Source organism: Nonomuraea sp. NPDC050663, assembly GCF_044456985.1.
In the GTDB taxonomy this organism is placed as follows: Bacteria; Actinomycetota; Actinomycetes; order Streptosporangiales; family Streptosporangiaceae; genus Nonomuraea.
In genome coordinates this window covers 721,249-836,016 of the sequence record NZ_JBITGL010000001.1, presented here as the reverse complement: position 1 = coordinate 836,016, position 114,768 = coordinate 721,249, and the positions used below count along the sequence as shown (strand labels likewise).

Sequence of the window (114,768 nt, the reverse complement as noted above, 5' to 3'; positions counted from 1 at the left end):
CCGTTGGTGTAGCGCGTGCGGAACTCCGGCACCGGCTTGCCGTCGGGCGTGATCAGGTTCTCGCCCTCGATCTTGTATCCGGCGTCCGTGAGGATCTTCTTGGCCTCGTCGATCTTGCCCTGGCCCGCGCCGGTGGCGGTGATGACGTCCTTGTAGTGCGGCGAGACGCCCTCGAAGAGGTTGTAGTTGTTGAGCGGCGTGATGCCGGGCGCGAACTGGCCGACGGTCTTGTCGATCAGCGCCTGCCGGTCGACCGCGGTGAAGATCGCCTGACGCAGCGCCTTGTCCTTGAGGAAGGTGTTGGAGGTGTTGATGTCGAAGTGCTCCCAGCCCAGCCCGGGACCCACGTAGTGGTTGGAGTTGGTGTCGGCCTGGAGCTGCTTGATCATGTCGACCTGCGGCTGCGGGTAGATCGCGTTCACCTCGCGGTTGGCCAGCGCGGTCGGCAGCTGGGGCACGTCGGTGATGATCTTGAAGATCAGCCGCTCGAGACTGGGCTTCTCGGCGCCGAACCACTTGTCGTTGGGCACGAAGACGAGCGAGTCGCCCTGCTTGTAGCTCTCCAGCTTGTACGGCCCGGCCGACCAGGTCGGCTGCGTCTTGCCGAAGAAGTCGACGGCCTTGGCCAGGTTCGCCTCGTTGTCGAGCGCCCCCACGGCCTTCTCGGCGACGTGCGAGGGGAACAGGCGCGGCGCGATGAACAGGCCCTTCCAGTCGGCGAAGGGCTTGGCGAGCTTGGCGGTGACGGTCTTGCCGTCGGAGCCGACCTCGAGCGAGGTGATCTGGTCGTAGCCGGACTGGGTCCACGGGCGGCACTTGGCCGGGTCGCAGTCCTTGCCGTTGGCGATCTTCCAGACGAACTCGAAGTCCTTGCCGCTGATCGGGGTGCCGTCGTTCCAGACGGCCTCAGGGCGGATCTTGTAGACGATCGTCGTGGGATCGGTCAGCTCGGCCGACTGCATCAGGTCGGTGTTCAGGGTCATCTCGGGCTTGGCGTTGGCGAAGAACACGCCGGTGTTGACCGGGGCCAGGGCCTGCGCGGTGTAGAGCAGGTTGCCGCCGCCGTCGTTGATGTTCCAGTTGTTCCAGCCCTGCTCGAGGGCGTAGACGATCTGGCCGCCCTGCTTGCGCTCACCCTTGTTGCAGTTGGCGGGGTCGGACGGGCAGTTCGCGAAGCCCTCGCTCACCGCCTCGGGCTTGTCACTGGCCTGCCTTGTGGGCGTGGCCGTCTGCTGGCCCGCGCACGCGGACAGGGCCAGCAGGGCGACGGCGGTTAACGCAACACTTCGTGCCTTTCGTAGATCCATTGTGGATTGCCCCCTTCAAGGTGCCTTTCTTCACCCAGCATGAAGGGGATCCACTTGGAGAAATATGATGGATATGTCACTAAATATCCTGATCCTGTGACACTCTCCCGTCAGCTCGCGGCCTCGGCCGTTTCACGCGCCCAGCGATAGTCGGCCTTGCCCGCGGGCGAACGCAGCATCTGCTCCACGAACACGTACGTGCGCGGCACCTTGTAGCCCGACAGCCGCTCCCTGCAGTGGGCGTCGAGGTCCTCCTTCGTCACCTCGACGCCGGGACGGGGCTCGACCACCGCCGCGACCCGCGAGCCCCACAACTCGTCGGGCACCCCCGTCACGACCGCGTCGAAGACCGCCTCGTGGCCCTTGAGCACGGCCTCCACCTCCTCGGGGAAGACCTTCTCCCCGCCGGTGTTGATGCACTGCGAGCCCCGGCCCAGGATGGTGACGATGCCGTCGTCGTCGATCGTGGCCAGGTCGCCGGTGAGCAGCCAGCGGGTGCCGTTCTCGTCGGTGGCGAAGGTTTTGGCGGTTTTCTCCGGGTCGTTGTAGTAACCGAAGGCAATGCGCCCGGACTTGGCCATCGTGCCCATCTGGCCCGGCCCGACGGGCTGCAGTTTTTCGTCGAGCACCGCGATATTCGAGGTCGCATTGGGCTGATATTTCAGGCCCTTTTCCGGAGTCGATCCCGGAACCCCCGACGCCGTGTACCCGGATTCGGTCGATCCGAAATTATCGAGGATCATGACGTTGGGCAGTAACTCCTGCAGCCGGTCACGCACCGCGCCCGACAGGATCGCGCCCGTCGAGCTCACCACCATCAGCCCCGACAGGTCGTAGCTGTTGCGCTCCAGCGCGTCGGCCAGCGGCCTGGCCATCGCGTCGCCGGTGATGTTGACCGTCAGCACCCGCTCACGCTCCACCGTGCGCCACACATCGTCGGCGTCGAACCGCCGCACGTAGGCGATCGCGGCCCCCATCCACCACGCCAGGAACGTCCCCACCTGCGCCGCGCCGTGCATCAGCGGGGGCGCCGCCAGCATCACGAACGGGTTGGCGGCCACCGCGGCGTCAACCACCTCCTGCGGCGTCGCGCGCGGCTCGCCGTACGGGTTGCCGCCGCCGAAGGCCATGAACAGGTCCTCGACGTGCCACATCGCGCCCTTCGGCATGCCGGTGGTGCCGCCGGTGTAGATGATGTAGACGTCCTGGCCGGAGCGGGTCTCGAAGTCCCTGACCGGCGAGGCGGCCGCCAGTGCCTCCTGGTACGGCACGGCGCCCTCGTCCTGCCCGCCCACCACGACCCTCGTCGTGATCTTGGGCGTCAGCGACGCCGCCACCCGGCCGGCGAACTCCACGTCGTAGACGAGCGCCACGATGTCGGAGTCCTGGTAGAGGTAGCGCAGCTCCGCCTCCACGTAGCGGTAGTTCACGTTGATCGGCACCGCGCGGATCTTCAGCGTCGCCAGCAGCGTGGCCACGTATTCGACGCCGTTGTAGAGCTGCATCCCGACGTGGTCGCCGGGCCGTACCCCCTGGGCCAGGAGGTGGTGGGCCAGCCGGTTGGCCTCCTCCTCCAGTTCCAGGAAGGTGCGCCGGTCCTCGCCGCAGACCAGCGCGGTGCGTTCCCCGATCGTGTCGACCAGCCCCTCGAACATATCGGCGTGGTTGAACTCCATCGGCTCCTCCTCAGGGCTTGCGGCTCCCGACGATCCACATGGCGAAGAACTGGGCGCCTCCGCCGTACGCATGGCCCAGCGCCCGCCGCGCGCCGTCCACCTGGTGCTCCCCTGCCATCCCTCTGACCTGCTGAGCCGCCTCGGCGAACCTGATCAGCCCCGACGCCCCGATCGGGTTGCTCGACAACACCCCGCCCGAGGCGTTCCACGGGATGTCGCCGTCGAGCGCGGTCGCGCCCGACTCGGTCAGCTTCCAGCCCTCGCCCTCGGCCGCGAAGCCGAGGTTCTCCAGCCACATCGGCTCGTACCAGGAGAAGGGCACGTAGATCTCGGCCACGTCGAGCTCGCGGCGCGGGTCGGTGATGCCCGCCTGCGCGTAGACGTCGGCCGCGCAGTCCTTGCCGCCCTGCGGATTGACGGTGTCGCGGCTCGCGCGGAAGATCGGCTCCGAGCGCATGGCCGTGCCGAGCACCCAGGCGGGGGTGCCGGTCGCCTTGCTCTCCGACGACAGCACCATCGCGCAGGCCCCGTCGCTCGACGGGCAGGTCTCCAGGTAGCGGATCGGCTCCCACAACATCGGGGTGCTCTCGACCATCTCGCGGTTGATCCCGGGGATCTTCAGGTGCGCGTAGGGGTTCTTCAGGGCGTTGAGCCGGTCCTTGACCGCGACGAGCGTGCCGATGTGGTCGGGGGCGCCGGACCGCCTGATGTACTCCCTGATGTGCGGGGCGAAGTAGCCTCCCGCGCCCACCACCAGCGAGGCGTTGAACGGCAGGTGGGTCGACAGGGCCCAGGTGGCGTTCGACTCCGACTGCTTCTCGAAGGCGACCACCAGGACCCTCTCGTGCACGCCGCCCTGGATGAGGCTGGCGCCCACCAGGGCCGTCGATCCGCCGACGCTGCCCGCGGTGTGCACGCGCATCATCGGCTTGCCGGCCGCGCCCAGCGCGTCGGCCAGGTACGCCTCGGGCATCATGACGCCCTCGAACAGGTCGGGGGCCTTGCCGATCACCACGGCGTCGATGTCCTTGAAGGTCAGGCCCGCGTCCTCCAGGGCCCTCAGCGCCGCCTCGCGGACCAGGCCCGCGATCGACACGTCGTGGCGTTTGGTCGTGTAGGCCGTCTGGCCGACGCCGATCACCGCGCAACGGTTGCTCACGGTCGTTCACCCCTCCAGGACGGTGACGAGGTTGTGCTGGAGGCACGGCCCGCTCGCGGCGTGACCGACCGCGCGGGAGGCGGTGCCGTCCATGACGCGGCGCGCGGCCTCGCCGATGCGGATGAGCCCGGTGGCCATCACGGGGTTGGCGCACAGCGCTCCCCCGGACGGGTTCACGAGCGTGGAATCGGGCAGGCCGAGGGCCTCGCGGAGGATGAGCTCCTCGTGGCTGAAGCAGGCGTGGAGCTCGGCCACGTCGACGTGACCCTTGCCGACCCCCGCCGCACGTGCGGCATCGGAGGCGGAGGCCGACCGGGCCAGGTCCCGCATACCCAGGTAGTGGGGCTCTATGCGATGCGCGATGCCGGTGATGTAGGCGGGACGGGAGGCCAGGTCGGCGATGGCGTCGCCGGCGGCCAGGACGACCGCCGCCGCGCCGTCGGTGATCGGCGCGATGTCCCAGGTCAGCAGCGGGTCCACCACGGGATCGCCGGGTTCGGCGGGCAGTTCGAGCGCGTTGGGGTTGGCGGCGCCTGCCTCGCGGCTGCGCCGCGCCACCGCGTCGAGGTCGGCCCGCGACGCGCCCAGGGCCGAGGCCTGCAGGGCGGCGTACGACAACTGGTCGAGTCCGAGCGGATAGAGGTAGTACGGGTCGAGCTGGAGGGTCATGATCGAGCGCAGGTCGCCCAGCGACGACTTGCCGAAGCCGTAGACGAGGGCGGTGTCCACGTCGCCGTGCTGGAGCCTGACCCAGGCCTCGTAGAGGGCCCAGGCGCCGTCCATCTCGACGTGCGACTCGGCGATGGGCGGCCAGGCGCCGACGGCGTCGAGCGCGGAGACGAAGGAGAACGGGGCGCCCGCCAGGTAGTCGCAGGAGCCCGAGCAGGTGAAGCCGAAGCGCCGCATCCCGGTCTGGGAGCGGATCTCCTCCAGCACCGGCAGCATGAGCTCGGGCTCGGACAGACCGGAGTCGGTGGCGGTGTGCCGGGTCTGGGCGAAGGCGACGATCGCTACGTCCCGCATCAGAGCTCCACGTCCTGTTCGCCCGTGGGCGCGAACCACTTGATGTTGCCCATGCCCGCCGTACGCTCCTCCTCGGGGACCCAGACCGCGCGCACGCGCATGCCCTGCCGTACCTCGTGGGCCGGGACGTCGCCGAGCAGGGCGATCATCGGCACGTCGGCGCCGTCGATGAGGATGTACGCCGAGACGAACGGCACCTGGGGCGCGCGGGGATCGGGCAGGTTGTTGATCGCGAACGTGGTGACCGTGCCGGTGTCGGGCAGGGTGACCTCGCCGCTGATGGCGTTGCCGCACTCCGGGCACGACGACCGGTAGGGCACGTAGACCTTGTCGCAGGTGGAGCAGCGGCTGCCGAGGAAGGTGCCGGCGCGTATGCCCTCCAAGAAGCGGCTGAGCGAGGCACCGGCCCTGATCTTGTACGGCACGCGCACCGGCGAGACGATGCGCGTCACCTCGGGCACGAAGCAGGCGATGTCGGTGATCGACCCGGTGCGTTCCGCGCTCCAGCGTGGCCTGACCCTGGTGCCCGGCCTCAGCGTCTTGGGGTCGCCCGCGTCGACGGCGTGGACCAGGCAGGTGTCCGCGCCGTCGAGCTCGATCAGCGCCCAGGCGAAGGGCCGGTCGAGCGGGTGCTGGGGCAGCGGGGTGTGCACCCAGGACCAGGCGGCCAGCGTGCCGGACGGCCCGACCTCGACCCACTCGCCGGTGACCGGGTCGCCGGTGCCGGGGTCGTACTCCAGCGGCGGCACCAGCACCCGTCCCTCCTGGGTGCGCACGCCGACGATCCGGCCGTCGCGTAACTCGGTGAGGAAGCGGCCGATCACCGGCCCGGTGGTGCGGGTGTAACCGCCGGGGAACTCCAGCACGTGATCGGCGACGAGGTCCTCAGATGGCACGGCCATGTCCCTCCCAGTAGGGATCGCGCAACTTGCGTTTGAGCAGCTTGCCGTTGGGCTCGCGAGGCATCTCGGCGATGAAGTCGACGGTCTTGGGCCACTTCATCCTGGCCAGGCGGCCCTCCAGCGAGGCGAGGATCTCCTGCGCGAGCTCGGGGCCGGGGGCGGCGCCCGGGGCGGCCTCGATGACGGCCTTGATCTGCTCGCCCCACTCCTCGTCGGGGACGCCGAACACGGCGACGTCGGCGACCTTGGGGTGGATCATGATCTCGTTCTCGATCTCGGCGGGGTAGATGTTGGTCCCGCCCGAGATGATCATGTCGGCCTTGCGGTCGCACAGGAAAAGGAAGCCGTCGTCGTCGAGGTAGCCGATGTCGCCGACGGTGAAGTAGTCGTCGAGGCGGCCCGCCTCGGTCTTGGCCCGGTCGCCCTTGTACTCGAAGGAGACGCCCATCATCTTCATGTAGATCGTGCCGGGGGTGCCGGTTGGAACGGGTTTCAGCTCGTCGTCGACGATGAGCAGCTCGCTGATCGGCCAGGCCTTGCCGACGGTGCCCGGGTGCGCCTTCCAGTCCTCGGGGGTGGCGATCGTGCCGCCGCCCTCGGTGGCCGCGTAGTACTCGTACACGCAGTCGCCCCACCACTCGAGCATCGCCTGCTTGACCGGCACCGGGCAGGGCGCGGCGGCGTGGATCATCCAGCGCAGCGACGAGAGGTCGTAGGCGCCCTTCACCTCGTCGGGCAGGGCCAGGAGGCGCTTGAAGTGCGTCGGCACGAGGTGGGAGTTGGTGACCCGGTGGCGCTCGCACAGGCGCAGCGTCTCCTCGGCCTCCCACTTGTCCATGTAGACGAGCGTGTGGCCCATGTGCAGGGCCGTGCCGCCGAACTGGGTGACGGCGGTGTGGTAGTTCGGCGAGGTGACCAGGTGGGCGTTGGGCTTGCCCGGGGTCATGCCGAACAGCGACAGCAGGAAGGTCATCAACTCGGCGCCGTCGTCGGGGTCCAGGCCGCTGAGCCTGCGCCGCACGCCCTTCGGCTTGCCGGTGGTGCCCGAGGTGTAGTGCATCGTGGCGCCTGCCGTACGGTCGTCAGGCAGCGTGTCGGGCATGGCGTCGACCAGCTCGCCGACGGGCCTGAACCCGGGGATCTCGCCGAAGGCGAAGCGGCGCGAGGCGTCGATCGCCTCGGCGGCCCGCCCGCCCTCCTCGGCGAACCTCGGGTGCACGAAGAACGCCTTGGCCTCGCTGTCGGCCACGATGTAGCCGATCTCGGGGCCGGTCAGGTGCCAGTTGATCGGGGTGTAGTACCAGCCGGCCTGCAGGGCGGCGAGATAGAGCACCAGCCCGTCGACGCCGTTCGGGACCAGGCCGCATAAACCGTCGCCGGGTTGCAGCCCCAGCTCGCGTAAGCCGTGCACCATCCGATTGGCCCGCGCGAGCAGATCCCCTGCACGGTGTTCCGTGCCATCGGGATCCACGGCGGCGACCCACTCGGGATCCGCCTGCGCCAATCTCCAGAAGCCGAGCGTGCCCATCGGAACTCCCTCGCGGTCTTCCCCTCGGGACGGCGATCGGAGCGAATCACGTTCCGGGCGGGACGGCAAGGCTCCGAACGACCGAATGAGAACACGTTCTCGTTCGGTGGCCGCAGACTAACCCCGGCGGGCCTTACCTAGCAAGCGCTTGGGATGATCACCTCATAGTCCACTCTCGCACCATTAGTCCGTTTCGTTGCGGTTTGGTAATGAAAGTGCAAAGGATCCCAAGGGCTGTCGTTTTTGTCCGCTTTACGATGTCTTTGTACGACATGATGTCCAGCGCGAAGGTGGCGTGTTTCCCGAGATCGGGGGTCTCCCGAACCCCGCGCCTTCCTTCGCCGATTGGAAGAAGATGCGTTTCAACAAGTCACTCGCCGTGGCCGGCGCCCTGGGCCTCGCGGTCCTGACCGCCGCCCCCGCGATGGCCGACGAGCTCCCCGCCGACCTGGTCGCGGCCGTCGAGCAGCAGTCCCCTGCCCCGGCCGAGCAGCCCGCCGGGCAGCCGACGGAGCAGCCGTCGGGCAAGCCTGCCGAGAAGCCCGCGGACAAGCCCGCCGAGAAGCCGGCCGGCAAGCCCGACGCGCGTCCGACCGAGCGTCCGACCGAACGTCCGACCCCGCCGGCCGAGACCCCGGGGGCCGAGAACGGTCACCACAGCGTCAAGCTCGGGCTGAGCACCTACGAGGCCAAGGCCGGCGAGCAGGTCACCGCCCGCGTGCACACCTCGCACCGGATCGACTCCGCCACCTTCAGCTCCGACCTGTTCGGCTCCAGGACCGTCAAGCTCGACCGCGGCTTCGGTGAGATCACCTTCACCGTCCCCGCCAAGGCCGACAGCGGCACCTTCACCGTCACCGTCACGGCGGGCGGCAGGTCCGACAGCGCCGGCCTCAAGGTCACCGAAGTGGCCGCCATCGAGCCGCGCATCGGCATGAAGCACGTCGTGGCCCCGGGCGAGTCGGTCACCGTCGACGTCGTCGGCGACCTGCGCGCCGGTGAGGCCATCGTCAGCGGCGACGCCTTCGAGCGCACCTACACCGTGCCGCTGAAGGACGCCGGCGAGGGCGTCGGCCGCGCCACCTTCACCGCCGTCATCGCCAAGGACGCCAAGCCGGGCAACAGCGCGGTCCGCGCCGACTTCGGCCGCTGGGGCAAGGCCGAGGGCAGCATCACGGTCGAGGCCGACAAGCCCGTCGCCTTCGGCATCTCAGTCTCCCCCGCAGCCGTCAAGGCAGGCGAGAAGGTCACCTACACGGTGACCGGCAAGGCCGCCGACGCCTACATCGAGTCGCCGGCGTTCTGGGCGAAGATCACCGAGAACATGACGCTCGGCACCACCAGGTCCGGCCAGGTTCCCACCAACCCCGAGGCCAAGCCCGGCACCTACCCGGTGTTCGTCGTCTTCAAGGACGCCGCGGGCGCCGAGGTCGGCCGCGCCAGGACCTCGGTCACCATCAAGGGCGAGCAGGCCGCGCCGAGCGTGGACCTCGGCCTCGAGCCGCGCGCCGTGGTCGCCGGCCAGAGCTACCACGCGGGCGTGACGACCAAGAACGTCAAGCCCGGCAGCCTGGTCACCTTCACCGACCCCGGCGGCAAGCGTCACTACGCCAAGACCGACGCGTACGGCTCGGCCCGCGTGAAGCTGACCGCGCCCAAGGGCACCAAGCCCGGCCGCTACACCGTGACCGCCGAGGTCGCGGGCAAGCGTGACTCCGCCACCCTCACCGTGGTGAAGCCCGCGCCGAAGGCCCAGGTCAACCTCGTGCTCAACCCGAGCACGGTCGTCGCGGGCGGCAAGTTCACCGCCTTCGTCGCGACCAAGCACGTGGCTCCCGGCACCAAGGTCGTCATCGTCGACCCGAACGGCAAGGCCTTCAAGGTCTCCGTGAACAGGTTCGGCGTGGCCGCCAAGCGTTTCCACGTGCCGTCCTACGTCAAGGCCGGCGGCTACTGGTTCAAGGCCTACGTGAACGGCGCCTCCGACGCCGAGAAGCTGACGGTCAAGACCCGCGTGGTCGCGCAGTCGGACGACCTCACCCCCAAGGGCGGTGCGGCGACCGGCGGCGGTCTGGCGCAGAACAACCTGGCCGGGGTGGCGCTGGGCGGTCTGCTGATCGCCGGTGGCGCCGGTTCGGCCGTGTGGGGCCGCCGTAAGGCCGAGCAGGCCTAGAGCCGACAGGAGAGTCCGCCGCCTCGGCCCCGCTCGGGGGCCGCGGCGGCACTCTGCTATCCAGCACCGAACAGGGGGAAAGAGCTTGAAGCGCACGATGATCCAGACCTTGGCGGCGATCCTGGTGTTCTGCGGCTGCCTGATGGTCGCGGGGGCGATCAAGGGTGAGCCGTTGCCGGCGCGGGCCGCGGAGCCGCGCCCGGTGGCGGCGGCCACCACGCAGGCGCCGGAGCCGGTGGGCATGTTCGCCGAGGAGGTCGCCGAGCTGCCGGAGTCGGAGCCGGTGTCGATGGCCATCCCGGACATCGGCGTGAAGGACGCGGTGATCGACCCGGTCGGCCTCAACGCCGACCAGACGATCGAGGTGCCGCCGCTGACCAAGCCCGACCTGGTCGGCTGGTACAAGCACCGCCCCACGCCCGGCGAGGCCGGCGGGGCCGTCCTGGTGGGCCATGTCGACGCGTACGGCAAGCCGGCCGTCTTCTCCAAGGTGCGCGACCTGAAGCCCGGCGCCGAGATCACCGTCGGGCGGCAGGACGGCACGACCGCCAGGTTCGTGGTCGACGCCCTGGAGCAGGTCGACAAGGACGCGTTCCCGACCGACAAGGTGTACGGCAAGACGGACGCGGCCGAGCTGCGGCTGATCACCTGCGGTGGCGCGTTCGACCAGGCGACGGGACACTACGAGGACAACATCATCGTCTACGCGCACCTGGTGAGCTAGCGATTGCTTGGTTAGTCTGGGACGCATGGATCTCCTGCCGATCAGCACCCCTCACTGCCGCATCGAGCGCGACGGCCATGTCGTCACCGTGACCATGAACCGCCCGGAGGCGCGCAACGCGCTCTCCTCCGACATGCTGGTCGGACTGGCCTCGGCCTGGGCCTACGTCTCCGAGGAGCCCGGCGTCCGGGTGGCCATCCTGACCGGCGCCGAGGGCACCTTCTGCGCGGGCGCCGACCTGAAGGCCATGGGCACGCCCTCCACCGACCCCGACGTCCAGGAGCGGGCGGCCAGGATCCAGGACTACCACTGGAAGGGCCTGCTGCGCCTGGAACTGCCCACCAAGCCCATCGTCTGCGCCGTCGAGGGCTACGCCGTGGCCGGCGGCACCGAGCTGCTGATCGGCACCGACCTGCGGGTCGTGGCGGAGTCGGCGACGCTCGGGCTGTTCGAGGCCAAGCGGGCGCTGTTCCCGATGGGCGGCGCGGCCATCAGGCTGCCCCGGCAGATCCCGTACTGCCACGCCATGGACCTGCTGCTCACCGGCCGCTCGATCACCGCGGCCGAGGCGCTGCAGATGGGGCTGGTCAACCGGGTGGTCCCCGACGGCCAGGCGCTGCGGAACGCGCGGGAGATCGCCGACGACATCGCCTCCTCCGGGCCGCTTGCCGTACAGGCGATCCTGCGCACCTACCGCGACACCCTGGGCATGGCGGAGCCGGAGGCGCTGAAGGTCTCCGACGAGTACGGCTGGCCCGTGATCGGCTCCGAGGACGCCAAGGAGGGATCACGGGCCTTCAAGGAGAAGCGGCCCGCGACCTACGAGGGCCGCTGAGGCCGCTTCTCCTGGGGTCACTTCTCCAGGCCGCCGAGCCGCTCCACCGCCTCGATGTAGCCGGACACCAGGTCGAACACGACGTCCTTCGCCGATTTGACCTGGTTCATGGTCCCGATGATCTGGCCGGCGGGGAACGTCGCCAGCTCGGAGGCGTCCGAGCGCCCGATGCGCCGCAGCGCGTCGGAGACGAGCATGAACTGCAGCGGCATCGGCAACGTCCCCGGGGACTCCTCCGACTCCCAGGCTTCTGTCCACTCGTTCTTGAGCAGGCGCGCCGGCTTGCCCGTCCAGGACCGCGAGCGCACGGTGTCGCGCGAGGTCGCCGCCAGGATGCGCTGCCTGGCCATGGCCGGGGTGTCGGCCTCCTCGACGGTGAGCCAGATCGAGCCGGTCCACACGCCCTCGGCGCCCAGCGCCATGCCCGCGGCCATCTGGCGGCCGTCGCCGATCCCGCCCGCCGCCAGCACCGGCACGTCGACCGCGTCCACGACCTGCGGGATGAGCACCATGGTGGTGATCTCCCCGGTGTGCCCTCCGGCCTCGGTGCCCTGCGCGACGACGATGTCGACGCCCACCTCCACCTGCTTGATCGCGTGGCGGGGAGTCGAGGCCAGGGCGGCGACCTTGACGCCGTGCTGGTGGGCCAGCTCGACGACGTCGGCGGGAGGCGGGCCGAGCGCGTTGGCCAGCAACGCGATCGGGTGCCGTAGAGCCACCTCGACCTGGGGCCTGGCGGTGGCGTCTGTCCAGCCGAGCAGCACCTTGCCCGCCTCGCCGCTCGACTCGGGCACGTCGTGCGCGGCCAGCAGGTCGTCGACGAACTTCCGGTGCCCTTCGGGGATCATGCCCTGCAGTCGCCCGACGAGCTCCTCAGGGGCGAAGTCCGCGCCCGCGTAGGAGGCGGGCATGACCACGTCGACGCCGTAGGGCTTGCCGTCGACGTGGTCGTCGATCCATTTGAGCTCCATCTCGAGCTCTTCGGGGGTGAAGTAGAGAGCGCCGAGGACACCCATGCCCCCGGCGCGGCTCACTGCCGCGACGACGTCGCGGCAGTGACTGAATGCGAAGATCGGTAACTCGATTCCCAGCATGTCTGTGACACGGGTCCGCATGCCCCAGACGATACAACTGAAGTGAAACAGGTTCTAGTTCGTCTTGCGGCGGCCGATCAGGATCCCGCCGATCAACAGCACCACGCCCACCACGAGCAGGGTCAGCGGCAGAGTGTTGGTGATCAGGTTGATCTGGCTCTTGCCGCTGGACGCGCTGTCGACCAGGCCCTTGATCGTGTCGGGGGTCATCACCGCGGTCGCCACGAAGGCCTTGGAGCGCTCGACGCCGTCGGAGCTCTTGAGCACCTCGTTGCGCTGCTGCTCCTGCTTGACCGGGGAACCGGTGACCGGCTCGATCCAGTAGGTGTTCTTGCCCTCGTACCAGCGGTCGAGCTGCACGTCGCCGGTCTGGGTCATGCCGAAGACGTTGGCGGGGGCGGTGAGCGTCTGGGTCTTGGTCGCGGGCACGGTCTGCTCGAAGACGTAGACCGGCAGTCCGTTGACCACGTCCTCCTTGACGAACGTGGCGTCATAGGCCTTGCGCACGGTGCTGTTGAAGACCTTGTAGGTCTTCTTCTCCACGCCGAAGGGGAACTTGTAGATCTGCCCCTCGATCTGGACCGGCTCCTTCTGCACGTTGACGCCGCAGCAGTTGATGCCCACGCCGCTGGCGCGCTCGAAGGCGCTGCGCCGCTCGGACAGGTCGATGACGCGGCGGTTGTTGGTGCGGTCGTTGACGACCGTGGCCTCGTCCCAGACGACGCGGTCGGCGTTGGCGTCCTTCACGTCGCCGCGCGTGGTGACGATGATGTCGAGGTCGGCGGTCAGGACCTTGAGGTCCTGCCGGGAGAAGTACTGCGCCCCCTTGGCCTCCAGGTTGCTGACCCCGAACTGGTTGGACTTGACCCCGGACGAGATGATCTTGTCGGCGGCCCAGAACTTCACCAGCGGCGCGAGCGCGACGAAGAAGGCCCCGAGACCGATGAGTACGATGGCGACGATCCGGCGCATGGATCCTCCTGCTGGGGGGTTCGACGAGGGCCCGAAATGCACTGAAACTGAGTTTCTACTGATCGGTAATGTTAACCACGTCCGTGATGTACGTCACCCGCAGGATGCCAAATAGTGACCGAAGCACGTTCTACCTCGCCCGCCTCCACATGAGCACGATCCCCGCGAGGGCGGCCAGCACCCCCGCGCCCGCCAGCCCCCACGACAGCCGGCGGTCGCTCAGCAGCTCGACCAGGCGCACCTGACCGCGCAGCTGCCCCACCCGCGAGGTGACCTCCTCCGGCACGGAGACGAGATCGGCCTGCAGGCTGAGCTGCCTGACGCGTCTGTCGTCCGAGACGTTCTCCTGCCTGCGGCTTTCCGCGATGCGCACCGGATTGCCGGTCACCGGCTCGACCCAGTAGGTCCGCTCCGCCCAGACGTAGGTGTGCGCGGGGCGCCCCTTCAGCCCGCCGGGAACCACCTCGGTGCGGGTCTCGGGCACCCGCTGGGTGTAGCGGTGGACACGCAGGCCGCCGAGGTTCTCCACGCCCGCGAACACCATGGGCAGCGCGCGGCGGCTGATCGTGTCGAAGAACGGGTAGGCCTGCTGCCGCGAGAAGGCCGGCCACTTGAAGGCCAGGCCCGACTGCCGTACCAGGGCCGTGTCCCCCACGTGCGCCTCGCAGCAGTTCACCGACTCGCCGCTGTAGCGGTCGAACGCGGAACGCCGCTCGGTGTAGCTGAGGGTGTGCTCGCCGCGTCGCAGCAGGACGGCGTTGTTCCAGACCACGACGTCTCCCGACGCCGAGCCCGGGTCTCCCCGCAAAGCCGAGACCGCCTCCACGGTGACGCCGCGCAGCAGCCTGCCCTGGGCGCTGTCGAGCACGGTCGCGTTCTCCGCACGCAGCAGGAAGGTCGTGTCGATGGTGGAGGGCGCGGCGGTCAGGGAGCGCACGACGTAGTCGGGCAGCAGCGTGGCCAGCGCGACAAGGAACGCCCCGGCCACGACCAGGACCGTTCCCACCGGTGATTTCATCGGCGCTCCGCTGTTGGCAATCGACAGTGGAACGGATTCTAGGTTAGGGATACCCTGATGCGACCTTCCCCCCAGCATCCCCATGGAGCTTGATGCAGGTCCAGCTTGACACTCGTTCCAGTACGCGGCTGAACGGCATCGACGGGCTGCGCGTGCTGGCGGCGCTGGGTGTGCTGGTCTTCCACGTGGCGGGTGTCGTCGGACTGCAGTACGGCACGGGCGCCCTGGCCTGGCTCATGGCCCGCGGCGAGGCCCGGGTGGCGATCTTCTTCGCGATCTCGGGGCTGCTGCTCTACCAGCCCTGGGCCAAGTCGCTGCTCGCCGAGGGCGGCGGGCCGCCGAGCTCCAGGATCTTCCTGACCAGGCGCCTGCTGCGCATCTTCCCGCTCTACTGGCTGGTCGCCGTGACGTGCCTGGTGGCCTACAACCTGCCGCGCATCCAGGACGCCTGGGACTGGGTCAACGTGCTGCTGCTGATCCACTTCTTCGACCCGACCCCGTGGTGGCCGGGCGCGCAGCTCGGGCCGATCGGGCTGCAGCAGATGTGGACCCTCGCGGTCGACCTCAGCTTCTACCTGCTGCTGCCGCTGCTGGCCTGGGCGCTGGGGAGGCTGGCGCGCCGGGGCGGCGTCTCGCCCGACACCCGCGCGATCAGGGTGCTGGTCATGCTGGGCCTGCTCTCGCTGGCCTCGTTCGGCTACCTCCTGGTCGTGTACTTCCCGAACTACACGATGCAGCTCGAGTGGATCCTGCCGCGCTACTTCCCGTGGTTCGCGGTGGGCATGGCCATCTGCGTGGTGCGGGTCTGGGCCAGGAGCGGCACGCCGATGGCCGAGCGTGTCGCCCGGGGCTGCGCGGAGGTGGCGCGCAACGCCGCGATCTGCTTCGTGCTCGCCGCCCTGCTCTTCGGCCTGGCCGCCACCGAACTGGGCGGGCCCAAGGTGCCGGTCGGCTGGCCCGAGATCCAGCACGGAGCCTTCCGGCTGCTGGCCTACACGCTCATGACGCTGCTGATCATCGCGCCCGTGGCCTTCCAGCCGCCCGGCCCGACCCGCGTCAACCGGTTCCTGGGCAACCGGACGATGACCTGGCTGTCCAACCTCTCCTACGGCCTGTTCGCCTGGCACATCCTGGGCATCTATCTCTACTACGACATCACCGGCCGTCCCTATCTGGACCAGGCGTTCTTCCCGGTCTTCCTGACGGTCCTGGCCGGTTCCCTGGCCGCCGCGTGGGTGACCTACCACCTGATCGAGCGGCCGGGCCGGATCCTGGGCAAGCGGATCGAGCGGGCGTGGGGCCGGTCATGACGAGCACGACCATGACGGCCGCCCCACGGCTCGAGCAGCGTGTCGACGCCATCACCGGCCTGCGGGCGGTGGCCGCCCTGGTGATCCTCGTCTACCACGCGGCCGGCGTCACCGGATTCATCGGCGTCAGCGGGGTGACCGGCGCCCTGCTGGCCAGGGGCGACCTGGCGGTCTCGGTCTTCTTCGGACTGTCGGGGCTGCTGCTGTTCCGCCCGTGGGCCAGGCGGATCGTCGACGGCACGCCCGCTCCCGGCGTGGGGGTCTACCTGCGCCGCCGCGGCCTGCGCATCCTGCCCGGCTACTGGGCGACCGTGATCGTCGCGATGACCCTGCTGGCCGAACCCGGCGGCTACACGCTGGCGCAGTGGATCCAGATGCTCCTGCTGGGGCAGATCTACGACCCCACGCCCGCCTGGCCCAACGGCGGGCTCGGCCCGCAGGCGCTCGGCCAGATGTGGAGCCTGTCCGTCGAGGTCGCCTTCTACGTGACGCTCCCCCTCATCGCCTGGCTCATCGAGCGGTACGCGCGCCGCGGGCGGTCGCGCGACGCGCGCGCCGCCCGCGCGATGAGGGCGCTGTTCGCCATGGGAGCGGTCTCCTTCGTCTTCGCGATCACCATGTTCGTGCCCGAGCGGATCTACTGGGTGCACGCCCTGCTCCCCCACCACGCCGTGTTCTTCGCCGTAGGCATGGTGCTGGCGCTGCTGCTCGTGTGGGCCGACGGTCACTCGCGAGGCGCCAGGCGCGCCGCGGGCCTGCGCGACACGATCGCCGCCTCCACCTCGCTCTGCCTGACCGCCGCAGGACTGTGCTACCTGCTGCTGTCGACCCCGATCATCGGCCGGTTCGGCGACCCGTACACCACGCTCGTCCACGAGGAAGTCCGGCTGGTCCTGCACACCTGCATCACCTTCCTGCTCATCGCGCCGGTGGTGTGCGCCAGGCCGGGTCAGACCGGCTACGCCCGCTGGCTGAGCGGCCCGGTGATGCGCTTCCTCGGCCTGATCTCCTACGGGATCTTCCTGTGGCAGTTCGTGGCCCTGGAGGCGATCTACCGGTACACCGGCGAGCCCTACTTCAGCGGCGGGTTCTGGTACGTCCTGCCCGCGGCCGGGCTGATCACGCTGGTCCTGGCCACGCTCACCTACTACCTGCTCGAGGCGCCGTTCTCGCGCGTGAAGGGCGGCACCACCGCCCCCGCGGCCACCCCACCGGGCCCCGCGATCGTGCCGTCGGCCACTGCTGTCGCCCTGCCGGCCCCTGCTGTCGTGCCGTCCGCCCCTGCTGTCGCGCCGTCGGCCACTGCTGTCGTGCCGTCGCCGCGTGCCCCCGAGCCCGCCGTGGTCACGCGGCCACGGCCCGCCAAGCGCGCCAGGCGTGCCCGGCCCGCCGACGGCGGCCACATCAACGCGCTCGACGGCATCCGCGCCTTGGCCGCGCTGGTGGTCCTGGTCTTCCACGTGGCGGCCAAGACCGGGCTGGTCGAGGGCTGGGGCGCGTGGCTGGCCTCACGCGGCGACATCGGCGTGGCCATCTTCTTCACCCTCTCCGGCCTGCTGCTCTACCGGCCCTGGGCCAAGGCGGTCCTGGCGGGCACGCGTGCGCCGCGCAGCAGGCCCTACCTGCTGCGCCGCCTGTTCCGCATCGTGCCCGCCTACTGGCTGGTGGCGGCCATCGCGCTGACCGTCTTCAACCACGCGCACAACGCCTCCCAGTGGTTCTGGGCCAAGTGGCTGCTGCTCCTGCAGATCTACGACGTCGACTCCTGGTGGCAGCGGGCCGAGGGGCGCGGGATCGAGCAGGTCTGGTCGCTCGCCGTCGAGGTCGCCTTCTACCTCGTGCTCCCGCTGCTCGCCGCGCTGCTGGGCTGGCCCGCGCGACGGGCGACCGGCACGGCGAGGCGGGCCGGGCGCCTGCTGGCCGGCCTGGGGCTGATGGCCGCGCTCTCCCTGGGCGTGGTCTTCGCCGCCCACCTGCCGGGCGTCGCGCCCGAGGCCAACCTGCTCCTGCCGCGCTACCTGCTCTGGTTCGCGCCCGGCATGGCGATGGCGGTCCTGTCGGCCTGGGCCGAGCTGGAGCCCGACGGCGGGCTCGCCCGGTTCTGCTCGCGGGTGGCCCGGCTGGCCCCCCTGTCGTGGGCGATGGCCCTGCTGGTCTACGCGATCGCCAGCACGCCGCTGACGGGCCCCCTGCACCTGGGCGCGGTCCCGGCCCAGGAGGGCGTCAGCAAGGCGATCCTGTCGGCGCTGGTCGGCCTCTTCCTCGTCGCCCCGTCGGCCTTCGCCGCGCGGCGGGGCGGGCTCGCGAACCTGGTCTTCGGCAACCCGGTCGCCCGCTACCTGGGCAAGATCTCCTACGGGATCTTCCTGTGGCAGTTCGTGGTGATCTACGGCTACTACCTGGTCATCGGCAACACGATCTTCCTGGGCGGCGACTTCTGGCAGGTGCTGGGCATCGCGGCGGCGGGCACCCTCCTGCTGTCGGTGGCCTCCTACCACGCGGTGGAGGAGCCCTTCCACAAGCTGGGCAGGTACCTCAGCCAGCCGTCAGCGGCCGGGAACCGCGACCGCGCTCCCCAGGTTGAGCCCGCTGACGCATAGCGTCGTGCCCTGGGTGATGGAGCCGATCCGCACCACCGATCCCCCGCCTCCCGGCACCTGCAGGTGCACCAGGCGCACGCCCTTCTCCAGGTTGAGCCGGACCTGGCGGCCCCCGAAGGAGAGCACCGCCAGCGCCGGGCGGCTGGAGATGTACGACATGGCGGCGGTGTAGGTCCGCGGCGGCAGGTCGGCGGTGAGCGGGATGTCGATCACACCCTGGTTCGAGCGGTAGCAGCCCGGCTTGGGCGCGCGCACCGCGACCACGGGCGCGACCGTCATCGGCCGCAACCGGCCGCTCTCGTCGAAGATGACGGGCGACGGCGCGGGCTTGGGACTGCGCATGCCGTCCTGTACGGCTGGGCGGGCCAGTGGGGCCAGCACCCGCGAGGTGAGCCGGTCCTCGCCGAACCAGGGGAACATGACCTGCTTGGGCACGTAGCCGTCGTAGATCTGCGTCGCCGACGACACCTTGGCCAACTCCGCCGCCGCGGTGGCCACGTAGGCGCGCACGGGCCCGCTGTCGGTGCCGCGGGCGAGCATCGACGCCGACCAGCACGACAGGACGGTGACGACCGCGACCGCGGCGGCCCCGGCGATGCCCAGCGTGCGACCGGCCGGGCGCCTGTCGTCGGGCGCCTGCTCCCCCACGAACGGGAGGAAGGCCGCGGCCAGGCAGAGGGCCGCCACCGGCGTGAGGTGGGCGACCAGGCGGGTCTCCTGGCCGGCGAAGACGCCCGCGGCGGGGACGGTCCACAGCAGCGCGGGCAGGATCGCGGTGGCCAGGACGAACCCGGCCAGGATGATCCAGGCGCCCACGGCGGGCCTGCGGCCGCGGGTGCTGATCGAGGCCCAGACGACGATGACGATGAGGATCCAGGCGGCCAGGCTGACCGGCGGCTCCGGCAGGGCCACGCCGTGGTCGGGGCGGGTGAAGTGCCAGCGCAGCGGCCCGCCTCCGAGGCCGGCGCCGAACGTCTCGCCCACCACGCGGACCAGGAATCCGAAGGCGTCGCCCACCGCCGGGAAGGACAGGGGCCTGGACTGGAGACGGCACACGAGGTGGATGATGGCCAGGACCGCGGTCGCCGAGCCGTACAGCGCCCAGAAGGCGGGTCGTTCCCGTACGGCCTCCGTCAGGGCGGCGCGCCCGCGCTCCTCGGCCAGGAACAGCGCGTGCACGGCGAGCAGCAGCACCGGGATGAGCAGCGCGGAGCCGTCGGCGAGCCCGGCGACCACGCTCCACCCGACGGTCCCTGCGGCGTGGATCCGGCCGCCCCAGCGCACCAGGAGCAGGTATGACGTGACCGCCAGGGCGAGGCCGAGGTGGAAGACGGCCGTCTGCAGCGCCGTGGTCCACGCGGCCAGCGCGGGCAGCGTCAGCGGCCAGAACAGGTAGAGGGCGAAGGGCAGCAGCACGGCCTTGCGCCTGCCGAAGGCCGTCGTCAGCAGCCGCAGGAACGCCAGCGACGCCGCGGCCTGCAGGACCTGGACCACGGCGGTGACCAGCACCCAGCTGTAGGGGGCGGCCTTGGCCATCGCCCACGCCAGCGCCATCACCGCAGGCATGAAGCGGCCGCCGTGCGGCTCCAGCAGCAGGCCCGCTCCGGCGTCGGGCGCGGTGACCTGGACCATCAGCTGGAAGTCGTCCTCCTTGAAGAAGGACCGGCTGACCACCCAGCCGAGCAAGGCCAGCTGTCCCGCCAGGAGGATCAGCGCCACCGGGAAGATCCGCCGGTCGAGGAAGGACAGTCCCCGCTGGGCGGGCATCCGCGTTGCTACGACCATGGTCATCACAAGCTCCTCACCGCCACTGCCTCGGTCAGCTCTTCCTCTTGCTCCTCCTGCGCCGGAACGGGCTCGGCGTGCAGGGCCAGCACCAGGCGCCCGAGCAGCGGCAGGCACAGCAGCTGGCTCACGGCGTCGCGCAGCGCGGCCGCCAGGTCGAGCTGCTGCCCGCCGGCCAGCTGGTGACCGAGCCCGGTTGCCAGGCCCGCCAGGACCAGGAGGGCCCCGCCCACGCCAGGCGACAGGCACACGCGTACCCAGCCGATCTCGGGATGGCGCAGGTGCAGGCTCCGCAGCCCGGCCAGCAGCGCGTAGCTCAGGGCCACGCCGATCACGCCGAACAGCCCTCCGACCCACAGGCCCGTCAGGACCGCGAGCAGGGGGACCAGCCGGTCGGGCAGCCGCGCGGGCGGCGACTCCGGCAGGCTCACCGGCCGTCTGCGCGCCGCCGCGAGGGCCGCCACCAGCAGCACCAGCACGCCGCCGGCGGCCAGCGCTCCCCGGTACCACCGCTCGGGCTCGTAGGTGATGACGACCCGTCCCGCGTCGGCCGGGTTCACCAGCCAGGCCTGGCGCCAGCCGTCGAGGCGTACGGCGCGCAGCCGCTCGCCCTTGGCCGTGGCCACCCATCCGGCGTTGAAGTTCTCGTTGACCACCAGGTACGACGGCGTCTGGACCGCCAGGTCGAGCACCCGCTCGCTCTGGTTCCACGACTCGACCCGCGTCTCGATGCGCGCGATCGGGTTCCTGGGGCGCTCGATCGGCGCGTGCACCCGCAACGCGGTGACACGGTAGGGGTCCTGGACGGAGAAGGCCAGGTGGTTCTTGCCGGGCGCCAGCTTCCACTCCTCGCAGGTGCGGAAGGTGAGCGGGCGGCCCTGGAGGATGTCGGCGACGGTCCCGCCGGAGATCCGCGTCGGGATCTGCGCGCCGTTGACCGACAGCACCGGCCCGGCGCCGCAGATGGTGCGGATCGGCAGGTCGGCAGGGGGCGCCACCGCCCGCACGCCGGAGATCTCCATCTCGGCGATGTGCACCTTCTGGCTGGGCGCGGGCAGGAACTGCACCCTCAGGTGCCGGGTGGTCAGCTCCTTGAAGTCGAAGTACCCCTCCGCGTCGAGGTAGCCGGTGCGCACCTGCCTGCCCGCCCAGACCACCACGCGCATGGGCGCCGGATCGATCATCAGGTTGGGGAAGTGCACCCGGATCTGGTCGATCTTCGTCCGCCGCTTCAGCTCGAAGGTGAGCGAGGGTTTCGTGTCGAGGCCTCCGGCGTACCAGATGGTCTTGAAGTCGCCGTCGAAGGCGGCGCTGCCGAGGGTGGCGCCGTGGTCGACCAGCGTGGAGGAGGCCCTGACCTTCGGGAAGACATTGGGGAAGGTCGTGGCCTTGGCCGCGGCGACGGGGTCGCTGAGGACCGCCTGTCCCTCGGCCGCGCGCTCGCCGCCCACGGGGGCGGTGATGCTGCGGCTGAAGCCGTAGCCGTCCTCGCCCCGGATCAGCAGGCTCGGGGAACAGGTCCAGATCGACGATCCGCGCATGCAGCCGGGCGCCGAGCCCGTCCCGCTGGTCAGCAGGTAGGTCGGCAGCTCGTTCGCCTGCGAGGTCTCCTTCGTGTCCGGCGAGGGCACCGCGACGGACCGGGAGGTCAGCAGCTTCGGCACGGTCAGCTCGACGATGCCGACGCGGGTGCCGACCGGGCTCTTGGGCGGCCAGGCCACCTTGGTGACGGTGAGCCGCATGCGCTTGGTGACGACCGGCGGCACCGGGATCAGCTGGGAGCCGGTCACGGCCGTCACCGGGTGCCTGAGCTTGTGGCCGCCGTCGAGCTCGATCTCGACCTCCGTCACCGCGGGGCCGACGAGCCGGCTGAAGGTGACCTCGACGTGCGGCAGCATGATCGGGCTCGTGAACTCCAGCTCCAGCCACTCACCGACCGCGCCCTTCCACCCGTCGGACCACCAGGCCGTGCGGACGTCGCCGTCGACGGCCGCGTACGGCATGCGGGCGGGGTCGCGTCCCTCCGACACCGAGGTGACGTCGGACGCCGAGGAGGAGGCGGTCACCGAGGCCAGGCCGGACAGCTCGGCCATCGACATGTGCCGCGACCATTCCGGATCGAGCAGGTCGTGCTGGGCCGCCTTGCGCCGGAACGGATCGTCCCTGGCCAGCGTCTGGGAGCTGGCGAAGCGCAGGTCGCTGAAGGCCACCTCGCGGCGGCGCAGCGTGTCGGTGACGATGGTGTCGGCCGGGGGGATCTGCTCGGCCGTGCCCTCGTCGCCCAGCAGGATAGGGCGGTCTTCCTGCAGCAGCCCCTGGTCGGCCAGGTTGAGCAGCGCCTCGGGGCCTCCGGTGACCCGGAGCGGATCGGCGGCGGGCACCGTGGCCGCCACCGGGGCGGCGTCCTCGACCTCCCAGATCTCCAGCGCGTGGTAGGGCTGGTTGAACCAGTTGGAGGCGCTGGCCACGCTCGGATCGCCGATGGGCGGGCCGAAGGTCCTGACCAGGCGCAGGCCCGGGGTCTCCTCGATCGCCTCGTGGACGCGGGCGGGCCAGGCGCCCTGGATGGTGAACTTGTCGAGGTCGTTGCGGACCAGCACGTAGCGCACGCCGATGCGGGCGAGCACCTGCGACAGGCCCGATGAGCCGCGGCCGGTGGCGATCCGCTCGTCGATGGCGTCGAGCAGCCTGGTCATGCCGGGAGAGCCCCAGGGCACGATGGTCCTGCTCACCCAGCGCACGTCCAGCAGCGGTTGCATCGGCTCGTCCATCGGGCGGCCCCACAGGTACTCCCCGAACCGGGAGCCGGGGGCGGCCAGCACGCTCTGCCGTCCGGTGTTGGCGTTGAGCCAGGCCGCCGCCTCCTTCCAGTACGACGGGATCTCCTGCATGGAGCCGCGGGCGGCCAGTCCGACGGTGGCGACCGGGATCATCGTGACGGCCACCAGGGCCGTCGCCGCGAGCGTCAGCGGCCGCCGCAGCCGGACCGCGGCCAGCACCGGCAGGTGGGCCAGGCCCAGCGCGATCGGCAGCCGGACCAGGGCGTCGAACTTGTGGATGTTCCTGAAGGGCGAGAGCACGCCGTCGAACAGGTCGCGCACCTCGGGCGCGAGCGGGTTGGCGATCACGCTGACGTGGCCGGTGACCATGATGGCGGTGCCCAGGATCGTCAGCAGCACCAGGAAGGCGCGTTCCGGCATGCTGCGCCGCATCAGCCCGGTCAGGCCCAGGGCCGCCACGGCCGCGGTGGCCAGGATCAGCCACGGCCGGGTGGAGTGCTCGAAGGCCGCCGGCCACCAGGGCGCGCCGTCGACCGGCAGGTAGCCGAGCCAGTTGGCCGCGCCGCGCAGGGTGTTCGTCAGGGAGGTGACGCCTGTCGTGGTCGCGGCGTTCTCGATGAACGGCATGAAGGAGAAGATGTAGCGGCCCAGGATGACCAGCGGTCCGAGCCACCAGAACGACACCGCCGCGATGCACCCCAGCCACCAGGCCAGCAACCGGCGTTTGCGGGGTCCCGGCCGCCGGGTGAGCAGGTAGAGCAGCGGGATGAGCAGGACGGCCAGCTCGGCCGCGGCGTTGATGCCGCCGCAGAACACGAAGATCAGCGCCGACTGCGCGGCCGCCCGCCTGGGGCTTGCCCCCTCCCGGGTGCCGCGCACCAGCGGGATCATCATCCACGGCACGATCGCGCTGGGCAGGAACTCCGAGGAGTTCACCCCGATCAGCGCCTGGGCGTGCGGGGCCAGGGCGTAGGCCAGCGCGCCCAGCGCCCTGGTGTTGGGCGAGCCGATGCCCAGGGCCCTGGCCAGGTAGACCATGCCGGCGAAGGCCGCGCACATCACCAGGGCCATCCACAGCCGCTGCGCCATCCAGTCGGGCAGGCCCGCCCACTCGGCCAGCGCGTAGAAGGGGCCCATCGGGAACAGGTAGCCGTAGGCCTGGTTCTGCAGGTGGCCGAAGTGCGCCCCGTCCCACAGGCTCAGCGCTCGTTCCAGGAAGCCGAGGGGGTTGACGGGCATGTCGAGCTTGGTCTCGGAGATGATCCGCTCGGGCGCGGTGGAGAAGGCGACGCAGAAGAGCCCCACACATCCGGCGAAGAGCCTGAGCCAATGCCTGAAGCGCGGTTCCACGTCCTATCTCTCCTCACCTGGACGGATCGAGGCTAGAACGGGCACAGCGTCGCAGGCCAGACGCGTCGTCCAATTGTTACTGGTCAGGCAACAACGAGGGGCCTGCTGAATCGCAACACGTTCTAGTACGCTCTCGCCGTGCCCTCGTCGACCCCTTTCCGCGCGAACCTGGCCCGTTCGGTGCGGCTCTTCCGCGCCTTCCGCAAAGAGCAGACCGATCCCGACCTCTTCTACGGCCTGCTCGCGCAGGACACCGTCGCGCAGCTCGACTCCTACACCGAGCTGAAGGGCTCGCTCGTGATCGACGTGGGCGGCGGCTCCGGCTACTTCTCCGACGCCCTGCGCGACGCGGGGGCGCGGGTGGTCTGCGTCGACTGCGACGCGGGCGAGATGAGCGCGCGCGACGGCCGTATGCCGGTCGACTCGATCCTGGGCAGCGCTCTCGACCTGCCGCTGGCGACCGGCTCCGTCGGCCTGTGCTTCTCCTCCAACGTGCTGGAGCACGTGCCCGACCCGGTCAGGATGGCCGACGAGATGGTGCGGGTGACCGCGCCCGGCGGCACGGTCTACCTCTCCTACACCAACTGGCTCTCCCCGTGGGGCGGGCACGAGACCTCCCCTTGGCACTACCTCGGCGGCCACCACGCGGCCCGGCGCTACGCCCGCAAGCAGGGAAAACGGCCCAAGAACCTCTTCGGCGAGAGCCTCTACGCCGTCTCGGCGGGAAGCATGATCCGCTGGGCGCGCGCCAGGCGCGACGCCACGGTGGTCGACATCCTCCCCCGCTACCTGCCGCGCTGGGCCAAGCCCGTGGTGCGGATCCCCGGCCTGCGCGAGCTGGTCACCTGGAACCTGGTGATCGTGCTCAGGAAGCACTGAGCCGCGACACCTTCGCCAGCCGGGTGGCACGCGCCTCGGCGAGCTCGGCGGTGATCAGCTGGGCGAACGATTCGCCGGTGCCGTGCCAGCTGAAGCTGGCCGACCACGACCGGCAGTGCCGCGCGGTCTCCTCACGCAGCAGCGGGTCGCTGAGCCGCTTGAGCGAACGCTCGACGACGTTGGCCAGCGTCTCGTCCTCGGTCACCAGCCAGCCGGTGACGCCGTCGCGCACCGAGTCACGCAGCCCCGCCACGTCGTAGGCGACGGTCGGGACGCCGTGCGCCGCGGCCTCGATGACGGTCAGGCCCCAGCCCTCCCACTCCGAGGGCATCACGTGCAGCAGCGACTCGCCCAGGACCCGCGCCTTGTCCTCCTCGGACAGGAAGCCGTGCAGGGTCACCCGGTCGCCCAGGGAGCGCCGCTCGATCAGCTCGGCCAGGTTCGCGTACTCCGGCCCGCGCCCGATCACGTTGACCCGCAGGTCGGGCCAGTTCTCGGCGAGCACCTCCGCGAGCTCGACCACCTGCTCGGGATGCTTGTGACCGACCAGCCTGCCGACGTAGGTGATCACCGGCGCTCCGGTGGCTCCTGAACCGGCGGGAGCGGCCGACACCCCGTTGTGGATCACCTGGATCGGCGCCAGCCAGCCGAGCCGCTCGCGCAGGCTCTGCCGCGACGACTCCGAGACCGTCACCGTCGTGCACCGCCGGTAGAGGCGCCGGGCCAGCGGCCCCTCGACGAAGCAGCACACCCGGGCGACCAGCTTGGGCAGGAAGGCGTAGAACTGCCGGTCGTGCACGTGGTGGACGAGCGAGACGACCCTGGTACGGCGGCGCACGACGACCGGGGCGAAGAACGGGATCCCGTTCATCGCGTCGATGACGACGTCGAAGTGCCGCCGACGGAACAGCAGCCAGAGCGGCACCAGCAGGTAGACCAGGTAGCGGTTGCCCATCCGGCGCAACTCGATGCCGTCCACCCGCTCGGCCTTGGACTGGCCGCGCTCCCTGCTGGTGACGAAGTGCACGCCCGCGCCCTGAGCCGCCAGGTGGCGGGCGACCTGCCAGGCGTACTCCTCGGCACCGCCCGCCACGCTCTGCTCGGGTTCACGGAAGTTCAGTACGGCTATCCGTATGTCGCCGAGGCTGAGCCCACACGATCTCGTCACGTCTGCTCCACGGGTTCAATCGCATGCGGGCATGACAAAACAGAACTCATCACTTCGGGAGATCAAACGGTGAAAGCCGGAGGCCTACGTGTCCCGATCACCGGGTGCCGTAGTTGTAGAGCGGCTGGTTGGGCGGCTCGGCCGTCGGGGCGGCAACGTTGACGACCGCGGCCGAGGCGGCGACCGCCAGGACGGCCCCGATGATGAGTGCCGCGAGGATGCGAACCACCTTGGCTCTCCCTCCAATTCGGAAGCGGGGTGTGCCCGACAGTAGAACGTGTTCCGGCCCATCACCATAGGCTTGGTCAAACCGTAACAAAGCAAGTTACTCTCGGGTACCCCCTGGGACCTTGAGAAGCACAAGTTGGGCCCCCCGATAGACCACGTCCCAGCCGGGGTAGCCGCTCAGGAACCTGTTCTCATCTGCGGAGATCAGCACGTAGCGCACCTCGGGACGGGCGCCGGCGGCCTCCCCGCGCACGCGCAACCTCCCGCCGCCGGGAAGCGCCACCGACAGCGAGTCGTCCCAGAGCACCCTGCGCGCGAACATCTTGGTCGCCGGATCCAGGATCACCCGCCCGGCGTTCCAGCCGAACGCCCGGTGCGCTCCCCAGGGCAGGCTCAGCAGCGCCCCCGGGGCGGGGTCGGTGTTGACGATCCGCTGGACCGCGAGCCAGTCGGCCGGATACGCGACCGCCTCCAGCCGGCCGAAGGCGCCGAGCGCGAACGTCGGCACCACCAGGACCGGCGCCAGCACGCCGACCACGCCCGCCACGCCGCGCGGGATGAGGGTGCCGAACCCGACGGCCGCCGCCAGGACCAGGGGCGCGAGGTAGGCCTGGCCGTCACGCAGCGGGCCGAACCCCGGCCACCAGACGATCAGCTGCTTCAGCACGGACGGGGCGAAGGCTCCCGTGAGCGCGATCCCGAGTCCCGCCACGGCGGCCACCGCCAGCCCCGGCCACCAGGCGGCGCGCCCGCGCAGCCGTACGAAACCCGCCAGGCCCACGGCGGCCAGCAGCAGGCGGGCGGTCGCCTGCCACCAGTCGTCCTGGCCCGGCACCCCCGCCTCGGCGTTCCAGATGCCGCCCCCGGCCAGCAGGCTCCCCAGCACCCCGAACGGCCCGTCGGCGCGGGCCGCGAAGGCGTCGACGCCCGCCGGATCCGTCACCGCCTGCGCCGCCAGCGCCGGCACCAGCCACGGCAGCGAGAAGAGCGCCAGCCAGAGCAGCGTGGCCGGGAGCCGCCGCACGAACGCCGCGACGGGCACCAGCGCCAGCGCCGAGACGAGCATCGCCTGGAAGCCGCCCACCGCAGCGGGCACCAGCGCGAGCGGCAGCCACCACCACGGGGCGCGCGGGGAACCGGAATCGGGGCCCCTGGCCGACGCGGCGCCGGGGGGCCTGGTCGCCTGGCCGGGGTCGAGACCCGTCGTCGCCGACCCGGCACCGGCGATCCTGGCCGCCGAGCCGGCATCGGCGATCCTGGCCGCCGACCCGGCTTCGGAGGTCCTGGTCAGCGCGCCTGGGGCGAGGGCCCTGATCGCCCACGGCAGCGCCGCCACCCCCAGCAGCAGCGCCCACTGGCCCAGCAGCAGCCGCTGCGCCAGGTAGATGTTCCACCCGTAGAACGCCGCCGCGGCGAGCTTGGCCAGGGTCCCCTTCGGCACCAGCGCGGCCGCCCCTGTGGCCGCCAGCACGAAGACCCCCACGAGGACGGCCTTCTGCACCAGCTCGGCCGGCACGACCCGGGACAGCAGCGCCACCACCAGGTCACTGGGGATCGCTCGGGGGAAGCCGCCGGTGTCGGCCAGGATCGGCGGATCGGGCACGAACACCATGTCGTAGCGGAGCACGAAGCCGGGCTTCAGGGCCGGGCCGAGGGCGAGCACGGCCAGCGCGACCCCGAGCAGCACGGGTGCCAGGCGCCGGCCGTCCATCACACCTGCTGAGGATAGCGGGCCTAATCCCGTGCAAAAGCCTCACCAGCGGCCCAGAAGCCCGCGGCCGGCGCACCCTTCATCGTCCGATGATGACAGCGCCGGATCCGGCGGGGAATCGGTGTCAGCACCGATTCCCCGCCGGCGACTACTTGCCGGGCTCCGGGTCGCGCGGCAGGCCGAGCATGCGCTCGCCGATGATGTTGAGCTGCACCTCGGTGGTGCCGCCGTAGATGGTCATGGCCCGGGTGGCCAGGACCGCGCGGTTCCAGTAACCCGCGTCGCCCAGGCGCATGTCGGCGGCGACCACGGAGGCGGCGCCGAGCAGGTTCACCGCGGTCTCGGAGACGTGCTGGGCGTGCGAGGTCGACAGCAGCTTGCGCACCGAGGCGTCGGCGCCAGGCTCGTTGCCCGCCAGCTGCTTGAGGGTGACCCGCAGCGACAGGGCGTTGATCGAGTGGCCCTCGCACACGACGTGGGCCAGCTCGACGGCCTCGGCCGGGGTGAGCTCGCGGCCCAGGCGGCCGACGAGGCCCAGCAGGTCGGGCACGGACGAGCCGGTGCCGCCCGAGCCGGACGACAGCGAGACCCGCTCGTTGGAGAGCGTGTTGCGGGCCACCCGCCAGCCGTCGTCGACCTCGCCGACCACCAGGTCGTCGGGGACGAAGACGTCGTCGAGGAAGACCTCGTTGAACAGGTTCTCGCCGGTCATCTCGGTGAGCGGGCGCACGGTCACGCCGGACGACTTCATGTCGACCAGGAAGTAGGTGATGCCGTCGTGCTTGGGCTTGCTGCTGTCGGTGCGGGCGATGCAGATGCCCCACTCGGCGACGTGCGCGACGGAGGTCCAGATCTTCTGGCCGTTGAGCTTCCAGCCGCCTTCGACCTTCTCGGCCTTCATCTGCACGTTGGCCAGGTCGGAGCCGGCGCCGGGCTCGGAGAAGAGCTGGCACCAGATCGTCTCGCCGGACAGCGTCTGCGGCAGGAATCGTTCCTGCTGCTCGCGCGTGCCGTACACCGCGATGGAGGGCACTACCCAGGCACCGATGATCATCTGCGGGAGCTTGACCTTGGCGGCCCGCAGCTCCTGGTGGATGAGGACCTGCTCCAGCGGGGAGGCGTCGCGGCCCCACGGCTTGGGCAGGTGCGGCATGACGAAGCCCTGGTCGGCCAGCGCGCGCTTCTGGTCGTTGCCGCGGTTGGCGTGGCCGTTCGGCTCGGTGCTCAGCGCGGCGATGCCGGCGATCTCGGCCCGGATGGCCTCGCGCAGCGGCTCGGCGTCCTCGGGCAGGTCGATCTCCATCTCGCGGCTGACACCGGACAGGGCGAGGGAGGTGACGGAGGCGGCCCACTCGGAGCTGGAGCCGAGCAGCGCCCGGATGGTGAGCGCGCGGCGCAGGTAGAGGTGGGCGTCGTGCTCGTAGGTGTAGCCGATGCCGCCGAAGGTCTGCACGGCGTCCTTGGCGCACTGCACGGCCGCGTCGGGAGCCATCACCCCGGCGACGGCGGCGGCGAACTCCAGCTCCTTGCCCTCGGCGCGGGTGGCGTCCCACACCGTGGCGCGCGCCTGCTCCAGCGCGACGAGCATGCGGGAGAGCTTGTGCTTGATGCCCTGGAACTGTCCGATCGGGCGGCCGAACTGCTCGCGGACCTTGGCGTAGTCGGAGGCGGCCTTCACGCACCAGGAGGCCAGGCCCGCCGCCTCGGCGCCGAGCAGGATCGCGGCGAGGTTGAGCACGTCGGGGCCCTCGACGCCGTCGAGCACGCGCTCGGCGGGTACGGCCACGCCGTCGGCCTCGACCTTGGCCACGGCCCGGGTGATGTCGAGGGACTTGACCGGGGTGACGGTGAGCGCGGCCGCGTCGACGGCGACCCACTCCTCGCCCTCGGAGGTGCTGACGGGCAGCACCAGGATGTCGGCCAGGTCGGCGCCGAGGACCGGCTCCGCCGTACCGGAGATCGTGAGGACCCCGTCGTCGCCGCGTGTGCCGCTCAGCGAGCCGGTGAGGGCCACCGCGCCGGTCAGCGTGCCGTCGGCCAGGCCGGGAAGCAGGTCGTGGCGCTTGGAGGCGTGGATCACCGCGCTGGCCAGCACGGTCGGCACGTACGGCCCCGGCGCGACCCGCTCGGCCAGCGCCTCGATGGCGACGGCGGTCTCCAGCAGTCCGTATCCGGATCCGCCGGACTCCTCGGGCAGGTGCAGTCCGAGCAGTCCCTGCTCGGCCAGCCCGGCCCAGAAGCCGGGGCGCCCTTCCGCCGTCTCGCGGGGGGCGATGTGCCGCTCGGCCCAGCCCGCCACGGACTCGCGGAGCGCCTCGTGCTCCTCGCTCAACCCGATCGCCATGGAAGCTCCTTCGTCGACAGTGTCGTCAAACTGGCTAGAAGGTTATTCTAGAGGATGCTTCTATGATTTTCGTACCCCCTTGACCAGGGTGTTGAGGTCGGGCCACAGTTCCTTGCGCGTGTCGGGCACTGCGGCCAGCAGCATCGCGGGTTTCTTCTTGCCCACCTCGACCACCGCGAGCAGGCCCTGAGAGGTGCCGCCCTGGTAGGTCGCGGTGAAGCCGAGCAGCCAGCCCTTGCCCTTGGCGAGCTTCTGCGACGCGGTCCAGGTGGCCGTGCTGCCCTCCGGGAAGTGGGTGCGCAGGGCCCAGCCGACCGCGCGCTCGGCGTAGCGCCGGTAGTCGGCCTCGCTCTTGGGCACGGGCAGGTCGTTGATCGGCACCATGGCCGAGCCGATCAGGGTGTGCGGCGTGGCCACCTCGCCCACCCGCTGGGCGACGGCGAACGGCGCGTAGTTCTTGGGCACCCACGGCTTGCCCAGGTGCGGATAGCTGACCAGGGAGTGCTTGTCGGCGATCGTCCCGGTGATCTTGCTGGTCCCGCCGTCGAACGCGGTGTACGGCAGGCTCTCCGGCGCACCGGTCAGCCCCGTCGCGGCGGCGGAGGGCGAGGCCCCGGCCCGCGCGGGCGTGGGCGCCGGGGCGGCGGCCCCGTTGCGCGGCTGGTCACCGGAGAAGAGCGCGAAGACCCCGGCGACCGCCGCGGCGGTCGCGGCGGCGGCGCCGAGCAGGATCAGCGGCCGCCTTCGGTCGGGTCGTGGCTCCTCGGGCACCACGACCCGCTGGAAGGGTGCCGTGGGCGCTTCATGGGAGGGCAGGAAATCGTCGCCCATGCGCTTGAGAGTACGTCAGGGCCCGAGCCCTTTTGCCTACAGAACGTTGTTCTATAAAGTCCCGACCATGAGGGGCTTCTACGAGATCGCCGCAGCGGAGCCTGAACGGCCCGCCCTGCCGGAGCACGAGCTGTCCTACGGCGCCTTACTGTCGCGGGTGAACCGGGTGTCGAACGGGCTGCTCGCCCGCGGCGTCGGCCGCGGCGACACGGTCGTCAGCGTGCTGCCCAACGGGCCGGAGGCGCTGACGCTGATGCTGGCCACCTACCAGATCGGCGCCTACCACGTGCCGGTCAACTGGCACTACACCGCCGACGAGATCGACTACATCGTCGCCGACTGCGGCGCCAAGGTCGTGATCACCTCCCCCGGCGACCTGCCCGACGGCCCCGACGGGCCGCCGGAGGAACGCTGGGCGGGGTCGATGATGCTCTACACCTCGGGCACCACCGGCCGTCCCAAGGGGGTACGGCGCCGCCTGCTGGAGCTGCCTCCCGAGGAGCTCCACCCGATCCTGATGCGCAAGAGCTGGCGGCACTTCCAGCTGCCCTTCGGCGGCGTGCACCTGGTCTGCTCGCAGCTCTACCACTCGGCACCGTACGGCCAGGCGATGATGGCCCTGCACCTCGGGCACGCCGTCGTGGCCCCCGAGCGGTTCGACCCGGTGACGACCCTGGAGCTGGTCGCGCGCCACCGGGTGACCAACGCCTTCATGGTGCCCACGATGTTCCACCGGCTGCTGGCCGTACCCGATCGCGAGAAGTACGACCTGTCGAGCCTCACCCACCTCTACCACGGCGCCGCCCCCTGCCCTCCCGCGGTCAAGCAGGCCATGATCGACTGGGTCGGGCCGGTCGTGTGGGAGTACTACGGCTCCACCGAGGCGGCCGTGGCCACCATGGTCTCCTCGGCCGAGTGGCTGGCCAAGCCCGGCACGGTCGGCAGGGCGCTCGACGGCATGAGCTTCAGCATCATCGGCGACGACGGCCAGGAGCAGCCGTCCGGCGAGCCGGGGCTGGTCTACATCGGCGGCATCAACCGCTTCGAGTACCACAACGACCCCGGCAAGACCGCCTCGGCGATGCGCGGGCGCGACTACACCCCCGGCGACATCGGCTACCTCGACGACGACGGCTACCTGTTCCTGCTGGACCGGCGCACCGACCTGATCATCTCCGGCGGCGTGAACATCTACCCGGCCGAGATCGAGGCGGTGCTGGTCGAGCATCCGGGCGTGGCCGACGCGGCGGTGATCGGCGTGCCCGACCCCGAGTGGGGCCACCGCGTGGTCGCCCTCGTGCAGCCCGTGGCGGGCGCCGAGGTCGCCGCCGCCGACCTTCTGGAGTTGTGCGCAGGACGCCTGGCCCGCCACAAACACCCGCGCGTCATCGAGTTCAGGGAGACGCTGCCGCGCACCCCCACGGGAAAGCTCAGCAGGACCGACGTCCGGGAGGCGTATCTTTCCCGCTGATCAGGGAAGATACCGGCGCATGAGGATCAAGCTCTGCGCCTTGCTGCTCGCACTGGCCGCCGGGTGCTCCTCCCCCGCACCCAGCACCTCGACCGCCACCCCGACGGCCACGGGCACGACGCCCGCGGCCCAGCCCACCGGGGGCGCCTTCGCCCTGGAGGCCGCCTACGAACAGGTCATCACGCAGGTGATGCCCTCCATCGTGCAGATCAATACGAAGGTGGGACTGGGCTCCGGCATCGTCTACGACACCGCCGGGCACATCGTGACCAACGCCCACGTCGTGGGTCAGGCCACGCAACTGGAGGTGACGCTGGCCACCGGCGGCGCCTCCAGACCCGCCGAACTCGTCGCCTCCTTCCCCGCGGGCGACCTGGCGGTGATCAAGGTCTCCGACGCCACGGGGCTGCGCCCGGCCAAGTTCGCCGACTCGGCCAAGGCACGGGTGGGCCAGATCGTGCTGGCCATGGGCAACCCGCTGGGCCTGTCGGGCAGCGTCACCAACGGCATCATCTCCGCGCTCGGCCGTACGGTCTCCGAGCCCCCGCCCGGAGGGGTCATCGCCAACGCGATCCAGACCTCCGCCGCCATCAACCCCGGCAACAGCGGCGGCGCGCTGGTCAACCTGAGCGCCGAGGTCGTCGGCATCCCCACGCTGGCCGCCACCAACCCCGAACTCGGCGACAGCGCCGCGCCCGGCATCGGCTTCGCCATCCCGAGCAACACCGCCACCGACATCGCCGGCCAGATCATCAAGGACGGCAAGGTCACCAACACCCACCGCGCCGCCCTCGGCATCCAGGGCAGCGGCGTCATCGGCCCCGAGGGCCGCCCGCTCGGCGTGCAGGTCGTCTCGGTGGTGCCGAACGGCGGCGCCGAGCAGGCGGGCATCAAGCCGGGCGACATCATCCTGTCCGTCAACGGCGTCGAGACTCCCACGATGGGGGCGCTGGCCGAGGTCCTGGCCGGACTGCAGCCCGGCGACCAGGCCAAGGTCGAGATCATCAGGCCCGACGGCTCCACCACAACCGTCACCGTCACCCTGGGCGAGCTCCAGGCGGAGTGACCGGCCTGACGATGTGCCTGGCCAGGGCGACGGAAGCGGTCAGCGACGCCAGCCCGGCCAGCGCGATCGCCACCGGCACGGGGACGAACTCCGCGAGCGTCCCCGTGCCCGCCGCCGCCAGCGCCTGGCTGCTCTGCATCCCGCTCGCGGCCAGCCCCAGCGCCTGGCCGCGAGCCCGCTCGGGCACCGCGGCCAGATACCTTTCCTGGGTGCCCAGCTGGCCCGCGTAGCCGAACGACGCCACCCCCACCAGCGCCACGGCCGCCACCAGGCCGGGCTCCAGGAAGAAGGCCAGGTACGGCAGGCCGAGCAGGGCGTACAACCACGGTCCGAGCGCCAGCCTGGATCGGGCGTCGGTCCAGCGGCCCACCACCAGATCCCCGGCCAGCATGCCGCCCGCGGCCGCCATGAACAGCAGCCCCGCCGACTCCCCCGCCAGCGGCACGAACAGCGCCTCGGCGCCGACGATCAGGCCGCTCGGCACCCACTGCGTCAGCAGCAGGCCGGGGGCGAAGAACCTGAACGTCCTTTGCGGGGCGCGGTTCCTGGGCCGCCTGCGGCGCAGCCCGAACCGGTAGAGCGGCACCATGACCAGCTCCACCGCAGCGGCCGAGGCCAGGGCGGCCTGCGGGCCGACAGCGAGCATGAGCAGGCCCGCCACGCCGTACCCGGCGATCTGCATGCCGCCCACGGCCAGGTTCAGCGTCGAGCGGCCCAGCACGTAGGCCTCGCCGGGCAGCAGGTCGGCGGTGAGCGCCTGCCGCGCCGCCCCCGCCACCGCGTCGCCCACGCCCAGCGCCGCCATGAACCAGACCGGCACCACCCCGGCCGCCATCAGCCCGATCACCACCGCCCTGACCAGGGTCCACCAGCTCAGCAGGGCCCTGGCAGGTAACCGGTCGGCCCACCCGCCCAGCAGCAGCGCGCCCAGCGCCTGCGGCAGGAATCCGAGCAGGTAGGCGACGGCCGCCAGGAACGGCGAGCCCGTCTCGGCGTAGACCAGCGCCGAGACGGCCAGCATGGCCATCGTCCCGCCCGCGACCCCGCCGAGCGTCCCGGCGAAGATCGTGCGGAACTCGGTGACGGCGAACAGCTCGCGGTAGGTCCTCATGCTCTTCGACGCTGCCGTCCGGCCCGGCACGCGGCTATTGTTTCGTCAGGAGACGAAACTCATGGCCTACCTGGTGTGCACTCCCGAGGACCTGGCCCTCACCCGCTTCGGCCTGTCGCCGATGGCGCAGCTCGTCGCCGTGCTCAGCCGCAGGCGGCTGCCGGTGCTCTGGCCGCGACGCGAACGCCTGGAACACCTCATCGCCGCCGACCCCGTCGTGCGTGCCCTGGCCGACCTGCACCACACCACCGACTACCTGCCCGACTTCTACGGCCTGCCGCCCGAGGGCATGGCCACCACCTTCGAGCACGAGCTCGAACTGGCCCGCCGCACACCCGCCGCCCGCGCCCGCGCCGACCTGGAGCTCAGCTACCGTGGGCGGCCCCTGGACCCCTGCCTCGACGTGCCCTCGCCCCAGCTCGTGGTCGCCTCCGCCCTGCGCAGGGCCTGGGACGAGCTGCTCGCCGCCGACTGGCCGCGGCTGCGGGCGCTCCTCGAACGCGACGTGGTGCACCACGCGGGCCGCCTGGCCGTGTACGGCTGGGCCAGCGTCTTCCCCGACCTCGGCATCGACATGGCGGTCGAGGGCGAGCGAGTCCTGCTGGGCAAGCTGCACGGGCCGTCGACGCCCGTGCGCGGCGCAGGGGTGGTGCTCGTGCCCAACGCCTTCGGCACGACGGCGGTCTTCCTCGATCCTCCGCGGGCCTTCGGGCTGAGCTACCCGGCGGTCGGCGTCGCGGGATTGTGGGAGTCGGCCGAGCCGATGGACGGGCTGGCCGATCTCGTCGGGCGCAGCCGTGCCAAGGTGCTGTGCGCGCTGGCCTCGCCCGCGTCCACGAGCCAGCTCGCGGCGGTGCTCGGCATGGCGCTCGGGGCCGTGGGCGACCATCTGGCGGTGCTGAGGCGGGCGGGCCTGGTCACCAGGGCGCGCAGCGGGCGCTCGGTGCTGTACCGGCGCACGCCGCTGGGCGACTCGCTCACCCTCACGGCTTCGCCGTGAAGACGATCTCCACGCGGCGGTTCTTCGCCTGGTTGGACGGCACCGCCCTGCCCCCGACCACGTTGGGCCACTTCGGCCTGGCCTCGCCGTACCCCTGGACCTCGAAGGCGCCCTCCAGCCGCGAGGCCAGGAACCGCCGGACCGCCTCGGCGCGCTTGCGCGACAACGCCACGTTGTAGGCGTCGGACCCCTGGTCGTCGGTGTGCCCCTCGATGCGGATCGTCCCGCCGGCGTTGCGCCGCCCGACCTGCTCGGCCACCCGCGTCAGGCGCTGCCTGGCCTTGGCCGTCAGCACCCACCGGTCAAGCGCGAACAGCACGTCGCCGGCCAGCGCCACCGTCACCTCGTCGTCGCGGGTGCTCTCGCTCTGCGCGCCGTCCATCGACTCGACCTCGGCGACGATGTCCTCCACGGGGAAGACCAGGTCCTCGACCGGGGTGCTCGGGTCGACGGCCAGAGCCAGCGCGAGCAGCAGCTCAAGAGAGCGGGACATCGTGGATCACACCGATCATCGGGAACTCCACGTCCACCTTGGTCACCTCGGCCGGCGGCGCGCCGAAGACCGCGTAAGCGCTGCCCGAGGCCTCGTCACCGGGGGCCAGGAACATGCCCTGCGTGCCGCTGCAGACGCACTCCGCCTTCTCGTCGGTGCCGTTACGGGCGACCCGATATCGCTTGCCGTTGACCGGGTCGATCAGGCTGACTCCCGAGACCGTGTAGTCCAGGGTGTGCCCGCCCATGCCGTTGTGCATGTTGACCTTGCCTTCGAGGGCGGTGACGGTGAAGTTCAGCGTCGTGGTCCTGCCCTGCCGCTTCAGCGACATGATCTCCAGCTTGGCCTTGCCGGTCTGGCCGCCGGCGGAGACGGCGGCGATCGTGCCCGCGATCGCCTTGCCCTCCTCGACCTGCACCGCGACGGGCTGGGTGGGCGTGGGCCGCGCCGCCTCGGGCTGCTGCGCCGTATTGGGCTGCTGGGCCGTGTTGGGCTGCTGCGCCGCGTTTGGCCCCTGCGCCGTTTTTGGCTCCTCGGCCAGCCCGCAGCCGGTCAGCGCCGCCGCCAGGGCGGCGAGAGCGACGGTCCTCCGCATGGCAACCCCTCTCTTTGCCGGATCTTGACCATATCGGATGACCGATACCTAGGCCTTCTCCAGCACCACGACGGGCACCTCCCCTCTCGCCGAGTCGGCGTAGCGCTGGTAGATCGGCTCCTTCGCGACCACCTTCTTCCACAACCGCCGCCGTTCCGCTCCCTGGGCCGTGTGCGCCTTCACCTGGAAGCTCTCCCGGCCCACCAGGATCTCCGCGTCCGGGTGCACCATCAGGTCCCGGTACCAGCCGGGCAGTCGCGGGCCCTGCTCCGAGCCGACCCCGACCAGCACCAGCCTCTCGCCGTCGAGGTCGAACGCGTGCTCGGTACGGCGCGGCCGCCCGGTCTTCCTGCCCACCGTGGTCATCGTCAGGTCGTTTCTCATGCCCCTGACGATGCCGCGGTGGGCTTCGGATCCCCTTCAGATCCTCTTTCAGAAGTCGTCAGGCAGCCTGACCTGGTCGCGGATCCAGCGTCCGGCCTCCTTCAGCCTCGTCGTGCCGGTGAAGGGCCCGCCGGGGCAGGTGCCCTCGGTGAACACCGCACCCGACAGCGGGTCGTCGGAGAAGTTCCAGTTCACCCAGCTGATCTTCTTGGCCTTCATGAGGTCGATGTACTGCTGCGACCGGGTGAAGTTGTTCGAGCCACCGCCGGAGGCGGTCTGCGTGCCGAACTCGGTGACGAACATCGGCAGGCGGTCGGCGGCGCTGGAGAGGGTGTCCAGGTATTCGCTGCCGTGCGAGGCGGCGTAGAAGTGGAAGGTGTACATGATGTTCGTCGCGTTGACCGGGCTGGCGACGATCTCGCTCTCGTCGGAGCCCTCCGAGACTCCCAGCGAGGACCAGGCGCGGGTGCCGACGAGGATCAGACTCTCGGGGTCGTTGGCGCGGATCACCGGGATGATCTCGTGAGCGTAGTTCCTGATCCGCGACCAGGCCACGCCGCTCGGCTCGTTCATGATCTCGTAGAGCAGGTTCTTCTTGTCGTTGTGCCGCTGGGCGATCTCGGTGAAGAAGGTCTTGGCCTTGGCGAGGTTGCCGTTGGCGTACGGATCACCGGGGTTGAGCATGTGCCAGTCGACGATGGCGTACATGCCGCGCGAGGTGGCCTGCTCGATGAGGTTGTGCACCCGGTCGGTGAACAGGCGCGGGTTGGTGTCGTAGCCGTCCTCCTGGATGTACATCGAGATGCGCAGCACATCGGACTTCCAGTCCGAGGCCAGGGCGTTGAGCGAGGCGGTGTTGAGGCAGTCGTGGTGCCATTGGATGCCGTGCGAGCTCATGCCGCGCAGCTGGATCTGCTTGCCCGACTCGTTGCACAACTTCAGGCCGCACACGCGCAGCTGGCCGTTGGCCTCGACCGGCGTGCCCGCGCCGCCCGGGCCCGTGGTGCCGGTGACGGCGGCGCCACGGTCGGACTCGTTGTCGGACGGGTCGCGAGCGGTGATCGTGTAGGTGTGGCTGGTCGAGGGGGCCAGGCCGCTGATCGTGGCGGTCGTGCCGGTGACGGTGGCGACCACGGTCTCGCCCTCGCGCACCCGGTAGTCCTTGATCGTGCCGCTGTTGTCGGTGGAGGCGTCCCAGGCCAGGCTGATCGAGCTGGAGCTGGTGCCGGTCACCCTCGGGTTGCCGGGGACGGACGGCTTCTGGGTGTCGGGCGGGCCGCTCGCCGAGACGGCCAGGCGGTCCAGGTTCGGCCCGCCGTTGGCGGTGGTCGCCGTCGCCCTGACGGTGTTCGCGCCCGCGTTGAGCTGGGCGTCGACGGTGACCTCCTGCCACGTGCTCCAGGCGCCGGTGCCAGGGAAGTCGCGAGTGGCCGCCGCCCCGCCGTTCACCGAGATCGCCATCGGCCGGTTCGCCGTGGTGCCGTTGGCGAAGCGGAACGTCAGCGCGGCACTGCCGGCCTGGGCGGCGTCGACCGTGAACTGCACATGGGAACCGGTGACGTTGTCGTAGTTGACGAAGCCGGTGCCGGTGAATCCGGCGTGGTTCGACTCCACCACGCCCTGCGAGATCGTGGCGTTCTCGGCCTGGTAGTCACTGGCCGGCGCGGCGATCTCGGCGTCGAGGAAATCGAGGTTGGGTCCGCCGTTGGAGGTCGTGGCGGTCGCCCTGATCGTGTTGGTCCCGGCGTTGAGCGGGGCGGTCAGCGTGGTCGAGGTCCAGGCGGTCCAGGCGCCGGTGCCGGGGAAGTCGCGGGTGACCGCCGCCCCGCCGTTCACCGAGATCGCCATCGGCCGGTTGGCCGCGGTGCCGTTGGCGTAGCGGAGGGTCAGCGTGGCCGTGCCCGCGCTCGCGGCGTCGACGGTGAACTCCACGGAGGAGCCGGTGACGTTGTCGTAGTTGACGAAGCCGGCGCCGCTGAATCCGGCGTGGTTCGACTCCACCAGGCCCTGCGAGACGGCCGCGTTCTCGGCTTCGTACCTGGTGGGGGCGGCTTGGGAGGCTGTGGCCGGTAAGCCCGCGGCGACGATCGCCGCCAGCGCGACCACGGTGAGGGATCGGAGCATGGGGGGTGCGTCTCCTTCGATGGTTAGGAAAGCTTCCTAACGAACAAGCGTGACAATAAGCGCCCCTCCCCCGCCCCACAAGGCCCAAATGACGCGAAAACGCCCCTGATCAATGGATCAGGGGCGATCACCTGCACCTCGACGCCCGCCGGATCGCGGGCCCGCCTCCCTCACGCGCCGGGATACGCCGGCCGCCACGCGGCCCAGTCGATGTGCACCCGGTCGGCATGCTGCGGGTCCACCCGCACCGGCACCAAGGCACCCGGCACGATCAGCCCCATCGGGATGCGCGGCAACGTCTGCCGGTGGGTGACACGGTAGGCCGCGCCCTCGGGCCGGCGCACGACGAGCCCGAAGCTCACCATCGGCTGCCCGTTGACGGTGACGCCGGTGTCGCCCATGTACTCGATCTCGGCCTCACGCGGGAGACCACTGGCCAGCAGCTGCCTGCCACGGAGGGCGCCGAGCAAGAACGGGAGGCCGACGAGGGCCAGGATGAGCGTCGTTCCTAGGGTGATGGCGATGGCCATGATGATGCCGGTGCTTGCCACGGGATGTTCCTCTTTGTTCCTTGTTCTGAATGCCTCCATAGGTGTATCGGGCGGCCATTGCATGCCACTTGATCGGTGATTGCACAATGCATGGGTGCTCACTCCACTGGACGGCCTGGCGCACAACCCCGCCGCGCCGGTCGACCTCCTCATCCGGCTCCTCGACGTCGATGCCGCAGGACTCGCCTACCGCAGGCACCTGCCGGACCCTCTCGTGGACGCGATGGTGAGCCATCCTCGAAGGGCGGTCAGGGAGATCCTCGCCATGAGCCTCGGTGCGACCGGGGCCCAGCGAGCCCGGCTGGTCCACGATCCCGCCGCCTCCATCCGGGAGATCATCGCCTCGGGCGAGACCCACAGGCGCGGAAGATCGGCCCTGCCGGCCGTGGCGTACGAGACCCTCGCCGCCGACCAGGACGCCGACGTCAGACGGGCGCTCATGCTGGCCCCCGCGCTTCCGGACCAGGTCTGGGCGCGGCTTCTCGACGACCCCGACACGAGCGTGCGCACCTCGGCCATGATCAGCCTGGCGCCCGGAAGAGCCGACATCGCCGCACGCCTGGCGCGGGTCGCCTCACGTGAGGCGCTCTCCGTCACCGCCTTCACCCGGAGCCGCTTCGCCGACCTGGCCACCGACCCCGATCCCGAGATCCGGCAGGCGATCGCCGCGAACCGTCACACCCCGCACGACCTCCTCCTCGCCCTCGGACACGACCCGGACCCCTCCGTACGGCTCGCGGCGGCGTTGAACCCGGAGCTGAGCGACCAGGAACGGGACGGGATCGACTACGACGGCGGGCCGCGCGACGACCTGCGTCCGCCTTCCTGGTGGGCCAACTGCCTGGACGACCTTCCCCTGATGCGACGGGCGGCCGGATCCACCCATCACGGCCTGCGGCGTGCGGCCGCCTACAGTCCCTGGCTCCCCGCCGACCTCGTGACGCGTCTCGCCGCGGACGAGGACTTCGTCGTCCGGCTCATCCTGGCCGAGCACCATCCTGACGCCCCGGGCGAGCTCCTGCTGGCCGTCGCCGTCGAGTCGCCCTTCGTCACCCGGTTCGACCAGATCCACCACAGGAACTTCCCCAGGGAAGGGCTCGCCGATCGAGTGGCCTGCTCGCCCGACCCGGCCGTCCGGCTGCTCGCCGTACTGGATCCGGAAGCCCCGCCCAGCCTGATCGAGGCCCTGAGCGAGGAGTTCCCCACCAGCGCGGCCTCCAGCGACCCGCGTCTGCCCCGGGCTCGCGTCCTGGCCCTGTACGCCGACAGCCGGACGCGGCCCGTCGCCGCCGCGAACCCGCTCCTGCCCGTCGAGCTGATGCTGGAGATCCTCGGCCCGTGAGCCGAGGATCCGGGGTCAGCTCGGGCGGTTGCCCGTCGGGATCACGATCTTGGTCTCCGCGCCCCTGGTGAGGTAGTACGTGCTCCACTTCTTGATCATCTCGTCGAGGAGCCACGCGGTGGCGGGCACCAGGGGCAGCCCGATCAGCCCTTCCCTGAACTTCACCAGCAGCGGCCACGCCGTCCTGATGAGCGGGTCCCACAGCGGCTCGCGCGGGATGCCGTTCCAGTCGGCCACCTGGTTGCCGGTGAGGTAGCGGGAGAAGGCGTTGACGAGGGGCTTGTCGATGCCGCCCGGGCCGCTGGTCATCTCCGCGAGCATGGTGCGCAGGATGGCGTTGAGCTCCACGCCTTCCCTGGTCGGCCCCATGTTCCTGGGCAGGACGATGTCCGACTGGGTGTACGAGGTCTCCCAGGTGGCGGGCATGAACTCGTCCCTGATGCCGAGCATGTGCCCCATGACCTGCAGCGACTGCAGGTAGCCGGTGGCCTCGGCCGACGACATGCGCACCCCCCACCCGCGCATCCCGCGCATGGAGAAGGTCGCCAGGGTGTGCCAGGTGACGAGCATGTCCTCCTGGCTGATCGGGATGGGGCCCGTCCAGTAGGGCGACGACTGCAGCAGGTGCCGTACGGCCGCGTGCACCAGCCGGGTCTTGACGGCCTCGACCACGGCCGTGCCGCCGGTCGACCAGGCGTTCGCGGGCCTGACGGCGTAGGCCAGGATGTTGGTCTTGGCGACCCGGTCCTTCAGGTCGGCGCCGCCCGCGGAGTAGTAGACCGCGCGGGCCTCCTTGGGGATGGAGGTGGCCAGCATGCCGGCGCCGACGATGGTGAGGACGACGATGTAGTTGCCCTTGAGCACGTGGAACCTGGCGCCGGCCGCCAGCTTGGCGGGGTCGGCCCACGCCGGCAGCTGACGCGCCCGCTCCATGAAGTCGCGCAGGTCCTCCGGCAGCCCGGCGGGCAGGGGTTGCTCGTTGCGGTTCCAGTCGTACAGCAGGCGGTTGACCTCGGGGATGAGCCCGCGCTGGAACAGCGAGGCGAGGAGCGGGTCGGCCTCGTCGTCCCACACCCACCGGGGATCGGCGCCGCTGCCAGACCCGGCGATCGACCCGCTCGCGGGCCAGGTCCAGTCGTCGGCCTGGGCCGGGGAGGCCACTCCCATCGCTCCGAGCGCGCCCAGGGCGGTGCCCGAGATCAGTATCTTGCGCCTGCTCAACTCTGCCATGCCTGCACTCCTTCGAGGTGGGGGGTCTCGCTCGGGGCATGTGCTTCAGGCCACTCAAGGTGATACTTAGATACAAATTATGAATCTGTGTATCATTCATCATCAGACCACAGTGTGACAGGCATCACAAGGCCCGTATCTGAGGCAGAATCGGCACAGGAGGGGATCGTGGAATCTGTGCTGTCCGGATTCATGGCGCCGTCGGACTCGGAGTCGTTGCTGGAACGCGCCTACTTCGACGCCGTCGAACAGGTCGGCGACCCCGACGAGCTCAGGACCCGCATCCTCGACGCGGCCTACGAGCAGTTCTGCCGCATCGGCATCCGCCGCTCCACCATGGAGGACGTCGCCCGGCTGGCGAAGGTCTCGCGCATCACCGTCTACCGTCGCTTCGACACCAAGGACACGCTCGTCGAACACGTGGTGCGCCGCGAGTTCCGCCGCTACTTCGACCGCTTCCTCATCGACATCGAGCAGGCGGACACGGCCGCCGACAGGGTCGTGCTCGGCTTCGTCAGCTCGCTGCGCGCCATCCGCGACAACCCCCTGATCGGCGGCCTCATCGTCACCGAACCCGACCTGCTCGTCCCGTCCATGATGGCCGACGGCGGCCAGACCCTCGCCACCGTGCGCCAGTTCGTCGCCGGCCAGCTGCGCCGCGAGCAACGCGCCGGCCACGTCTCCGACGACCTCGACGCCGACCTCGTGGCCGAGATGATGGTGCGCATCTCCACCTCGTTCCTGGCGATCCCGAGTGCCATCATCGACCTCGACGACGACACCCAGCTCGCCGCCGTCGCCCGGCGTTTCCTCGTCCCGATGCTGGAGCCGCCCGCCTAGCTGTCACACCGGGGGCCCGCCGAGCGACTACCTACGTAAGGCAGAACTCCCCGAGACGCGAGGCAGCGATGAACGAGCTCGGCACCTCCGACCCCAGGCGGATCGGCCGCTACCGCCTGCTCGGCCGGCTGGGTCACGGCGGCATGGGCACCGTCTACCTCGGGGTCGACGAGGACGGCAGGCAGGCCGCGGTCAAGGTCATCAACCCCGGCCTCGCCGAGCACGACACCTTCCGCCGCAGGTTCGCCAGGGAGGCGGAGGCGGCCAAGCGAGTGCGGCGGTTCTGCACCGCCCCGCTCATCGAGTCCGGCTACGAGGGCGACCGGTTGTACGTCGTCACCGAGTACGTCGAGGGCCCCACCCTGCTCGAAGCGATCCAGGAGCGCGGACCGCTGTCGGGGGCGAGCCTGGAGGCGCTGGCCGTGGGCGTCGCCACGGCCCTGATCGCCATCCACGAGGCGGGCATCGTGCACCGCGACCTCAAGGCGTCGAACGTGCTGCTGTCGCCGGTCGGGCCCCGGGTGATCGACTTCGGCATCGCCCGCGCCCTGGACGACGTCGGCGCGCTCACCGGCTCCGGCGAGCTGATCGGCACGCCGCACTACATCGCGCCCGAGATCCTCGGCGGGGAGCCGGCGGCGCCGGCTTCGGACGTGTTCTCGTGGGGGTGCCTGATCGCGATGGCGGGCACCGGGCGCACGCCGTTCGAGAGGGGGACGCTGCCCGCGACGATCAACCAGATCCTGCACGGCGAGCCGTCCCTGGACGGGCTGGAGCCGGCGATCAGGGACCTCGTGGTGCCCGCCCTGGCCAAGGATCCCGCCGCCCGGCCCACGGCCAGGCAACTGCTGGCCGCACTGGTGGGCGACGCCACCTCGCCGGCCGCTCGCCCGGAGAGCCTCGGCGTGCTCGACGCCTCACCGGGAGCCTCCACCGCACCAGCGTCGGAACCGGCGACCATTCAGGCACCCGTGGACGCCTCCCGGGGACCGGGTCGCGCAGGCCACGACATCCCGCCCTACACCCCATCACTCGGCGGCTCGCCGTACACCCTGCCGCTCGACGGCCCGCCGCACCCCGCGCCCCCGGAGCCGGCCGCGGCCCCCGTGACGCCGGACACCCTGCCGTCCGGCGCTCGCCGTCGCCCGAGCGGGCGCGTGCTGGCCGTCGGCGCGGTCGTCGCCGCGCTCGCCGTCTCCGCCGCCGTCGTCCTGACCGTACGGCTCGGCGGCGGCCAACCGGGAGCGGGTGTCACCGCTACCGGAACCCCCCTGTTCCAGGACGACTTCCTGGAACGACGCGGCTGGGACGGCTGGACGTTCGACCCCGCCGGCGGCGGCATCCGCGGCCACGACATCACCCGCGGCGTCTACACCATGCAGGCCGCCAGGAACTACCCCGTCAACGTCAGCCTGGCCCCGACCGACAACCTGCAGGACGCCATGATCGGCGTCACCGCGGTCCTGCGCGACGGCTCCACCCCGGACGGCGAGTTCGGCCTGCTCTGCCGCCACGACGAGGACGTCCCGAACGGCTACATGTTCCTGCTCCGCCTCGACGGCCAGGTCAGGCTCTTCAAGGTCTCCCAGGGCGCCCGCACCGCGCTCGGCAGCCCGGGCAAGATCGCCGCTCCCGAGGTGGGGAGGGCGATGAAGCTGCAGGCGGCGTGCGCGGGGAGCCGGCTGACGATGTGGGTCGACGGCGAGAAGGTCGTCGAGACCACCGACCAGCAGGTGTTCACCGGAGGGCAGAAGTCCGGGACCGGGCTCATCGTGGAGACGTCGGAGAGCGCGGACGGCACGATCAGGGTCGAGTTCGACGACTACTCCGTGCACCGACCGCAGTAAAGGGTGGAACGGGCGCAGGCGGAGTGTCCGACCGCACGGCACGTGGCCGGTGGCCGCCCGCGCTCGCTGGCATGCGGAAAAGCTGACCTACTGCGGGGCCGCCTCCCCTACGACGAAGTAGTGGAACGTCCCAGGACTCCAGTTGCCCGCCCGGTCGACGATGGCCACGAACACCTGGTGGAACCCGCTCTGAGTGGGCGTCCAGGTCCAGGTCGCCGTGCCGTCCGCCCCGACGGGGACGTAGGTCGGCCTGCTGTGGCCGGACGGTATGACCGCGAACTCGGCCGCGTCGGCGACCCCGTGCGCGGTGAAGGCGAAGGTGCCGGGAACACCGGGCGCCCCCACCGGATCGCGGCCGGTGTACGGCGTGCCCGTGACACCGGGCGCGACGTCGGGCCGCGTGGAGTCCATGATGTACTCACACCACTGGCTCCACTCGCTGACCTCACCGGTGGAGTCCTCGGCCCGCACCCGCCAGCGCAGCGCCTCCCCGTCGGTGCCGACGCGCGAGGCGCGGACGACCGTTTCCGTAGTGAACTCGCCGGTCTCCTCGTGGCGGGGCTGACCGTCCAGCGTCTGCCACTGCCACGTCGCTCGCCACCGCGGTCCGCCGCCGCTGAAGACCGCCTGAGGCATGGGAGAGAAGGGCACATAACGCCTGGCGTCCCCGCTGAGGCACGGGACCGGCGGCACCGTCCGGCCGTCCGGCCACCAGAACCCCTCGGGAGCTGTCATCAGATCGACAGGGGTCTGCAGCGGGTGACGGAACGAGACCTTGATCAGCGGCCCGTTCCCCAGCTCCATCCAGCCGAACCTGTCGGTCTCGTTCACCGACCGCAGCCCGATGGTCAACGTCGTACGGCCCGCGGCCCGCGCCTCCTTGATCGCCCGGGTCAGGTCGAAGGAGATCTTGGGCCAGTTCCCGCACTCCTCCCAGACGTAGGTGTCGATCAGCCGCTCCCACTCCGGCTGCCGGTGCCAGGTCGTCTCCTCCGAGATCGCCCCCGTCTCCCACACCTCGACCGGCCCTTCTCCGGCGCGGCACGCTCCGGCGGTGAGGAAGTACAGCCGCGCGTGATAGATCGGGTCGTCCCGCAACGAGGACAGGTCGAAGCGGATGAACGAGCGGAAGCGCCTGTGTCCGTCGGGCGAGCCGACCTGCAGTTCGTCCTTTCCTGACGGGTTCCAGTGCGGCACGTTCTGGTGCCCGGACTCCACGTATGCCAAGGCCGTCTGGGTGAGATGCTGGTACGGCAGGCCCGTGACGTCCGTAGACTCGCGCCGGTCGTACTCATAGGTGACGAGCATCTCCGGATTGTTGTCCAGCAGCAGCCTGCCCTGTGAGACCGTCTCGCCGCCGCGGATCCCGACGGTCACCGTCTCGGCCCCGGCGGGAATCGCGTTTTCCACCGGGATCTTGTACGGCCAGAACACGTCATTGGGGGAGCATGGCCCGCCCCAGTCGCCCATGGCCGCGCCGATCCGCTCGTCCCACTCCGGCTGGCGATCCCAGGACGTGTGCTTGCCGATCGGGCCGGTCCGCCACAAGGAGAACCCACGGACCCGGTTGTCGCAGCCGGGCTCGACGGTGGGCACGAAAGTGAAGGTCACGCCGGTGACGCGCACGTTGCGAAGGCCGGCGACGTCGTAGGTGAAGAACGACCTCCTGTTGGTCTCCGGTTCGTCCGGCGCCTGCCCGAAGTCCCCCTGCAGGCCGAGGGTCGCCGACTCGTGGAGGCCGATGAACTGGCTCTTGGGTTCAGAGGAAGAGACGTAGGCCCAGGTGGAGGGCCGGATACTGATGGTGGCGGTAGTGGTGGTCGTCGCTTGCGCGGGTGCCGCGGTCAGCGCCAGGAGAATGCTGACAGGCAGAAGTGCCCTCGTTAATCGCGAGATCATGAAGTGGTACGCCCCGTTTCTGAAGATGCCTTGCCCCCTGCGCGCAGCGTAGGGGAGCGGGCGCTTGTTCACCAGGGCCGGCCACGTCATCGTCGACGTCATGCGGCTTCCGGCGGGACCCCCCGGCCCAGGCGGATCCGCTGGGCGGGTTCGGCCCTCTCCCCCGTGAGGGCCGAACCCGCGGCGTCAGCGGGCGCTGGAGGCGGCCCGGTAGTGCAGGTCCTGGACGTACGGCTTGGCGGTGACCGGGTACGGCGAAGCCACGCTCGCGACGGTGCCGGAGCGGGTGACCGTGGCCGACACGTCGCCCGGGACGAGGGTGAAGGTCTTGGCCGAGACTCCGGCGGGAGCGGTGTAGGTGTGCTTGGCCGTGCCGACGGTGACCGACACCGTGCTGGAGGCGGTCAGCATGGTCAGCACCTCGACGGTGTCGCGCGCTGCCGTACTGCCGCTTCGCAAGGTCATCAGCGAGGTCTGGCCGGTGTACGTCGGGGCGGCGGCGTGGGGCTGGACTCTGTGCGTGACGTACGCGACGTCCTTGGTGATGCGCGGGCAGCCGAGCTTGTAGCAGGTCAGGTAGTAGGCGTTGATGTCGAGGTAGGTCCAGCCGGCGTTCCTGGAGGGGGCGAACTGGGTGTTCTCTGAGTAGTCGTTCCAGGTGGTGAGCTGCACCCAGTCGGCGTCGCCGTCGATGGCGCCCGCCCAGGTGGTGCGGAGGTTCTGGGTGTTGGCGGCCTCGTCGTACTTGGCCTGGTTGGGGCGTTCGTCCTGGACGGACACCGGCTGCATCCAGATCTTGCCCAGGCCGTGCGCGGTGGCGATGTTGGCGCCCAGGCTGGAGTTGGCGGCCGGGTTGCGGGAGCCCCAGTTGGAGAAGCCGTAGCTGATCGGGGCGAAGGCGTCCTTGTTGGTGCCGAAGTTCAGGAAGACGGGGACCAGGGCGATCTTGAGACCGTGTTCGGTGTTCATGGCGGCGATCCAGTCGCGCCACCAGGTGGCGGTGCGGGCCTCGGCCTTGAACGGCGAGATGACCAGGCGGCCGTCGCCGAGCCGCAGGACCGAGTCCGACTTGGCGAGCAGGGCCATCGCGTCGGCGATCGCGTCACTGGACTGGGAGGCCAGGCCGTTCATGTCGGGCATGAGCACGATGTCGAAGCCGGGGTCCACGGCCTCGGCGGCCTGGATGAGCTTGTTCACCCTGACCCAGTGGGCGTTGGAGGTGGTGACGGACAGGATGTCGACGGTGAAGCCGTCGATGCCCGCCGCGATCGCCTGCCGTACCTCGGTCTTGAGGTTTTCGGCCACGTAGTCGCCCGACGTGATCGGCGGGCGGGGCAGCGGGCGGTCGCGCAGCAGGCCGCCGTATGCCGCGTGCTTGCCGCTCTCGCCGGTGGGGCTGAGGTAGTTCCTGGCGTAGTAGTCGGAGGCCGGGTCCTTGTTGTCGAGGGAGATCGGGTAAGGCGTGAAGTAGTGGGCGAAGACCTTCTTGTCCGAGGCGCGCAGCTCACCCTTGGCCGGCAGGACGAACGGCAGCGGGCCGGTCGTGGCGCCCTCGGTGTAGGTGACGGTCAGCTTGGGGCCGCGCTCGCCGGTCGCCTCCGAGGAGTGCAACTGGGTCACGGCCGCGTCGTCCTGGACGAGGGCGAAGCCGTACGAGCCGTTGCCGGTGATCGCCGAGGTGACGGTCAGCTGGGCGGGCTGGCTCGCGGTGAAGCCGGTACGGGTGCCCGCCGTCGCCTCGCCGACGGCGGGGCGGGTGTTCCAGGTCGTGGCCTCGGACCAGTCGCCGGTCACCCGGTGGGCGGTGACCGTGGTCGCGGACGTCCTGATCGAGACGACGTCGATGGTGGCGCTGGTGATCACGGCGCCGGCGGGAAGGCCGGTCAGGTCGAAGCCGACCAGGGCCATGCGCCGGCCGGCGATCGAGCTCGTGCAGGCGCTGCCGCAGACGGTGAGCCATTCGGCGGCGCCGAAGTTCTTGGCGGGTTCGCCCTGGCTGAGGAAGACGTCCTTGGTCGCGGGCACGGTGAGGGTGACCGGCGCGGCGACCGCGCCACGAGCAGCGGCTCCTTGCCCGGTGGCGACCGCTCCTTCCGCGGTGGCGGCCGCTTGGAGGCCGGGCGCCGGGGTGGCCGCGGTCGCCGGCGTGGCCAGGTGGGCGCCGAGCACGGCGAGCGTGCCGAGGGTCGCGACCGCTGTCCTGAAATATCCGGTTATTCGAGTTGTCACCGATCAAGGGTGAGACAAGATCAACACACCCGTCCCGACTTTCGGTCAACCCGCCGCGCTTGGAACGGTACTAATTCGGCCACCCCGCCGTGGAGTGCCCCCTGGACACGAAACCGCCCCCTACCGTGGAGTGTCTCTCCAGGTAGAGGGTGGGCTGGTCCGGTGAACCTTCGTTGAACCGCGCCGAGCTTCGGAAACGCCTTGATGCTCTCCGGGACGTGCCGATCCGCACCGTCTGAGGCCCACCCACGACATACATCCGCCCCGCTATCACACTATGTGTCATACACTTGAGGCATGGCGAAAACGAGGAAGTCCCCGGCCAGTGGCGATCCCGTCGCCACCCCCCCAGCGGACGCCGACGTCACCGTCCGCAAGACCGTCACCATGAGGACATCCATAGTGCGCCGGGTAGAGGCTCGAACCGGTCGCCGCGACTTTTCCGCCTACGTAGACGGCGCCGTGGCCCGAGCCCTGGCCATGGACGATGCGCTGGAGATCCTCGCCGAGGCCGACGAACGGCTCGGAGAAATCAGCGACGACGCCATGGCCGAAGCGGAGCGGGCATGGCGCGGCGAGTAGCGCGACCCGACGTCCTGTCCGGCAAGGTACTCGTCCTCGACGCGCAAGCCCTGTCGCTGTGGGCCGACGACGACGAGCGGATGCGGGCTCGTATCAAGGTCGCCACCGCCCACGACTACATCCCCGTCATCAGCTCCGTGACGCTCGTCGAGCAGCGCCGCGGCGGCAAGGCAGGCCAACGCCTCGCGTGGCTACGCTCTCGCCTGACCATCATCGGGGCTGGCGAGGAGGTCGCCGACCTGGCCGCCCGGCTCCTGTCCGATGCCGGTCTCGATGGCCACGACAACGTGGTTGACGCGCTCGTTGTCGCCACCGCTGCCACCGCGGGCGGACCCGCCCGCGTAGCCTCCAGCGACGGCAGCCATATCCCGAAACTGTGTCAGGCAGCGTCGGCGCTACGAGCCGCACCGGTGGAGTGGCTGCGCGTGTAGGTGCAGTATCCGACCGAACGAGAAAAGCGCCTCTGAGCAACGGTGTCGCAGCTCAAAGGCGCTTTTCCACGGTGGAGGTGGCGGGAATCGAACCCGCGTCCTTCAACCCCAAACCAGGGCTTCTCCGGGCGCAGCCTGCTTGACGCTTTTCTCGGCCCCGGTGCTTCCGCAGGCGGATCACCGACGGGCCCAGTCACTGTTAGATTTCCCGCACGCCCCCGTGACCGGGGCTAGCGGTTGAGCCTTCTAGCGATGCCAGGTCCTGAGCCGAAGGCATTCTCAGGCTGACAGTCGGTCGCTGTTAGGCGACGAGGGCGAAGTTAGACTTCGCCTCGACAGTGCTCTTAGTGTTGGCACTTGTGGTTTGCGGTCACAGGATTTACGAGGTTATGTCCGCCGTCCTCGGCCCGCTTCTCCTGACTTGCAAGGTCAAAGTCGAGACCAATCACCCCCAGGTGTGAACTGTCTAAGACCTTACAACACCCGCGAGGTGAAGCGCATTCCACTAAATGCCGAAGCCCTCGGGAACGCGGCAAGCAGCACACATCCCCGAGGGCTGACCGGCAGGGTCGAGCCGGTCCGGACGGCAGGGCTTCCCCCGAGATGAAGCCCTATCTCATCACAGCGACTGGGACCGCAACCCCCCGAGCGATCCAGTCATTAGGGAAGACGCAGCACATGACCGAAAAGGTTGCTCGCTGTCACTAATTAATCACGAAGAGTTGCCGACGGCGCTGAAGAAGCGTCCCGCGAGGGCGGAGGGGTCGGCCTTGTCGACGAGGACGGCGATGGCCACATCGCCCTGCCAGCCGACGAACCAGCTCAGTGTCTTGCCGGGAACGTCGGCGCGGATGCCGTGAACGCCGTTGACCGTGCCTGCGGGACGGGCGGTGCCCGCTCTGACGCCGAGGCGCATCATCGAGACGAGCGAGTCGCGGGCCTTGGCGTCGAGCGGCACGGCGGCGGGCTGGGCCTGCGGGAGGGTCGCCTGGGACGGGTCGGGCGAGGTCGGCTTGGTGACCAGCAGCGGGGGGTTCCAGGTGCCGGAGGCCAGGGAGCCGGCGATCAGGGCCATGCTGAGCGGGCTGATCTGCATGGTCTGGCCGGCGATGGCCTGGGCCTTCTCGGCGTCGCCCGGCGTCTGGGGCCACTTGCCGCTGAAGGAGGCCAGCGGCAGCTTCCACGGCTTGCCGATGCCGAGCTCCTCCGAGCTGCGCAGCAGCTGCTCGGCGTCGACGAGGCGGGCCAGCGAGGCCAGGCCGGTGACGCAGCCGTTGGCGAAGTTGCTCTGGAGGGTGCCCGAGGGTGTCTGCTGGACCGACTGGGTGCCGGAGTTCTCGAACCAGGCGCCGCCGACGGTGCGCCTGGGCGCGCAGGGCAGCTTCATCTTGGGGTCGCGGTCGGCCTTGAGCAGGGCGTAGGCGGCCACGATGGACATCGCGGTGCCGCCGGGGTATTCGCCGTCGAGGCTGTCCTTGATCTGGTCGTAGCTGCCCGCGGTGCTCACGGCGAGGATCTTGCCGGTGGAGGCCTCGACGGCTACGAGCGTGCCGGCCGAGGCGCCCTGGACGGCGGTCTGCGCGGCCCGCTGGATCGAGGAGTCGATGGTGGTGTGCACCTCGACCGCGTCGCGCTGGCTCTCGAGCTCGTCGAGGACCGCGACCTCCTCGCCGGTCTTCAGGTCGAGCGTGACGACCTTGGTGACCGTGGATCCGGTCAGGTGGTCCTGGTAGGCACGCTGCAGGCCGCTGCGGCCGATGGAGTCGCCGGCCCGCTGGGGGCCGCCGAGCTGCTGCTCGCCGCGGGCGGTCAGGGTGCTCACCGAGCCGACGATGCCCTTGGGGTCGGCCGGGGCGACCGGGTGCGGCTCCTGGTTGATCTGGATGCCCTTGATGTCTTGCAGCTGCGCCCTGAGCTCCTGATGTCGCTTGGCGCCGAGGGTGACCAGCGGCACGAAGTCGCTGGGCGGGGAGGAGCGCACCTTGCTGAGCAGCCGGTCGGCGGCGTAGCCGGTGATGCCGGCCAGCCGGTCGCACACCTCTTCGGCGTCGGCACCGAGCTGGCCGGGGGTGACGCCGACGACGTAGAGCTGCATGTCGGTCTGGAGCGAGGCGCCGTCGCGGTCGACGATGGCCCGCCGCCCGACGGGCTTGGTGGGTACGGCGAAACGTTGTCCTTCGCCGAGCTTGGGGTGGAGCACCGAGGGCGACCAGTGCACCTTCCACCGGCCGTCGACGACGCGGAGCGGGAGCGCCCCGTCGTAGACCCACAGCGGGTTGTTCTCGCCCAGGTCGACCTCGGCGGTGAAGTCGGCCGTCGCCTGGTCGCCGCTGCGCTTCACCGAATTGATCTTGAACTCGAAGGAGTTGGCGTCGAGGTCGAGCTTGGCGTCGCTGAGCGCCTTGGCGACGACCTTGGGGTCGGCGTCGGTGCGCGCGGCGGCCAGGTCGTACTGCTCCTGCTTCCAGCCCACCAGGAAGTCGCGGATCGCCTCGTGCGGAGCGGGCTCCTCGAAGCAGGCGGTCAGCGTCGTGCACGCGAGCGCCAGCGCGGCGGTCGCGGACAGGGTGCGCTTGATTCGGCTGCTTCGTTTCACGGGCTGGTTCGACTCACAACTCGATAGGGCACGGCCGGCCGCGCCAAGGGTGGATCAGCGGGTGCGTGCGCGGACCTCGCGTGCCATCTCGCGCTTGGCCTGCTGCTCGGCGAGGGTCTGGCGCTTGTCCCAGTCTTTCTTGCCGCGGCCCAGGCCGATCTCGACCTTCGCCCGGCCGTCCTTGAAGTACAGCGACAGCGGCACGATCGTCAGCCCGCCCTCCTTGAGCTTGGCGGCGAGCTTGTCGATCTCCTTGCGGTTGAGCAGCAGCTTGCGCTTGCGGCGCGCGCTGTGGTTGGTCCACGTGCCCTGAGCGTATTCGGGGATGTGGACGTTGAGCAGCCACGCCTCGTCGTTCTCGACCGTGGCATAGCCGTCGGTCAGCGAGGCCCGGCCTTCGCGCAGCGACTTGACCTCGGTGCCCTGCAGGACGAGACCCGCCTCCAGGACGTCGCCGATGTGGTAGTCGTGCCGGGCACGCTTGTTCTGGGCGATGAGCTTCCGCCCGGTCTCACGTGGCATACGTACACCTTACCGTTGTGCCGCGCCGCGCCGATGGGGCGCGTTCGCGCCCCATCCGACAGCTAGACGCGCAGGTAGCGGCGCAGGGTGACGAAGGAGGCCACGACACAGATCGCCACGCCGATGACCAGCGTCCACACGATCGCCCACGCCACCGAGTCCCACTGCAGCTGCGATCCGGGAGCCAGGAAGGTCTGGAACTCCTCGAACACGAAGACCTTGGCGAGGATCAGCATGATCGCGGCGCCGACACTGCCGATCAGTCCGGCGATCATGCCCTCCATCACGAAGGGCAGCTGGATGTAGAGGTTGGAGGCGCCGACGAGGCGCATGATGCCGGTCTCCCGCCGGCGGTTGAACGCCGACAGTCGCACGGTGTTGGCGATCAGCAGGATCGAGGCGATCACCACCACGCCCGCCAGGACGTAGGAAGCACTGCGCAGCGCATCGAGCAGCCCGAAGAACCCGCCCAGCAGGTCTCTCTGGTTGACCACGCTGGAGACGCCGGGCTGGCCCGTCATGGCCTGGAGCACTGGCGTGGAGATGTCGGGGTTCTTCAGCTTCACCCGGAAGGACTCGGGCATGTCCTCGGCGGTGGTGACCTCCAGGAGCGTCTTGCTGGCGCTGCTCTCCTGGAAGTTCTTGTAAGCGGCGGCCTTGTTCTCGAAGATCACCCCCTCGACCTCGGGCATGCTCTCGAGCTTGGTCTTCAACGTCTCCATCTCGGCCGTAGTGGCGCCCTTGCCCTTACAGTCGGGGTCGGCGGAGTTCTTGCTGCAGAGGAATACCGAGACCTCGACCTTGTCGAACCAGTAGTCCTTCATGCTGTTGACCTGCGTGGTGATCAGGAAACCGACACCCAGCATGGCCATGCCGACGGCGACGGTCACGATCACCGCGACCGTCATGGTCAGGTTTCGGCGAAGGCCGATCCAGACCTCGGAGAGGATGAAATTGATGCGCATGCTTCTCCTTGGTCAGTACGCCTGGCCGTACACGCCACGCGACTGGTCTCGGACGATCTTGCCGTCCTCCAGCTCCACGACCCGCTTACGCATGGAGTCGACGATGGCCGCGTCGTGCGTGGCCATGACGACGGTGGTGCCGGTCCTGTTGATCCGGTCGAGCACCTTCATGATGCCGATCGAGGTGGCAGGGTCGATGTTTCCGGTCGGCTCGTCGGCCAGCAGGATCATCGGGCGGTTGACGAACGCGCGCGCCATCGCGACACGCTGCTGCTCACCGCCGGACAGCTCGTCGGGCATGCGGTGGGCCTTGCCCTCAAGGCCGACCAGCTCGATGACCTCGGGCACGACCTTGCGGATGAACCGCCGCGGCTTGCCGATGACCTCGAGCGCGAACGCCACGTTCTCGTAGACGTTCTTGTTGGGCAGGAGCCGGAAGTCCTGGAACACGCAGCCGATGCGGCGGCGCAGGTGCGGCACCTTGAAGTTGGACAGCCTGGCGAGATCCTTGCCTGCCACGTGGATGGCACCGGAGTTGGGCCGCTCTTCCTTGAGGATCAACCTCAGGAAGGTCGACTTCCCGGAGCCGGACGGGCCGACCAGGAACACGAACTCGCTCTTGTCGATGTCTACGGAGACATGGTCCAGCGCGGGCCTGTTCTGATTCGCGTAGACCTTGGTGACGTTGTCGAAATGGATCACGAGAGCATCACGGCGTACCAGTCTAGGGGCCAAGCTGGAGAGCGGGCGGCACAAGCCCACTTCCCACCGCTGACCGATCGGGGGCGTCTATCTTTACTGATGATCGACGTTCCGATTGGCTGGAGGACAGTCTAGGGGGAAGACTGGCATGGAACGTCCATAACGGAAACAAAACGATTGAGCGCCTAGACTGGGGAGCAGTATGAGTTGCGAACACCTTGTCTGCGCCAACTGCGCACATCCCGTCATCGAGGGCCGGTGCGCCACGTGCCGCGCCAACCGAGAGCGCATGCATCGCCACGGGTTCACCCTGACCCCGGCGACCGTCGCCGCGATCCTGCTCGCCACGCTGCTTGTGACGCTCGTCCTCCTGCAGCACCTGGTCTGACCCCCGCATCGGCGAAATCACCGGCCGGTAATGGGCCTGTTCAGATTCGTCATGCCGTCGTAACACTGGACGTGTGTCTGCCTCATCTTCGCTGTACGGCAGGGAGCGCGAGGAGGAGGCGCTGCGGCGGCTCGTCGAGGGCGCCGCGGCGGGCTCCGGCGGGGCGCTGCTGCTGACCGGCGGGCCCGGCCTGGGCCGTACGGCCCTGCTGGACCAGGCGGTCGCGATGGCCGGGCGGGCGGCCCCCACGGCGGGCCCCGGCTTCCTCGTCCTCAGGGGATGCGGCGCGGGCGACGAGAGCCGCCTGCCGTACGCGGGACTGCACGCCTTGCTGCACGCGCTCGACGGCTCCCCCGCCCTGTACGGCACGCCGCCGCCCGGCCTGGCTCTGCCGGTGGCGGTGCTGGAGCTCCTCGACTCCCTGGAGCGGCCGGTGCTGGTGTGCGTCGACGACGTGCACCTGCTCGACGGGCCCAGCAGGCAGACGCTCTTCTTCCTGGCCAGGCGGCTGGCCGGGCGGCCCGTGGCGATGGTTCTCACGGCGCGCGGGGAGCTCGGGCCGGTCGAGGGCATCACGGCGCTGGACCTGACCCCCTTGGACAGTTCCAGCAGCCGGGCGTTGCTGGCGGACCTGGTGCCGGGGATGGCCGAGGACGTGGGCGCGGCGCTGGACCGGGCGGCCCACGGGGTGCCGCTGGCGCTGGCCGAGCTGGCGGGATCGCTCCACCGCCATCCTCCACCCGAGGTGATCCCGCGCGGCGGGCGGTTGTGGAGGGCCCACGCGGAGCGGCTGGCGGCGTTGCCGTGTGCCAGCAGGCGGGTGCTGCTGCTGGTCGCGTCCGATCCCGAGCTGGACTGCGCGACGCTGGTGCGAGCGTGCGGGGCCGACTTGGCGGCGCTGGAGCCCGCGGAGGCGGCGGGGCTGGTGAGGCTCGCGGGCGGCAGGTGGGAGATCGCCGATCCGCATCTGCGCGCGGTGATCTACCACGGCGCCTGCCTGGCGGACCGTCTCGCGGCCCACCGCAGGCTCGCGCGGGCGCTGGCGGACAACCACCCGCCCGACGCCGCAACCAGGGGGGAAGCGACGGGCGACGCCAAGGCCGCGGATGCGCCCGCCGACGGGCGGAGGCGGCGGCTGGCGTGGCATCGTGCCGCCGCGCTCGACGGCCCCGCCGAGCGCCTGGCCGACGAGCTGGCCACCGCCGCGCCGTACGGCTCGGCCCCCGAGGGCAGTTTCCCCGACCCCTCGCGCGCCTACGAGCGTGCCGCCGAGCTGACCGCGAGGACCCACCTCAAGGCCGCCCGCATGGCCGCCGCCGCCAGGCACGCGTGGTCGGCGGGCCGGCCGTGGCGGGCCAGGGACCTGCTCTCCCGCCTGGGCTCGCTGGCCGTCCCCGAGGAGGTGCGCGGCCGGGCGGGGCTGGTGCGGGGCAGCCTGGAGCTGCGGCTGGGCGAGACCGCCAGCGCCTGCGAGGAGCTGCTCACCGCGGCCAGGTCGCTGCTCGACCACGACAGGGCGCTGGCCGTGCGCACGCTCGTCAGGGCGGCCGAGGCCAGCTACCTGGCCGCCGACAACCACCGTTTCGTGGCGGTGGCCCGCCAGGCGGCCGCGTTGCGCTCCCCCGACGACCCGCCGGACGTGCGCCTGATGTTCGACTACCTGGCCGGGGTCTCGGCGACCTTCAGGGGCCGCCACGCGGAGGCGGCGGCGCCGCTGCGCCGGGTGCTGGAGCTGGCTCCTGCCGTGGACAACCCGTCGGTCCTGGTGTGGGCGACGGTCGCGAGCCTCATGCTGGGCGAGGACCGCCAAGCGGTGCGGCTGTCGGCCAGGGCCATCGCCACGGCCAGGGCGCGCGGTGCGGTCTCGGTGGTGCCGCAGGTGCTGGAGACGATGATCCACGTCCAGATCTGGCGCGGGCGTTACGCCTCGGTCGCCGAGCACGCGATGGAGGGCCTGCGCCTGGCCAGGGAGACGGGCCAGCTCAACAGCGCCGCCCAGCATCTGGGCTGGCTGGCGGTGGTCGCGGCGATCCAGGGCGACGCGGAGACCTGCCGGATCCGCGCCACGGCGGCGATGGAGCTGGCCGACGCGCACGGGGTCGGCGTGGCGGGCGCGCTGGGCGACTGGGCGCTGGGTCATCTCGATCTGGCGGCGGGCCGTACGGGCAGCGCGGCAGAGCGGCTTCGGCCGCGCGGCCGTCACGATCACGTGGTGATCCGGATCATGGCGACGCCGAACCTGGTCGAGGCGGCCGTGCGGGCGGGCGACCGGGAGCGCGCCGAGGCGGCGCTGCCCGCGCTCGACCGCTGGACCGGCAGCATGCGCAACGCCGACAGGCGGGCGCTGGCGGCCAGGTGCCACGCCCTGCTGGCCGCGCCCGGCACCGCCCGCGAGAGTTTCCGCGAGGCGATCGAGCTGCACCAGCACGGCGCCTGCGAGTTCGAGCGGGCCAGGACCCTGCTGCTGTACGGCGGGGCGCTGAGGCGCGAGCGTCAGCCGGGCGCCGCGCGCGAGCACCTGCAGGAGGCCCTGGAGGCGTTCGAGAGGTACGGCACGCGCCTGTGGGCCGAGCAGGCGCGCGCGGAGTTGCGGGCGGCGGGCGAGACGGTGGGGCAGCCGCGCCCCGCCTCCCTGGACACCCTCACCGCCCAGCAACTGCAGATCGCCCGCATGGTCGCCGAGGGCGCGACGAACAGGGAGGTGGCCGCGCAGCTGTTCCTCAGCCCGCGCACGGTCGACCACCACTTGCGCAACGTCTTCACCAGGCTGGGGATCAGGTCGAGGGTGGATCTGGCACGGCTGCTGTCTTGACTGGCGATTTCACCGATGCGCAGAAGGCTCCGCCAACAGAACAATGCTCCGTATTCCCCCCATCGGACAGGGAGTCAGCAGCATGCAACTCACCTTCGCCCGCACCCTCGCCGCCCTGGCCACACTGGCCGCGGTGGTGGTGGCGACCGCACCTGCCCATGCCTCGGCCAGCCCGTACCAGCGCGGCCCCGACCCCACCGAGGCCGTGCTCGAAGCCTCGCGCGGGCCGTACTCCGTCTCCGACACCACGGTCTCCTCGCTCCTGGTGAGCGGCTTCGGCGGCGGCACGATCTACTACCCGACCAGCACCGCGGAAGGCACCTTCGGCGGCGTGGCCATCGCCCCCGGCTACACGGCCTCGCGGTCGACCATGGCCTGGCTGGCCGAGCGGATCACCTCGCACGGCTTCGTGGTGTTCAACATCGACACCATCACCCGCAGCGACCAGCCGGCCAGCCGCGGACGGCAGCTCCTGGCCGCGCTCGACTACCTGACCGAGCGCAGCTCCGTCCGCAGCAGGCTCGACGCCTCGCGGCTGGGCGTGATGGGTCACTCGATGGGCGGCGGCGGCACCCTGGAGGCCTCCTCCAGCAGGCCGTCGTTGCAGGCCGCGGTGCCGCTGACACCCTGGAACCTGGACAAGAGCTGGTCGGAGGTCCAGGTGCCGACGATGATCATCGGCGCGGAGAACGACTCGATCGCCTCGGTCACCACCCACTCCGAGCCGTTCTACAACAGCCTGCCGAGCTCGCTGGACAAGGCCTACCTGGAACTCGACGGCGCCAGCCACTTCGCGCCGAACACCACCAACCCGACCATCGGCAAGTTCAGCGTCGCGTGGCTCAAGCGCTTCATCGACGACGACCTGCGCTACGAGCAGTTCCTGTGCCCGCCGCCGGTCGGCGACCGTGACATCTCGGAGTACCGCAACACCTGCCCGCACTCCTGAGGCGGCAGGAAGAGGCCGGGGACCCGCGTCCCCGGCCTCTTTCGCGTCCGATAGTTGCCATGTACTCGCTGCTCGCCTCGCTCTACGGCCTGTCCCGCCGGGGCGCGCAGCCCAGCCGAGCGACCTGCGCGACTTCCTCGCCGGGCAGCGGCAGCTCGGCCTCGACCCGGCGGGCGCCGCCGCCCTCCTCGACGACCTGGCGGCCCGCGGCCTGATCGGCGTCGGCGACGACGGCCTGACCAGGACCACGCAGGAGGGCGACGCCCTGCACACGCGCCTGTCGGAGACCATCGCCCCCATCACGGGCCGGGTCTTCGGCGACTTCGATCCGGCCGAGCTCGAAGTCGCCCACCGGGTGCTCAACGAGGTGATGCGCAGGGCCGACGAGGTGCGCGCCGGCCTCTGAGCCCGCCCCTACTCGGCGCCCGACTCCTGGCGCCGCATCCAGCGGATCTCGCTCTCGATGAAGCCGTCGATGTCGCCGTCGAGCACGGCCGTCGGGTTGCCCGCCTCGGTGCCCGTGCGCAGGTCCTTCACGATCTGGTACGGGTGCAGCACGTAGTTGCGGATCTGGGTGCCCCACGAGGTGGTCGTGGCGCCGCGCAGCTCCGACATCTTCTCCGCCTCCTCCTGCCGCTTGCGCTCCAGCAGCTTGGCCTGCAGCACCACCATCGCGGTGGCGCGGTTCTGCAGCTGGGAGCGCTCGTTCTGGCAGGAGACCACGATGCCGGTGGGCAGGTGCGTGATGCGGACGGCCGAGTCGGTGGTGTTGACGCCCTGGCCGCCGGGACCCGACGACCGGTAGACGTCGACGCGGAGCTCGTCCTCGTTGATGTCGATGTGGTCGGTCGTCTCGACGACCGGCACGATGTCGACGCCCGCGAACGAGGTCTGGCGGCGGCCCTGGTTGTCGAAGGGCGAGATGCGCACCAGCCGGTGGGTGCCGTGCTCGCCGCGCAGGGTGCCGTAGGCGTAGGGCGCCTTGACGGTGAAGGTGGCCGACTTGATGCCCGCCTCCTCCGCGTAGGAGGTCTCGTAGACCTCCGACGGGTAGCCCTTGCGCTCGGCCCAGCGGAGGTACATGCGCAGGAGCATCTGCGCCCAGTCGGCGGCGTCGACGCCACCGGCCTGGGAGTTGATGGTCACCAGGGCCTCTCGGGCGTCGTACTCGCCCGAGAGCAGGGTGCGCACCTCGAGGGCGTTGACGTCGCCGCGCAGCGAGCCCAGCTCGCGGTGCGCCTCGGCGAGCGTGTCGGAGTCGTCCTCCTCCGCCGCCAGCTCGAACAGCACGCCCAGGTCGTCGAGGCGTCGTATCAGGCCCTCGACGCGGTTGAGCTCACCCTGGAGGTGCGAGAGCTTGCTGGTGACCTTCTGCGCCTGCTCGGGGTCGTCCCAGAGATCCGGCGCGGCCACCTGCTCTTCGAGCGCGGCGATCTGCTTGCGCATCGCATCGAGGTCGAGCACGTCCTTGATGCTGGCGAGCGTGTTGGAGAGCTCGCCGATCTCTTCTGCCGGATCCTTGTCTGCCACGTCTATCAAGGGTACGGCACGCCGTAACATGTCGAGGTGCGTGCATACGGTCGGCGGGGAGTGCTGGCGCTCGCTGCCGCCTTCCTGGCGGTGGCCGGGTGCAGCGACACCCCCGTGGAACAGCCCAGACAGTCGCCGGTCGCGGCGGCCTCGCCCACCTCCACGGCCGAGAAGCCGCCCATCACGCCCGGCGAGGCGCGCGAGGTGTTCACCGCCTACGTGGCGACCGACGCGGCCAATCGCGGTGCGGGCTTCCAGTGGTACGCCCGCGACCAGGTGACCGGCGGCAGGGCCACGCTGACCATGGCCGAATACGACGCCCACCGTTTCCCGACGCCGCACAAGTGGGGCGCCCCCACCGTGTGGGTGCCGAAGCTGGCCGCCGGCGACCGCAACCCGTGGTTCTCGGCGCTGGCCGAGCGCGACGGGCGCCCGGCGATCGTCACCTTCGTCGGGCAGGGCGCCGACTGGCTGCTGACCTCCGTGGCGGTGCTGGAGCCCGGCCAGGGGCCGCCCGCCGTCGAGCTCGACGCCGACGGCTACGCCACGCCGCTGTCGAGCACCGACAAGAGCGTGGCCATCAGCCCCACCTTCATGGCGCCCCTGCACGCCTCCGTGGCGGAGGCCGGCCCCGAGGGCATCGCGGCCGGGCTCATCGCGCCCGGCCCCTACACCACCGAGACGGCCGACAGGATCGACGCCGACCGCAAGCGGTGGAAGGGCCTGGGCTACGACTACGACTCGATCTTCTCGGCCGGCGAGCTGCGCACCTTCGCCCTGCGCACCACGGACGGCGGCGCGCTGGTGCAGTATTCACTGAACCAGTCGACCTCCATCACCAACCGGCTCGACAAGAAGGGCCTGGGCATCCCGGTTCCCGAGGAGCTGCGCTGGCTGGAGCCGAGCCTGTGGGCGCAGCTGTCGCTGAAGACCTCCGAGATGCACCAGTACGCCACCGCCGTGCCGCCCATCGACTCGACCAGGCCCGCGGCCGTGATCGCCCACGACAGCGGCGTCTACCAGGCCAAGGCCGACAACTAGCGGGTACGGCAGGCGCCCCGCGCCTGCCGTACCCTCCGTCTCACGCCTCGGTGTGCGGCAGGCCGCTCGACGCCACCAGGGTGCGGATGGCCCGCAGGGCCACCGAGAGCGTCGCCAGGTCGAAGTTGTCGCTCTCCCAGATCTCCGACAACGTCTGCCTGGCCCGCGAGACCGCCGCCGAGTTGGCCTCGGTCCACAACCCCAGCCGCTCCTCGGGCGACTGCCCGGTCGTGCTCTGCGCGAGCACGTCGCGGGTCAGCGAGGAGTGCGCCGCGTAGAGGTCGTCACGCAGCGCCGAGCGCGCCATGGAGTTCCAGCGGCTGTCGCGGGGCAGCGCGATGATGCGCTCGCGCAGGCGCGCCAGCTGCAGCCGGTCGGCCAGGTCGAAGTAGACCTCGGCCACCTCGCCGACCGGCCTGCCGGCCGCGAAGGCCGTCTCGACCAGGTCGAAGGTGGAGTACGCCGGCACCATCGCCGCGGCCCGCTCGGCCAGCTCCAGAGGTACGGCACGCGCCACGAACGAGTCGCGCCGCTCCTCGAAGGCGGCCAGGTCGGGCCCGGTGAGCAGCTTGGGAATGTGGGTGAGCAGCCCGTTGACGCCCTTGACGAAGAAGGCGACCGAGCCGGCCAGGTCGAGCGGGGGCCGCCGGTTGGTCAGCAGCCACCGGGTGCCGCGCTCGCAGAGCTTGCGCGCCTCCAGCAGCATGGCGATCTGTGTGGCGGTGTCGACCTTGTTGTCGAGTTCCTCGACGGCCCGGAAGAAGCTGGGCAGGTCGAAGACCTCGCGGGTGACCAGATAGGCCTTGGCGATGTCGGAGGCCGACGCGCCGGTCTCCTCCCCCAGCCGGAACATGAACGACGTGCCGGTGGAGTTGACCAGCTCGTTCGTCACGCAGGTGGTGATGATCTCGCGGCGCAGCGGGTGGGCGTCCATGTAGGTGCGGAACCGCTCGCGCAGCGCCGACGGGAAGTACGACACCAGCCAGGAGGCCAGATACGGGTCGTCGGGCAGGTCGGAGGCGAGCAGCTCGGCGTCGACCACGAGCTTGGTGTAGGCCAGCAGCACCGAGAACTCCGGCGCGGTCAGCCCGAGCCGCGCCTGGCGCCGCTCGGCCAGCGTCTTGTCGGACGGCAGGAACTCCAGCTCGCGGTTGACCAGCCCGTCGCGCTCCAGCTTGCGCAGGTAGCGCGCGTGGATGTGGAGCATCTCCACGGCCTGGGCGCGGGCGGCGGCCAGCACCACGTTCTGCGCGTAGTTGTCGCGCAGGACCAGGGCGGCGACCTCGTCGGTCATCTCGCGGAAGACCTGGTTGCGCTGCTTGTCTGTGAGCTCGCCGTCGCGCACGACCTCGTCGAGCAGGATCTTGATGTTCACCTCGTGGTCGGAGGTGTCGACGCCCGCCGAGTTGTCGATGAAGTCGGTGTTGACCAGGCCGCCGTTGAGCGCGAACTCGATGCGGGCCAGCTGGGTCAGGCCCAGGTTGCCGCCCTCGCCGACCACCTTGCAGCGCAGGTCGACGCCGTTGACGCGCAGGGCGTCGTTGGCCTTGTCGCCCACGTCGGCGTTCGACTCGCCCGCGCCCTTGACGTAGGTGCCGATGCCGCCGTTCCACAGCAGGTCGACCGGCGCCTTGAGGATGGCGTTGATCAGGTCGTTGGGCGCCATCGCATTGACGTTGCCGTCGATGCCCAGCGCGGCGCGCAGCTGCGGCGACAGCGGGATCGACTTGGCGGAACGCGGCCACACCCCGCCGCCGGCGGAGATCAGCTCGGCGTTGTAGTCGGCCCACGAGCTGCGCGGCAGCTCGAACAGGCGCTTGCGCTCCTCGAAGGTGGTGGCCGAGTCGGGCTCGGGGTCGACGAAGATGTGGCGGTGGTCGAAGGCGGCCACCAGGCGGATGTGGGGCGACAGCAGCATGCCGTTGCCGAACACGTCGCCCGACATGTCGCCGATGCCGACCACGGTGAAGTCGGTGGACTGGATGTCGACGCCCGTCGTGCGGAAGTGGTACTTCACCGACTCCCAGGCGCCGCGCGCGGTGATGCCCATCGCCTTGTGGTCGTAGCCGACCGAGCCGCCGGAGGCGAAGGCGTCGCCCAGCCAGAAGCCGTACTCCTTGGCCACGCTGTTGGCGATGTCGGAGAAGGTCGCGGTGCCCTTGTCGGCCGCCACCACCAGGTAGGTGTCGTCGCCGTCGTGCCGTACGACGTCGGGCGGCGGCACGACCGAGCCCTCGACCAGGTTGTCGGTGACGTCGAGCAGGCCGGAGATGAACATCCGGTAGCAGGCCACGCCCTCGGCGAGCACGTCTTCGCGAGAACCCGACACCGGCGGCTTCTTGACGACGAACCCGCCCTTGGAGCCGGTCGGCACGATGACGGTGTTCTTCACCATCTGCGCCTTGACCAGGCCGAGGATCTCGGTGCGGAAGTCCTCCATGCGGTCGGACCAGCGCAGGCCGCCGCGGGCCACCTTGCCGAAGCGCAGGTGCACGCCCTCGACGCGCGCGGAGTAGACGAAGATCTCGTACTTGGGCCGCGGCAGCGGCAGCACGCTGATCGCCTGCGAGTCGAGCTTCAGCGAGATGTACGGCTTGCGCTTGCCGTCGGGGCCCTGCTGGAAGTAGTTGGTGCGCAGCGTCGACTGGATCATCTCCAGGTAGGCGCGCAGGATGCGGTCCTCGTCGAGCGAGGCCACCTCGTCGAGCGCGCCGAGGATCTCCTCGGTGAGCGCCTCGGCCATCTCGCGGCGCGTCTCCTCCGAGCGCTTGGGGTCGAGCCGCGCCTCGAACAGGCTGACCAGCAGCCGGGCCAGGCGCACGTTGCCGGTGAGCACCCGCTCCATGTAGCGCTGGCTGAAGGTGGAGCCCGCCTGGCGGAGGTACTTGGCGTAGACCCGCAGGATCTCGACCTGCTCCCAGGTCAGCCCGCCGATCAGGATGAGCGCGTTGAAGTTGTCGGCCGCGGCCCTGCCGTTCCACAACGCCGACAGGCCGTCCTGGAACAGGCGCTTGAAGTCTTCGCGCCCGACCTCGGGCGAGGGGTTGTAGCGCAGGCCGAAGTCGTAGATCCAGGCGTTCTTGGTGGAGGGGTCGTTGTCGCGGTCGACCTCGTAGGGCCGCTCGTCGACGACCTCGACGCCGAGCCGCTGGATGAGCGGGAGCGCCTTCGACAGCGAGATCGGCGAGCCCAGCTTGTAGATCTTCAGCCGCCGCTCGCCCTCGGTCACGTCGTAGGGCTCGTAGAGGTTGATGCTGATCTCGTCGGGTGAGGCCCCGACCAGCTCCTCCAGCCGCTTGAGGTCGACGACGGCCAGCTTGGGCGGGAAGTCGGCCTTGTAGCCCTCGGGGAAGGCGTTCTGGTAGCGCCTGGCGAGCTGGGGCGCGTCGACCTCGGAGGTCATCTCGGTGAGCGCGTCGGACAGGTCGTCCTCCCACGACCGCGTGATCGCGGCCAGGCGGGACTCCAGCTCCTCCACATCCACCTTCGGCTGCGGGAGCGGCTCGCCGCGCTTGCCGCGCACGACCACGTGCAGCCGGGCCAGCGCGGACTCGCCGATCATCGCGCTGTAGTCGAGCGTGGTGCCGCCCAGCGCCTTGAGCAGCAGCTCCTGCATCTTGAGCCGCACCTTGGTGGTGTAGCGGTCGCGCGGCAGGTAGATCAGGCAGGAGATGAAACGGCCGTAGTCGTCGCGGCGCAGGAACAGCCTGACCTGCTTGCGCTCGCGCAGCCGCAGCACGCCCTGGGCGATCGGGACGAGCTGCTCGACCGAGGTCTGGAAGAGCTCGTCGCGCGGGAAGGTCTCGAGGATCTCGATGAGGTCCTTGCCGTCGTGTGACTCGGGGGTCAGCCCGGCGGCGTCGAGCACCTCGGCGAGCTTGCGGCGCAGCACCGGGATGCGGGAGATCGACTCGTTGTAGGCGACGTGCGTGAACAGGCCCAGGAAGCGGCGCTCGCCGATGACCTCGCCCTCGGGCGAGAACAGCTTGACGCCGACGTAGTCGAGGTAGGCGCTGCGGTGCACGGTGGCGCGCGAGTTGGCCTTGGTGATGATCAGCAGCTGCCGCTCGCGGGCCTTGGCGCGCAGCTCGGCGGGCATGGCCGCGAAGCTGTCGGACCCGGCCTTGTCGTCGCGCAGGATGCCCAGGGCCGCGCCCGGCACCGCGCGCAGGGAGTCCTCGGCGCTGTCGAGGCGGTACTCCTTGTAGCCGAGGAAGGTGAAGTGGCCGTCGGCCAGCCACTTGAGCAGGTGGATGCTGTCCTCGACCGCCGCGGGCTCCAGCGGGGGCGGGTTGTCGGACAGGTCCTCGGCGGTCTGCACCGCCAGGGCGCGCATCTTCACGAAGTCCTCGACCGCGTGCCGTACGTCGGCCAGAACCCGCTGGAGGTCGGCCTCCAGCTCCTTGAGCCTGGTCGGGTCGGACTGGCGGTCGATCTCGATGTGCATCCACGACTCGACCTGCATCTGGCCGGTGATGTCCTCCTGACCGCGGCCCAGCAGCCGGCCCGTCATGTCGCGGCGCACCCGCATCTGCGGGTGGACGATCAGGTGCACGCCGATGTCGTGCCTGGTCAGCTCCATCGTGACGCTGTCGACCAGGAACGGCATGTCGTCGGTGACCACCTCGACCACGGAGTGGCCGGGGTCCCAGCCGTTCTCCTCCACGGTGGGCGTGTAGACGCGCACCAGCGCGCGGCCCTGGGGCCGCACCTCCGCAAGATGTTTCTCCGACATGGCCGGACCGTAGATGTCAACCGGGTTGCGCTCGAGCAGATCCTCGGGCGCGACGTGCCGGTAATAGACCCGGAGAAATGCCAGCGCCTCCTCCGGAGGCACGTCGGCGCACTGTTGCGCCGCCCGCTGGAGCAGTTCGTCCTTGGCCTCTTCGAGCGGCATGTCGCTCTCACTCCTTTGTGAGGGTTTAACCATGATTTAGAGCCAGGCCCTTAGTTCCCACAGCAGCGGGAAGTAGTGCATCGGCGTCCGGCCCCGCAGGTACGGAGCCCCGGTGGAGCCGCCGGTGCCGGACTTGGTGCCGATCTGCCGTTCGACCATCTGGACGTGACGCATACGCCACAGCGCGGCCGTCTCGTCGTGGGTCAGCAGATCTTCGGCCAGTTGCCACAGGTCGTCGTAGGTCCTGCGGTCCCTCGCCACCGCAAGCAGCGACCCCATGAGCTCCTCGTCGGAGGTCTCCAGGCCGCGCTGAGAGAGGGCGGTGAGATAAGCATCCCACAGCGTGGGCTCATCCATGCGGCGGCGCAGCCGGGCGAGTTCGTCCTCGCTGGCGTCGCGCAACCCCGTGAGGTAGCGCGCCTCCTTCAGCCCCGACAGGAACTCCAGCTCGCGGAACTGCACGGACTGGAAGCCGCTGGCCGGGGCCAGCTTGGCGCGGAACTCCAGGAAGTCCTGGGGAGTCATCGTCTCCAGGACCTCCACCTGCTCGACCAGCACCCGTTCGACCGCGTGGACCCGGCGGAACACGTGCCGGGCCTGCCACAGCTCGTCGTTGAACATGGCTTCTCGCGCGGACTCGAGCTCGTGCAGCAGGAGCTTGAACCACAGCTCGTAGACCTGATGGATGGTGATGAACAGCAGCTCGTCAGGGGCGTGCGACTGCGGCACCTGCTGGGCGAGAAGTTCGGGAAGCCGGAGGTAGGCGCCGTAGGACAGCCGGCCGCCCTCCTCGCCGAACTGCCTGTTTGATGGCATGCCATCTCCCCCACGCACGTTCCTGATACCACCCGAAAAGCGGCTAATCGTCAACGCGGGAGGATTGTTCCTTCAGTTCGTCGAGGGCGGCGGGCACCTCTTGCAGCTCCTGAATCTCGCGCCGGCAGTCGGCGCAGCCGTCGAGATGGCGTTCGAAGCGCTCGGTCTCGTCGTCGTCGAGGACACCGAGCACATAGGCCGCCACCTCTGGATGCATCAGCCGGCCGCCCCCTTCTCACGCAGCAGCTCACGGAGGGCTCTGATCGCGTAGTAGAGCCTCGACTTCACCGTGCCCGGCGGAATCCCCAGTATCTCCGCCGCTTCACTTATCGTACGGTCCCGCAGGTAGGTCTGTTCAATGACTTCGCGGTGTTCGTCGGACAGATGCCCGAGCGCTTCGGCGACCACGATCGCCGACAGGGTCCGATCGGCGCCGTCGGGCACCGAGATGGTGTCGGCCTCCGGCGGCTCGACCTCGGTCGGCCGGGCGCTGCGACGCCTCCGGCCGTCGATGACGATGCGCCTGGCCACGGTGAGCAGCCATGCCCAAAGGAGCCCGGGTTCCCAGTGCAACCGTGCGGAGTTGCGCCAGGCCCGGACGATGGTCTCCTGGACGACATCCTCCGCCCATTGGAGATCATTGCCGGTCGATCTGCGCACGTGACGCAAGAGCGGCCCGCCGAACTGCTGGTAGAGCAGCGCGATGCGTTGCCCATCGTCCTTGGAGTGAGCTAACACGGCGCACATCTTTACATCTTCGTTATCGCCTCGGTAGTCACTCTGATAACTCCAGTCATTTCTGACTATCTGTGCACATCTTGTGAACCGGGTTGGCAGACCCCGCGTACCTCGGATCATGCGAAGACGATTCGCCGATATCGCCGGCACGACGGTCATGCTCGGTGGCTTCGTGCTGGCGGCCGTGGTCACCGTCGCGCTCGTGCTGCCGTCGGCCGGCCAGCCCGCCCTCGGAGCGGGCTGGCGAGCCACCTCGACCGGCCCCCTGGGGCCCGCCGACATCGACTTCCTGATCAAGGTAAGGCAGGCGGGCCTGTGGGAGATCCCCACCGGCCAGCAGGCCCAGACCAGCGCCCAGAGCGAGAAGGTCAAGGACGTCGGCAGGCACCTCGTCGAGGACCACACCAAGCTCGACATCGAGGTGCGCAAGGTCGCCGCCCAGCTCGGCGTGGACCTGCCCAGCGCGGCCTCCCCCGACCAGCAGCGCTGGATGGCCCAGCTGTCGTCGAAGACCGGCGCCTCCTACGACCGGGACTTCGCCAACCTGCTCAGGGCCGCCCACGGCAAGGTCTTCACCGTCGTGGCCGCGGTCCGGGCCGGCACGCGCAACGACGAGATCCGCAAGTTCGCCCAGAAGGCCGTCGTGGTCGTGATGCGGCACATGACGCTCCTGGAGTCCACGGGACTCGTCGACCACTTCGCGCTACCGGAACCGCCCACGCCCTCACCACTTCCAGGAGGGATCAAATGAGATCGAAACGCCTGGCTGCCGCCTGTTCGGCGCTTGCCGTACTGGCCGGCGGCCTTGTCACCGCGGGCGTGCTCACCGCCGCCCCCGTGCTGGCCGACCACTGCGACCCGGCCGGACACTCGCGGCAGGAGCAGCAGAACGCCGGGGCGCTCGCCCCGCCAGACCCGTCGCAGGAGCCCGACGCCCAGCCCGAGGAGGAGCCGACCGGGGAGGAGTCCCAGGACGGGCAGCGCCGCAGGCCCACCCCGACGCCGTCGGAGGAGGCGCCGCCAGAGCCGTCACAGGAGCCCACCGAGGAGCCCACCGGCGACCCCAGCGCCTCCCCGTCCGCCTCCGCCTCGCCGTCGCCGACCCAGACGAACGACGAGTGCGCCGACCTCGGCCCGTTCGTCGAGGACTTCGTCAACATCCGCCAGGTGCCCGCCAACGGCAACTCCAACCTGTTCGGCCGCGGCGGCAGCTTCGTCTCGCAGTGCGGCACCAACGGCAACGGCCACAACAACCCCGACAACTTCATCGTCGCCCCCGGCGTCAGCAACGGCGCCCACCACCTGCACGACTACGTCGGCAACCTCTCGACCGACGCCTTCTCCACCGACCAGTCACTGGCCGCCGCCGGCACCACCTGCCGGCTGAACGACCGCTCGACCTACTTCTGGCCGGTCCTGCGCAACCGCAAGATCGACGCCAACGTCGACGACCCCGACGGCAACGTCGGCGTCGTCCTCAGGCCCCGCCAGGCGATCATGCTCTTCCGCAGCCCCGGCCAGCGGGTCACCGCCATGCCGAGGTTCCTGCGCCTGATCACCGGCGACGCCAAGGCCGCCACCAACGGCGGCGCCAACGCCCGCGCCCAATGGACGTGCACCGGCTTCACCAACCGGATCACCACCAAGTACCCGCTGTGCCCGCGCGGCAGCCAGGTCGTGCGCATCCTCGACTTCCCCAGCTGCTGGGACGGCCAGAACACCGACAGCGCCAACCACCGCACCCACGTGCTCTTCCCGCAGGGCGGCAGGTGTCCGGCCGGCACGCGCGCCATCCCGCAACTACGGATGATCCTCACGTACTCGGTGCCCACGGGGCCCTCCTACGCCCTCGATGCCTTCCCCGAGCAGAAGCACAACCCGATCACCGACCACGCCGACTTCGCCAACGTGATGCCCGACCGGCTGATGTCCACCGTCGTCAACTGCATCAACCGCGGCCGCCGCTGCTAGGTGACCCTCCCGGGCAGCACCCTCAAGCCACCCCTGGGAGAGGAACCCATGCTTCATCGACGCCAACCCCGGCACGCCACCACGCTCGACACCCGGAACATGAGGCTCGGCGCGATCGCCTCGTTCACCGCGGTGCTCCTGTCCGTGATCGCGCTGGCCCGCTCCCCTCGCGGCCTGGAAATGCTCGCCTTCCTCGACTTCTACGTCGGCGTCTTCTCGCTCGTCTCGCTCACCGCCACCGTCGCCCTCGGCCTGCTGGCCAGCGAGCGGGTGCTGCTGGCCGCGCCCAACCGGGTGCGCGTCCAGCTGGCCCACCGCATCGCCGCCGCGGCCGGGGTGGCCTGCCTCACGATCCACATCGTCATGAAGATCGACCGGGTCTCCGCCCTCGGACTGGCCGCCGCGGCCCTCGTGCTCATGGCCGCCACCAGCGGCATCCTGCGGGGCCGGTTCGCCAGTACGGCCAAGCCCGGCCTGTGGCGCGTGCTGCACGGCGCCTCCTACCTGGCCTGGCCCATGGCGATCATGCACGGCCTGTCCGCGGGACGCGCCCCCGCGGGCTGGGTCACCTGGGCCTACCTGGCCTGCCTGGCCGCCGTGGGCGCCGCCCTGCTCGTCCGGCTCTGGGCGACGCTGATCAGGCCGCCCGCCGTACCGGAGTGGGTGCAGGCGCCCGAGGTCACCGCCGAGGCCCCGGCCGAGCCGTCCACCACCACCGTCCCCGCCGCGTCCGCCGTCAACGCTCCAGTCGACCTCGCCCAGTACCGGAGAGCAGGTTGACATCTTCCCCACGGGTGAACCCGGGAGACTCCAATCCTCACGGATGGGGTTTCCTGCTTCACCGCCAGCCGCCCGTCCAGCTCGCGCTGCCCGGGTCTTACGCCGGCTCCACAGGCGTTTCAGCTCTCCGCCAGCCCGGCGGCGAGCACGTTCTTCGCGGCGTTGACGTCCCGATCGTGGCGCGCGCCGCAGTCACACTGCCACTCACGGATGTTGAGCGGCATCGACTCGCGCACGGCGCCGCAGAACGAGCACAACTTGGAGGAGGGGAACCAGCGGTCCACCGCCACCAACGTGCGTCCGTACCACACGGCCTTGTACTCCAGCATCGAGCGGAACTCCCGCCAGCTCACATCCGAGATGGCGCGAGCCAGCGAACGGTTCTTGACCAAGTTACGGACGGCCAGGTCTTCCACGGCGATCACTTGATTCTCGCGAACAAGCCGTGTGGTGACCTTGTGCAGGTGGTCTCGCCTGCGGTCGGCGATTCGTGCGTACACCCTCGCTACCTGCCGCCGGACCTTGGCCCGGTTGTTCGACCCCTTCTGCGTTCGGGCCAGCGCCCGCTGAGCCTTGGCGAGCTTGCGCCGGTCGACACGTTCATGACGCGGGTTCACGATCTTCTCGCCGGTCGAGAGCGTGGCCAGCATCGTGATTCCCGCGTCCACACCCACCGACGCCTCAACCGGCGGCAGCGACGAGATCTTCTCCTCGACCAGCAGGGATACGTACCAACGCCCGGCCGCGTCGCGGCTCACCGTGACAGTGGACGGCTCCACCCCCTCGGGCAGCGGACGCGACCAGCGGATGTCGAGCGGGTTGTCCATCTTCGCCAAGGTGAGGCGCCCGTCGCGCCAGCGGAACGCCGAGCGGGTGTACTCCGCGCTGGCGCGCGACTTCTTGCGGGACTTGAACGTCGGGTATCCGGCGCGTCGAGCGAAGAAGTTCACGAAGGCAGCTTGCAGATGCCGCAACGCTTGTTGGAGCGGGACGCAGGACACTTCGTTGAGCAACGCCAGTTGCTCGGTCTTCTTCCACGCCGTGAGCGCGGCCGACGACTCCGCATAGGACACTCGGCGACCACCGGACGCGTAGGCGAGGGTCCGCTCATCCAATGCCCTGTTGTAGACCAAGCGGATACAGCCGAACGTGCGCGACAGCTCGTCGGCCTGCTCGGGCGTCGGGTAGCAGCGGAACTTGTAGGCCCGCTTCACCAACTGCGCCACGCCTCAGATTCTACTGGGCGATCAAGCGGTTATCGCATCTTTGTTCGACCTGCGGCCAAGTCCGGCGGTACCAAACCCAAGGAGATTCGATGATCCCCCACCGAGTCCCGCCCGTCCTGCGCATCGGGCCCGCCCGGCTCACCGCCGGGCTGGACCACTGCCGCCGGCTGGATCTGCCGGCTCACCGCACCCTGCACGGCACCCCCGCGCCACGCGACCTGACGAACCTCATCGCCCAGGTCGACGAGGTGGATCTGCGCGGGCGCGGGGGCGCCGCCTTCCCTTTCGGGCGCAAGCTGCGCGCCGTCTCCGCGGGTTCGCGCGAGAGCGTCGTGCTGGTCAACGCCGCCGAGGGTGAGCCCGCCAGCTGCAAGGACGCGATGCTGCTGGTGCGCACCCCGCACCTGGTGCTCGACGGCGCGGTCCTGGCGGCCGAGTCGCTGCACGCCCGCGAGGTGGTCGTCGCCGTCGCCGCCGGCAGCGTGCCCCTGGCCTCCGTCGAGGCGGCCGTGGCCGAGCGCCGCGCCGCCAGCGTGGCCGGGGCCGCCGAGTCCCACCTGCCGATCCGCGTCGTCGGCCTGCCCGAGCGGTTCATCACCGGCGAGGGCGGGGCGCTCGTGCGCGGGGTCAACGGGCTGGACGCCTCGCCTCCCGGGCGCAAACGCCGCGCGGCGACCGCGGGGGTGGACGGGCTGCCCACGTTGCTGTCGAACGCCGAGACCTTCGCCCAGCTGGCGATCCTGGCCGAGCACGGCGTGGAGGGCTACGCCTCGGTGGGCACCTCGCGCGAGCCCGGCACCACGCTGCTGACCGTCGGGGGCACGCACGTGGTCGAGGTGCCGTACGGCACGCCGCTGGCCGCGGTGCTGGAGTTGTGCTCGCTGGAGGCGGGCGACGGGGTGCTCATGGGGGGCTATCACGGCTCGTGGCTGCCGGGATCGGCGGTGGGGCCACCGCCGGCGGTGTACGAGCCGCCGCCTGCGGCGCCTGCGGTGCTCTCCCTCGTCCCGGCCCCGGTGACGGGTCCTTTCCCCGTCCCGGTGACAGGTCCTTTCCCCGTCCCGGTGACGGGTGCCTTCCCCGCCCCCGTCACCGACCCCTTCCCCGCGCTGTCGCAGGCGCCCACCGACCCGTTCCCCGCGCTCCCCCAGACGCCCCCGGCGCCCCCCGCGCCGCCGCCCGGGGTCGAGCTCTCCCGTACCGGCCTGGAGGCCGCGGGCGCCACCCTGGGCGCGGGCATCATCGTCCCCCTCGGCTCCGACACGTGCCCCCTCGGGGAGACCGCCCGGGTGGCCGCCTACCTGGCCGCCCAGTCGTCCGGCCAGTGCGGCCCCTGCAGGATGGGCCTGCCCGAGGTCGCCCGCGCCCTGGTCGCGCTGTGCGAGGGGCACGGCTCGTCCGACTCCGTGCGCCGTGCCGTACGGGCCGTCGAGCGGCGCGGGGCCTGCTTCCACCCGGACGGCACCGCCCGCTTCGTCCTGTCGGCGCTCGACGCCTTCGCCGACGACGTCGCCGCCCACCTGGAGTCGGGCACCTGCGGCCGCCCGGTGCGCGGTGTGCTGCCGCTGCCTGAGTCGTCGGAGGAGCCCAGCTACCGGCTCGACGTCGACTGGACCCGCTGCGAGGGGCACGGGCTCTGCGCGCACCTGCTGCCGGAGTTCGTCGACCTGGACGAGTTCGGCTACCCGTCGTTCAGGACGGTGCCGGGCTGGATGGCGAAGGAGGCCCGCCGTGCCGTCGAGATGTGTCCCGCCCTGGCGCTGCGCATGGCCTAGAAACAATCGCCCTGGGCTTCCAGCCGCCATCGGTTATCCTGCTGGTGATGGCTCAAGGATCGTTCACACGCGTGCAGCGCCTCGGCAACGCCCGGGCGCGAGTAGCCATGCGCCGATAGGCGCCGCCTTCGCGTCCCCGATCCTTTCACGCCCGACCGGCGTGCCTTCACGCATGGAACAACCATGGACAAGCCATCCCTTGACGGCCTCGAAGCCAAGTGGAACCACCACTGGGCGAGCCAGGGAACCTACCGTTTCGACCGCTCCCAGCCGCGCGAGCGTGTCTACTCCATCGACACCCCTCCTCCCACCGCCTCCGGCTCGCTGCACGCCGGCCAGGTGTTCTCCTACACCCACACCGACCTGATCGCCCGCTACAAGCGCATGCGCGGCTACGCGGTCTTCTATCCGATGGGCTGGGACGACAACGGCCTGCCCACCGAGCGGCGGGTGCAGAACCATTACGGCGTCACGCCGGCCGAGGTGGGCCGGACGAGGTTCGTGGAGTTGTGCCACGAGCTGATCGCCCAGGACGAGGCGGCCTTCGAGGCGCTGTGGCGCAGGCTGGGCCTCTCGGTCGACTGGGACCACCTCTACACGACCGTGGGCCCCGTCTCCACGCGGGTCTCGCAGCTGGCGTTCCTGCGCAACCTGGCCAGGGGCGAGGCCTACCAGGCCGAGGCGCCCACGTTGTGGGACGTCACCTTCCAGACGGCGGTCGCCCAGGCGGAGCTGGAGGACCGCGAGCGGCCCGGCGCCTACCACCGGATCAGGTTCGGCGACCTGGAGATCGACACGACCAGGCCCGAGCTGCTGCCGGCGTGCGTCGCGCTGGTCGGGCACCCGGACGACCCCAGGTACCGGGACGTGTACGGCACGACGGCGACCGTCCCCCTGTACGGGCATGAGGTGCCGGTCCTCGGCCACCACCTGGCCGACCCCGGCAAGGGCACCGGGCTGGCCATGGTCTGCACGTTCGGCGACGTGACGGACGTGATCTGGTGGCGCGAGCTGAACCTGCCGATCCGCGCGATCATGGGCAGGGACGGGCGGTTCCTCCCCGGCACCCCCCACGAGGGTCTGACGGCCAAGCAGGCCAGGAGGCGCATCGTCGAGGAGCTCGGGATCGAGGAGCCGCGCCCGATCACCCACCAGGTGAAGTTCTACGAGAAGGGCGAGCTCCCACTGGAGATCGTCACCAGCCGCCAGTGGTATCTGCGCAACGGCGGGCGCGACCCGGAGCTGCGCGCGACGCTGAAGGCCAGGGGCCGCGAGCTGGGGTGGGCGCCGGAGTTCATGCGCCACCGTTACGAGAACTGGGTCGACGGCCTCAACGGCGACTGGCTGATCAGCCGCCAGCGCTGGTTCGGCGTGCCGTTCCCGGTCTGGTACCCCCTCGACGCCGACGGGGAGCCGATCCACGACCGGCCGATCCTGCCCGAGGAGTCGAGGCTGCCGATCGACCCCAACCTCGACGTGCCCGAGGGTTTCACCGAGGAGCAGCGCGGCGTGCCGTACGGCTTCGCGGCCGATCCCGACGTGATGGACACCTGGGCGACGTCGGGGCTGACGCCGCAGATCGTGTGCGGGTGGGAGCGCGATCCAGACTTGTTCGCGCGCACCTTCCCGATGGACCTCAACACCCACGCCCACGAGATCATCCGCACGTGGCTGTTCGGCAGGGTGCTGCGGGCCCACTTCGAGCACGGCACGCTGCCCTGGCGCGGCTCGATGATCTCCGGCTGGGTGGTCGATCCCGACCGCAGGAAGATGAGCAAGTCCGCGGGCAACGCCACGACGCCGATCGGGGTGCTGGAGAGGTACGGCACTGACGCGGTGCGGTGGCGGGCGGCGGGCGCGCGGCCCGGCATGGACACGCCCTTCGACGAGAGCCAGATGAAGGTCGGGCGCAGGCTAGCCACCAAGATCCTCAACGCCGGGCGCTTCATCCTGTCGTTCGAGGACGGCGGCGGGCGGCCGTCGCGGGCGCTCGACCTGGCTCTGCTCGCCGCGCTGCGCCAGGTCGTCGAGCGGGCCACCGACGCCTTCGAGTCCTTCGACTACACCACGGCCCTGGAGGTCTCCGAGCGGTTCTTCTGGTCGTTCTGCGACGACTACCTGGAGCTGGTCAAGGAGCGTGCCTACGCGGGCGACTCCTCGGCGGTCTCCACGCTGCGCACCGCCCTGTCGGTGGTGCTCAGGCTGCTCGCGCCCGTCCTGCCGTACGTGACGGAGGAGGTCTGGTCGTGGTGGCGGGAGGGCTCGATCCACCTGGCGGGCTGGCCCTCCGCCGACGAGCTGCCGGACGGCGGCGACGCGGAACTGCTGGCCGCGGCGGGGACGGCGCTGTCGGCCGTCCGCGGCGAGAAGTCCGCGCGCAAGCTGTCGCTCAGGTCCGAGCTCGACCGCTTCGAGCTGTACGGCTCGGCGGCGGAGCTGGCCAGGTTCGCCCAGGTCGGCGACGACCTGCGCGCCGCGGGACGCATCGGCGAACTGGTGCTCACCCCGGCACGATGAAGGGTGCGCCGGCCGGGACCCCCGTCCGGCCGGTGCGCCTCGTCAGGCGGCCACGGGCGCCGCGGTGACGGCGAGCTTGCGTGCCAGCCGCAGCCGGTAGGCGTCCAGGATGACCGCGAGCAGGATCACGAACCCGGTGATGATCTGACGCGAGAAGTCGTCGACCCCCATCAGCAGCAGCCCGTTGGTGAGCACGCCGAGCAGGCAGGCGCCCAGGAAGGTGCCGATCATCGATCCGCGCCCGCCCATCAGCGACGCGCCGCCGATGACGACGGCCGCGATGGCGTTGAGCTCGTAGCCCTGGCCCAGGATCGGTGAGGCGATGTTGAGCCTGGCCATGTAGAGGAGCGCCGCCACGCCGACGGTGAACCCGCCGATCACGAAGCAGGCGATCTTGACGCGGGACGTCTTGTGCCCCGACAGCCGCACGGCCTCCTCGTTGTTGCCGATCGCGTACACAAGGCGGCCGAAGACGGTGCGCGACAGCACGAACCAGCCCAGGCCGACGAGCACCAGAGCCACCCAGAACACGGCCGGGATGCCTGCCAGGGTGAGCGTGCCGAAGTCGTTCAGCGCCGCGGGCAGGTCGTAGATCGTCGCCGCGCCGGTGTAGCGTTCGGCCGCGCCCCTGGCGATGTTCAGCATGGCCAGCGTGACGATGAACGACGGCACCCGCCATTGTTCCGAGACGAATCCGTTCACGAAGCCGACCACGCCGCCCACCGCCATGCTGAGCAGGATGGCCAGAAGCAGTGTCCCCGCCGAGGCCGATCCGGCCATCAGGGTGCCCGACACCACCGCGCACAACGCCATCGCCGAGCCCACCGACAGGTCGATGCCGCCGATCAGGATCACGAACGTCATGCCCACGGCGAGCACGGTGTTCAGCGTGATCTGGGTCATGATGTTGCGCAGGTTCTGCTCCGTGGCGAAGCTGGGTGCGGCGACCATGAAGAATCCCGCGAGCAGCACCAAAGCCACCCCGATGCCCGCTTCGCCGAGCACCAACCGTCGAATCATGAGTTGTCACCGTTCTTGAGGTAGCCGGAGTAGGCCAGCGTGAGGATGCGTTCGGCGTCGAACTCCTGGCGTTCCAGCGAGCCGGCGATCCTGCCCCGGGAGAAGACGAGGATCCTGTCGCAGACGCCCATCAGCTCGGGCAGGTCGGAGGAGACCACGAGCAGCGTCTTGCCGTCGGCGGCGAGCTTGAGCAGCAGCTCGTGGATCTCGTACTTGGCGCCCACGTCGATGCCGCGCGTCGGCTCGTCGACGATGAGGATCTCCGAGCCGGCGTGCAGCCACTTGGCCAGGACGACCTTCTGCTGGTTGCCGCCCGACAACGTGCGGGCGTGCTGCGAGAGGCCCGCCGACTTCAGCCGCAGACGTCCGCCGAGCTCCTGCGCCACCTCGCGCTCCCGGCGGAAGTTCACCAGGGCGCCGCGCAGCCTGGCGAGCGTCACGTTCTGCGAGATCGGCAGGTCGAGCACCAGGCCCTGGGACTTGCGGTCCTCGGTCAGGAGGCTGATGCCGTGCCGTACGGCGTCGCGCGGGTGACGGATGCGCACCCGCCTGCCGTACACCTCGACCGTGCCCGCGACGGCGGGGTCGGCGCCGAACAGGGCCCGCATGGCCTCGGTACGGCCCGCGCCGACGAGGCCGGCGAAGCCCACGACCTCGCCCTTGCGCACCGAGAACGACACGGGCCCGTCGAACCCGGCGACCTTGAGCGAGGAGACCTTCAGTGCCTCCTCTCCGAGCTCCTTGGCGGGGATCGGCGGGAACTCCTGGGCCAGGTCGCGCCCGACCATCGAGCGCACCATGCCGGGGATGCTCAGCCCGGAGCGCGGCACGGTCTCGATGGAGCGGCCGTTGCGCAGCACGGTGACGCGGTCGGCGAGTTCCATGATCTCTTCGAGGTGGTGGGAGATGTAGAGGATCGCCACCCCCTTCTCGCGCAGGTCGCGCAGGATGTCGAAGAGCCGTCCCGCCTCGCGCGGCGTCAACGCCGCGGTCGGCTCGTCCATGATCAGCAGGCGGCACTCGGTCGACAGCGCCTTGGCGATCTCCACGAGCTGCATCTGCGCGATGCCCAGCCGCTCGACCGGGGTGTCGGGCGAGATCTCCAGGCCGATGCGGGCCAGCAGGTCGCGGGCGTCGGCGCGCAGCCTGCGCCGGTCGACGACGCCGGCCCTGCGAGGCAGCCGCCGCAGGAACAGGTTCTCCGCCACGGTCAGGTACGGCAGCAGCGCCAGCTCCTGGTGCACCACCTGGATGCCGGCGCCCAGCCCGTCGGCGGCGCTGCCCGGCCGGTACGGCAGGCCGTCGAGCTCCATGGCGCCCGAGTCGGGCGCGTGGATGCCCGCCAGGCACCTGACCAGCGTGGACTTGCCCGCGCCGTTCTCCCCCACCAGGGCGTGGATCTCGCCGGCGGCGATGTCGAGCGAGACCCCGTCGAGCGCGAGCACGCCGGGGAATCGTTTGACCAGCCCGGTCGCCCGGAACATCACTGGAGGGAGTCCTTGGTGATCAGCTTGATCTCGGTCTTCTGCCAGCCGGAGAACGACTCGCCCGCGATCATCTTCATCGCGTAGTCGATGCCGTTGGCCGCCTGCTGCGCGCCGTACTGGTCGAGGGTGGCCACGACGGTGCCCTCCTTGACGTGCGGCTGGATGGCCGGGATGTTGTCGAAGGCGGCGACCTTGATCTGCCCCTTCTTGCCCTGCTCCTCGATGGCCTTCAGCGCGCCGAGCGCCATGTTGTCGTTGGCGGCGAGCACGCCCTTGATGTTCTGGTTGGCCGTCAGCATGCTGCCGAGCACGGTGTGGGCCTCGTTGGTCTCCCAGTGAGCGGTCTTGGAGCCGGCGAGCTTCAGCCCGCCTTCCTTGATCGCGTCCTCGAAGCCCTGCTTGCGCTGGGTGGCGTTGGCCGCGCCCGGGTTGCCCTCCAGGATGACGACCTCGGCGTCCTTGCCGAGCGCCTTGACCAGCTCCAGGCCGGACTGCTTGGCGCCCTCTCGGTTGTCGGGGCCGACGAAGGGCACCTTGTCGGCGATGCCGGCGCTCTTCATCGCGCCCTCGTCGAGCTGGACGTCGATGTTGACGACCTTCACCCCGGCGTCGACGGCCCGCTTGAGCGGGGCGATGAGCGCGCGGGAGTCGGCGGGGGCGATGACGATGGCCCTGGCCTGCTGGGTGACGCATTTCTCGACGGCGGCGACCTGGTTGTCGATGTCGGTCTCGTTCTGGATGCCGACGACCTGGAGGGTCAGGTCGCCGCGCTTGGCTGCGTGCTCCTCCGCGCCCTTCTGCATCTGCTGGAAGAACTCGTTGGCCAGCGACTTCATGACCAGGCACAGGGCGGGCTTCTCGCCGGGCTGCGCGGCGGGGGCGGTGGCCGCGGTGGTGCCGCCCTCCTTGCCGCAGGCGGCGAGGGCGAGGGCCAGACCGGCGACCGCGATGATCTGCTTTTTCATGTTCTCTCCTCAGAAGGGGACGCCGGCGCGGAGCACGACATTGGCGTAGGGGGTGGCTTCGCCGGTGCGCACGATGACGAGCGCCCGTTCGGTCAGGTGTTTGAGCTCTTCGTGGGGGATGCGCTCGGCCCCGGGAAGGAAGTCGCGGGGCGCTTCCTTAGCCACGAAGGCGTGCTCGACGACGAGTTCCTCGCGGATCGACTCCAGTACGGGCAGGAAGCGCGGCTCGTCGCGCCGCCAGACCAGGTCGACGGATTCGACGCCTGGCGGCACGGGAAGGCCGGGATCGGCGACCACGACCAGGTCGCCGTGGCCGGCGCGGGCGAGCAGGTGAAGGAGGCGAGGATGCCAGAGGCCCTCAGCCCGCATGGCTCACCCCCTCGATCGTGTCGGGGCATCCGCAGGAGCCCCGACGGATGAGGCGGGCGGCCAGCACCTCCCGCTCGTGCCCGGTCTCGCCCTTGATCTGGTGGACCAGCCGTTCGACGGCGCGGCGGCCGAGGACCTCCAGCGGCTGGCGCATGGTGGTCAGCGACGGGATCGTGTACGCGGTGCCGACGATGCCGTCGAAGGAGCAGACGGCCACGTCTCCGGGGATGGTCAGCCCCAGCTCGGCGACCGCGCGCATCACGCCGAAGGCCATCAGGTCGCCCGCCACGAACAGCGCGGTCGGCCGGTTCTCGCGGAAGAGCAGGTCGAGGGCTCCGAGATACCCGTGCCGGCGGCCGAAAGGGCCGTAGGCGATGGGCATCTGGTCGGGGTCCACCCCCGCCTCGCGCAACGCGCGGGCCCACCCGGCGACGCGGTCCACGCTGGGATGGATGTCCTCGGGGCCGGCGATGCAGCCGATCCGGCGGCGGCCGTGCTCCAGCAGGTGCCTGGTGGCCTCGTAGGCCCCGCCCTCGTTGTCGATGAGCAGGTGGCCCGCCTCGACCCCGTCGAGCTCGCGGTCGAGCACGATGCACGGCACGCCCGAGGCGGCCAGCAGCGACTGCCAGGTGCGCGGGCCGTGCGTGGGGATCAGGATGAGCCCGTCGACCTGGCGGTCGATGAGGGTGCGCACGTAGGCGGCCTCGCGGCCGTCGTCGTCCATCGCGTTGCCCAGCAGCAGGGTCAGGCCGTGCTCGAAGGCGACCTCCTCGATCTCGCGGGCGAGCTCGGCGAAGAACGGGTTGGCGTTGTCGGGCACGACCAGGCCGATGGTGTGGGTGCGGTTGGTGCGCAGGGAGCGGGCCACCACGTTGGGCCGGTAGCCGAGCTCGTCGATGGCCCGCAGCACCTTCTCCTTGGTGTGCGGGGCGACGTTCCTCGGCCCGTTGTTGAGCACGTAGCTCACCACGGCCTCGGAGGTTCCGGCCAGGCGGGCGACGTCACGGCGTGTGACCACGGCAATCCCATCTACTCGTGTTGACGGCAACCATCGACCAATCCCCGATCGGTTGCAACACGTGTAGATGGCCTGTTACCCAGTCGTTATCCCAAGATCACAGCTTCATCACCAAAGCCGCTTCCTTCTTGTGGTTTTTCGTATAAGCGCCCATCTTTCAACACGAGTTGAAGGGACATCACATGCGCATACTCGCCGCCGCCCTCCTCCTGCTCTCCCCCACGGCTACGGTCAGTGAGCAGGTGCCCAAGGAGAAGGTCATCATCGACGTCGACATGGGCGAGCTGAACGACGACGCCGTCGCCACGTTCATGCTCACCGCCGGGAACCGGGTCGACATCCTGGGCGTGACCACCGTGGCCGGCAACACCTGGGCCGAGCAGGGCACCGCCTACTCCCTGCGCCAGCTGGAACTGGTCGGCCGCAAGGAGATCCCCGTGGTCCAGGGCGCGGTCGAGCCGCTCGTGCCAGGGCGCCTCGACGGGCTCAAGGGCGAGAACCACCTGTTCGGCAAGGCCCCCTGGGCGGGCGCGTTCGACGGCCCGCGCCCCTCGTCCTACCGGCAGGTCGAGACGTACGGCGGAGCCCCGAAGACCAAGCCGGCCCCCGGCCCCGCCGCGGAGTTCATCGCCCAGCAGGTCAAGAAGCACCCCGGCCAGGTCACCCTCTTCGCCCTGGGCCCGGCCACCAACGTCGCGCTGGCGGTCAAGACGCACCCCGAGATCGTGCCGCTGGTCAAGGAGATCGTCTACATGGGCGGCGCCTTCGACGTGCCGGGCAACATCTCCCCCGCGGCCGAGTTCAACTGGTGGTTCGACCCGGAGGCCGCCAAGATCGTGCTGCGCACGCCGTTCAAGAAGCAGACCATCGTGCCGCACGACGCGGCGCTCAAGGTGCGCTTCACCAAGAAGGAGTACGACCGCATCGTCGCCGGGACCGAGACGCCGATCAAGAAGATGTTCAAGGACATCCAGCGCGGACAGGGCACCTTCGTCTGGGACGCCATCGCCGCCGGGATCTTCCTGGACCGCTCGCTCGTCAAGCGTTCCGAGGAGCGCTACGTCGACGTCGACTCCACGATGGGTCCCAACTACGGCCGCTCGCTCGGCTACAACCTCGGCGAGTTCGACCGGCCGAACAACCCGGCGGGCACCCGTAAGGCCACGATCGTCTTCGAGGTGGACACCAAGCGCTTCTGGGACCTGTACGTGGACAGGATGCGCAATCAGTGACCGATCAGGGATGATCGGCGGCATGACGCCCTCGCGAGTGACCGAGTTCCGCCGGGCCGCTCGCGAACGGCTCGCCGGCTACAAGCACACGACCCTGGAGAGCGCGCCCGGCATGCGGGCCGCGGCGGTGGTGCTGTGCGTGGTGCCCGGCGACGACGGCGCGCCCTGCGTGGTCGTCATCAAGCGCGCCTACCGGGGCCGCAACGCCGGCCAGTGGGGGCTGCCGGGCGGCAGGACCGAGCCGGGCGAGTCGCCGGAGCAGGCGGCGCTGCGCGAGCTGGAGGAGGAGCTCGGCCTCGTCGTCGGGCCCGCCGACGTGGTGGGCCGGCTCGACGACTTCCCGGCGGCTTCGGGCTTCGCGATCACGCCGATCGTCGCCGTGCCCGCCGCTGTCCAGCCGCTGCGGCCCGATCCTCGGGAGGTGCACTCGGCGCACCGGGTGCCGCTGGAGCGGCTGGCGGCCGACGACGTGCCGAAGTGGGTGGACCTGCCCGACGGTCCGCCGCTGCTGCAGATGTGGCTCGCGCCCGACATGCGCATCCACGCGCCGACGGGGGCGATCCTGTGGCAGTTCCGCGAGGTCGTGCTGCTGGGGCGGGAGGCCGCCGAGTCGCGGGTGGCGCACTTCCGCCAGCCGGTGTGGACCCGCCGCTGAGGCGCCGTCCGCGTCGGTGACACATCTGTGACCCAACCTCCGGGGGCACTCGCCCGTCTCACATGCGTGGATCGACGGCTTTTCCTGCAATCTGCGGCGTTGGCCCCGCTGCTGTCCTTCGCGCCGCCGCCCGACTGGACGGGGCTGGGCCGTACTCTCAAGGGCACCCTCGTGCGCCCTGGCGACCGGGCCTACGACGGCGCCCGCAGGCTGTTCAACCCGGCCTTCGATTCCGTACGGCCCGGCGGCGTCGCCTACTGCGCCGACGCCTCCGACGTCTCGGCCTGCCTGGCCTTCGCCCGCAAGAACCGGCTCGCCGTGCACCCGAGGTCGGGCGGCCACTCCTACGCGGGCTGGTCCACCGGCCCCGGCCTGGTCGTCGACGTCTCCCGGATGGACACCGTCACCTACCGCGACGGCCGCGCGACCGTCGGGGCGGGCGCCAAGCTCATCGACGTCTACGGCAAGCTCGCCCGCCACGGCGTGAGCATCCCCGCCGGCACCTGCCCGACCGTGGGCGTGAGCGGGCTGACGCTGGGCGGCGGCATCGGCGTCGTCTCCCGAAAGTACGGACTGACCTGTGACGCCCTGGAGTCGGTGCAGATCGTCACCGCCGACGGGCGGCTCCTGACGTGCGACGCCCAGCACCACGCGGAGCTGTTCTGGGCGTGCAGGGGTGGGGGCGGCGGCAATGTGGGAGTCGCCGTCTCCTTCACCTTCCTGGCCCACCAGACCGCGCAGGTCACCGCCTTCTTCCTGCACTGGCCGTGGAGGAAGGCCGCGGCGGCGGTCAGGACCTGGCAGGCGTGGGCGCCCGCCGCCCCCGACGGGCTGTGGGCCAACCTGCACCTGTCGCGCGACACCGGCGGCCTCGACGTGCAGATCGGCGGGCTCTTCCTGGGCCCGCAGGCCGGACTGGCCCCGCTGCTCAAGCCGCTGACCGACCGGCTGGGAGCCCCTTCCTCGCGGTCGGTCCGTCAGACGACGCACCACCACGCGATGATGATCATGGCCGGTTGCTCGGGGCTGTCGGTCTCCCAGTGCCATCTGCCCGGCCAGACGCGCGACGGGCGGCTGTCGCGCGAAGCCTTCACCGCCAAGTCGCACTTCGCCTACCGGAGGATCCCGGCGGCGGGCGTCGACGCCCTGGTCTCCTGGGTGGCCAGGAAGGGCGGTCACACCGTGCTGCTCGACGCGATGGGCGGCGCCGTCGCCCGCGTCCCCGAGGGCGCGACGGCCTTCCCGCACCGGCAGGCGTTGTTCAGCGTGCAGTACTACGCGCCCGGCCGCGACCGGAGCTGGGTGCGCGGGGTGCACGGGGCGCTCTCCCCGCATCTGGGCGACCACGCGTACGTTAATTACATCGATCCGGACCTGGCCTCCTGGCGCACGGCCTACTACGGCGGCAACGCCGGGCGGCTGGCTCAGGTGAAGGCCGCCTACGACCCCGATCGCCTGTTCCGGCTGCCCCAGGGGTTCTGAACCCGCATTTCAGGGCAGTCGTGGTGGGCATGACGGTCAATCAATCAACGTCCGGTCAGGAGGAGAAGCGGGACGAGGCGGGGTCTATGACAGTCGCGGTCGGTGCTGCCGAGCAAGCTGTGATCTCTCGTCTGTGCGCCACGGCCCAGGATGCGCTCGGCATGGACGCCGTGGCCGCATGGGTGGGTGGCCAGTCCCTGTCGCTGCTCTACAGCAGCGACGACCTGGCTGACCGGCTAGAGGACATGCAGTCGACGCTCGGTGAGGGACCGGCCCTCGACGCCTGGCGCACCGGAGGCCCGGTGGCGGCGACCGATCTCGACCTCACCCACTTCCAGACCCGCTGGCCCGACTTCACCCTGGGGGCGCTCGGCAGCGGGGTACGCGCCGTTTTCGTCTTGCCACTACGCGAGGGAGCCATCCGGCTCGGCGGGGTCTCCCTGTATCGAACCAAGCCGGGAGGGTTGTCGCGCTGGGCCTGGGGCCAGGCGCTGGGCCTGGCCAGCGGGCTGCTCGAGGTCATGTTGTCGGGCGCCGCCTACTATCCCGAGGCCGACACCGGCGCCATCGAGACCCACCAGGCGACCGGGATGGTCTCGGTCCAGCTGGGGGTCACCCTGGAACAGGCCTTCGTGCACCTGCGCCAGTACGCGCGCGAGCACGAGATGCGCCTGTCGGAGGTGTCGCGCAGGGTGCTGGAGCGCCGCCTGAGGTTCACGGAAGGAGGCCGATCATGAGTAGGGACGCCGAACTGGCCGACGCCTTCGTGGGCCTCGCCGACACCCTCGTCGAGGACTTCGACGTCATCGACTTCCTCGAAGGCCTCACCGGCCACTGCGTATCACTGCTGGCGGTCGACGCGGCGGGACTGCTGCTCGCGGGCAGCCGCGAACGCCTGCAGCTCGTCGCCGCCTCCTCCGAGCAGGCCAGGCTGCTGGAACTGTTCCAGCTGCAGGCCGACGAGGGGCCGTGCGTCGAGTGTTATCGCAGCGGTCAGCGGGTCGACTTCACCGCGACCGAGCCCAGGCGCTGGCCCTCGTTCTCGCGGGCGGCCCAGCGGGCGGGCTTCGCCTCGGTGTGCGCGCTGCCCATGCGGCACCAGGGCTCGGTGATCGGCGCGCTCAACCTCTTCCGCGCCTCGCCGGTGCCCCTCGGAGAGACCGAGGTGCGAATCGCGCAGGCGCTGGCCGACGTGGCCACGATCGGGATCCTGCAGGAGCGTACGGCCAGGCAGCGCGAGCTGGTGGCCGAGCAGCTCCAGCACGCCCTGCACAGCCGCGTCGTGATCGAGCAGGCCAAGGGTGTCCTGGCGGAACGCATGGACACCACCGTGGACTTGGCCTTCGAAGAGCTGCGCCGCTTCGCCAGGAGCGGCAACCATCGCCTCTCGGACATCGCTCTCGCGGTGATTGAGGGGAAGGGGTGGCAGCGCGTTCCACAACCTGGTACGACTACTGAGAGCAATACCTGACCGACCTACCGCTCCAGACCCCGGCGGCCTTCCGCCAACGGCATGTCTGGAGCGGGCCATGGGCCTTCGCATTGAGATCCACAGCGTCGACGACACGGCGTTGCTGCTGGTGGCGGGGGAGTTCGACATCTCCTCGACCAGCCATCTGATGATGGTGGTGGCAGCCACCAGGGCTCCTCACGTCAGGCTGTCGCTCTCGCACGTCACCTTCATGGACGCGGCCGGGCTGACGGCGCTGGTGCGCATCGCACACCGGACGGAGAGCCTGGTGCTGCTCGACCCCGCGCCGTGCGTGATGCGGCTGCTGGAGCTGACGCGGATGCATAATCATTTCGCCTACAGGTGGACTGACCTGGCACACTTCACCAATGCGGCGCTTCCCTCTGTTCGATCTGAAGATCACCACACCCCGGCTGGAGTTGCGGTTTCCCAGCCTCGATGACCTCGAGCAGATCGCCGAGGTGGCCGCCGAGGGAGTGCACGACCCGGGATTCATGCCCTTCACCTTCCCGTGGAGCGACACCACGCCCGACAAGCGGGCGCTCAGCGTGATCCAGCACCAGTTCCGCCTCTGGGGCGCCCTCACCCCCGGCGACTGGAGCCTGGAGCTGGCCGTCATCCACGACGGCCGCGCCATCGGCTTCCAGGGTCTGAGCGCCTCCGACTTCGCCGTGCGCAAGGAGGTGCTGTCGGGCTCGTGGATCGGCAAGAGGTTCCAGGGCCAGGGCATCGGCACCGAGATGCGCGGCGCCATCCTCCACCTGGCCTTCGCCGGGCTGAAGGCCGACTACGCCACCACCGACGTCTTCGAGGACAACCTGCCCTCGCTGGGCGTGACCCGCAAGCTCGGCTACCGCGAGGACGGCATGCGCACCCACAACCGGCAGGGCAAGCGCGTCGACGTCAAGCTGTTCCGCCTTGCCGTACAGGACTGGACCCCCAGGCCGGACATCGAGATCCACGGCCTGGAGGCGTGCCTGCCGCTGCTAGGGGCGGAAGAAGCGTAGAACGTCGGGATTGGCCATCGCGTCCCGGTTGGCCGCCTCCTCCACGGGGGTGCCGAGCAGGATCTTCCGCACCGGCACCTCCAGCTTCTTGCCCGACAGGGTGCGCGGGATGCCCGGCACCTCGATGATCTGGTCGGGCACGTGCCGAGGCGACAGCTCGTCGCGCAGGGTGCGGCGCAGCGTCATGATCAGGTCGTCCCTGAGCGTGGCGCCCTCGACCATGGTCACGTAGAGCAGCAGCCGGCCGTCCTGCCCGAGCTGGCCGGTGTCGATGACGAGCGAGTCGGCGATCTCGGGGAACCGCTCGACGACCCGGTAGAACTCGCTGGTGCCCATGCGCACGCCGCCGCGGTTGAGCGTGGAGTCTGAGCGGCCGTAGATGACGCAGGAACCGTCTTCGTTGATCTTGATCCAGTCGCCGTGGCGCCAGATGCCCTGATAGACGTCGAAGTAACTGTCGCGGTAGCGCGAGCCGTCAGGGTCGTTCCAGAACATGACCGGCATCGACGGCATGGGACGCGTCACCACCAGCTCCCCCACCTCGCCGGTCACCGGCTTGCCCGACGGGTCTAGGGACTTGACGCGCGCGCCCAGCGACCGGCACGAGATGACACCCGCGCGCACCGGGTGCAGCGGCGTCCAGCCGACGAAGCCGGTGCAGACGTCGGTGCCGCCGGAGAACGAGCCGACCGGCACGCCGGGCAGGTTCTCGGCCACCCAGGCGAAGCCCTCGGGCGGCAGCGGCGAGCCGGTGGAACCCAGCCCGCGCAGGCGCAGCCCCTCGGGCTTGGCGCCGGACTTCATGCAGGCCAGGATGTACGGCGCGCCGACGCCCATGTAGCTGACGCCCTCCTCGCGCGCCAGCGCCCACAGGTCGCCCGGCGCCCCGTCGTAGAGGACGGGAACCGCTCCCACCAGCAGGGCGCCGACGAGGTAGTTCCACATCATCCAGCCGGTGGTGGTGTACCAGAAGAACACATCGCCCTCGCCCAGGTCCTGGTGGAAGCTGAGCGCCTTGAGGTGTTCGAGCACCACGCCGCCGTGCCCGTGCACGATCGGCTTGGGCAGGCCGGTGGTGCCGCTGGAGTACACGATCCACAGAGGGTGGCCGAAGGGCACCCGCTCGAACTCCAGCGGGCCCTCCTCCTGGCGCAGCCCCTCCCAGCCGATGACCTCGCCGCTGGGCAGCGCCGAACTGTGACCGGCCGCGGGCTCGGCCTGCTGCGGCGGGCGGTGCTCCTCGGCTGCCGTCAGGTACGGGATCCAGACGGTCGCGCGCAGCGACGGCAGCGCCGCGGCGATGTCGTGGACGGCCTGCGAGCGGTCGAAGCTCCTGCCGTTGTAGTGGTAGCCGTCGACGGCGATGAGGACCTTGGGCTCGATCTGGGTGAACCGGTCCACCACGCTGGGCACGCCGAAGTCGGGCGAGGCCGCCGACCAGATCGCCCCCAGCGAGGCGGTCGCCAGGAACGCGACGAGCGCCTGCGGGATGTTGGGCAGGTAGGCGGCGACCCGGTCGCCGCGGCCGACACCCAGCTTGACCAGGCCGGTGCGCACTCGGGCGACCTCGGCGCGCAACTCCTGCCAGGACAGCTCCTGCCGGACGCCGTGCTCGGACCGGAAGACGACGGCCTTGCCCTCACGGTGACGGAGCGCATTCTCGGCGTAATTGAGGCTACTGCCGGTGAACCATTCGACCGCGGGCATCGTCCCAGTGATGACGGGCCCGTCGCCACGCTCACCGACCACCTCGAAGTGGTCCCAGATGGAGCTCCAGAACGTCTCTGGATCGTCCACGGACCACTGCCATGCCTGCTCGTAATCGCTCAGGCCGCGCGCCTGGAAGTAGCGCGTGATCCTGGCCTGCGCGACGGCCTCGTCCGTGGGCTCCCAGAGCAGCTCGCCTTCAGCAACCATATGTCCCATCCTGGCCTGCCCTTCGTGCGAAGTCATCATGGGGGCACACATATCGGGTTACCCCCGTAGGTGGTCCACCGCCATACGCGCCGCCGTACCGATGACCGCGTCGGCCCTGGGCTGGTTGTAGGCCGTGGAATGCGCGCGCGTGAAGACCGCCACCGCGTACCTGCCCCCGTCGGGGTACTCCACCACGCCGATCTCGTTGCGCACGGTCGGCAGCGTGCCGGTCTTGCCGGAGACGCCCACATCGTCGTACGGGAAGCCGGAGGCCAGCCGGTGCGGCCAGACCTGGCGGCCGAGCACCGTGCGCATCCAGGCGCTCCGCTCCGGGGAGGCGGCGCGGTCGGTCCAGATGAGTTCGAGCAGGCCGGTGCACTCCCGGGGCGTGCTGCGGTTGGTCTGGGCCGGGTCCAGGACCCGCAGCCGGGCGATCTCCTCGGGGTCGACCACCGGCCAGGCCCTGCCCACGTCCTCGACCGTGCTCTGGAACAGCCCCGCCGCGCTCGTCACCACGCGGGTCCCGGCGAACCCGAAGCCGTCCAGCATGGCGTTGACCCGGTCCGCTCCGACCCTGGCCAGGAGCAGGTCGGCGGCGGTGTTGTCGCTCAGCGCGATCATCAGCAGGGCCAGGTCGCGCAGTGACAGCGTGGCGTCGTCGAGGAAGGCCGAGACCCCGGTCGGGCCGAAGACGCGGTCGGCGTCGGTGACGGTGACCTGCTCGGTCCAGTCCAGTACGCCCGCGTCGGCCTGCCTGGCCAGCTCGACCAGCAGCGGCACCTTGAAGACAGAGGCGGTGACCACGGGCGTGTCGGGCCCGTGCCCGACCTGCGTGCCGTTGTCGAGATCGACGGCATGCAGCCAGCCGTCGACTCCGGCCATCCGGAACTCCCTCTCGAGGTTCACGACAGGAACCCCGGCCGGCCGCTGACCCGCCGCACGGGCGCGGAACCCTCATCGCTCATCCCGGCCCTGCCTTTCAAAGTCCGTACGGCTGCCGCCGCGAACTGGGCGATCATAGGCGTCTCCGCACGCCAGGCGGTAGAGACCCGCCACGCGAGCGGCGAGCCGAGCAGCGGCCGCCACGCCAGCCCCGGCACCTGGGCCGGAGCCCCGAACGACACCGCCGCCCCCGCCAGCACCAGCCCGAGCCCGACACCGTGGTGGAGCTGGGCGGGCACGAACCCGCGGCGGCGGCACTCGGCCAGGGTCTCGGCGAGCAGGCCTTCCTCGGGAGGCATGAGCAGCTCGCGCCCCGCCAGGTCGGCCAGGTGCACCTCGCGGAAGCGCGCCAGCGGATCCTGCTCGGCCAGCAGCACGCCCGGCACCTGGACCAGCGCCGGGCCGAAACCCAGCCCCGCCGCCGTGATCGGATGCCTGACCAGGCCCGCGTCGATCGACCCGTCGGCCAGCGCCGCCACCTGCTCGGCCGTCCACAACTCGACCGGCGCCAGCCGTACCTCCGGGTTGTCCTCGCGGAAGGCCGCCACCAGCTCGGCGATCACGGTCGCGGCCAGGTCGGGCGGCACGCCGACCCTGAGGACCGTGCCCTCGCCGGTCCGCGCCAGCTCCTTGAGCCTGTCGACGCGGGCGACGATCTCGCGCGCCTCGCCGAGCAGGAGCCTGCCCGACTCCGTCAGGCGCACCTGGCGGGCGGAGCGGTCGAACAGGCGGGTGCCGAGCTCGGTCTCGAGGCGCTTGATGCGCTGGCTGAGGGGCGGCTGGGCCATGCCGAGGCGGATCGCGGCGTTGCCGAAGTGCAGTTCCTCGGCGACGACCACGAAGTAGCGGAGGTGCCTGACCAGGTCCATATATCCATTTTTATATGACTCTGGGGCTGATATCGATATTGGACACTTATGTCCGGTATCTGGTGTCCTCTGGGGTCATGGGGAAGGGACGTTACATCGCAGCAGGGCTGGTGGTGCCACTGGTGGCCGCCGCGGGGGTCGTATGGTTCACCAGGACCGAGGGCTCACCCGAGGAGACGGCCACCGCCTACCTCGCGGCCTGGGGGCGGCGAGACTATCCGGCGATGAAGGCCCTGGTGGCCGAGCCACCCGCCGACTTCGCGTCATGGCACCGGGGGCTGCCGAAGATGACCATCGAAGCGGGAGCCGGCGGCGCGTTCACCGCACGCGCCGGCACGCTCTCCTACACGCACAAACTGACCCTGATCGAGCACGAGCGCACGTGGAAGGTGTCGTGGACACCCGCCACCATCCAGCCCGACCTCAAGCCGGGACGGCGCCTGCGACTGCTCGCCACCCAGGAGAGCGTGCCCATCCTGTCGGCCACCGGAGCCAGGATCGACACGGGCGACGTGCCAGGATCGGTCCAGCAGATCGTCGCCGGGCTCAAGGACGGAGACGGCGGCGCCCGCACCTCCCGGCTGGCCGTCTACCAGGGCGACCGGCTCGTCAAAACGCTCGACTCCACCTCCGCCAAGGGACGCTCGTCCATCCGCACCACGCTCGACCTGCGCGTGCACCGCGCCGGAGCCCGAGCCCTCCAAGACGTGGACGCGCCCGCCTCCCTCGTCGCCCTGCGCTCCTCGACCGGCGAGATCCTCGCCGTGGTCAACAACCGGGGCGGCTTCGACCGGGCACTGATGGGCAAATACCCGCCCGGGTCGACCTTCAAGGTCGTCACCGCCTCCGCCCTCGTCGCCGACGGCGTCTCCGCCGAACAGAGCGTGAAATGCCCGGCCGAGCAGAACATCGGCGGCTTCCCGTTCCACAACGCCAAATTCCGCGACTACGGCACGCTGCCCTTCCGCGACGCGTTCGCGCACTCCTGCAACACCACGTTCGGCGCCATGACCGTCGCCGACCTCGGCGCCTCACGGCTGACCAAGGTCGCCGGCGACTTCGGATTCGGGGTGCCCATCAACCCGGGCGTGCCCGCCGTACGAGCCGACTTCCCGGCGCCCAAGGACGCCACCGACCTCGCCTCGGCCTCCATCGGGCAGGGCAGGGTGCTGGCCAGCCCGCTCAACATGGCCGCCGTCGCCGCCGCCATCGCCGACGGCACCTGGCGCCCGCCCCGGCTCCTGCCCGCCGACCTCCTCGCCGACCAGCCCGCCACCCGCGCCCTGGAACCGTCAGTGCTCAAGGCACTGCGCTCGCTCATGCCCGCGGTGGTCACGGAAGGCACGGCGCACGCGGTGCCCTTCCCCCACGGGACGGCCGGCAAGACGGGGACGGCGGAGTACGGCTCGGGGGCGGAACCGCCGTCGCACGCCTGGTTCATCGGGTACCGGGGGGACCTGGCGTTTGCCGTGGTCGTGGAGGGCGGAGGCGCGGGCGCGGCGGTGGCCGCCCCGATCGCGGCACGCTTCCTCAACGCCCTCCCCTGACGGCACGGGCCTCGCGGGTCGTGCGCCTTCGGCGCGGGGCGGGCTCGGGCTCCCTTCATTGGGGGCCGAGCCCCCCAAGACCCCCTGCCGGGGGCCTTCCGGCCCCCGGGCCCCCGGTCGTTGCCGTTGATTCCAACGGGCAGTCATTTCACGCCTATTCGGCACACCCACATTGCGCCATTCACCCGTCACCTCACCCAATAACATCCGACCCGCCCGCCAGCCCTCTCGAATTCTGTACAAATGGACGGCAACAGTAGCGGTCGACAGGTGAGGGCCATGACGGGGACAACTCCAGGAGACGACGAAAGCTGGTCCTCCCTCGCCGCCTCCAAACTCGGCCTCGCCCCTTCCGCCTCTCGCCGGAAGCGGCGCCGCCTGATCGCCCTCGGGGTCGTCTTCGCCGTCGCCGCCGGAATATGGGCGCTCAGCTGGGACTACTTCGCCGTTGCCCCCATCGCCAGAGCGGAGCACGCTACCCAGAAGGAAATCGACGCGGCCGAGCTGCCATTCGTCGTCTCCCTCACTCCCGAGAAGAACGAACCCGATTTCTGGAACGTGGTTCTCGACCGGAAGTTGTCCGCCTCAGAAGTGCGGAAGATGACCTCCATGGCGGACTCGACCAAGGTGTTCTCCTATCTGAAGAGCCTCGGCGGCCGGCCACTGGCTTACACCTCCACCATGAACAAGGCCCCATCCGTCTATCACGATCGGACGGCAGGCGACGGCGCGGAACTCGCCTACGTCTTCAAGCTGAACGTCCTCAGCGGCCGGGAGAAATCCGTCGTCATCGACGACTGGAAGGTCGTCGACGTGCGCTGCCGGCGGAGCACCGCGAAGGCCGTGATCCGCTACCCCGCGCAGGGCGGCTCGGCCTACGAGGGCGTCCTGCTGCACATCCCGCCCCGGTCCTACGAGCCGGTCCTGACCGACGAAGTCGACGGGCAGGGCAAGCCGTACTTCAGCATCCGCAGGATCGAGGTCGGAGGCGGGCAGTCGTCCGGCGGGCTCAGGGTCGAGTCCATCGCGCCCGTCGGCAAGGTCTGCACCTGGGGCATCTCGATGCACTACGTCGACGTGCACCAGAAGGACGGATGGGTGCGCCTGACCGACAAGGACGGCAAGCCGCTGGTCATCAGGACCGAGTTCCCTCCCGCCCGCCCGCAGCAGGACTGGTTGTTCGGCGCGGTGCCCTGGACCGCATGCCACAAGCTCCGCACAAGCCCCACATGCATGCCATAGCAACGAAGGTGCTGGCCGCCGTCGGGACCGTCCTCCTCCTTGGTTCCTGCACTTCCGAGAGCGGGCACGCACCCCCGGACAGCCCTTTCACGCGTAAGAACACCGTCATCACGGCCACCTGCGAGATGGGAGCACGCTTCGCGGCCATCGCGGTGCGGGCATGGCGACCCGGCACATGGGAGCGACTTGCGGAGCGATACTTCTCGATCCCCCAGAACGCCGAGTTCAGCAACGCCTCCGACGCTGGACCCGTCCACAGCCCGCTCGTCGATCTGTGTGATGTCGGGCGCAACAACGAGTCCCCGTACCAGCTGAACGACATGGAGTCCAAGGCGCCTCGCATCCGGTCCCTCTTCGACCAGGGCTTCACTCGTATGGCCGTGGTGTACCGCCTTCCGGGGAAGAACCGCACCCTGGCCGGCTCGGTGGACAGCGAGGACGTCGCCTCTCCCACGGACCCATGGGGCGGCGAGGCGTCCGACGAGCAGAATGCCGTGATGTCGCCCGACGGACGGCGTGTCTGGTTCACCTATTCGAAGGCCTCCGGGGAAGCACGGATCGGCTCCCGGTCCATCGGAGGCGACAAGCAGATCAAGGACGAAGGCCCCGCCACCGGGCACGAGTTGCCCTTGAGCCTCACCGGCCACCCGTCGCGTGCCCTCCAGGCGAACACGGTCCGCCTCTCTCCCGATGGCCGCCGCTTCGCGGCCACCGCGCCGGGAGTCTACGGAACCGTCTTCGACGCCCTGACCACCTCGTCCGCGCTCACCAGGAAGACGGCGCGGAATGCCACCCTGGTCGGCGACTGCACGAGCGTGGTCGGCTGGGTCAGCGACCAGCGGGTCCTGTGCCGCTCGGGGTCAGGCGTGTTCCGGGTGCGGGAGGCCGCTTCCGGTCAGACGGTGGGAGAGGCGATCAACGTGGTGCGCCCCGACGACGGAACCATCGCAGAAGGCGTGCTTATGTCGGCCGATCGCACGTCGTTCGTGGCCTTCGTCCACTACCCCTACCTCCCGCACGGCATGGCGTCCGACACAGCTGTCGAGGCTTCCGAGTTCCGGGTCGTTTCCACGACCTCTCAGCAGATCAGACCGATTCCGACGGACCTCATACGTGCGGCGGACACGGTCTTCCTCGACTGGTTGTGAGCCGGAGCCGCGCCTACCTCCACCGTCGCACCGCCCGTGACAACGAGCGTGCGTCCGCGTACCCCAGGCGTCGCGTCAGGTCCGCCGCCCCCGCCCCCTGCCCGCGCTCGAACTCCGCCCGCCGCAGCCGGTCCAGTTCCCCTCGCCACGTGGTCCCCGCGTCCGCGAGGCGGCGCTGGAGCGTGCGCGGGCTCACCCCCAGCCGCGCCGCGACCCCGTTCAACGACGGCCCCGCGCCGAGGGACGCGGCGGTCGTCTGGCGGAAGCGGTCGAGCCAACTGGTGGCCGCGGGCGGTGGGGTGAGGGTTTCGGCGTATCGCCGCAGGATGTTGCCCAGCAGTGGGTCGGCCCCGAGGAACGGCAGCCGCATGTCGGCCTTGCGGAGAGTGACCGAGTCGGTCGGGGCGTCGAACTCGAGCCGGCCGGGGCCGAAGGCGGCGCGGAACGACTCCTGGTGTCGTGGTGCGCGCTGGCGGAACGCGACGCGGACCGGGCTGATGGGCCGGCCGGTGACCCTGCGGGCGCGGCTGAAGACGCCCGCGAGCCCGAACTGCATGGCCAGCTCGCCGCCGCGGCCGCCGCCGCTTCTGAGCTGGACGTTGAAGGAGATCTCCTGCTCGGTCTCGTCGCCGGGTTCGAAGTGCCAGTTGGTGCTCACGGTGTCCATGAACATCCCGGTGGCGGCGAAGCCTTCTGCCATGGTCGGCGCGGTGATGAACAGGTAGTCGTACAGCCCGAGGGCTCCGACGACGTACTGCTGGGCGATCGCCAGGCCGATGTCGGAGCGGCCCGCCGCATGCTCGACGAGCTCCCAGGTGCGCAGATAGCAGGCGCTGGCGACCGCGGCGTGGTCGGTGCGCATGGCCCAGTCGGGGATGCCCACGTGTTCCGCCGTCCGCCCGGGGTCCAGGCCTGACGTCTCGATCAGGAGCTTGGGGAGCAGGATGCAGTCCGTCGCTTCCTCCACGGGCGGAGACCGTAACAATGCGCCCCATATAAACGCCATAAGTCTGGCTTCTTGACCTTGTGGCACGAAATTGCAGGGTATTGGCGCATTTGGTCCTGGGTTGCGGGTTTTTCTCCCCTTACGCTCATCCCGATACCGCCCAAGAGTGATCGGAGGTGCGTATGAAGATCGAGGTTCGCAAGGTGGAGGCCATCAAGGCCACCGGGGATTCCGGCTGGTGCTGACCTGAGCGAGCAGGGGCGGGTGCCCGCCAGACCGCACCCGCCTCTTCACGATCGAGGAGCCGCATTGCGTGTCGTACTGAAGGAATGTGCCTGGGAGACTCAGGACAAGGATCTGCACGTTCTCACCGACCCTCGTGAGGTCATCACTCTGGCCGATCCCGACGGCAAGGTCGCGGCCTTCTTCGCCGAGCTGGATCGCGGCCCGCGAACGGTCGAGGAACTGTGCGACGCGCTCGACCTCAGCCGGGACGACGTGCACGACGCCCTGGCCGGGCTCGACAGCCTGGGTCTCATCGAATCGGCCGAAGGTCGTTCGCTCGGTGATCCGAGGCTCGATGCCCGGCACCTGTCCAACCTCGCCTTCTTCGGCCTGTACGCGGGGCTCGACCAGCCGCGTGCGGCCTTCGTCCGCCGGCTGCGGCAGTCGCACGTGCTCGTGCTGGGCGTGGGCGGAGGCGGCTCCTCACTCGTGCAGAACCTGGCCGGCCTGGGCGTCGGCCGGTTGACCCTGGTCGACAGGGACGACGTCGAGCCCAGGAACTTCGCCAGGCAGTTCCTCTACCGGCACGCCGACCTTGGCCGTTCGAAGGTCGATCGGGCGGCTGAATGGGTGCGCGAGTACGACCCCTCCATCGAGGTGCGCGCGGTCGACCGCTGGATCGCGGGACCAGAAGATCTCGAAGACCTCTTCGACGATGTGAACCTGGTCGCCGGTGGGCTCGACGGCCATCCCGACGCCGCTGTGTGGATCAACGCGGCAGCCGTACGCGCGGGGATCCCTTTCGTGGCCGGGGGCATGACCCGCTCGCAGATCCTGTACTACTCCGTGGATCCCGGCGTGAGCCCCTGTGTCAGCTGCGATCGCCGTTCGCGTCCTTCCCCCGAGGCGCCGGACACCGCCGGATTCGTCGAACGGAGCAGGGCGAAGCTGATGATCACCAACGCTCTGAACGGTCCGATGGCCATGCAGATCGGCTCGCTCATCGCCTTCGAAGCGGCGCGCTACCTGACCGGATGCGAGCCGCCGTTCGCGGCCGGCCGCTACGTCAAGCTCGACCTGCGCAACGGCCTGGTCCCCGAGATCCAGCCGTTCGAGACCGATCCCGGCTGCCAGGTGTGCGCGACATGAATACCGAGACGGTGCGGTTGCGTGCGCTGAGTCTGGTGCCCGAGGGCGACGAGGTCCTCGTCGGCGATCCCGAGTCGGGCACGTTCGTCGCGATTCCCGCGGTCGGCGGCGTGGTGATCGCCGCCTTGCAGGAGGGCGCCTCCCTGACGGAGGCCGGGAGGCGCGCCGAGGAGTTCGTCGGCGAGCCAGTCGATGTGGTCGCCTTCGTCGAGGTCCTACGTGAGCTGGGATTCCTCGATGAGGGCGAGGCCCGGGCCACTCCGGTACCGACCGGGCCCGTCCAGACCCGTTCATGGGTTCGCGGAGTGTCGCAGGAGTTCGCCAGACCCCTCTTCGGCCGGGTGGCCTGGGCAATCTACGGCGCGGCGGTCTTCTTCGATCTCACGGTCCTGCTTCTCGTGCCGGCATTGCGTCCCGACCCGGCAACACACGCGTTCGCCTTCCCCGACATCGGGCTCAGCGCCCTGCTGCTGTTACCCCTCAGCTTCGCTCTGGCCTGCGTCCACGAGGCCTGGCACTGGCTCGCGGCACGGTCGTTGGATCTGCCCGCCCGCTTCGGGATAGATCGCCGAATGGCCTTCCTGGTCGCGGAGACCGACCTCTCGCAGCTGTGGACGGTCGCCAGGAGGCGCAGATACGGCCCGCTTCTGGCGGGGCTGGCGATCGACGCGTCGATGCTGGCCGTCGCGCTCCTGCTCCGGCTGCTGATGACTGGGCCCGGCGTGTTGGACTCGTTGCTCGCCACGGTGGCCTTCATCCTGACGTTCCGCATGGTGTGGCAGGCCATGGTGTTCCTGCGTACCGACCTGTACGCCGTAATGATCACCTACCTCGGCTGCCGCGATCTGTGGCGGGTCAAGGGTCTCCTCCTGCGCCGCGCCTTCGGCCGGCTCAGCGCGGCCCAGGCGGCCGAGCTGTCCGCGGCCGACCCGCGTGACGTACGCGCAGGACTGTGGTTTCGCTGGTTGTGGCTGATCGGACTGGGTCTGGTCACCGTGTGGCTGGTCCTCATCGCGGTGCCGATGCTGGATCGCTTGCTGCGATGGACGGTCGCCGAGCTGGCGGCCGGGCCCGGAAGCTGGCGGTTCTGGTACGGCCTGGCCTGCTCCTGCGTAATGCTGGCCCCGTGGCTCATCAGCGGAGCACTGGCGGTCAGAGAGCGGCTCTCCGCCGGGCGCTGACCGGCAGGCTGGTGTCGGCCGGGGAGAGCGTGGCCCTGTCGGTCGTGGCGGGCAACCGCGGGCCTCACGACCCGATGGCCGTACGGCGCGCGGCCTGCCACCTGGCGCCGATCCTGCCGTGGCGCATACGCCCCACCAGACGGACACGCAGCGTCTGCGGCGTTCCGTCGTCGCCGTCGCGGCTGATGTCGACCACGCCGTGCCGTACGGACAGCTCGTTGGCGTCGACCGCCATGCCGGGGGCGAGGAGCAGTTCCACGGCGCCGCCGGTCACCCGCATCTCGATCACCAGCTCGGGCCCGCTGCGCACCGCTCCGGTCAGGTCGAGCAGCACGTCGCTCCACGAGGTGCGCAGCTCCAGCCGTCGCGGCAGGGTCCAGCGGCCGTCGCGGCGCACCGTGCCGTGCCTCTCCTTGATGGTCAGCAGCTCGGCGGGCGGGTCGGCGGGTGTCAGGGCGAGGGCCCCGATGCCGCCGGGCTCGGCGATCAGATCCGCGACGAGCGGGGCCAGCGCGGCGACGGTGCGGGCGGTCAGCGCCGCGTCGAGCCGCTCGTCGAACTCGGCCGGGTCGAGGCGGCCGTCGCCCACCGCGGCGTGGAGCACCGTGATGATCCGATCACGGTCCTGGTCGGACGCTCGCAACTCGGTCATGAGCGGCATCTTCCCTTCGTCACGAGGGTGAGCATTCACAGTACAGTCGCACTTCGGCGTCGGGCGGCCGACGTCGATGTCCACCATGAACCACATTGCCCCTTTATTCTGCTATGCGCTGCGCAATGGTCGTACGGCTGGTCGGCGTGGTGCTGGGCGTGGCCGTGCACGGCGCGGGTCAGCCTCGGCGGGTCAGCCGGAGCCGCACCTGCCCGCCGTGCCTTCGGCGGGCCACGACGCCGCCCGTTCCAGCGTCTCCGCGTCGGCCACGACGTCCGTGGTGTCCGCACCGGTGGCGTCCACGCCGCGCAGATCAGCCCGCCGGAGCTGCGCGCCGTACAGGCAGGCCTCCCGCAGGTCGGCGCCGCGGAGGTCCGCGTCGTCCAGCCGCGCCCGGTCCAGCATCGACCGGCGGAACGAGGCCCCCTGGGCGTTGACCCCGCTGAGATCGACACCGTGCAGGTCCAGCCCGTCCAGGACCGCGCCGGCGAGGTCGGCGCCGCGCAGGTCGACCCCCTTGAGGTCGTCGGCGGTCAGTTTCCTGCCGCGCAGGTCCACCGCCGAGGAGGCGCTCTCGGCCGGGGCGGCGCTTCCGGGCTTCAGCGTCTCGGTGGAGAAGAACGGCAGCCCACGCTGGTATCCCAGCCAGCCGGTCACGACGAGCACCACGGCCACGATCGTCACCGCGAGCCGGTGACCCGGCTGGAGCACCTCGTCGCCGACGAACAGGATGAGCGCCGCCACGACGATCACGCCGCTGAGAAAGGTGCCCAGCGACCCCCAGAGCATGCCCACGCCGACCATGACGCCCAGGGTGACGAGCGGCCACACCCACAACCATCGGTCTCGCCCCCGCAGCGCGCGCCGGGGAGTCTCGGCCGGGATCGGCGCGCTCGGGGCGGGCGGCGACCAGTCCTCCGGGGTGACGGGCGGGGCCAGGGGGAGGCGGGAATCTTCTTCCGTCTGCGCGGGAGTCTCGGTCACCCGGTCATTCCTCGTCGGAGGCCGGACCCGGCGCCTGCTCCGCGACCGCCTCGGGCGGCTGGGCGGGCGGGACGAAGGCCATGTGCGGCGGGTTGCGGCGGCTGCCCGGGTCCGCGTGGAGGATGTCCATCAGGACGGCGTTGCGTTCGCGTTCGACCGTGCTGTCTTCGGGATGGGCCAGCCGCAGCCGGTCGTAGAAGGCGAACCTGTTCATGTCGATGAGCGTCGCGATCGCGGTGCCGTATTCGGCGGCCAGCGCCACCGCGCCCCGGTAGGAGGCGTAGGCGACGGCGTAGGGAGCGGCCGCCAGCAGGAGCCAGGCGCCCTGGTGCCACATGAACGGGATCGTCACGACGGCGGCGACGAACCCGAGAATGGCCGTGCGGACGGCCAGTTCCATCTGGGTGCGCTGGTTGGTCAGGTAGCTCAGCTCCGGCGCCTGCGCGGTCATGGCCATGCGCGGCACGGCCACCAGCGAATCGATGCCGTACATGGAGCCCGCCCGCCGTTCGTGGCGGCGCAGCATGTTGCCGAGCCGGGTGGGCAGCACCTCGTCGAGGCCGTCCGGATAGCCCGCCCGCACCCGTCGCATCTCCGCGTTCAGTGCCTCGGCGCGAAGGGCGTCGAGAGTGGCCCGATTCGAAGGCGGTCTGTGGTCGGCGTCGAGCCGACTCAGGTACCAGGCGCTGGCGTTGATCTGCTCCTCGATCGCCAGGTAGCGGCGACGGTGGTGAAGGGTGCGCAGGAGGGCCAGGGGCCGTAACAGCGAGCCGTTCCAGTAGCCCTCCATGAACTGGATGAGCATGAACTGCAAGGGATTGGCCGCCAGCGCCCCGGCCGCCGTGAGGATCGTCAGGAGCGCGACGTCGGCCAGTTGCAGGCCGTCGAAGACCTTCGCCCAGTCCAGCCTGCCGTTCCAGGCGCCGCTCTTGATGAGGACATAGAGGTAGGTGGCGAACAGCGCGGCGGGGATCGCGCTGACGATCGTGAAATAGCGCCCGATCCGGGTGATGCCTCCGGACGCGCCCGAGAGCAGGTTCGCCATCTATGACCTCAGCTGGTTCTGAATCTTTGGCCGCAATACTCGCATGTCATGACAGCGCCGGTGCGCTCGTTGAAACAGCCGCATTGGCGCTGGGGACACTTCACCAGCGTGGCGATCGGGCGGCCGTAGCCCAGGACGCGGTCGTCCACGTCGCACCGCCAGCCGTGCCTGTCACCGCCGTTCACCATGTAGTGGCTGCCCTTGGCGCGCGACGAGCACGTCCGCACCAGGAAACACTTCCGGCAGCGGCTGCATGTGTGGCGCGGCGGCCGGGCGGACTGCGGGACACGGCAGTGGGGGCACAGGACGCCCTGGTCGCCCGACCGTCCGTTGCCCGGGGGCGTGATGCCTGGCTGGGACTGGGCCAGCAGCACCATCACCCACAAGCGCACCAGCAGCCGCATAGGCCGATGATGACCGCTAGGCGCGCCCGCGCCAAGACCGGCCGTTACCGCCCGGCCGGGCTATCCCGCCTTGCGGTCCACCGGCGAGGTCAGGCCCGCGACCGCGGCCACGACCTCCGAGGCGTTCGACAGGTCGGGCAGCACCACGTCGGCTCCCGCCTCCCGCAGCTCCGACGCCATCGACCGCCCCGATGCCACGCCGATCACCGCCGCCCCGCCGATGCGGGCCGCCTGCACGTCGTGCGTGGAGTCGCCGATCACCACCGTGTTCGCCGCCGTGAACGGCGTGCCGTACCTCTGCTTGGCCCGCCCCTGCGCCACCTGCACCAGCGCCGCCTTGGGGTAGACCTCCTCGCCGTATCCGCCGATCTCGAAGTCGACGTGCGTGTCGAGCCCGAAGGCCCGCAGCTTGTGCACGGCGTTGCTCTTGATCGACCCGGTGAGCAGCGACTGCACCACCCCGTCGAGGCGCGCCACCGCGTGGAGCGCCTCGCGGGCGCCGGCCATCATGCGGCCGGTGGCGGCGATCCGGTCGGCGCGGGAGGCGAACGACACGGCCAGCGCGGCCAGGAAGCGCGGCAGGTAGTCGTCTTCCGGCTGGATCCCGTTGCGCGCGAACACGTCGAAGATGATCTCCGACTCCGGCCGCCCCAGGGCGGGGGCCAGCTTCACGAGGGGGCGGCCCGTCACGACGCGGAACGCCTCGGCGTACGCGTCGCGGGTGACGATCGGGACGTCGACGAGCGTGAGGTCGACGTTCCAGAGCACGAGGCGGGACTTCACGGGCACAAGGGTACGGCCAGCAGGCCCTTCAAGCCGATGGGACGACCGATTTAGGCATAGTTGAGCGCTTCGGCAAGGCTGTCCACGACGGGGAATCCCGTCTCTTCGAGCTTCGCCCGCGGTGTCATGCCGCCGGTGTACAGCACGGCCCGCGCGCCGACGTGCTTGGCTGCCACACCGTCGTCGACGCTGTCGCCGATCACGAGGGTCTTGGCCGGGTCGACCCCGGCAGCCCTGATGTGCGCCAGCATGTGGTCGGCCTTCTCACCGCCGGTGGCCCCGTCGCGCAGGCCGTCGACGCGCACGAAGTAGGTGTCGAGCCCGAAGGAGGTCACCAGGGGTTCCAGGTGGGAGTGGGGCGCCATGGAGCACAACGACTGGGTGCCGGACCAGGCCTTGATCATGGCCTCGGCGCCCTCGGCCAGCCGGCAGCCCGCCATCAGGCGGAAGTAGCTCTGGTGGAAGCCGTCGTCGAGCAGGCGCCACTCGCCCTCGCGCAGCTCGCGGCCGAGCATGACCTCGTAGGTCACCCACACCGGCCGCGTGTAGACGGCGCGGAAGCCGTCGGCGTCGAGCGGCGGCAGTTCGTAGGGCAGGAAGACCTCGTTGGTCGCGCCGACGATGGCCTCGATGTCGTCGAAAAGGGTGCCGTTCCAGTCCCAGAGAATGTGTTCAGTCATGCCTTACATCTTCGAGGATGTCGGGTATCTCCTGCGTCGCGTACCACAGGAGCTCGTGCGCCTCGGCGCCGTCGACGGTGAACTTGGCGTCGTCGTCGCCCTGGTCGGCGGCGGGGAGCGCGACGACCGCCTCCGCGATGTCGCCGGCGGCGAAGCGGTCGTCGACGTGCACCGCGGCGACCTTGGCCAGCGGCACCGCCTCGCGCAGCCGTACCCTGGCCCGCTCCTCCAGCGCCGCTCCCGCCACCACGATGTCGTCGGGCACGTCGGCCGCGACCACGACGCGCCGCGCGGGCGCGCCGACGCCGTCGGCCCGGTCGGCGGCGAGCATGCGCAGCGAGGCGCGGGCGGCCTCGGTCAGGGCGACGTACTCCAGCTCCTCGGTGTCGCCCGAGGCGTACCACTCGGTGAGCGAGGGCGTCACGGCGAAGCCCGTGAGAGGAGCGGGACCGACCTCCCCGGCCTCGGCCGCTCGGGCCAGGGCCGGGATGGTGCACGGCAGATAGACACGCATGAGGTCAATCATGCCAGCGAGGGTGAGGTGCCAGGCCGGGACGTGCTCAGGGCGAGCGCAACAGCCGCTCCACCTCCGCGATGGTGGCGGCGGCGTCCTTGTGCAGGATGCCGTTGAGGCCCAGCGCCTGGGCGGCGGCGATGTTGGCCTCGATGTCGTCGATGAACACGCACTCCTGCGCCGGCAGCCCGATCAGGTCGAGCGCGTGGTGGAAGATGCGCGGCTCCGGCTTGCGCATGCCGACCTCGCCGGAGATCACGATGGCGTCGAAGAGCTCGTCCCAGCCCTCGCGGGGGTAGGAGTTGCCCCACGAGTTGGACAGCAGGCACGTCTTGACGCCCTGCTTGCGCACCTCGCGCAGCATGCCGTACATGGCCTCGTCGCGCGCGAAGCCCGCGAACATGCGGCTCATCAGGCCGGCCGCCGCCGGCGGCACGCCGTCGAGGGTGCGCAGCTGGACGGCCAGCCGCTCCTCGAAGTCGGCGGGCGGGATCTCGCCCCTCTCCAGCACGTGGATCAGGTTGTCGGCGGTGTCGCGCGAGTAGGCCTCGGCCACCAGGTCGCGCATGACCTCGCGGTAATGGTCGTGGTCGATGCGGTCGGTCTCGATCCAGTGCATGATCGACTCGCCCATCGAGCCGGTCAGCACCCCACCCCAGTCGATAAGTACACCTTTGATCACAGAATTAGATTCTAGGTGAACCCTGGAGATCCGCCGCGCCGTCCTAGAAGTGTGCGCAGACTACTGGCCGGGCTGCTGGTGTTCGTGGCGGCCTGCGGATCCACGGGAGACGCCGGCGTGATCACCGCTGTGGGAGTGCAACGCGAGACCGTCCGCGAGGCGCCGGTCGAGGAGACCGTCCGCGGCCTGACCGCCTTCGGGTACGAGCTGTACGGCAGGACCGCCCGCCCCACCGAGAACTACGTGATCTCCCCGCTGAGCATCGCCTACGCGTACGGCATGGCCAGGGCGGGCGCGGCTCCCGCGACCGGCACCGAGCTCGACGGCGTCTTCGGCTTCCCCGCCGAGGGCCCCCACACCGCGTTCAACCTGCTCACCAGCCAGATCGTCACCACGTACGGCCCGCCGCCGCCCGCCAGGGAGCGGGAGGAGAACGAGCCGCGCCGCGAGCCCCCGGTCGTCGCCATCGCCAACGGCCTGTTCACCCAGCGCGGCTTCACACCCAAGCAGCCCTTCCTGCACACCCTGGCCGCGCAGTACGGCACCGGCGTGCACGACGTCGACTTCACGGGAGACGCCACCGAGGTCATCGACGCCTGGGCCGACGAGCAGACCGCCGGGCGCATCAAGAAGGTCTTCGACCGGCTCGACCCGAAGACCAGGGCCGTGGTCACCAACGCCGTCTACCTCAGGGCCGACTGGCGCGAGCCGTTCGGCAAGGAAGCGCCCGAGCAGGCCGCCTTCACCCGCGGGGACGGCACGACGGTCCAGACCACGCTGATGCGCCACAAGACGCCCATGCGCTACGCGGAGGGCCAGGGCTGGCAGGCCGTCGAGCTGCGCTACGCGGAGAGCGAGCTGGCCATGTGGATCCTGGTCCCGCCCGCGGGCACCTCCCCTGCCGGGCTGCTGTCTCCGCAGACGCTGCGGCAGGCCGGGGCCGGCATGAAGGAGGCGCCGGTGGACCTGGCGATGCCCAAGTGGGACTTCGACACCTCGATCGACCTGGTCAGGCAGGTCCCGTTGAAGAGCAACGACTTCTCCGGCATCGCCGACGGCCTCTTCCTCGGCCAGGCCATCCACCGGGCGACCATCACCGTCGACGAGCAGGGCACGGAGGCGGCGGCGGTCACCGGCATGGCCTTCCCCGCTTCGGCGGGGCCCGAGGCCGAGGCGGTGGTCCGCGCGGACCACCCGTTCGCCTTCGTGATCATGCACCTGCCGACGAGCACCCCGCTCTTCCTGGGGCACGTGGTCGATCCCTAGCGGCCGGCCCGCACCACCTTGGCGGCCAGCTTGCGGTGCTCGGCCGACCTCAGCACCTCCTGCGCCCGCGCCACCGTGGCCTCCGGGGCCTTGCGCAAGATCCCCAGCTTCTGGCGCAGCTGCAGCAGCCGCGTCACCGACTCGTCGAGCCGCTGCTGCGAGATCCGCCCCGACTTCACCGCCGCCAGCACCGAGCCGTAGGCCTTGTCGAGGCTGGGCGGCATGAGCAGCAGGTCCGCCCCCGCCAGCACGGCGCGCACGGCCACCTCGCCGTCGCCGTACTTGGTGCGCACGCCCTCCATGTTGAGCGCGTCGGTGCTGATGACGCCCTTGAAGCCCAGCTTGCCGCGCAGCAGCCCGGTCAGCACCGGCTTGGAGAGCGTGGCGGGGTCGCCCGAGGGGTCGAGCGAGGGGATGACGATATGCGCGGTCATGATGGCGTCGATGCCCGCCGCGATCGCCGCCTTGAAGGGCGGGGCGTCGAGCTTCTCCCACTGCTTGCGCGTGTGCTTGATGACCGGGAGCCCGGTGTGGCTGTCGGTCGTGGTGTCGCCGTGGCCGGGGAAGTGCTTGGCGGTGGCGGCCACGCCCGAGTCGGCGAAGCCCTTGACGGCCGCGGCCACCATCGCGGAGACCTTGGCCGGGTCGTCGCCGTAGGCGCGCGGCCCGATGACCGGGTTGCGCGGGTTGACGTTCACGTCGGCGACGGGCGCGAAGTCGAGGTTGATGCCCAGCGCGTGCAGCTCCTCGCCGGTGGCCTCGGCCACGGCGCGGGCGAGCGCGGGGTCGCCGGTGTCGCCGATCACCGAGGCGCCGGGGAACTTCGTCATCAGCGCGCCGACCCGCGACACCATGCCGTTCTCCTGGTCGGTGCCGATCAGCATCGGCATCTTGCCCGCCGCCTGCAGGCCGTTGGTCAGCGCCACCACCTGCGAGACGGTCTTGATGTTGTCGGGGAAGAGGATCACCCCGCCGAGGTGGTACTTCCTGATGGTCTTGGCGTCGGCGGCGGTGCCGGGCAGCACCGGCATGAGCAGCTGGCCGACCTTCTCCTCGACGCTCATCCGGGCCAGCACCTGCTTGACCGGGTCGGACGTCGCGGTGGCCGCCGGGGCGGCGGAGGGCCGCGGGCTGACGACGTTGGCGGCCGTCGGCGGCGACTGGGCGGGGGCCGTGGCCGCGCAGGCCGTCATGACGGTCGCGATCGCCAGAAGCCGTGCCGTACGGATGCCTCGAACCATGACACCCACCGTATCCAGGTGACGACGTGCACGGACCGTACCCGGGCCCAATAGCCGCGCAAAAGCGAAACCATATCGACCCTCCCTAGCGTCCCGGGACATGGCATACGAGGACAGCGCGGGAGGCGGCGGTGGCGCCTTCCCGCCGCTGACGTTCAACTCCTCCGCGGACGAGGCGTCCGCCAAGCGGACCGCGGCGCGCAAGTTCGACGAGTGGGCGGGCACCGTGGCCTCCTTCACCAAGGACGTGGCCGCCAAACTCGAGCGGGACGGCGAGCCGGTCTGGTCCGGACCGGCCTCCGAGCCGTTCCACCGGGCCCTGCTGGGCGATCCCGCGTTCACCAAGAAGATCCCCGGCTACCGCAACCCCTACCTCGACACCGCGGGCAACCTGCGCAGGTCGGCGGACAGGCTCGAGGAGAACCGCAACCGATGAGCCACGACCGATGAGCTACGTCGGCATCCACCCGGAGGGCGCCCGCGAGCTGGTGGCCGCCATGGAGAGCGCCAGGAACGCGATCTCCGACGGCTTCCTGGCCGATCTCAGGCACGCCCTGTGCGTCGCCCAGTCGGACGCCGTGCTGGAGGCGCAGGCGTCCTTCACCGTCTACCAGAGGTACCGCGCCTTCCTGGAGGAGTCGGCCCGCGAGCTGAGGTGGCGCGTCAAGGTGATCACCTCGGCCCCTGACGCCACGGTCGACGGCGAGACCGTCTACGGCACCACGCAGTTCGAGAGCGCGAAGAAGGCCGCCGAACAGGGCGCGGCCGACGGCGCGCAGTTCAAGGAGCTGTGGGCCAAGGCCGAGCGCGACGGCGACTGGCGGGCCGTCGAGGAGTGGCTGGCCGCGCACCGGGACCAGCTGAAGGATCCGGAGTACGCCGCGGCCTTCCTGCGATCCTTCGGCAAGGAGAACGTCGTGGCCCTGCTGAACAAGGCCACCGAGGCGTACGGCCCCGGCTCGCACCTCGGGCTCAGCCCGGAACAGCTGGCCTACTTCCAGGAGAGGTTCCAGCCGCTCATGGACGCCGTCGCGGCCGCCGACGACCCGGAGCTGCGCGCCCACCTCCTGGACCGCCTCGGCCTGGACGCCATGGCGGTGCTGCTGGTCTCGACCCGGATGCCCGAGGACTTCGTGCGAGCGGCGATCCCCATCCTCACCCGGACGTTCGGCCTGGCCGTGGGCGTCACCGACTACAACGCCTCGCTCACGATGACGGCGCTGGGCAGCTATCCGGAGCTGCTGCAGGAGTTGCTGGCCGACCCGGCCACCGCGGACCTGCTGCTCGGCCCCCGCATGCTGGCCGACCCCGGCTACCGCAAGGCGCTGGCCGCCTCCCTGCCCGGCGCGCTGGACCAGGCCACCTCCGACCCCGCGACCCTCGACCAGGCCTGGAGCAACGTGCTGCGGCTGGCCTCGCAGGACTACTTCGTCGACGCCATGGCCGGCGACGAGGCGTTGTCGCTGGCGCTGACCACGGCGTTCCTGCCGTATCTGGAGAACGCGGGTCACCTGATGGCCGCCTCCTACATCGACGGCATGCCTGGGCTCGACCTGCCGCCGGCCAGGGAGCCGCTCCTGCCCGCGGGGGTGACGCCCGAGATGGTGCAAGACTTCCTCGGGGGAGCGATCGTGCACCAGTCGTCGTCCGAGGCCCTCGCGCGGCAGGTCGCCGAGCTGATGGCGGGAAGCGGGCTCGAGGCGCTGATCGCCGGACACGGCGGCGACTACGAGAAGATGGCGGCGGACCCGGCGCTCAACGACGAGATGGTCGCCGCGCTCGGGCCCCTGGGCATCGTCCTGGGCGCCCTCTACTCGGCGCAGGGCGACAACCTGCGGCGCGCCGACTCGTCCAAGCAGGAGCGCGAGCTCTACCTGGGCTTCTTCACCGGCCTGGGCACCGCCAAGATCAGCGATGCGGCCCTGTCGTCGCTGGCCGGGGTGGCCGCGCAGCTGGGCGCCAACTCGTTCGCGCAGTGGCTGGCGGGCCGGCCCGACGACATCACGCCCGAGCAGTACGCCGAGGGACTGCGCGACAGCTACGTCACAGCGTTCACCGACCTGCTCGTCGACCACGAGATGGACAGGAAATTGGCCGAGGAGGTGGCCGTCCGCTTCGGGCTGTTCTTCGACGCCATGGAGGGCGAGGCGCTCAAGCAGCAGAACTCCTTCAACTGACCCCCCCTACAGCCCCAGGTCCCCGAGCCCCGGCAACATCCCCCGTGCCGCCTCGCGAGCCTGGTCCGCCGTGGCGGCGGCCCGTGCCGCGCGGGCCGCCGCGCGGCACTGCTCGCGCGTGTGCCGGGCCAGCGCCGCCCGTACGGCGGGCAGGGCGGGCGCCGCCATCGACAACGACGTCACCCCCAGCCCGACGAGCACGCAGGCCATCGCAGGATCGGCGGCGGCCTCGCCGCAGACGCCGCAGGGCTTGCCGTGCGAGCCGACCGCCGCCGCGATCAGGTCGAGCAGCGCCGGCTGCCAGGCGTTCTGCAGCTTGCTGAGCGTGCCCAGCTGCCGGTCGGCGGCGAAGGCGTACTGCGCCAGGTCGTTGGTGCCGATGGAGAAGAAGTCCACCTCGGCGGCGAGGTCGTCCGAGCGCAGCGCGGCGGCCGGCACCTCGATCATCACCCCGGCCTCCCGCAACCCGGCGGTACGGCACGCGGCGGCGAACCAGGCGGCCTCGTGCGCGGTGGCGACCATGGGCGCCATGACCTGCACCTGGGCGCTCAGCCCCTTGGCCGCCTCGGCGAGGGCGCCGAGCTGGCCGGACATGATGTCGGGGAAGATCCTGAACATGCGCAGCCCCCGCACGCCCAGCGCCGGATTGGGCTCCTCCCCCGGCGGCGGCAGGAAGGCCAGCGGCTTGTCGGCCCCGGCGTCGAGGGTGCGCACCACGACCTTGCCGTCCGGGAAGGCTTCGAGGACCTTCCGGTAGGCATCGACCTGCTCGGCGGCGGTCGGCGCCTCGGCGCGGTCGAGGAAGAGGAACTCGGTGCGGTAGAGCCCCACGCCCTCCGCCCCGTTGCGCAGGGCGAGGTCCAGGTCGGCGGGGCCGCCCACGTTGGCCAGCAGCGGCACCGGGTGCCCGTCGGCGGTGCGCCCCGGACCCGTCGCGGCCTCCAGGAGGGCGCGACGTGAGGCGTCCGCCTGCCGTACCGAGGAGACCTCGTCGCTCTCGGGTTCCTGGACCACCAGGCCGGAGCCGCCGTCGACGAGCAGGTCGCCGCTGAGCGAGAGCGCGTCCTGGCAGGCGACCACGGCCGGGACGCCCATCGCGCGGGCGAGGATGGCGGTGTGGCTGGTCGGCCCGCCGTCCTGGGTGACGAACGCGGCCACGATCGCCGGGGTGAGCAGCGCGGTGTCGGCGGGCGCCAGGTCGCGGGCGACGAGCACGTACGGCCGGGCGCCGTCGGCCGGTTCCGCGGGCACGCCCGGCATGCGCCGCCCGGTGAGCACGGCGACGACCCGGTCGCGGATGTCGTCGAGGTCGGCGGCCCGCTCCGACAGGTAGCCGCCGGCGGCCGCGAGCAGGTCGCGGTACTTCTGGAAGGACTCGTAGACCGCTCGCGGGGCCGACAGGCCGGTGGCCACGAGATCCTTGATCTCGACGGCCAGGCCGGGATCGCGCGCCATCATGGCCAGCGCGCCGAGCACGTCGCGGGCCTGGCCGCCGGCCTTGGAGCCGCGCAGCTCGAGATCCTCGGCCACGCGCTCCACGGCCTGGGCGGCCCGGTCCTGTTCCGCCTCGGCGTCTCCGCCGTGGCGCTCGCCGGCGGGGGGTTCGGGAATCGCGTCACTGATCACATAGGCCGGGCCGTACCCGACCCCGGTGCTGACACCGACTCCCTGGAGTCTCATGGCGCCGACGCTATGGCCGCGAGCTCGTCGAGCAGGATCTCGTCGTCGCCGGCGATCACGACCTCCTCGCCCTGCCGGACGTCGAGGCCCATCACCGCCAGAATGCTCTTGGCGTTGACCGGGTCCTTGCCCGGCTTGGCGATCGTCACCTCGCCCTCCGCCTTGGCGGCGGTCTGGACGAAGGTCGCGGCGGGCCTGGCGTGCAGGCCCACCTCGGCCACCACGGTCACCTTGCGCTCAGCCATCTGTGCACCATCCTTTCCGTCAGATCATCCCAACTGGAACAGTTCATCACCTACGTGAACCATTCCCAGAGCGACCCCCGTCACTGACTCGATGGGCGCGTCGAGCGCCACGACCGGGCAGACGGGCGAACGCCCGCCCGCCTCGATCGCCGCGGGGTCCCAGGCCACGACGGGCTGGCCCGCGCTGACCCGGTCGCCCTCCGCTGCGAGCAGCTGGAATCCCTGACCCTTGAGCTGGACCGTGTCGATGCCCAGGTGGACCAGCACGCCCTTGCCGTCGTCCCCGACGATGACATAGGCGTGCGGATGCAACTTCATGATTTTTCCGGCGATGGGAGCGACCGCTTTGCCCGGTCCCCGAATCGGGTCGATAGCCGTTCCCGGACCGACCATGCCAGCGGAGAACACCGGATCCGGTACCGCCGCCAAGCCCACAGCCGACCCCTCCACGGGGGCGATAACAGTGGTGGTCATGGTCTCAGCCGATGATGTCCTCGATGTCGCTGGCTATGGTGTCGGCCTCTGGTCCCACGACGACCTGGACGACGTTGCCCGCCGCCATGACGCCGTGCGCGCCGGCGGCCTTCAGGGCCGCCTGGTCGACCTTGGACGCGTCGTGCACCTCGGTCCGCAACCTCGTGATGCATGGCTCGATCTCGATGATGTTGTCAGCACCACCGAGCCCGGCGATGATCGCCTCTGCACTTGCTGCCATGGTTGTTCCCCCTTGCTGACCAGGGTAGATCAGTCCGTCTGCGTGACCTTGTTCAGGCCTCTCGGCGCGTCGGGGTCGATGCCCAGGCGGAGGGCGAGCGCCTCGGTGAGCAGTTGCCCGGGGACGATCAGGCCCATCGGGGCGACCCACTCGGGCAGGTCGGGGCCGTTCAGCGCGGCCGTGCCCGCCTTGGCCAGGGCGGCGCCGCCGCCGACGGTGAAGGCCGAGGCGCCCGCGGAGACGACCCGCTCGGCCAGCGCGACCGTGCCCTGCAGGGTCGGACTGTTCTCGGCGGCCACCAGCAGCGCGGGAGTGTCCTCGTCGACGACGGCGATCGGGCCGTGCAGCAGGTCGGCGTACGACAGGCCCATGGCGTGCAGGTAGCAGGCCTCCTTGAGCTTGAGCGCCGTCTCCAGGGCGGTGGAGAAGGCCAGGCCGCGGCCGGAGACGACCACGCCGGGCTTGTCGGCCAGGCCCTCGACGACGGCCTCCAGGTCGCCGGGCTCGGCGATCAGCCGCTCGACGGCGTCCGGCACCTTGTGCAGGTCGTCGGGGTTCACGTCGGCGCCCAGGCCGATCGCCAGCACGGCGAGGGCGGCGAGCTGGGTGGTGTAGGTCTTGGTCGCCGGGACGGCCTTCTCCACGCCCGCCTCGGTGCACAGCGCCAGGTCCGCCGCCTGGGCGAGGGGGCTGTCCGGACCACCGTTGGTGATGCCGACCGTGGCGGCGCCGCAGTCCTTGGCCCACGCGAGGGTCTCGACGATCTCCTCGGTCTTGCCCGACTGGGAGATGGCCACCGCGAGCACGCCGTCGAGGTCGAGCTTGCGCTTGTAGGTGGTCGCGATCGAGGGCGCGGCCAGGGCGGCCAGGCGTCCCGCGTGCGATTCGATGAGGTAACGCCCGTAGACTGCGGCGTTGTCGGACGTTCCGCGCGCGATGAACAGCAGGCTCCTGGTCTGCTCGCCGAGCGCTCGCACCTCGCCGACACGGGGCAGCAGGGCCTCCAGTGTGGCTCGGAGTGCCGCCGGCTGTTCGGCGATCTCGCTACGCATCTGGGTGGCCATACTGCTCCTATCAACTAATATCTTGGCAAGCTGGTCTAGTCCGGACTAGACCAGTACGAACCATAGCTTACGGGAGGCTTTGTGGCGCATATCGATCCGGACAGTCCGGTGCCCAAGTACTTCCAGCTGCGCGAGATCCTGCTCGATCTCATCGAGAACAACGAGCTCAGCATCGGGGCGGCGATCCCGTCCGAACGCGAGCTCTGCCAGCGGTTCGGCCTGTCACGAATGACGGTGCGCCAGGCGGTCGACCACCTGGTCAGCGAGGGGCGCCTGCACCGCGTGCCCGGCAAGGGCACCTTCGTGGCCCGCCCCAAGATCGAGCTCGCGCTCCAGCTCACCTCCTTCACCGACGACATGCGCGCCCGCGGGCTCGTCCCCGGCTCGCGCGACCTCGACCGGCGCGTCGTCAGGGCCAGCGCCCACCTGGCCAAGGAACTGGGCATCCAGCCCGGCGACGAGGTGCACTTCATCGAACGGCTGCGCACGGCCGACGGCGAACCGCTGGCCATCGAGCGCGCGCACATCCCGGTCTACCTGGCGCCCGACCTGGGCGACTACGACCTGGCCGAGCGCTCGCTCTACGAGCTGCTGGAGAAGCGCCACGGGCTGGTCATGGACGCCGGAGAGCTGACCATCGACGGCGGCATCGCCGACCCGTCCGACGCCGACCTGCTGAAGCTGGACCGCGGCGGGGCCGTGCTCCTGCTGTCGCGCCGCTCGTTCTCGGGCGGGGTCTGCGCGGAGCTCGGCGTCTCCACCTACCGTGCCGACCGTTACCAGCTGCGCACCAGCCTGGAGATGCCCGCGCGCCGCCCCTGACCGCTGTGCCGTACGGCACGGCGGTCCTGTTCCTGTTCTCCCCCGCACCTCCCGAGGATCCCCGGTGAACGAGACCGCAGCGACCGTTTCGCCGTTCGCCCGATTGATGGGCGTGATGCAGCGCCTGGGCCGTTCGCTGATGTTGCCCATCGCCGCGTTACCGGCAGCCGCCCTGCTGATGCGCTTCGGCCAGCCCGACATGCTGGGCTCCAACGGCCCGGAGCCGGGCGGCCTGGCCGACGTGTCGGGCTTCCACTGGATGACCGACGTGGCCGCGGTGATCGCCGCGGCCGGGGCCGCGCTGCTGGAGAACCTGCCGCTGCTGTTCGCCGTCGGGGTGGCCATCGGCTTCGCGCGCAAGTCCGACGGCACCACCGCGTTGTCGGCGGTCGTGGGCTACCTGGTCTTCGACCGGGTGACGCGCACGATGTTCCTCGGCTCCGGCATCCGCGAGCAGGTCCTGATCAGGACCGATTCGCTCGAGGAGGTCATCAACTACGGCACCCAGAACCCGACCCGGATCCTCGGCGGCATCCTGATCGGCCTCGTCACGGCCCTGCTGTGGCAACGTTTCCACCGCATCAAGCTGCCCGCCTGGCTGGCCTTCTTCGGCGGGCGCCGGTTCGTGCCGATCATCACCTCGATCGTCGCCCTGCTCCTGGGCGTGCTGATCGGCTGGTTGTGGCCGGTGCTGGCGGAGTGGATCGAGCACGCGGGCGAGCTGCTGGCGGGCGCGGGAGCGGTGGGCACGGGGATCTACGGCGTGCTGAACCGGCTGCTCATCCCCCTCGGGCTGCACCACTTCGCCAACTCGATCGTCTGGTACCTGGTGCCCGAGTGCCAGGTCGACGGCAAGACCCTCGGCGGCGACTGGAACTGCTACTTCGCCGGCGACCCCACGGCGGGCGAGTTCATGACGGGATTCTTCCCGGTGATGATGTTCGCGCTGCCGGCCGCGGCGCTGGCCATGTGGCGGGCCGCTCCCCCGCACCGCCGCGCGACCGTGGGCGGCATCATGTTGTCGGCGGGCCTGGCCTCGTTCGTCACGGGCATCACCGAGCCGATCGAGTTCGCCTTCGTCTTCGTCGCGCCGGTGCTGTTCGTCGTGCACGCGCTGCTCACCGG

97 protein-coding genes, 1 other RNA gene and 1 pseudogene (2 of these 99 cut by a window edge) are annotated in these 114,768 nt (G+C 70.4%); 40 read left to right on the top strand and 59 right to left on the bottom strand.

Annotated elements, in window-relative coordinates; genetic code table 11:
- From ACIBH1_RS04015 to ACIBH1_RS03990, 6 genes are all read right to left on the bottom strand, one after another.
- On the bottom strand, positions 1–1,307 hold the 5' portion of the coding sequence (locus ACIBH1_RS04015; protein ID WP_397312058.1) for an ABC transporter family substrate-binding protein. Its footprint begins 451 nt before the window's first position; only the first 1,307 of its 1,758 coding nucleotides appear in the window; the start codon lies at positions 1,305–1,307; the stop codon falls past the left edge of the window.
- Positions 1,308–1,417: 110 nt separating this feature from the next.
- Complete coding sequence (locus tag ACIBH1_RS04010; RefSeq protein WP_397312057.1) at positions 1,418–2,983, bottom strand: acyl-CoA synthetase; 1,566 nt, start codon at positions 2,981–2,983, stop codon at positions 1,418–1,420.
- A gap of 10 nt (positions 2,984–2,993) precedes the next feature.
- Positions 2,994–4,142 (bottom strand): thiolase domain-containing protein, encoded by a 1,149-nt coding sequence (locus ACIBH1_RS04005; RefSeq protein WP_397312056.1) that lies wholly within the window; start codon positions 4,140–4,142, stop codon positions 2,994–2,996.
- 6 nt (positions 4,143–4,148) lie between these two features.
- Entirely contained in the window at positions 4,149–5,165 is a 1,017-nt protein-coding gene (locus ACIBH1_RS04000; RefSeq protein ID WP_397312055.1) for a lipid-transfer protein, read from the bottom strand.
- A complete protein-coding gene (locus ACIBH1_RS03995; RefSeq protein ID WP_397312054.1) occupies positions 5,165–6,067 on the bottom strand; it encodes a Zn-ribbon domain-containing OB-fold protein in 903 nt (300 codons plus the stop codon). Before ACIBH1_RS03995 ends, ACIBH1_RS04000 begins: the two co-directional genes overlap by 1 nt.
- Positions 6,051–7,595 carry an acyl-CoA synthetase gene (locus tag ACIBH1_RS03990; RefSeq protein ID WP_397312053.1) on the bottom strand — a complete coding sequence of 515 codons (1,545 nt, stop codon included), beginning with the start codon at positions 7,593–7,595 and terminating at the stop codon, positions 6,051–6,053. The genes ACIBH1_RS03995 and ACIBH1_RS03990 overlap by 17 nt, the downstream gene beginning before the upstream one ends.
- Before the next feature lie 355 nt (positions 7,596–7,950).
- Here ACIBH1_RS03990 and ACIBH1_RS03985 point away from each other — a divergent pair, with 355 nt between their 5' ends.
- The 3 genes from ACIBH1_RS03985 to ACIBH1_RS03975 all read left to right on the top strand — a co-directional run bounded on the left by ACIBH1_RS03985 (position 7,951) and on the right by ACIBH1_RS03975 (position 11,327).
- Positions 7,951–9,768, top strand: coding sequence for a hypothetical protein (locus tag ACIBH1_RS03985; protein ID WP_397312052.1), 1,818 nt, complete (start codon positions 7,951–7,953; stop codon positions 9,766–9,768).
- Positions 9,769–9,865: 97 nt separating this feature from the next.
- Positions 9,866–10,492 (top strand): class F sortase, encoded by a 627-nt coding sequence (locus tag ACIBH1_RS03980; RefSeq protein WP_397312051.1) that lies wholly within the window; start codon positions 9,866–9,868, stop codon positions 10,490–10,492.
- 25 nt (positions 10,493–10,517) lie between these two features.
- Positions 10,518–11,327 (top strand): crotonase/enoyl-CoA hydratase family protein, encoded by an 810-nt coding sequence (locus ACIBH1_RS03975; protein WP_397312050.1) that lies wholly within the window; start codon positions 10,518–10,520, stop codon positions 11,325–11,327.
- 17 nt (positions 11,328–11,344) lie between these two features.
- Here the strand turns inward: ACIBH1_RS03975 and ACIBH1_RS03970 are convergent, their stop codons facing one another.
- The 3 genes from ACIBH1_RS03970 to ACIBH1_RS03960 all read right to left on the bottom strand — a co-directional run bounded on the left by ACIBH1_RS03970 (position 11,345) and on the right by ACIBH1_RS03960 (position 14,411).
- Positions 11,345–12,442: an NAD(P)H-dependent flavin oxidoreductase gene (locus ACIBH1_RS03970; RefSeq protein ID WP_397312049.1), complete on the bottom strand. Its 1,098-nt coding sequence runs from the start codon at positions 12,440–12,442 to the stop codon at positions 11,345–11,347.
- Positions 12,443–12,475: 33 nt separating this feature from the next.
- On the bottom strand, positions 12,476–13,393 hold the full coding sequence (locus tag ACIBH1_RS03965; protein ID WP_397312048.1) for a DUF3068 domain-containing protein: 918 nt from the start codon (positions 13,391–13,393) through the stop codon (positions 12,476–12,478).
- Positions 13,394–13,523: 130 nt separating this feature from the next.
- On the bottom strand, positions 13,524–14,411 hold the full coding sequence (locus tag ACIBH1_RS03960) for a DUF3068 domain-containing protein (protein ID WP_397312047.1): 888 nt from the start codon (positions 14,409–14,411) through the stop codon (positions 13,524–13,526).
- Positions 14,412–14,503: 92 nt separating this feature from the next.
- Between ACIBH1_RS03960 and ACIBH1_RS03955 the strand changes: the two genes are divergently transcribed.
- Positions 14,504–15,721 carry an acyltransferase family protein gene (locus ACIBH1_RS03955; RefSeq protein WP_397312046.1) on the top strand — a complete coding sequence of 406 codons (1,218 nt, stop codon included), beginning with the start codon at positions 14,504–14,506 and terminating at the stop codon, positions 15,719–15,721.
- Positions 15,718–18,321: an acyltransferase family protein gene (locus ACIBH1_RS03950; protein WP_397312045.1), complete on the top strand. Its 2,604-nt coding sequence runs from the start codon at positions 15,718–15,720 to the stop codon at positions 18,319–18,321. The genes ACIBH1_RS03955 and ACIBH1_RS03950 overlap by 4 nt, the downstream gene beginning before the upstream one ends.
- Here ACIBH1_RS03950 and ACIBH1_RS03945 read toward each other — a convergent pair.
- Positions 18,268–20,112: a hypothetical protein gene (locus ACIBH1_RS03945; protein ID WP_397312044.1), complete on the bottom strand. Its 1,845-nt coding sequence runs from the start codon at positions 20,110–20,112 to the stop codon at positions 18,268–18,270. The two genes, ACIBH1_RS03950 and ACIBH1_RS03945, sit on opposite strands and share 54 nt — an antisense overlap.
- The gene (locus ACIBH1_RS03940) at positions 20,112–24,236 is read right to left on the bottom strand and encodes an alpha-(1->3)-arabinofuranosyltransferase family protein (RefSeq protein ID WP_397312043.1); all 4,125 of its coding nucleotides are present in this window, start codon (positions 24,234–24,236) and stop codon (positions 20,112–20,114) included. The genes ACIBH1_RS03945 and ACIBH1_RS03940 overlap by 1 nt, the downstream gene beginning before the upstream one ends.
- Positions 24,237–24,374: 138 nt before the next feature.
- Between ACIBH1_RS03940 and ACIBH1_RS03935 the strand changes: the two genes are divergently transcribed.
- The gene (locus ACIBH1_RS03935) at positions 24,375–25,115 is read left to right on the top strand and encodes a class I SAM-dependent methyltransferase (protein ID WP_397312042.1); all 741 of its coding nucleotides are present in this window, start codon (positions 24,375–24,377) and stop codon (positions 25,113–25,115) included.
- Here the strand turns inward: ACIBH1_RS03935 and ACIBH1_RS03930 are convergent.
- The 5 genes from ACIBH1_RS03930 to ACIBH1_RS03910 all read right to left on the bottom strand — a co-directional run bounded on the left by ACIBH1_RS03930 (position 25,102) and on the right by ACIBH1_RS03910 (position 31,397).
- On the bottom strand, positions 25,102–26,283 hold the full coding sequence (locus tag ACIBH1_RS03930; RefSeq protein ID WP_397312040.1) for a glycosyltransferase family 4 protein: 1,182 nt from the start codon (positions 26,281–26,283) through the stop codon (positions 25,102–25,104). The two genes, ACIBH1_RS03935 and ACIBH1_RS03930, sit on opposite strands and share 14 nt — an antisense overlap.
- Before the next feature lie 97 nt (positions 26,284–26,380).
- Positions 26,381–26,512 carry a hypothetical protein gene (locus ACIBH1_RS03925; protein ID WP_397312039.1) on the bottom strand — a complete coding sequence of 44 codons (132 nt, stop codon included), beginning with the start codon at positions 26,510–26,512 and terminating at the stop codon, positions 26,381–26,383.
- A gap of 96 nt (positions 26,513–26,608) precedes the next feature.
- Positions 26,609–28,222, bottom strand: a complete 1,614-nt coding sequence (locus tag ACIBH1_RS03920; protein WP_397312038.1) for a hypothetical protein — start codon at positions 28,220–28,222, stop codon at positions 26,609–26,611.
- A 148-nt stretch (positions 28,223–28,370) separates the two neighbouring features.
- Positions 28,371–30,566 carry an acyl-CoA dehydrogenase gene (locus ACIBH1_RS03915; protein WP_397312037.1) on the bottom strand — a complete coding sequence of 732 codons (2,196 nt, stop codon included), beginning with the start codon at positions 30,564–30,566 and terminating at the stop codon, positions 28,371–28,373.
- A gap of 60 nt (positions 30,567–30,626) precedes the next feature.
- Complete coding sequence (locus ACIBH1_RS03910) at positions 30,627–31,397, bottom strand: hypothetical protein (RefSeq protein ID WP_397312036.1); 771 nt, start codon at positions 31,395–31,397, stop codon at positions 30,627–30,629.
- Between the two features lie 67 nt (positions 31,398–31,464).
- Here ACIBH1_RS03910 and ACIBH1_RS03905 point away from each other — a divergent pair, with 67 nt between their 5' ends.
- Positions 31,465–32,868, top strand: a complete 1,404-nt coding sequence (locus ACIBH1_RS03905; RefSeq protein ID WP_397312035.1) for an AMP-binding protein — start codon at positions 31,465–31,467, stop codon at positions 32,866–32,868.
- A gap of 19 nt (positions 32,869–32,887) precedes the next feature.
- Positions 32,888–33,934: a S1C family serine protease gene (locus tag ACIBH1_RS03900; protein ID WP_397312034.1), complete on the top strand. Its 1,047-nt coding sequence runs from the start codon at positions 32,888–32,890 to the stop codon at positions 33,932–33,934.
- Here ACIBH1_RS03900 and ACIBH1_RS03895 read toward each other — a convergent pair.
- Positions 33,906–35,045 carry an MFS transporter gene (locus tag ACIBH1_RS03895; protein WP_397312033.1) on the bottom strand — a complete coding sequence of 380 codons (1,140 nt, stop codon included), beginning with the start codon at positions 35,043–35,045 and terminating at the stop codon, positions 33,906–33,908. The two genes, ACIBH1_RS03900 and ACIBH1_RS03895, sit on opposite strands and share 29 nt — an antisense overlap.
- Positions 35,046–35,106: 61 nt before the next feature.
- Between ACIBH1_RS03895 and ACIBH1_RS03890 the strand changes: the two genes are divergently transcribed.
- Positions 35,107–36,045, top strand: a complete 939-nt coding sequence (locus ACIBH1_RS03890; protein WP_397312032.1) for an ArsR/SmtB family transcription factor — start codon at positions 35,107–35,109, stop codon at positions 36,043–36,045.
- Here ACIBH1_RS03890 and ACIBH1_RS03885 read toward each other — a convergent pair.
- The 5 genes from ACIBH1_RS03885 to ACIBH1_RS03865 all read right to left on the bottom strand — a co-directional run bounded on the left by ACIBH1_RS03885 (position 36,029) and on the right by ACIBH1_RS03865 (position 40,192).
- Positions 36,029–36,538 (bottom strand): OmpA family protein, encoded by a 510-nt coding sequence (locus ACIBH1_RS03885; protein WP_397312031.1) that lies wholly within the window; start codon positions 36,536–36,538, stop codon positions 36,029–36,031. The genes ACIBH1_RS03890 and ACIBH1_RS03885 overlap by 17 nt on opposite strands.
- On the bottom strand, positions 36,522–37,133 hold the full coding sequence (locus ACIBH1_RS03880; RefSeq protein WP_397312030.1) for a hypothetical protein: 612 nt from the start codon (positions 37,131–37,133) through the stop codon (positions 36,522–36,524). The genes ACIBH1_RS03885 and ACIBH1_RS03880 overlap by 17 nt, the downstream gene beginning before the upstream one ends.
- A gap of 48 nt (positions 37,134–37,181) precedes the next feature.
- A complete protein-coding gene (locus ACIBH1_RS03875) occupies positions 37,182–37,529 on the bottom strand; it encodes a nitroreductase/quinone reductase family protein (RefSeq protein ID WP_397312187.1) in 348 nt (115 codons plus the stop codon).
- Positions 37,530–37,565: 36 nt separating this feature from the next.
- Positions 37,566–39,641: a cellulase family glycosylhydrolase gene (locus ACIBH1_RS03870; protein ID WP_397312029.1), complete on the bottom strand. Its 2,076-nt coding sequence runs from the start codon at positions 39,639–39,641 to the stop codon at positions 37,566–37,568.
- Positions 39,642–39,811: 170 nt separating this feature from the next.
- Positions 39,812–40,192, bottom strand: coding sequence for a hypothetical protein (locus ACIBH1_RS03865; RefSeq protein ID WP_397312028.1), 381 nt, complete (start codon positions 40,190–40,192; stop codon positions 39,812–39,814).
- 94 nt (positions 40,193–40,286) lie between these two features.
- On the opposite strand from ACIBH1_RS03865, the gene ACIBH1_RS03860 reads away from it, so the two are divergent.
- Positions 40,287–41,534 (top strand): hypothetical protein, encoded by a 1,248-nt coding sequence (locus ACIBH1_RS03860; protein ID WP_397312027.1) that lies wholly within the window; start codon positions 40,287–40,289, stop codon positions 41,532–41,534.
- A gap of 15 nt (positions 41,535–41,549) precedes the next feature.
- On the opposite strand, the gene ACIBH1_RS03855 is transcribed toward ACIBH1_RS03860, so the two are convergent.
- Entirely contained in the window at positions 41,550–42,764 is a 1,215-nt protein-coding gene (locus ACIBH1_RS03855; RefSeq protein ID WP_397312026.1) for an oxygenase MpaB family protein, read from the bottom strand.
- Positions 42,765–42,932: 168 nt separating this feature from the next.
- Between ACIBH1_RS03855 and ACIBH1_RS03850 the strand changes: the two genes are divergently transcribed.
- Positions 42,933–43,604, top strand: coding sequence for a TetR/AcrR family transcriptional regulator (locus tag ACIBH1_RS03850; RefSeq protein ID WP_397312025.1), 672 nt, complete (start codon positions 42,933–42,935; stop codon positions 43,602–43,604).
- 68 nt (positions 43,605–43,672) lie between these two features.
- Entirely contained in the window at positions 43,673–45,451 is a 1,779-nt protein-coding gene (locus ACIBH1_RS03845; protein ID WP_397312024.1) for a protein kinase, read from the top strand.
- An 87-nt stretch (positions 45,452–45,538) separates the two neighbouring features.
- Here the strand turns inward: ACIBH1_RS03845 and ACIBH1_RS03840 are convergent, their stop codons facing one another.
- Together ACIBH1_RS03840 and ACIBH1_RS03835 are read right to left on the bottom strand one after the other, a co-directional pair.
- Positions 45,539–47,350, bottom strand: a complete 1,812-nt coding sequence (locus ACIBH1_RS03840; protein ID WP_397312023.1) for a DNRLRE domain-containing protein — start codon at positions 47,348–47,350, stop codon at positions 45,539–45,541.
- A gap of 186 nt (positions 47,351–47,536) precedes the next feature.
- Positions 47,537–49,579 carry an endo-1,3-alpha-glucanase family glycosylhydrolase gene (locus ACIBH1_RS03835; protein WP_397312022.1) on the bottom strand — a complete coding sequence of 681 codons (2,043 nt, stop codon included), beginning with the start codon at positions 49,577–49,579 and terminating at the stop codon, positions 47,537–47,539.
- A gap of 297 nt (positions 49,580–49,876) precedes the next feature.
- On the opposite strand from ACIBH1_RS03835, the gene ACIBH1_RS03830 reads away from it, so the two are divergent.
- Together ACIBH1_RS03830 and ACIBH1_RS03825 are read left to right on the top strand one after the other, a co-directional pair.
- Entirely contained in the window at positions 49,877–50,161 is a 285-nt protein-coding gene (locus tag ACIBH1_RS03830; protein WP_397312021.1) for a hypothetical protein, read from the top strand.
- Positions 50,146–50,592 carry a hypothetical protein gene (locus ACIBH1_RS03825; RefSeq protein ID WP_397312020.1) on the top strand — a complete coding sequence of 149 codons (447 nt, stop codon included), beginning with the start codon at positions 50,146–50,148 and terminating at the stop codon, positions 50,590–50,592. Before ACIBH1_RS03830 ends, ACIBH1_RS03825 begins: the two co-directional genes overlap by 16 nt.
- A gap of 69 nt (positions 50,593–50,661) precedes the next feature.
- Here the strand turns inward: ACIBH1_RS03825 and ssrA are convergent.
- The 5 genes from ssrA to ftsE all read right to left on the bottom strand — a co-directional run bounded on the left by ssrA (position 50,662) and on the right by ftsE (position 55,377).
- Positions 50,662–51,045, bottom strand: a transfer-messenger RNA (tmRNA) gene (gene ssrA, locus ACIBH1_RS03820).
- A gap of 259 nt (positions 51,046–51,304) precedes the next feature.
- Complete coding sequence (locus tag ACIBH1_RS03815) at positions 51,305–53,188, bottom strand: penicillin-binding transpeptidase domain-containing protein (RefSeq protein WP_397312019.1); 1,884 nt, start codon at positions 53,186–53,188, stop codon at positions 51,305–51,307.
- A 54-nt stretch (positions 53,189–53,242) separates the two neighbouring features.
- Positions 53,243–53,710 carry an SsrA-binding protein SmpB gene (gene smpB, locus ACIBH1_RS03810; protein ID WP_397312018.1) on the bottom strand — a complete coding sequence of 156 codons (468 nt, stop codon included), beginning with the start codon at positions 53,708–53,710 and terminating at the stop codon, positions 53,243–53,245.
- Between the two features lie 62 nt (positions 53,711–53,772).
- Positions 53,773–54,675 (bottom strand): permease-like cell division protein FtsX, encoded by a 903-nt coding sequence (gene ftsX, locus ACIBH1_RS03805; protein WP_397312017.1) that lies wholly within the window; start codon positions 54,673–54,675, stop codon positions 53,773–53,775.
- Between the two features lie 12 nt (positions 54,676–54,687).
- Positions 54,688–55,377, bottom strand: coding sequence for a cell division ATP-binding protein FtsE (gene ftsE, locus ACIBH1_RS03800; protein ID WP_181611482.1), 690 nt, complete (start codon positions 55,375–55,377; stop codon positions 54,688–54,690).
- Positions 55,378–55,838: 461 nt separating this feature from the next.
- Here ftsE and ACIBH1_RS03795 point away from each other — a divergent pair, with 461 nt between their 5' ends.
- The 3 genes from ACIBH1_RS03795 to ACIBH1_RS03785 all read left to right on the top strand — a co-directional run bounded on the left by ACIBH1_RS03795 (position 55,839) and on the right by ACIBH1_RS03785 (position 59,932).
- Positions 55,839–58,577, top strand: coding sequence for a LuxR C-terminal-related transcriptional regulator (locus ACIBH1_RS03795; RefSeq protein WP_397312016.1), 2,739 nt, complete (start codon positions 55,839–55,841; stop codon positions 58,575–58,577).
- An 82-nt stretch (positions 58,578–58,659) separates the two neighbouring features.
- Positions 58,660–59,526: an alpha/beta hydrolase family protein gene (locus ACIBH1_RS03790; RefSeq protein WP_397312015.1), complete on the top strand. Its 867-nt coding sequence runs from the start codon at positions 58,660–58,662 to the stop codon at positions 59,524–59,526.
- On the top strand, positions 59,486–59,932 hold the full coding sequence (locus tag ACIBH1_RS03785; protein ID WP_397312014.1) for a hypothetical protein: 447 nt from the start codon (positions 59,486–59,488) through the stop codon (positions 59,930–59,932). Before ACIBH1_RS03790 ends, ACIBH1_RS03785 begins: the two co-directional genes overlap by 41 nt.
- 8 nt (positions 59,933–59,940) lie before the next feature.
- Here ACIBH1_RS03785 and prfB read toward each other — a convergent pair whose 3' ends face one another.
- On the bottom strand, positions 59,941–61,056 hold the full coding sequence (prfB, locus tag ACIBH1_RS03780; RefSeq protein WP_397312013.1) for a peptide chain release factor 2: 1,116 nt from the start codon (positions 61,054–61,056) through the stop codon (positions 59,941–59,943).
- Between the two features lie 36 nt (positions 61,057–61,092).
- Here prfB and ACIBH1_RS03775 point away from each other — a divergent pair, with 36 nt between their 5' ends.
- A complete protein-coding gene (locus tag ACIBH1_RS03775; protein ID WP_397312012.1) occupies positions 61,093–62,097 on the top strand; it encodes a hypothetical protein in 1,005 nt (334 codons plus the stop codon).
- A gap of 40 nt (positions 62,098–62,137) precedes the next feature.
- Here ACIBH1_RS03775 and ACIBH1_RS03770 read toward each other — a convergent pair whose 3' ends face one another.
- From ACIBH1_RS03770 to ACIBH1_RS03755, 4 genes are read right to left on the bottom strand one after another with little or no spacing between them, the layout of a single operon-like run.
- Complete coding sequence (locus ACIBH1_RS03770; RefSeq protein ID WP_397312011.1) at positions 62,138–66,994, bottom strand: NAD-glutamate dehydrogenase; 4,857 nt, start codon at positions 66,992–66,994, stop codon at positions 62,138–62,140.
- Positions 66,995–67,030: 36 nt separating this feature from the next.
- Entirely contained in the window at positions 67,031–67,810 is a 780-nt protein-coding gene (locus ACIBH1_RS03765; RefSeq protein ID WP_397312010.1) for a tryptophan 2,3-dioxygenase, read from the bottom strand.
- 43 nt (positions 67,811–67,853) lie between these two features.
- On the bottom strand, positions 67,854–68,027 hold the full coding sequence (locus tag ACIBH1_RS03760) for a zf-HC2 domain-containing protein (RefSeq protein WP_397312009.1): 174 nt from the start codon (positions 68,025–68,027) through the stop codon (positions 67,854–67,856).
- Entirely contained in the window at positions 68,027–68,557 is a 531-nt protein-coding gene (locus tag ACIBH1_RS03755; RefSeq protein ID WP_397312008.1) for a sigma-70 family RNA polymerase sigma factor, read from the bottom strand. The genes ACIBH1_RS03760 and ACIBH1_RS03755 overlap by 1 nt, the downstream gene beginning before the upstream one ends.
- A gap of 109 nt (positions 68,558–68,666) precedes the next feature.
- Between ACIBH1_RS03755 and ACIBH1_RS03750 the strand changes: the two genes are divergently transcribed.
- From ACIBH1_RS03750 to ACIBH1_RS03740, 3 genes are read left to right on the top strand one after another with little or no spacing between them, the layout of a single operon-like run.
- Entirely contained in the window at positions 68,667–69,299 is a 633-nt protein-coding gene (locus ACIBH1_RS03750; protein WP_397312007.1) for a DUF4142 domain-containing protein, read from the top strand.
- A complete protein-coding gene (locus ACIBH1_RS03745; protein ID WP_397312006.1) occupies positions 69,296–70,519 on the top strand; it encodes a DUF1996 domain-containing protein in 1,224 nt (407 codons plus the stop codon). Before ACIBH1_RS03750 ends, ACIBH1_RS03745 begins: the two co-directional genes overlap by 4 nt.
- A 48-nt stretch (positions 70,520–70,567) precedes the next feature.
- Complete coding sequence (locus ACIBH1_RS03740) at positions 70,568–71,299, top strand: hypothetical protein (RefSeq protein WP_397312005.1); 732 nt, start codon at positions 70,568–70,570, stop codon at positions 71,297–71,299.
- Between the two features lie 50 nt (positions 71,300–71,349).
- Here the strand turns inward: ACIBH1_RS03740 and ACIBH1_RS03735 are convergent.
- Positions 71,350–72,525 (bottom strand): annotated as a pseudogene (locus ACIBH1_RS03735) (RNA-guided endonuclease InsQ/TnpB family protein); the annotation flags it as partial.
- A gap of 89 nt (positions 72,526–72,614) precedes the next feature.
- Between ACIBH1_RS03735 and ACIBH1_RS03730 the strand changes: the two are divergent.
- Entirely contained in the window at positions 72,615–74,300 is a 1,686-nt protein-coding gene (locus ACIBH1_RS03730) for an NADH-ubiquinone oxidoreductase-F iron-sulfur binding region domain-containing protein (protein ID WP_397312004.1), read from the top strand.
- 183 nt (positions 74,301–74,483) lie between these two features.
- Complete coding sequence (gene valS, locus ACIBH1_RS03725) at positions 74,484–76,817, top strand: valine--tRNA ligase (protein WP_397312003.1); 2,334 nt, start codon at positions 74,484–74,486, stop codon at positions 76,815–76,817.
- Between the two features lie 42 nt (positions 76,818–76,859).
- Here the strand turns inward: valS and ACIBH1_RS03720 are convergent, their stop codons facing one another.
- From ACIBH1_RS03720 to ACIBH1_RS03700, 5 genes are read right to left on the bottom strand one after another with little or no spacing between them, the layout of a single operon-like run.
- Entirely contained in the window at positions 76,860–77,837 is a 978-nt protein-coding gene (locus ACIBH1_RS03720; RefSeq protein ID WP_397312002.1) for an ABC transporter permease, read from the bottom strand.
- Positions 77,834–79,321 (bottom strand): sugar ABC transporter ATP-binding protein, encoded by a 1,488-nt coding sequence (locus ACIBH1_RS03715; protein WP_397312000.1) that lies wholly within the window; start codon positions 79,319–79,321, stop codon positions 77,834–77,836. The genes ACIBH1_RS03720 and ACIBH1_RS03715 overlap by 4 nt, the downstream gene beginning before the upstream one ends.
- Complete coding sequence (locus ACIBH1_RS03710) at positions 79,321–80,289, bottom strand: sugar ABC transporter substrate-binding protein (protein WP_397311999.1); 969 nt, start codon at positions 80,287–80,289, stop codon at positions 79,321–79,323. Before ACIBH1_RS03710 ends, ACIBH1_RS03715 begins: the two co-directional genes overlap by 1 nt.
- A gap of 9 nt (positions 80,290–80,298) precedes the next feature.
- Positions 80,299–80,658, bottom strand: a complete 360-nt coding sequence (locus ACIBH1_RS03705; protein WP_397311998.1) for an RbsD/FucU domain-containing protein — start codon at positions 80,656–80,658, stop codon at positions 80,299–80,301.
- A complete protein-coding gene (locus ACIBH1_RS03700) occupies positions 80,648–81,676 on the bottom strand; it encodes a LacI family DNA-binding transcriptional regulator (protein ID WP_397311997.1) in 1,029 nt (342 codons plus the stop codon). The genes ACIBH1_RS03705 and ACIBH1_RS03700 overlap by 11 nt, the downstream gene beginning before the upstream one ends.
- Before the next feature lie 182 nt (positions 81,677–81,858).
- Between ACIBH1_RS03700 and ACIBH1_RS03695 the strand changes: the two genes are divergently transcribed.
- The 7 genes from ACIBH1_RS03695 (at position 81,859) to ACIBH1_RS03665 (ending at position 87,523) form a co-directional block, all read left to right on the top strand.
- A complete protein-coding gene (locus ACIBH1_RS03695; RefSeq protein ID WP_397311996.1) occupies positions 81,859–82,908 on the top strand; it encodes a nucleoside hydrolase in 1,050 nt (349 codons plus the stop codon).
- A gap of 22 nt (positions 82,909–82,930) precedes the next feature.
- On the top strand, positions 82,931–83,563 hold the full coding sequence (locus ACIBH1_RS03690) for an NUDIX hydrolase (RefSeq protein WP_397311995.1): 633 nt from the start codon (positions 82,931–82,933) through the stop codon (positions 83,561–83,563).
- A 99-nt stretch (positions 83,564–83,662) separates the two neighbouring features.
- On the top strand, positions 83,663–85,045 hold the full coding sequence (locus ACIBH1_RS03685; protein ID WP_397311994.1) for an FAD-binding oxidoreductase: 1,383 nt from the start codon (positions 83,663–83,665) through the stop codon (positions 85,043–85,045).
- A gap of 119 nt (positions 85,046–85,164) precedes the next feature.
- The gene (locus ACIBH1_RS03680) at positions 85,165–85,782 is read left to right on the top strand and encodes a GAF and ANTAR domain-containing protein (RefSeq protein ID WP_397311993.1); all 618 of its coding nucleotides are present in this window, start codon (positions 85,165–85,167) and stop codon (positions 85,780–85,782) included.
- Complete coding sequence (locus tag ACIBH1_RS03675; RefSeq protein WP_397311992.1) at positions 85,779–86,516, top strand: GAF and ANTAR domain-containing protein; 738 nt, start codon at positions 85,779–85,781, stop codon at positions 86,514–86,516. Before ACIBH1_RS03680 ends, ACIBH1_RS03675 begins: the two co-directional genes overlap by 4 nt.
- Positions 86,517–86,574: 58 nt before the next feature.
- Positions 86,575–86,958 carry an STAS domain-containing protein gene (locus ACIBH1_RS03670; RefSeq protein WP_397311991.1) on the top strand — a complete coding sequence of 128 codons (384 nt, stop codon included), beginning with the start codon at positions 86,575–86,577 and terminating at the stop codon, positions 86,956–86,958.
- Positions 86,885–87,523, top strand: a complete 639-nt coding sequence (locus ACIBH1_RS03665) for a GNAT family N-acetyltransferase (RefSeq protein WP_397311990.1) — start codon at positions 86,885–86,887, stop codon at positions 87,521–87,523. The genes ACIBH1_RS03670 and ACIBH1_RS03665 overlap by 74 nt, the downstream gene beginning before the upstream one ends.
- On the opposite strand, the gene ACIBH1_RS03660 is transcribed toward ACIBH1_RS03665, so the two are convergent.
- From ACIBH1_RS03660 to ACIBH1_RS03650, 3 genes are read right to left on the bottom strand one after another with little or no spacing between them, the layout of a single operon-like run.
- On the bottom strand, positions 87,503–89,440 hold the full coding sequence (locus ACIBH1_RS03660) for an acetoacetate--CoA ligase (protein ID WP_397311989.1): 1,938 nt from the start codon (positions 89,438–89,440) through the stop codon (positions 87,503–87,505). The genes ACIBH1_RS03665 and ACIBH1_RS03660 overlap by 21 nt on opposite strands.
- A gap of 57 nt (positions 89,441–89,497) precedes the next feature.
- Positions 89,498–90,346 carry a serine hydrolase gene (locus ACIBH1_RS03655; protein WP_397311988.1) on the bottom strand — a complete coding sequence of 283 codons (849 nt, stop codon included), beginning with the start codon at positions 90,344–90,346 and terminating at the stop codon, positions 89,498–89,500.
- Entirely contained in the window at positions 90,343–91,251 is a 909-nt protein-coding gene (locus ACIBH1_RS03650; RefSeq protein WP_397311987.1) for a LysR family transcriptional regulator, read from the bottom strand. The genes ACIBH1_RS03655 and ACIBH1_RS03650 overlap by 4 nt, the downstream gene beginning before the upstream one ends.
- 77 nt (positions 91,252–91,328) lie before the next feature.
- Between ACIBH1_RS03650 and ACIBH1_RS03645 the strand changes: the two genes are divergently transcribed.
- From ACIBH1_RS03645 to ACIBH1_RS03635, 3 genes are all read left to right on the top strand, one after another.
- Positions 91,329–92,798: a penicillin-binding transpeptidase domain-containing protein gene (locus ACIBH1_RS03645; protein WP_397311986.1), complete on the top strand. Its 1,470-nt coding sequence runs from the start codon at positions 91,329–91,331 to the stop codon at positions 92,796–92,798.
- A 279-nt stretch (positions 92,799–93,077) separates the two neighbouring features.
- Positions 93,078–94,040: a hypothetical protein gene (locus ACIBH1_RS03640; protein WP_397311985.1), complete on the top strand. Its 963-nt coding sequence runs from the start codon at positions 93,078–93,080 to the stop codon at positions 94,038–94,040.
- Positions 94,041–94,048: 8 nt separating this feature from the next.
- Positions 94,049–95,188 carry a hypothetical protein gene (locus ACIBH1_RS03635; protein ID WP_397311984.1) on the top strand — a complete coding sequence of 380 codons (1,140 nt, stop codon included), beginning with the start codon at positions 94,049–94,051 and terminating at the stop codon, positions 95,186–95,188.
- 13 nt (positions 95,189–95,201) lie between these two features.
- On the opposite strand, the gene ACIBH1_RS03630 is transcribed toward ACIBH1_RS03635, so the two are convergent.
- Positions 95,202–96,155: an AraC family transcriptional regulator ligand-binding domain-containing protein gene (locus tag ACIBH1_RS03630; RefSeq protein ID WP_397311983.1), complete on the bottom strand. Its 954-nt coding sequence runs from the start codon at positions 96,153–96,155 to the stop codon at positions 95,202–95,204.
- A 288-nt stretch (positions 96,156–96,443) separates the two neighbouring features.
- Between ACIBH1_RS03630 and ACIBH1_RS03625 the strand changes: the two genes are divergently transcribed.
- Positions 96,444–97,508 (top strand): ThiF family adenylyltransferase, encoded by a 1,065-nt coding sequence (locus ACIBH1_RS03625; protein ID WP_397311982.1) that lies wholly within the window; start codon positions 96,444–96,446, stop codon positions 97,506–97,508.
- A complete protein-coding gene (locus ACIBH1_RS03620; protein WP_397311981.1) occupies positions 97,505–98,689 on the top strand; it encodes a hypothetical protein in 1,185 nt (394 codons plus the stop codon). The genes ACIBH1_RS03625 and ACIBH1_RS03620 overlap by 4 nt, the downstream gene beginning before the upstream one ends.
- 64 nt (positions 98,690–98,753) lie before the next feature.
- Here the strand turns inward: ACIBH1_RS03620 and ACIBH1_RS03615 are convergent, their stop codons facing one another.
- The 8 genes from ACIBH1_RS03615 to ACIBH1_RS03580 all read right to left on the bottom strand — a co-directional run bounded on the left by ACIBH1_RS03615 (position 98,754) and on the right by ACIBH1_RS03580 (position 104,433).
- Entirely contained in the window at positions 98,754–99,341 is a 588-nt protein-coding gene (locus ACIBH1_RS03615) for a DUF1707 domain-containing protein (RefSeq protein ID WP_397311980.1), read from the bottom strand.
- 192 nt (positions 99,342–99,533) lie between these two features.
- Positions 99,534–100,325 (bottom strand): pentapeptide repeat-containing protein, encoded by a 792-nt coding sequence (locus ACIBH1_RS03610; protein ID WP_397311979.1) that lies wholly within the window; start codon positions 100,323–100,325, stop codon positions 99,534–99,536.
- 4 nt (positions 100,326–100,329) lie between these two features.
- The gene (locus tag ACIBH1_RS03605) at positions 100,330–101,370 is read right to left on the bottom strand and encodes a hypothetical protein (protein WP_397311978.1); all 1,041 of its coding nucleotides are present in this window, start codon (positions 101,368–101,370) and stop codon (positions 100,330–100,332) included.
- Positions 101,371–101,378: 8 nt separating this feature from the next.
- Positions 101,379–101,774, bottom strand: coding sequence for a hypothetical protein (locus ACIBH1_RS03600; protein WP_397311977.1), 396 nt, complete (start codon positions 101,772–101,774; stop codon positions 101,379–101,381).
- Between the two features lie 60 nt (positions 101,775–101,834).
- Positions 101,835–102,557: an HAD family hydrolase gene (locus ACIBH1_RS03595; protein ID WP_397311976.1), complete on the bottom strand. Its 723-nt coding sequence runs from the start codon at positions 102,555–102,557 to the stop codon at positions 101,835–101,837.
- 50 nt (positions 102,558–102,607) lie between these two features.
- Positions 102,608–103,237 carry an HAD family hydrolase gene (locus tag ACIBH1_RS03590; protein WP_397311974.1) on the bottom strand — a complete coding sequence of 210 codons (630 nt, stop codon included), beginning with the start codon at positions 103,235–103,237 and terminating at the stop codon, positions 102,608–102,610.
- Positions 103,230–103,751: a DUF6912 family protein gene (locus ACIBH1_RS03585; RefSeq protein ID WP_397311973.1), complete on the bottom strand. Its 522-nt coding sequence runs from the start codon at positions 103,749–103,751 to the stop codon at positions 103,230–103,232. The genes ACIBH1_RS03590 and ACIBH1_RS03585 overlap by 8 nt, the downstream gene beginning before the upstream one ends.
- A gap of 46 nt (positions 103,752–103,797) precedes the next feature.
- The gene (locus ACIBH1_RS03580; protein WP_397311972.1) at positions 103,798–104,433 is read right to left on the bottom strand and encodes an HAD family hydrolase; all 636 of its coding nucleotides are present in this window, start codon (positions 104,431–104,433) and stop codon (positions 103,798–103,800) included.
- Between the two features lie 51 nt (positions 104,434–104,484).
- On the opposite strand from ACIBH1_RS03580, the gene ACIBH1_RS03575 reads away from it, so the two are divergent.
- Complete coding sequence (locus ACIBH1_RS03575) at positions 104,485–105,699, top strand: serpin family protein (protein WP_397311971.1); 1,215 nt, start codon at positions 104,485–104,487, stop codon at positions 105,697–105,699.
- Here the strand turns inward: ACIBH1_RS03575 and nagZ are convergent.
- Positions 105,696–106,940 carry a beta-N-acetylhexosaminidase gene (gene nagZ, locus ACIBH1_RS03570; protein WP_397311970.1) on the bottom strand — a complete coding sequence of 415 codons (1,245 nt, stop codon included), beginning with the start codon at positions 106,938–106,940 and terminating at the stop codon, positions 105,696–105,698. The genes ACIBH1_RS03575 and nagZ overlap by 4 nt on opposite strands.
- Before the next feature lie 100 nt (positions 106,941–107,040).
- On the opposite strand from nagZ, the gene ACIBH1_RS03565 reads away from it, so the two are divergent.
- On the top strand, positions 107,041–107,376 hold the full coding sequence (locus tag ACIBH1_RS03565) for a hypothetical protein (protein WP_397311969.1): 336 nt from the start codon (positions 107,041–107,043) through the stop codon (positions 107,374–107,376).
- A 10-nt stretch (positions 107,377–107,386) separates the two neighbouring features.
- Positions 107,387–109,117 carry a hypothetical protein gene (locus tag ACIBH1_RS03560; RefSeq protein ID WP_397311968.1) on the top strand — a complete coding sequence of 577 codons (1,731 nt, stop codon included), beginning with the start codon at positions 107,387–107,389 and terminating at the stop codon, positions 109,115–109,117.
- Positions 109,118–109,123: 6 nt separating this feature from the next.
- Here the strand turns inward: ACIBH1_RS03560 and ptsP are convergent, their stop codons facing one another.
- From ptsP to ACIBH1_RS03535, 5 genes are read right to left on the bottom strand one after another with little or no spacing between them, the layout of a single operon-like run.
- Positions 109,124–110,797, bottom strand: coding sequence for a phosphoenolpyruvate--protein phosphotransferase (ptsP, locus tag ACIBH1_RS03555; protein ID WP_397311967.1), 1,674 nt, complete (start codon positions 110,795–110,797; stop codon positions 109,124–109,126).
- Entirely contained in the window at positions 110,794–111,042 is a 249-nt protein-coding gene (locus ACIBH1_RS03550; protein WP_397311966.1) for an HPr family phosphocarrier protein, read from the bottom strand. Before ACIBH1_RS03550 ends, ptsP begins: the two co-directional genes overlap by 4 nt.
- A gap of 24 nt (positions 111,043–111,066) precedes the next feature.
- On the bottom strand, positions 111,067–111,516 hold the full coding sequence (locus ACIBH1_RS03545; protein ID WP_397311964.1) for a PTS glucose transporter subunit IIA: 450 nt from the start codon (positions 111,514–111,516) through the stop codon (positions 111,067–111,069).
- 4 nt (positions 111,517–111,520) lie between these two features.
- Positions 111,521–111,757, bottom strand: a complete 237-nt coding sequence (locus ACIBH1_RS03540) for a glucose PTS transporter subunit EIIB (RefSeq protein ID WP_181611442.1) — start codon at positions 111,755–111,757, stop codon at positions 111,521–111,523.
- Between the two features lie 29 nt (positions 111,758–111,786).
- On the bottom strand, positions 111,787–112,809 hold the full coding sequence (locus ACIBH1_RS03535; RefSeq protein ID WP_397311963.1) for an SIS domain-containing protein: 1,023 nt from the start codon (positions 112,807–112,809) through the stop codon (positions 111,787–111,789).
- Between the two features lie 93 nt (positions 112,810–112,902).
- On the opposite strand from ACIBH1_RS03535, the gene ACIBH1_RS03530 reads away from it, so the two are divergent.
- Positions 112,903–113,643, top strand: a complete 741-nt coding sequence (locus tag ACIBH1_RS03530) for a GntR family transcriptional regulator (protein WP_181611440.1) — start codon at positions 112,903–112,905, stop codon at positions 113,641–113,643.
- Positions 113,644–113,707: 64 nt separating this feature from the next.
- Positions 113,708–114,768, top strand: the 5' portion of a protein-coding gene (locus ACIBH1_RS03525) for a PTS transporter subunit EIIC (RefSeq protein WP_397311962.1). It continues 253 nt past the right edge of the window; the window shows 1,061 of its 1,314 coding nt (coding positions 1–1,061); its start codon is at positions 113,708–113,710; its stop codon lies beyond the right edge, outside the window.

Bases quoted from the DNA above. Each gene is read 5' to 3' on its own strand.
- ACIBH1_RS04010 (WP_397312057.1), bottom strand. From the start codon at position 2,983: ATGGAGTTCAACCACGCCGATATGTTCGAGGGGCTGGTCGACACGATC.
- ACIBH1_RS04000 (WP_397312055.1), bottom strand. From the start codon at position 5,165: ATGCGGGACGTAGCGATCGTCGCCTTCGCCCAGACCCGGCACACCGCC.
- ACIBH1_RS03995 (WP_397312054.1), bottom strand. From the start codon at position 6,067: ATGGCCGTGCCATCTGAGGACCTCGTCGCCGATCACGTGCTGGAGTTC.
- ACIBH1_RS03990 (WP_397312053.1), bottom strand. From the start codon at position 7,595: ATGGGCACGCTCGGCTTCTGGAGATTGGCGCAGGCGGATCCCGAGTGG.
- ACIBH1_RS03985 (WP_397312052.1), top strand. From the start codon at position 7,951: ATGCGTTTCAACAAGTCACTCGCCGTGGCCGGCGCCCTGGGCCTCGCG.
- ACIBH1_RS03980 (WP_397312051.1), top strand. From the start codon at position 9,866: ATGATCCAGACCTTGGCGGCGATCCTGGTGTTCTGCGGCTGCCTGATG.
- ACIBH1_RS03975 (WP_397312050.1), top strand. From the start codon at position 10,518: ATGGATCTCCTGCCGATCAGCACCCCTCACTGCCGCATCGAGCGCGAC.
- ACIBH1_RS03970 (WP_397312049.1), bottom strand. From the start codon at position 12,442: ATGCGGACCCGTGTCACAGACATGCTGGGAATCGAGTTACCGATCTTC.
- ACIBH1_RS03965 (WP_397312048.1), bottom strand. From the start codon at position 13,393: ATGCGCCGGATCGTCGCCATCGTACTCATCGGTCTCGGGGCCTTCTTC.
- ACIBH1_RS03960 (WP_397312047.1), bottom strand. From the start codon at position 14,411: ATGAAATCACCGGTGGGAACGGTCCTGGTCGTGGCCGGGGCGTTCCTT.
- ACIBH1_RS03955 (WP_397312046.1), top strand. From the start codon at position 14,504: ATGCAGGTCCAGCTTGACACTCGTTCCAGTACGCGGCTGAACGGCATC.
- ACIBH1_RS03950 (WP_397312045.1), top strand. From the start codon at position 15,718: ATGACGAGCACGACCATGACGGCCGCCCCACGGCTCGAGCAGCGTGTC.
- ACIBH1_RS03945 (WP_397312044.1), bottom strand. From the start codon at position 20,112: ATGACCATGGTCGTAGCAACGCGGATGCCCGCCCAGCGGGGACTGTCC.
- ACIBH1_RS03920 (WP_397312038.1), bottom strand. From the start codon at position 28,222: ATGGACGGCCGGCGCCTGGCACCCGTGCTGCTCGGGGTCGCGCTGGCC.
- ACIBH1_RS03915 (WP_397312037.1), bottom strand. From the start codon at position 30,566: ATGGCGATCGGGTTGAGCGAGGAGCACGAGGCGCTCCGCGAGTCCGTG.
- ACIBH1_RS03910 (WP_397312036.1), bottom strand. From the start codon at position 31,397: ATGGGCGACGATTTCCTGCCCTCCCATGAAGCGCCCACGGCACCCTTC.
- ACIBH1_RS03905 (WP_397312035.1), top strand. From the start codon at position 31,465: ATGAGGGGCTTCTACGAGATCGCCGCAGCGGAGCCTGAACGGCCCGCC.
- ACIBH1_RS03900 (WP_397312034.1), top strand. From the start codon at position 32,888: ATGAGGATCAAGCTCTGCGCCTTGCTGCTCGCACTGGCCGCCGGGTGC.
- ACIBH1_RS03895 (WP_397312033.1), bottom strand. From the start codon at position 35,045: ATGAGGACCTACCGCGAGCTGTTCGCCGTCACCGAGTTCCGCACGATC.
- ACIBH1_RS03890 (WP_397312032.1), top strand. From the start codon at position 35,107: ATGGCCTACCTGGTGTGCACTCCCGAGGACCTGGCCCTCACCCGCTTC.
- ACIBH1_RS03885 (WP_397312031.1), bottom strand. From the start codon at position 36,538: ATGTCCCGCTCTCTTGAGCTGCTGCTCGCGCTGGCTCTGGCCGTCGAC.
- ACIBH1_RS03880 (WP_397312030.1), bottom strand. From the start codon at position 37,133: ATGCGGAGGACCGTCGCTCTCGCCGCCCTGGCGGCGGCGCTGACCGGC.
- ACIBH1_RS03870 (WP_397312029.1), bottom strand. From the start codon at position 39,641: ATGCTCCGATCCCTCACCGTGGTCGCGCTGGCGGCGATCGTCGCCGCG.
- ACIBH1_RS03855 (WP_397312026.1), bottom strand. From the start codon at position 42,764: ATGGCAGAGTTGAGCAGGCGCAAGATACTGATCTCGGGCACCGCCCTG.
- ACIBH1_RS03845 (WP_397312024.1), top strand. From the start codon at position 43,673: ATGAACGAGCTCGGCACCTCCGACCCCAGGCGGATCGGCCGCTACCGC.
- ACIBH1_RS03840 (WP_397312023.1), bottom strand. From the start codon at position 47,350: ATGATCTCGCGATTAACGAGGGCACTTCTGCCTGTCAGCATTCTCCTG.
- ACIBH1_RS03830 (WP_397312021.1), top strand. From the start codon at position 49,877: ATGGCGAAAACGAGGAAGTCCCCGGCCAGTGGCGATCCCGTCGCCACC.
- ACIBH1_RS03825 (WP_397312020.1), top strand. From the start codon at position 50,146: ATGGCGCGGCGAGTAGCGCGACCCGACGTCCTGTCCGGCAAGGTACTC.
- smpB (WP_397312018.1), bottom strand. From the start codon at position 53,710: ATGCCACGTGAGACCGGGCGGAAGCTCATCGCCCAGAACAAGCGTGCC.
- ftsX (WP_397312017.1), bottom strand. From the start codon at position 54,675: ATGCGCATCAATTTCATCCTCTCCGAGGTCTGGATCGGCCTTCGCCGA.
- ACIBH1_RS03790 (WP_397312015.1), top strand. From the start codon at position 58,660: ATGCAACTCACCTTCGCCCGCACCCTCGCCGCCCTGGCCACACTGGCC.
- ACIBH1_RS03770 (WP_397312011.1), bottom strand. From the start codon at position 66,994: ATGCCGCTCGAAGAGGCCAAGGACGAACTGCTCCAGCGGGCGGCGCAA.
- ACIBH1_RS03765 (WP_397312010.1), bottom strand. From the start codon at position 67,810: ATGCCATCAAACAGGCAGTTCGGCGAGGAGGGCGGCCGGCTGTCCTAC.
- ACIBH1_RS03760 (WP_397312009.1), bottom strand. From the start codon at position 68,027: ATGCATCCAGAGGTGGCGGCCTATGTGCTCGGTGTCCTCGACGACGAC.
- ACIBH1_RS03755 (WP_397312008.1), bottom strand. From the start codon at position 68,557: ATGTGCGCCGTGTTAGCTCACTCCAAGGACGATGGGCAACGCATCGCG.
- ACIBH1_RS03750 (WP_397312007.1), top strand. From the start codon at position 68,667: ATGCGAAGACGATTCGCCGATATCGCCGGCACGACGGTCATGCTCGGT.
- ACIBH1_RS03745 (WP_397312006.1), top strand. From the start codon at position 69,296: ATGAGATCGAAACGCCTGGCTGCCGCCTGTTCGGCGCTTGCCGTACTG.
- ACIBH1_RS03740 (WP_397312005.1), top strand. From the start codon at position 70,568: ATGCTTCATCGACGCCAACCCCGGCACGCCACCACGCTCGACACCCGG.
- ACIBH1_RS03730 (WP_397312004.1), top strand. From the start codon at position 72,615: ATGATCCCCCACCGAGTCCCGCCCGTCCTGCGCATCGGGCCCGCCCGG.
- valS (WP_397312003.1), top strand. From the start codon at position 74,484: ATGGACAAGCCATCCCTTGACGGCCTCGAAGCCAAGTGGAACCACCAC.
- ACIBH1_RS03720 (WP_397312002.1), bottom strand. From the start codon at position 77,837: ATGATTCGACGGTTGGTGCTCGGCGAAGCGGGCATCGGGGTGGCTTTG.
- ACIBH1_RS03715 (WP_397312000.1), bottom strand. From the start codon at position 79,321: ATGTTCCGGGCGACCGGGCTGGTCAAACGATTCCCCGGCGTGCTCGCG.
- ACIBH1_RS03710 (WP_397311999.1), bottom strand. From the start codon at position 80,289: ATGAAAAAGCAGATCATCGCGGTCGCCGGTCTGGCCCTCGCCCTCGCC.
- ACIBH1_RS03705 (WP_397311998.1), bottom strand. From the start codon at position 80,658: ATGCGGGCTGAGGGCCTCTGGCATCCTCGCCTCCTTCACCTGCTCGCC.
- ACIBH1_RS03695 (WP_397311996.1), top strand. From the start codon at position 81,859: ATGCGCATACTCGCCGCCGCCCTCCTCCTGCTCTCCCCCACGGCTACG.
- ACIBH1_RS03690 (WP_397311995.1), top strand. From the start codon at position 82,931: ATGACGCCCTCGCGAGTGACCGAGTTCCGCCGGGCCGCTCGCGAACGG.
- ACIBH1_RS03675 (WP_397311992.1), top strand. From the start codon at position 85,779: ATGAGTAGGGACGCCGAACTGGCCGACGCCTTCGTGGGCCTCGCCGAC.
- ACIBH1_RS03670 (WP_397311991.1), top strand. From the start codon at position 86,575: ATGGGCCTTCGCATTGAGATCCACAGCGTCGACGACACGGCGTTGCTG.
- ACIBH1_RS03665 (WP_397311990.1), top strand. From the start codon at position 86,885: ATGCGGCGCTTCCCTCTGTTCGATCTGAAGATCACCACACCCCGGCTG.
- ACIBH1_RS03660 (WP_397311989.1), bottom strand. From the start codon at position 89,440: ATGGTTGCTGAAGGCGAGCTGCTCTGGGAGCCCACGGACGAGGCCGTC.
- ACIBH1_RS03650 (WP_397311987.1), bottom strand. From the start codon at position 91,251: ATGGACCTGGTCAGGCACCTCCGCTACTTCGTGGTCGTCGCCGAGGAA.
- ACIBH1_RS03645 (WP_397311986.1), top strand. From the start codon at position 91,329: ATGGGGAAGGGACGTTACATCGCAGCAGGGCTGGTGGTGCCACTGGTG.
- ACIBH1_RS03640 (WP_397311985.1), top strand. From the start codon at position 93,078: ATGACGGGGACAACTCCAGGAGACGACGAAAGCTGGTCCTCCCTCGCC.
- ACIBH1_RS03620 (WP_397311981.1), top strand. From the start codon at position 97,505: ATGAATACCGAGACGGTGCGGTTGCGTGCGCTGAGTCTGGTGCCCGAG.
- ACIBH1_RS03615 (WP_397311980.1), bottom strand. From the start codon at position 99,341: ATGACCGAGTTGCGAGCGTCCGACCAGGACCGTGATCGGATCATCACG.
- ACIBH1_RS03605 (WP_397311978.1), bottom strand. From the start codon at position 101,370: ATGGCGAACCTGCTCTCGGGCGCGTCCGGAGGCATCACCCGGATCGGG.
- ACIBH1_RS03600 (WP_397311977.1), bottom strand. From the start codon at position 101,774: ATGCGGCTGCTGGTGCGCTTGTGGGTGATGGTGCTGCTGGCCCAGTCC.
- ACIBH1_RS03590 (WP_397311974.1), bottom strand. From the start codon at position 103,237: ATGACTGAACACATTCTCTGGGACTGGAACGGCACCCTTTTCGACGAC.
- ACIBH1_RS03585 (WP_397311973.1), bottom strand. From the start codon at position 103,751: ATGCGTGTCTATCTGCCGTGCACCATCCCGGCCCTGGCCCGAGCGGCC.
- nagZ (WP_397311970.1), bottom strand. From the start codon at position 106,940: ATGGTTCGAGGCATCCGTACGGCACGGCTTCTGGCGATCGCGACCGTC.
- ACIBH1_RS03565 (WP_397311969.1), top strand. From the start codon at position 107,041: ATGGCATACGAGGACAGCGCGGGAGGCGGCGGTGGCGCCTTCCCGCCG.
- ACIBH1_RS03560 (WP_397311968.1), top strand. From the start codon at position 107,387: ATGAGCTACGTCGGCATCCACCCGGAGGGCGCCCGCGAGCTGGTGGCC.
- ptsP (WP_397311967.1), bottom strand. From the start codon at position 110,797: ATGAGACTCCAGGGAGTCGGTGTCAGCACCGGGGTCGGGTACGGCCCG.
- ACIBH1_RS03550 (WP_397311966.1), bottom strand. From the start codon at position 111,042: ATGGCTGAGCGCAAGGTGACCGTGGTGGCCGAGGTGGGCCTGCACGCC.
- ACIBH1_RS03545 (WP_397311964.1), bottom strand. From the start codon at position 111,516: ATGACCACCACTGTTATCGCCCCCGTGGAGGGGTCGGCTGTGGGCTTG.
- ACIBH1_RS03540 (WP_181611442.1), bottom strand. From the start codon at position 111,757: ATGGCAGCAAGTGCAGAGGCGATCATCGCCGGGCTCGGTGGTGCTGAC.
- ACIBH1_RS03535 (WP_397311963.1), bottom strand. From the start codon at position 112,809: ATGCGTAGCGAGATCGCCGAACAGCCGGCGGCACTCCGAGCCACACTG.